The 115,343-nt window shown below is 36.5% G+C and carries 94 protein-coding genes (1 of these 94 running past the window's edge); 34 read left to right on the top strand and 60 right to left on the bottom strand.

Annotated elements, in window-relative coordinates:
• Both E0Y80_RS12680 and E0Y80_RS12675 read left to right on the top strand, forming a co-directional pair.
• A protein-coding gene (locus tag E0Y80_RS12680) for an RNA polymerase sigma factor (RefSeq protein ID WP_156308046.1) crosses the window boundary here: on the top strand, positions 1 to 76 show its final stretch. The gene continues 395 nt to the left of window position 1, outside the view; 76 of the gene's 471 nt are visible here — the last part of the coding sequence; its start codon lies off the left edge, out of view; it ends in the stop codon at positions 74 to 76.
• Entirely contained in the window at positions 66 to 656 is a 591-nt protein-coding gene (locus tag E0Y80_RS12675; RefSeq protein ID WP_156308045.1) for a hypothetical protein, read from the top strand. The genes E0Y80_RS12680 and E0Y80_RS12675 overlap by 11 nt, the downstream gene beginning before the upstream one ends.
• A gap of 50 nt (positions 657 to 706) precedes the next feature.
• Here the strand turns inward: E0Y80_RS12675 and E0Y80_RS12670 are convergent, their stop codons facing one another.
• The 30 genes from E0Y80_RS12670 to E0Y80_RS12525 form a co-directional block, all read right to left on the bottom strand.
• Positions 707 to 3,109, bottom strand: a complete 2,403-nt coding sequence (locus E0Y80_RS12670) for a GumC family protein (RefSeq protein WP_156308044.1) — start codon at positions 3,107 to 3,109, stop codon at positions 707 to 709.
• Positions 3,110 to 3,116: 7 nt separating this feature from the next.
• Positions 3,117 to 3,917: a polysaccharide biosynthesis/export family protein gene (locus E0Y80_RS12665; RefSeq protein WP_156308043.1), complete on the bottom strand. Its 801-nt coding sequence runs from the start codon at positions 3,915 to 3,917 to the stop codon at positions 3,117 to 3,119.
• Entirely contained in the window at positions 3,910 to 4,824 is a 915-nt protein-coding gene (locus E0Y80_RS12660; RefSeq protein ID WP_156308042.1) for a phosphoenolpyruvate carboxykinase (ATP), read from the bottom strand. Before E0Y80_RS12660 ends, E0Y80_RS12665 begins: the two co-directional genes overlap by 8 nt.
• A gap of 26 nt (positions 4,825 to 4,850) precedes the next feature.
• Entirely contained in the window at positions 4,851 to 6,476 is a 1,626-nt protein-coding gene (locus E0Y80_RS12655) for a peptidase domain-containing ABC transporter (RefSeq protein ID WP_156308041.1), read from the bottom strand.
• A 5-nt stretch (positions 6,477 to 6,481) separates the two neighbouring features.
• A complete protein-coding gene (locus tag E0Y80_RS12650) occupies positions 6,482 to 7,489 on the bottom strand; it encodes a nucleotidyltransferase domain-containing protein (RefSeq protein WP_231596042.1) in 1,008 nt (335 codons plus the stop codon).
• A gap of 94 nt (positions 7,490 to 7,583) precedes the next feature.
• Positions 7,584 to 7,853: a PqqD family protein gene (locus E0Y80_RS12645; RefSeq protein WP_156308039.1), complete on the bottom strand. Its 270-nt coding sequence runs from the start codon at positions 7,851 to 7,853 to the stop codon at positions 7,584 to 7,586.
• An 8-nt stretch (positions 7,854 to 7,861) separates the two neighbouring features.
• Positions 7,862 to 8,308 carry a S24/S26 family peptidase gene (locus E0Y80_RS12640; RefSeq protein ID WP_156308038.1) on the bottom strand — a complete coding sequence of 149 codons (447 nt, stop codon included), beginning with the start codon at positions 8,306 to 8,308 and terminating at the stop codon, positions 7,862 to 7,864.
• A 137-nt stretch (positions 8,309 to 8,445) separates the two neighbouring features.
• Complete coding sequence (locus tag E0Y80_RS12635; RefSeq protein WP_156308037.1) at positions 8,446 to 9,561, bottom strand: glycosyltransferase; 1,116 nt, start codon at positions 9,559 to 9,561, stop codon at positions 8,446 to 8,448.
• A gap of 22 nt (positions 9,562 to 9,583) precedes the next feature.
• Positions 9,584 to 10,690, bottom strand: coding sequence for a glycosyltransferase (locus E0Y80_RS12630; protein ID WP_156308036.1), 1,107 nt, complete (start codon positions 10,688 to 10,690; stop codon positions 9,584 to 9,586).
• A gap of 1 nt (position 10,691) precedes the next feature.
• Entirely contained in the window at positions 10,692 to 11,822 is a 1,131-nt protein-coding gene (locus tag E0Y80_RS12625; protein WP_156308035.1) for a glycosyltransferase family 4 protein, read from the bottom strand.
• Positions 11,788 to 13,077, bottom strand: a complete 1,290-nt coding sequence (locus E0Y80_RS12620; protein ID WP_156308034.1) for a hypothetical protein — start codon at positions 13,075 to 13,077, stop codon at positions 11,788 to 11,790. Before E0Y80_RS12620 ends, E0Y80_RS12625 begins: the two co-directional genes overlap by 35 nt.
• Positions 13,078 to 13,087: 10 nt before the next feature.
• Positions 13,088 to 14,074 carry a glycosyltransferase family 2 protein gene (locus E0Y80_RS12615; RefSeq protein WP_156308033.1) on the bottom strand — a complete coding sequence of 329 codons (987 nt, stop codon included), beginning with the start codon at positions 14,072 to 14,074 and terminating at the stop codon, positions 13,088 to 13,090.
• 18 nt (positions 14,075 to 14,092) lie between these two features.
• Positions 14,093 to 14,968 carry a beta-1,6-N-acetylglucosaminyltransferase gene (locus E0Y80_RS12610; RefSeq protein WP_156308032.1) on the bottom strand — a complete coding sequence of 292 codons (876 nt, stop codon included), beginning with the start codon at positions 14,966 to 14,968 and terminating at the stop codon, positions 14,093 to 14,095.
• A complete protein-coding gene (locus E0Y80_RS12605) occupies positions 14,965 to 15,807 on the bottom strand; it encodes a beta-1,6-N-acetylglucosaminyltransferase (RefSeq protein ID WP_156308031.1) in 843 nt (280 codons plus the stop codon). The genes E0Y80_RS12610 and E0Y80_RS12605 overlap by 4 nt, the downstream gene beginning before the upstream one ends.
• A 25-nt stretch (positions 15,808 to 15,832) precedes the next feature.
• Positions 15,833 to 16,747 (bottom strand): capsular polysaccharide synthesis protein, encoded by a 915-nt coding sequence (locus tag E0Y80_RS12600; protein WP_156308030.1) that lies wholly within the window; start codon positions 16,745 to 16,747, stop codon positions 15,833 to 15,835.
• 29 nt (positions 16,748 to 16,776) lie between these two features.
• Positions 16,777 to 17,715 carry a glycosyltransferase family 8 protein gene (locus tag E0Y80_RS12595; protein WP_156308029.1) on the bottom strand — a complete coding sequence of 313 codons (939 nt, stop codon included), beginning with the start codon at positions 17,713 to 17,715 and terminating at the stop codon, positions 16,777 to 16,779.
• A 23-nt stretch (positions 17,716 to 17,738) separates the two neighbouring features.
• Positions 17,739 to 18,659, bottom strand: coding sequence for a glycosyltransferase family 2 protein (locus tag E0Y80_RS12590; protein WP_156308028.1), 921 nt, complete (start codon positions 18,657 to 18,659; stop codon positions 17,739 to 17,741).
• Positions 18,659 to 19,225: a serine O-acetyltransferase gene (locus E0Y80_RS12585; protein WP_156308027.1), complete on the bottom strand. Its 567-nt coding sequence runs from the start codon at positions 19,223 to 19,225 to the stop codon at positions 18,659 to 18,661. The genes E0Y80_RS12590 and E0Y80_RS12585 overlap by 1 nt, the downstream gene beginning before the upstream one ends.
• 104 nt (positions 19,226 to 19,329) lie before the next feature.
• Positions 19,330 to 20,304, bottom strand: a complete 975-nt coding sequence (locus E0Y80_RS12580; protein ID WP_156308026.1) for a glycosyltransferase family 2 protein — start codon at positions 20,302 to 20,304, stop codon at positions 19,330 to 19,332.
• 63 nt (positions 20,305 to 20,367) lie between these two features.
• On the bottom strand, positions 20,368 to 21,066 hold the full coding sequence (locus E0Y80_RS12575; protein WP_156308025.1) for a WbqC family protein: 699 nt from the start codon (positions 21,064 to 21,066) through the stop codon (positions 20,368 to 20,370).
• A gap of 150 nt (positions 21,067 to 21,216) precedes the next feature.
• Positions 21,217 to 21,855 carry an acetyltransferase gene (locus E0Y80_RS12570; RefSeq protein ID WP_156308024.1) on the bottom strand — a complete coding sequence of 213 codons (639 nt, stop codon included), beginning with the start codon at positions 21,853 to 21,855 and terminating at the stop codon, positions 21,217 to 21,219.
• Positions 21,856 to 21,858: 3 nt separating this feature from the next.
• Positions 21,859 to 22,941 carry a DegT/DnrJ/EryC1/StrS family aminotransferase gene (locus E0Y80_RS12565; protein ID WP_156308023.1) on the bottom strand — a complete coding sequence of 361 codons (1,083 nt, stop codon included), beginning with the start codon at positions 22,939 to 22,941 and terminating at the stop codon, positions 21,859 to 21,861.
• Positions 22,942 to 23,000: 59 nt separating this feature from the next.
• Positions 23,001 to 24,101, bottom strand: coding sequence for a glycosyltransferase WbsX family protein (locus tag E0Y80_RS12560; protein WP_156308022.1), 1,101 nt, complete (start codon positions 24,099 to 24,101; stop codon positions 23,001 to 23,003).
• Positions 24,102 to 24,162: 61 nt separating this feature from the next.
• Positions 24,163 to 25,182: a glycosyltransferase family 2 protein gene (locus E0Y80_RS12555; protein ID WP_156308021.1), complete on the bottom strand. Its 1,020-nt coding sequence runs from the start codon at positions 25,180 to 25,182 to the stop codon at positions 24,163 to 24,165.
• A 406-nt stretch (positions 25,183 to 25,588) separates the two neighbouring features.
• Complete coding sequence (locus E0Y80_RS12550; protein WP_156308020.1) at positions 25,589 to 26,194, bottom strand: glycosyltransferase family 2 protein; 606 nt, start codon at positions 26,192 to 26,194, stop codon at positions 25,589 to 25,591.
• Positions 26,191 to 27,600 carry an O-unit flippase-like protein gene (gene wzx / locus E0Y80_RS12545; protein ID WP_156308019.1) on the bottom strand — a complete coding sequence of 470 codons (1,410 nt, stop codon included), beginning with the start codon at positions 27,598 to 27,600 and terminating at the stop codon, positions 26,191 to 26,193. Before wzx ends, E0Y80_RS12550 begins: the two co-directional genes overlap by 4 nt.
• A 9-nt stretch (positions 27,601 to 27,609) precedes the next feature.
• Positions 27,610 to 29,064, bottom strand: a complete 1,455-nt coding sequence (locus E0Y80_RS12540) for a lipopolysaccharide biosynthesis protein (protein WP_156308018.1) — start codon at positions 29,062 to 29,064, stop codon at positions 27,610 to 27,612.
• Between the two features lie 45 nt (positions 29,065 to 29,109).
• Entirely contained in the window at positions 29,110 to 30,069 is a 960-nt protein-coding gene (locus E0Y80_RS12535; protein WP_156308017.1) for an NAD-dependent epimerase/dehydratase family protein, read from the bottom strand.
• Between the two features lie 7 nt (positions 30,070 to 30,076).
• Positions 30,077 to 31,312 carry an MraY family glycosyltransferase gene (locus tag E0Y80_RS12530; protein WP_156308016.1) on the bottom strand — a complete coding sequence of 412 codons (1,236 nt, stop codon included), beginning with the start codon at positions 31,310 to 31,312 and terminating at the stop codon, positions 30,077 to 30,079.
• A gap of 395 nt (positions 31,313 to 31,707) precedes the next feature.
• The gene (locus tag E0Y80_RS12525) at positions 31,708 to 32,133 is read right to left on the bottom strand and encodes a BT0820 family HAD-type phosphatase (RefSeq protein WP_156308015.1); all 426 of its coding nucleotides are present in this window, start codon (positions 32,131 to 32,133) and stop codon (positions 31,708 to 31,710) included.
• 383 nt (positions 32,134 to 32,516) lie between these two features.
• Here E0Y80_RS12525 and E0Y80_RS12520 point away from each other — a divergent pair, with 383 nt between their 5' ends.
• On the top strand, positions 32,517 to 33,416 hold the full coding sequence (locus E0Y80_RS12520; RefSeq protein WP_156308014.1) for a DUF3078 domain-containing protein: 900 nt from the start codon (positions 32,517 to 32,519) through the stop codon (positions 33,414 to 33,416).
• 153 nt (positions 33,417 to 33,569) lie between these two features.
• Positions 33,570 to 35,306 (top strand): thiamine pyrophosphate-dependent enzyme, encoded by a 1,737-nt coding sequence (locus tag E0Y80_RS12515; RefSeq protein ID WP_156308013.1) that lies wholly within the window; start codon positions 33,570 to 33,572, stop codon positions 35,304 to 35,306.
• A 311-nt stretch (positions 35,307 to 35,617) separates the two neighbouring features.
• On the opposite strand, the gene E0Y80_RS12510 is transcribed toward E0Y80_RS12515, so the two are convergent.
• The gene (locus E0Y80_RS12510; protein WP_231596041.1) at positions 35,618 to 37,300 is read right to left on the bottom strand and encodes an ABC1 kinase family protein; all 1,683 of its coding nucleotides are present in this window, start codon (positions 37,298 to 37,300) and stop codon (positions 35,618 to 35,620) included.
• 350 nt (positions 37,301 to 37,650) lie between these two features.
• On the opposite strand from E0Y80_RS12510, the gene E0Y80_RS12505 reads away from it, so the two are divergent.
• The gene (locus E0Y80_RS12505) at positions 37,651 to 38,277 is read left to right on the top strand and encodes a hypothetical protein (RefSeq protein ID WP_156308012.1); all 627 of its coding nucleotides are present in this window, start codon (positions 37,651 to 37,653) and stop codon (positions 38,275 to 38,277) included.
• A 23-nt stretch (positions 38,278 to 38,300) separates the two neighbouring features.
• On the opposite strand, the gene E0Y80_RS12500 is transcribed toward E0Y80_RS12505, so the two are convergent.
• Complete coding sequence (locus E0Y80_RS12500; RefSeq protein WP_156308011.1) at positions 38,301 to 38,882, bottom strand: ankyrin repeat domain-containing protein; 582 nt, start codon at positions 38,880 to 38,882, stop codon at positions 38,301 to 38,303.
• A gap of 349 nt (positions 38,883 to 39,231) precedes the next feature.
• Between E0Y80_RS12500 and E0Y80_RS12495 the strand changes: the two genes are divergently transcribed.
• Both E0Y80_RS12495 and E0Y80_RS12490 read left to right on the top strand, forming a co-directional pair.
• Positions 39,232 to 39,822, top strand: a complete 591-nt coding sequence (locus E0Y80_RS12495) for a YceI family protein (protein ID WP_156308010.1) — start codon at positions 39,232 to 39,234, stop codon at positions 39,820 to 39,822.
• A 122-nt stretch (positions 39,823 to 39,944) separates the two neighbouring features.
• Complete coding sequence (locus E0Y80_RS12490) at positions 39,945 to 40,406, top strand: DUF1572 domain-containing protein (protein WP_156308009.1); 462 nt, start codon at positions 39,945 to 39,947, stop codon at positions 40,404 to 40,406.
• A gap of 383 nt (positions 40,407 to 40,789) precedes the next feature.
• On the opposite strand, the gene E0Y80_RS12485 is transcribed toward E0Y80_RS12490, so the two are convergent.
• The gene (locus E0Y80_RS12485) at positions 40,790 to 41,653 is read right to left on the bottom strand and encodes an aminotransferase class IV (protein ID WP_156308008.1); all 864 of its coding nucleotides are present in this window, start codon (positions 41,651 to 41,653) and stop codon (positions 40,790 to 40,792) included.
• A 14-nt stretch (positions 41,654 to 41,667) separates the two neighbouring features.
• Positions 41,668 to 42,699 (bottom strand): RluA family pseudouridine synthase, encoded by a 1,032-nt coding sequence (locus tag E0Y80_RS12480; protein WP_156308007.1) that lies wholly within the window; start codon positions 42,697 to 42,699, stop codon positions 41,668 to 41,670.
• A 64-nt stretch (positions 42,700 to 42,763) separates the two neighbouring features.
• Here E0Y80_RS12480 and E0Y80_RS12475 point away from each other — a divergent pair, with 64 nt between their 5' ends.
• From E0Y80_RS12475 to E0Y80_RS12440, 8 genes are all read left to right on the top strand, one after another.
• Complete coding sequence (locus E0Y80_RS12475) at positions 42,764 to 43,648, top strand: 1-aminocyclopropane-1-carboxylate deaminase/D-cysteine desulfhydrase (protein WP_156308006.1); 885 nt, start codon at positions 42,764 to 42,766, stop codon at positions 43,646 to 43,648.
• A gap of 112 nt (positions 43,649 to 43,760) precedes the next feature.
• A complete protein-coding gene (locus tag E0Y80_RS12470) occupies positions 43,761 to 45,050 on the top strand; it encodes a BamA/TamA family outer membrane protein (RefSeq protein WP_197091585.1) in 1,290 nt (429 codons plus the stop codon).
• 38 nt (positions 45,051 to 45,088) lie between these two features.
• Positions 45,089 to 47,173, top strand: coding sequence for a TonB-dependent receptor (locus tag E0Y80_RS12465; RefSeq protein WP_156308004.1), 2,085 nt, complete (start codon positions 45,089 to 45,091; stop codon positions 47,171 to 47,173).
• 55 nt (positions 47,174 to 47,228) lie between these two features.
• The gene (locus E0Y80_RS12460; protein ID WP_156308003.1) at positions 47,229 to 47,900 is read left to right on the top strand and encodes a response regulator transcription factor; all 672 of its coding nucleotides are present in this window, start codon (positions 47,229 to 47,231) and stop codon (positions 47,898 to 47,900) included.
• Positions 47,900 to 49,183 carry a sensor histidine kinase gene (locus tag E0Y80_RS12455; protein ID WP_156308002.1) on the top strand — a complete coding sequence of 428 codons (1,284 nt, stop codon included), beginning with the start codon at positions 47,900 to 47,902 and terminating at the stop codon, positions 49,181 to 49,183. The genes E0Y80_RS12460 and E0Y80_RS12455 overlap by 1 nt, the downstream gene beginning before the upstream one ends.
• 75 nt (positions 49,184 to 49,258) lie before the next feature.
• Complete coding sequence (locus tag E0Y80_RS12450; RefSeq protein WP_156308001.1) at positions 49,259 to 49,702, top strand: PepSY-like domain-containing protein; 444 nt, start codon at positions 49,259 to 49,261, stop codon at positions 49,700 to 49,702.
• 45 nt (positions 49,703 to 49,747) lie between these two features.
• Positions 49,748 to 50,197 (top strand): PepSY-like domain-containing protein, encoded by a 450-nt coding sequence (locus E0Y80_RS12445; RefSeq protein WP_156308000.1) that lies wholly within the window; start codon positions 49,748 to 49,750, stop codon positions 50,195 to 50,197.
• A 962-nt stretch (positions 50,198 to 51,159) separates the two neighbouring features.
• A complete protein-coding gene (locus E0Y80_RS12440) occupies positions 51,160 to 51,450 on the top strand; it encodes a GIY-YIG nuclease family protein (protein WP_197091584.1) in 291 nt (96 codons plus the stop codon).
• 82 nt (positions 51,451 to 51,532) lie between these two features.
• On the opposite strand, the gene E0Y80_RS12435 is transcribed toward E0Y80_RS12440, so the two are convergent.
• Positions 51,533 to 52,267, bottom strand: coding sequence for an SIMPL domain-containing protein (locus tag E0Y80_RS12435; RefSeq protein ID WP_156307999.1), 735 nt, complete (start codon positions 52,265 to 52,267; stop codon positions 51,533 to 51,535).
• 99 nt (positions 52,268 to 52,366) lie between these two features.
• Between E0Y80_RS12435 and E0Y80_RS12430 the strand changes: the two genes are divergently transcribed.
• On the top strand, positions 52,367 to 55,162 hold the full coding sequence (locus tag E0Y80_RS12430; RefSeq protein ID WP_156307998.1) for a S9 family peptidase: 2,796 nt from the start codon (positions 52,367 to 52,369) through the stop codon (positions 55,160 to 55,162).
• Between the two features lie 202 nt (positions 55,163 to 55,364).
• Entirely contained in the window at positions 55,365 to 57,554 is a 2,190-nt protein-coding gene (locus E0Y80_RS12425) for a glutamine synthetase III family protein (protein WP_156307997.1), read from the top strand.
• Between the two features lie 478 nt (positions 57,555 to 58,032).
• On the opposite strand, the gene E0Y80_RS12420 is transcribed toward E0Y80_RS12425, so the two are convergent.
• The 3 genes from E0Y80_RS12420 to E0Y80_RS12410 all read right to left on the bottom strand — a co-directional run bounded on the left by E0Y80_RS12420 (position 58,033) and on the right by E0Y80_RS12410 (position 60,301).
• Positions 58,033 to 58,458 carry a putative quinol monooxygenase gene (locus E0Y80_RS12420; protein ID WP_231596040.1) on the bottom strand — a complete coding sequence of 142 codons (426 nt, stop codon included), beginning with the start codon at positions 58,456 to 58,458 and terminating at the stop codon, positions 58,033 to 58,035.
• A 76-nt stretch (positions 58,459 to 58,534) separates the two neighbouring features.
• Positions 58,535 to 59,659 (bottom strand): aldo/keto reductase, encoded by a 1,125-nt coding sequence (locus E0Y80_RS12415; protein ID WP_156307996.1) that lies wholly within the window; start codon positions 59,657 to 59,659, stop codon positions 58,535 to 58,537.
• An 18-nt stretch (positions 59,660 to 59,677) separates the two neighbouring features.
• Positions 59,678 to 60,301: a flavodoxin gene (locus tag E0Y80_RS12410; RefSeq protein WP_197091583.1), complete on the bottom strand. Its 624-nt coding sequence runs from the start codon at positions 60,299 to 60,301 to the stop codon at positions 59,678 to 59,680.
• Positions 60,302 to 60,468: 167 nt separating this feature from the next.
• Here E0Y80_RS12410 and E0Y80_RS12405 point away from each other — a divergent pair, with 167 nt between their 5' ends.
• Positions 60,469 to 61,305 carry an MBL fold metallo-hydrolase gene (locus tag E0Y80_RS12405; protein WP_156307994.1) on the top strand — a complete coding sequence of 279 codons (837 nt, stop codon included), beginning with the start codon at positions 60,469 to 60,471 and terminating at the stop codon, positions 61,303 to 61,305.
• An 11-nt stretch (positions 61,306 to 61,316) separates the two neighbouring features.
• A complete protein-coding gene (locus E0Y80_RS12400; protein ID WP_156307993.1) occupies positions 61,317 to 62,285 on the top strand; it encodes a helix-turn-helix transcriptional regulator in 969 nt (322 codons plus the stop codon).
• 6 nt (positions 62,286 to 62,291) lie between these two features.
• On the opposite strand, the gene E0Y80_RS12395 is transcribed toward E0Y80_RS12400, so the two are convergent.
• The 7 genes from E0Y80_RS12395 to E0Y80_RS12365 form a co-directional block, all read right to left on the bottom strand.
• Complete coding sequence (locus E0Y80_RS12395; RefSeq protein ID WP_156307992.1) at positions 62,292 to 63,656, bottom strand: Gfo/Idh/MocA family protein; 1,365 nt, start codon at positions 63,654 to 63,656, stop codon at positions 62,292 to 62,294.
• An 830-nt stretch (positions 63,657 to 64,486) separates the two neighbouring features.
• Positions 64,487 to 66,760 (bottom strand): hypothetical protein, encoded by a 2,274-nt coding sequence (locus E0Y80_RS12390; RefSeq protein ID WP_156307991.1) that lies wholly within the window; start codon positions 66,758 to 66,760, stop codon positions 64,487 to 64,489.
• Positions 66,761 to 66,774: 14 nt separating this feature from the next.
• Entirely contained in the window at positions 66,775 to 69,003 is a 2,229-nt protein-coding gene (locus E0Y80_RS12385; RefSeq protein WP_156307990.1) for a hypothetical protein, read from the bottom strand.
• A gap of 20 nt (positions 69,004 to 69,023) precedes the next feature.
• The gene (locus tag E0Y80_RS12380; RefSeq protein WP_156307989.1) at positions 69,024 to 70,814 is read right to left on the bottom strand and encodes a RagB/SusD family nutrient uptake outer membrane protein; all 1,791 of its coding nucleotides are present in this window, start codon (positions 70,812 to 70,814) and stop codon (positions 69,024 to 69,026) included.
• Positions 70,815 to 70,827: 13 nt separating this feature from the next.
• Positions 70,828 to 74,217 (bottom strand): SusC/RagA family TonB-linked outer membrane protein, encoded by a 3,390-nt coding sequence (locus tag E0Y80_RS12375; protein WP_197091582.1) that lies wholly within the window; start codon positions 74,215 to 74,217, stop codon positions 70,828 to 70,830.
• 369 nt (positions 74,218 to 74,586) lie between these two features.
• A complete protein-coding gene (locus E0Y80_RS12370) occupies positions 74,587 to 75,540 on the bottom strand; it encodes a FecR family protein (protein WP_156307988.1) in 954 nt (317 codons plus the stop codon).
• Between the two features lie 6 nt (positions 75,541 to 75,546).
• On the bottom strand, positions 75,547 to 76,107 hold the full coding sequence (locus E0Y80_RS12365; protein WP_156307987.1) for an RNA polymerase sigma-70 factor: 561 nt from the start codon (positions 76,105 to 76,107) through the stop codon (positions 75,547 to 75,549).
• 148 nt (positions 76,108 to 76,255) lie between these two features.
• Here E0Y80_RS12365 and E0Y80_RS12360 point away from each other — a divergent pair, with 148 nt between their 5' ends.
• Positions 76,256 to 78,916: a DUF5916 domain-containing protein gene (locus E0Y80_RS12360; protein ID WP_156307986.1), complete on the top strand. Its 2,661-nt coding sequence runs from the start codon at positions 76,256 to 76,258 to the stop codon at positions 78,914 to 78,916.
• On the opposite strand, the gene E0Y80_RS12355 is transcribed toward E0Y80_RS12360, so the two are convergent.
• The gene (locus E0Y80_RS12355; protein WP_156307985.1) at positions 78,894 to 80,147 is read right to left on the bottom strand and encodes an MFS transporter; all 1,254 of its coding nucleotides are present in this window, start codon (positions 80,145 to 80,147) and stop codon (positions 78,894 to 78,896) included. The two genes, E0Y80_RS12360 and E0Y80_RS12355, sit on opposite strands and share 23 nt — an antisense overlap.
• Positions 80,148 to 81,399: 1,252 nt before the next feature.
• Here E0Y80_RS12355 and E0Y80_RS12350 point away from each other — a divergent pair.
• The gene (locus E0Y80_RS12350) at positions 81,400 to 81,936 is read left to right on the top strand and encodes a GNAT family N-acetyltransferase (RefSeq protein ID WP_197091581.1); all 537 of its coding nucleotides are present in this window, start codon (positions 81,400 to 81,402) and stop codon (positions 81,934 to 81,936) included.
• Positions 81,937 to 82,130: 194 nt separating this feature from the next.
• Here E0Y80_RS12350 and E0Y80_RS12345 read toward each other — a convergent pair whose 3' ends face one another.
• From E0Y80_RS12345 to E0Y80_RS12335, 3 genes are read right to left on the bottom strand one after another with little or no spacing between them, the layout of a single operon-like run.
• Positions 82,131 to 82,691: a D-sedoheptulose-7-phosphate isomerase gene (locus tag E0Y80_RS12345; protein ID WP_156307984.1), complete on the bottom strand. Its 561-nt coding sequence runs from the start codon at positions 82,689 to 82,691 to the stop codon at positions 82,131 to 82,133.
• 56 nt (positions 82,692 to 82,747) lie between these two features.
• Positions 82,748 to 83,671 (bottom strand): ROK family protein, encoded by a 924-nt coding sequence (locus tag E0Y80_RS12340; protein ID WP_156307983.1) that lies wholly within the window; start codon positions 83,669 to 83,671, stop codon positions 82,748 to 82,750.
• 12 nt (positions 83,672 to 83,683) lie between these two features.
• Positions 83,684 to 84,574 carry a sugar phosphate isomerase/epimerase family protein gene (locus E0Y80_RS12335; RefSeq protein WP_156307982.1) on the bottom strand — a complete coding sequence of 297 codons (891 nt, stop codon included), beginning with the start codon at positions 84,572 to 84,574 and terminating at the stop codon, positions 83,684 to 83,686.
• 222 nt (positions 84,575 to 84,796) lie between these two features.
• Between E0Y80_RS12335 and mnmE the strand changes: the two genes are divergently transcribed.
• From mnmE to E0Y80_RS12320, 3 genes are all read left to right on the top strand, one after another.
• Complete coding sequence (mnmE, locus tag E0Y80_RS12330) at positions 84,797 to 86,173, top strand: tRNA uridine-5-carboxymethylaminomethyl(34) synthesis GTPase MnmE (RefSeq protein ID WP_156307981.1); 1,377 nt, start codon at positions 84,797 to 84,799, stop codon at positions 86,171 to 86,173.
• Between the two features lie 270 nt (positions 86,174 to 86,443).
• The gene (locus E0Y80_RS21000) at positions 86,444 to 86,800 is read left to right on the top strand and encodes a helix-turn-helix domain-containing protein (protein ID WP_156307980.1); all 357 of its coding nucleotides are present in this window, start codon (positions 86,444 to 86,446) and stop codon (positions 86,798 to 86,800) included.
• 6 nt (positions 86,801 to 86,806) lie between these two features.
• On the top strand, positions 86,807 to 87,925 hold the full coding sequence (locus E0Y80_RS12320) for a tyrosine-type recombinase/integrase (RefSeq protein ID WP_156307979.1): 1,119 nt from the start codon (positions 86,807 to 86,809) through the stop codon (positions 87,923 to 87,925).
• 593 nt (positions 87,926 to 88,518) lie between these two features.
• Here E0Y80_RS12320 and E0Y80_RS12315 read toward each other — a convergent pair.
• The 4 genes from E0Y80_RS12315 to E0Y80_RS12300 all read right to left on the bottom strand — a co-directional run bounded on the left by E0Y80_RS12315 (position 88,519) and on the right by E0Y80_RS12300 (position 93,457).
• Positions 88,519 to 89,232: a hypothetical protein gene (locus tag E0Y80_RS12315; RefSeq protein ID WP_156307978.1), complete on the bottom strand. Its 714-nt coding sequence runs from the start codon at positions 89,230 to 89,232 to the stop codon at positions 88,519 to 88,521.
• 83 nt (positions 89,233 to 89,315) lie between these two features.
• Positions 89,316 to 91,145, bottom strand: coding sequence for a metallophosphoesterase (locus tag E0Y80_RS12310; RefSeq protein ID WP_156307977.1), 1,830 nt, complete (start codon positions 91,143 to 91,145; stop codon positions 89,316 to 89,318).
• Positions 91,146 to 91,154: 9 nt separating this feature from the next.
• A complete protein-coding gene (locus E0Y80_RS12305) occupies positions 91,155 to 92,240 on the bottom strand; it encodes a hypothetical protein (protein WP_156307976.1) in 1,086 nt (361 codons plus the stop codon).
• A gap of 5 nt (positions 92,241 to 92,245) precedes the next feature.
• Positions 92,246 to 93,457, bottom strand: coding sequence for a hypothetical protein (locus E0Y80_RS12300; protein ID WP_156307975.1), 1,212 nt, complete (start codon positions 93,455 to 93,457; stop codon positions 92,246 to 92,248).
• 1,347 nt (positions 93,458 to 94,804) lie between these two features.
• On the opposite strand from E0Y80_RS12300, the gene E0Y80_RS12295 reads away from it, so the two are divergent.
• Complete coding sequence (locus tag E0Y80_RS12295; protein WP_156307974.1) at positions 94,805 to 95,203, top strand: helix-turn-helix domain-containing protein; 399 nt, start codon at positions 94,805 to 94,807, stop codon at positions 95,201 to 95,203.
• A gap of 366 nt (positions 95,204 to 95,569) precedes the next feature.
• Positions 95,570 to 96,559: a dimethylarginine dimethylaminohydrolase family protein gene (locus E0Y80_RS12290; RefSeq protein WP_156307973.1), complete on the top strand. Its 990-nt coding sequence runs from the start codon at positions 95,570 to 95,572 to the stop codon at positions 96,557 to 96,559.
• A 462-nt stretch (positions 96,560 to 97,021) separates the two neighbouring features.
• Here the strand turns inward: E0Y80_RS12290 and E0Y80_RS12285 are convergent, their stop codons facing one another.
• A complete protein-coding gene (locus tag E0Y80_RS12285; RefSeq protein ID WP_156307972.1) occupies positions 97,022 to 97,630 on the bottom strand; it encodes an outer membrane beta-barrel protein in 609 nt (202 codons plus the stop codon).
• A gap of 716 nt (positions 97,631 to 98,346) precedes the next feature.
• Positions 98,347 to 99,234 carry a hypothetical protein gene (locus E0Y80_RS12280; protein ID WP_156307971.1) on the bottom strand — a complete coding sequence of 296 codons (888 nt, stop codon included), beginning with the start codon at positions 99,232 to 99,234 and terminating at the stop codon, positions 98,347 to 98,349.
• Between the two features lie 1,761 nt (positions 99,235 to 100,995).
• Between E0Y80_RS12280 and E0Y80_RS12275 the strand changes: the two genes are divergently transcribed.
• Both E0Y80_RS12275 and E0Y80_RS12270 read left to right on the top strand, forming a co-directional pair.
• The gene (locus E0Y80_RS12275) at positions 100,996 to 102,096 is read left to right on the top strand and encodes a hypothetical protein (protein WP_156307970.1); all 1,101 of its coding nucleotides are present in this window, start codon (positions 100,996 to 100,998) and stop codon (positions 102,094 to 102,096) included.
• Between the two features lie 225 nt (positions 102,097 to 102,321).
• On the top strand, positions 102,322 to 103,641 hold the full coding sequence (locus E0Y80_RS12270) for an erythromycin esterase family protein (protein ID WP_156307969.1): 1,320 nt from the start codon (positions 102,322 to 102,324) through the stop codon (positions 103,639 to 103,641).
• A 361-nt stretch (positions 103,642 to 104,002) separates the two neighbouring features.
• Here the strand turns inward: E0Y80_RS12270 and E0Y80_RS12265 are convergent, their stop codons facing one another.
• A complete protein-coding gene (locus tag E0Y80_RS12265; protein WP_156307968.1) occupies positions 104,003 to 104,839 on the bottom strand; it encodes a PepSY-like domain-containing protein in 837 nt (278 codons plus the stop codon).
• 255 nt (positions 104,840 to 105,094) lie between these two features.
• Between E0Y80_RS12265 and E0Y80_RS12260 the strand changes: the two genes are divergently transcribed.
• The 5 genes from E0Y80_RS12260 to E0Y80_RS12240 all read left to right on the top strand — a co-directional run bounded on the left by E0Y80_RS12260 (position 105,095) and on the right by E0Y80_RS12240 (position 111,391).
• Positions 105,095 to 105,787, top strand: coding sequence for a response regulator transcription factor (locus E0Y80_RS12260; RefSeq protein WP_156307967.1), 693 nt, complete (start codon positions 105,095 to 105,097; stop codon positions 105,785 to 105,787).
• Positions 105,768 to 107,060: a sensor histidine kinase gene (locus E0Y80_RS12255; protein ID WP_231596039.1), complete on the top strand. Its 1,293-nt coding sequence runs from the start codon at positions 105,768 to 105,770 to the stop codon at positions 107,058 to 107,060. The genes E0Y80_RS12260 and E0Y80_RS12255 overlap by 20 nt, the downstream gene beginning before the upstream one ends.
• A gap of 119 nt (positions 107,061 to 107,179) precedes the next feature.
• Positions 107,180 to 107,875 (top strand): phosphatase PAP2 family protein, encoded by a 696-nt coding sequence (locus E0Y80_RS12250; protein WP_156307965.1) that lies wholly within the window; start codon positions 107,180 to 107,182, stop codon positions 107,873 to 107,875.
• 29 nt (positions 107,876 to 107,904) lie between these two features.
• The gene (locus tag E0Y80_RS12245; RefSeq protein WP_156307964.1) at positions 107,905 to 108,855 is read left to right on the top strand and encodes a hypothetical protein; all 951 of its coding nucleotides are present in this window, start codon (positions 107,905 to 107,907) and stop codon (positions 108,853 to 108,855) included.
• Positions 108,856 to 109,552: 697 nt separating this feature from the next.
• The gene (locus E0Y80_RS12240; protein WP_156307963.1) at positions 109,553 to 111,391 is read left to right on the top strand and encodes an ATP-binding protein; all 1,839 of its coding nucleotides are present in this window, start codon (positions 109,553 to 109,555) and stop codon (positions 111,389 to 111,391) included.
• A gap of 347 nt (positions 111,392 to 111,738) precedes the next feature.
• Here the strand turns inward: E0Y80_RS12240 and E0Y80_RS12235 are convergent, their stop codons facing one another.
• Together E0Y80_RS12235 and E0Y80_RS12230 are read right to left on the bottom strand one after the other, a co-directional pair.
• Positions 111,739 to 112,587 (bottom strand): peptidase associated/transthyretin-like domain-containing protein, encoded by an 849-nt coding sequence (locus E0Y80_RS12235; RefSeq protein WP_156307962.1) that lies wholly within the window; start codon positions 112,585 to 112,587, stop codon positions 111,739 to 111,741.
• On the bottom strand, positions 112,544 to 113,458 hold the full coding sequence (locus E0Y80_RS12230) for a hypothetical protein (RefSeq protein ID WP_156307961.1): 915 nt from the start codon (positions 113,456 to 113,458) through the stop codon (positions 112,544 to 112,546). Before E0Y80_RS12230 ends, E0Y80_RS12235 begins: the two co-directional genes overlap by 44 nt.
• A gap of 277 nt (positions 113,459 to 113,735) precedes the next feature.
• Here E0Y80_RS12230 and E0Y80_RS12225 point away from each other — a divergent pair, with 277 nt between their 5' ends.
• On the top strand, positions 113,736 to 113,963 hold the full coding sequence (locus E0Y80_RS12225; RefSeq protein WP_156307960.1) for a hypothetical protein: 228 nt from the start codon (positions 113,736 to 113,738) through the stop codon (positions 113,961 to 113,963).
• 405 nt (positions 113,964 to 114,368) lie between these two features.
• On the opposite strand, the gene E0Y80_RS20775 is transcribed toward E0Y80_RS12225, so the two are convergent.
• Together E0Y80_RS20775 and E0Y80_RS20770 are read right to left on the bottom strand one after the other, a co-directional pair.
• Positions 114,369 to 114,701, bottom strand: a complete 333-nt coding sequence (locus E0Y80_RS20775) for a Rossmann-fold NAD(P)-binding domain-containing protein (RefSeq protein WP_231596038.1) — start codon at positions 114,699 to 114,701, stop codon at positions 114,369 to 114,371.
• Complete coding sequence (locus E0Y80_RS20770) at positions 114,692 to 115,096, bottom strand: NAD-dependent epimerase/dehydratase family protein (protein ID WP_231596037.1); 405 nt, start codon at positions 115,094 to 115,096, stop codon at positions 114,692 to 114,694. The genes E0Y80_RS20775 and E0Y80_RS20770 overlap by 10 nt, the downstream gene beginning before the upstream one ends.
• Positions 115,097 to 115,343 lie beyond the last annotated feature (247 nt).

Below are 115,343 nucleotides of genomic sequence, written 5' to 3'. Positions count from 1 at the left end.
GGATAGTAACATCAGAGTTAAAATTCATAGAATCAAAGAAAAACTAACATTAAAATTTAAGAATCATGGAAAATAACGAAATCAACCTTTCTGGAATATGGAAAAAACAAACGTCAATTTCTCCAGATTTCCAAGATTTAATGAAGAGAATTAAAGCTTATAAAAAAGAAAGCGTTGTAAAAAGATGGATTGCAAATATTAGTTTGGCATTGACTTGCATAGTTTTGATTTCGATATGGATATTGTATGATTCTGAAACTATCCTTCCCAACCTAGGTATTTCCCTAATAATTGTGGCGATAGCTATATCACTGATTAAATTCAATCAGTTCTATAATGTTTTTCAAGATTTAGACAAAAGTTTAGATAATCAATCCTACCTAAATGTTCTATTAGAAATACAAAAGAAACAACATGCTATACAATCTAATTTTATGAACATTTATTTTATCCTTTTAACATTAGGATTGATCATATACATGTATGAATTTGCTTCAAGAATGAGTATGATATATGGAATAATAGTTTATGGATTAACATTAGCATGGATTGCTTTTGTATGGTTTTATTTAAAGCCTAAGATGGCCAAGAAGCAAAATCTCAAACTCATGCAGTATATTAATTCCATTGAAAATATTATAGAAAGTAACAAATAAAAAAATCCCTGAAGAGAAATTCTTCAGGGATTTTTTATACTATTATTTGATTATTTGCCGAATAAACGACTAAAAAATCCTTTCTTTTTATTTTGACCGTAGCCGTAACCATATCCATATCCATAACCACCATATCCATAGCCATAACTACCATAAGGTGTTTTACCAAATTTCACCCCATTCAAGAGGATCGACATGTTAGTTAAGGCACCTGCATCATAGATTTTTTGAATATCAGGAAGCTGTCTTCTATCCATTTTACCAGCACGTACAACAAATACAGTAACATCTGTAATTCTGTTTACGATATCAGCATCAGCCACAATACCTAATGGAACATTATCAACAATAATATAATCGTAACGCTCTTTCAATTCAGCAATTAAATGGTCTAAACGCTCACTTAATAAAAGCTCAACTGGATTAGGTGCAATTACACCGATAGGAATAATATCTATTTCTGCATCTACCCTATCTTTGTAAATAATTTCATCCACTGTAACCGCAGCATCTGACAAATAATGAGTAATACCAATTGGCATCGGAAACTTAGTGATATTACTTAAGGTTCCTTTCCTTAAGTCAAGATCCACAAGAACAACCTTCTTCTTAAGGAAAGTCATACTCACCCCTAAGTTGATCACAGAGAATGTTTTACCGGCACCAACATTGAAGGAAGTGAAGGTAATAACCTTCTGCTTTTTATCACCAGAAGACATGAAACTTAAATTAGTTCTGAAGATTCTAAATGCCTCTGTAACTTCGTCAACTCCCTGCTCCTTAATAACAATTTCACTTTTTGCACTCTTCATTTCAGTAGAGAATGGAATCTCACCAACAAAAGGCACGTTAATAGCATCTTCGATATCCTTACGATTTCTGATTTTTGTATTCAACAACAACATCAATAGCAAGATTGCTGCAGGAACAGCGATACCAATTGCAACACCTAAAGCAACTTTCTTGAATTTACTTGGATAGAATGGCATATCAGAACCAGATGCAGAGTCAATAACCCTAATATTGTCATCTGTCATTGCTCTATTGATAGCATTCTCTTCGCGCTTATTCAATAGGAAGATATATAGCTCTTCAATTACCTTTTGTTGTCTTTCCGCAGAAAGCATGATTCTTTGTTTCGAAGGAAGGCTTCTAGCTTTACCAATAGCAGCATTCTCCTCATCACGCATGTTATTCATTCGAATTCTGTATCCTGAAATAACATTATCAATTGCGCGGGCAATATTCTGACGTACTTGAGTTAAAGCATTGTTCATGTCTTGAACAATAGGGTTTTCAGAACTATTTCCACTCATCAACCTATTACGCTTCAATAATAACCCGTTATATTCAGAAATTATGTCCTCAATACTTCCATCAACTAAACCTGTATTACTTGGAATTAAATCATCAGCTCTACTTGGATCATTCAATCTTTGGCGCATGATTTCAACCAACTTCATTTGAGTCTCAATCTCTTTACTTGAGCTCTGATAGGTTCTAGATTCAGTCCAGTATTGTTCACCTGCAGTTTTTACATCCAACCCTTGATTTTGGGTTTTCATCCCCTCTAAACTTGACTCAACGCTGCTTAATTCTTTTTCTATAATTACCAACCTGTCATTGATAAAGTCTGCCGTATTATTTGCAACAGTCTTTTTATCTTCAATTGTCATTTGATTGTACACTTCAATCAGCTTGGTTACCATGTCCTCCGCCCTCAAAGGAGAAGTATCTTCCATAGTCATTTGAAGAATTTCAACATCTTCCATTTGAATAATCTTCAAATTACCTAAGAAGTATCCTACCATTGATTCGATAGGACTCTTAGTAATTTGGATATCTTCTGAAAGATTTACACGAAATTTTTTGTCGCTGTTCGGAGATATAAACAAGTTACCAATTGGAGTTTTAGCCTCTGAATTTAGTTTTACAACTACCGTTTGTTCAGGATCACCTTTGGAAAAGTTGGAAAGCTCGACTTGATTATTTCCTTTATATTTTAAATTGAAGGAAAATCCATCATTCGGAGACACATTTGAAAATCTAACAATAAATGGAGAAGTCTTATACAACTCTACCATTCTAAGACCGTCTTTTCTTTGGTAACTTACATCTGCATTGAGTAGGTTGATCGTGTTACGCATCAACTCTTGAGACCTTAACTGTAAGATCTCACTATTCACGTTTACAAAGTTGTAAAAGTTATTAGGTCTTGTAATCCTGGAAGCACTCATTGTGTTCGAGGCTGTTTTTACCATGATAGTTTGATCCTTCTTATACAAGAAAGGAGTCTTGCTATATTGATAATAATAATAACCTCCAAACAGCAATACCGATAATAAAAACCATTTCCAATTAGATATAAGGTACCTTAAGATATCCAATACTAAAAGAGATTGGTCTTGTTTTGCTTTTCCTTGAAAAGTTTTGTTTGATGAATGATTAACCATTAATTATTTATTTATTATTAAATAATGCAAGAAGACTGACACCTAATGTTAATATTGCTGTACCAAAACCAATATATCTCCATGTTAAGTCTTCTCTTGGTGTAGGAACCGCAGATTTAGGCTTTACATAGACAATATCATTTTGTTTTAAATAGTATGTTGGGGAATCAAAGAAATTCACATCTTCAATATTACTTGTATACATTCTTCTAAAGCCATTTTCTTCCCTTATTACAGTAATTTCTTGACTAAGTGCATTAGTCGTTAGACCACCACTTCTTGTAATTGCCTCTAATAAGGAAATTTGACCATCTTGAACATTCAAAATACCTTTTGCACCAACCTCACCCATCATCATAATCTTTAAATTCAATAACTCAATTCTTACTAAAGGAGAATTAATCAGATTTTCATTTATCAATCGATCATAGATGTATTTTTTCAACTCCTCAACGGTTTTTCCATCAGCAGGAATTAGACCTAATACTGGAAAATCAATATTTCCATTTCTATCTACTAAGTACCCTTTTTCTGTTGTGGCACCAGTTGTTGAAGTAGTTATTTCACCCTTATCACCCACATTATAAATCCCCCCATCTGGATTAAATGGCGCTGCCAACTCTGGAGTCTTTGAACTAATGATGATACTCAATCTATCATATTTCTGAACTCTTATCGAAGGAATTTCTTGCATTTTATACAAAGAATCCACGACCATATTCTCAAGGTAAGTCACCTTTTTAGAAACTACGCATGAACTTAGTGTTAACATAGTTAATGCAATTAGGCTGATAATTAATCTATTCATATTCAAGTTTATTTACTTTTTTAATTTCATTTAAACATAGTTCTGCTGCCGCCGCATCAGGGAGACAATTTAATTGTCCAACATGGATTCTTTCTATTATGTTTTCTAAAACGCTTAGCATCGAAGAAAATATTGTTGAATTCCATCTTATAGCTGTGAAACTTGGCAATAGCGCTACTAAAGAATCAACCCCTTTCCCCTTCCATTCCATTTTATTCTCTTTTGCTTGTGCCAACCTCACTATAGACATTAATTTCAATTTTTTATTAATATAGCATGCAGTTTTTCCACTCCATGGTGTCCCATATATATAAACTTCCTGATCTACAACTCTAACTGCGGGATTATCGTCATTCAACAATTTAAAACCTGGATTATTCCCGATCCATAATCGACTATGTGTACTTTTACCAGTCCCGCTCTTACCTAAAAAGGATACCGCATAATCATCATTCTCTACAACAGATGAATGGATCAATGCCGTATTATTTGAAAGAACTCGTTGCCCAAAGGCAACCATAATCATCCAACTCAATATATTAGAATCATATAGTTCTGTTGCTTTTATATGAATCTTTGAATTTTTAAAAGTCTTATCACTGATCATTCTCCAAAGTTCAGTTTCTTTAGATTCTGAATTTTCAACAGAAGTAACGTAATAATCAGCAACCTCTTCAAACTTAAATCGATCTCCCCACACTATTGAAACATCACTTAATAATTTCGCATCAGAAAGGTCAATATTTGAAGACTTTAGAGTCAGATCAATATTCAATACCGCTTCAACTTCGGGGTTATAGTCAATTTCAAAATCCTTAAATGATGGTAAACTACTTTTAACATCAATTGAATCTTCAAATGACAACCTAATCAGATTATCAGCTACCAAGTAGTCTGCTGTTTTCATTTAAATTGTGCTCTTAATAGTTAATTCTACTGCATATATACAGATTGAGTACATTTTTCTGCCAATCTAAGATCGTGAGTAACAAAAATTACGATCTTATCTTTTGCAGCAAACATCAATCTATCAATTAATTTCTCTGCAGTTTTTTGGTCTAATGCTGAGGTAACCTCATCAAAAAGCCAAATGCTGTTTTCTTTCATTAATGCTCTTGCAAGCGCTACACGTTGAGCCTGTCCCTCTGATAATCCATATCCTGACTCCCCAATTATCGTGTCCAATCCCTGAGGTAAATCATAAACAAATTCAGAACAACTCTGATACAGCACTTCATATAGTTTCTCAGGACTTACATTTTCTGTATCTGTTAAGATATTCTCTCGAATAGTCCCAGAAAACAACTTATCTCCCTGAGGTACATAAGCTATATTTACTCTGTGATTATGATTTATTGCTATAGTCTTTGAATCATTAACAACATAAATCTCACCTTTATTAGGTTGAATTAATGATAACAATAGCCTAATCAATGTAGTTTTACCCTTTCCACTTGACCCTATGATTGCTGTCGGTTCTCCTGCTTTAACTCGAAGGTTAAAACCATCAATAACACTATTATCTTCGTATTTAAAGCTTAGGTTCTTGATGACCAGTTCCTTTGGATCTTTTATAAACTCAGGCTGATACTCAGGCTCAACCTCTGTCTTAAAAACTTCTTCCACACGCTCTACAGCGGTTCTAAACTTAATGAAGACTGGAACAAAACTCATCAATAATAACAATGGACCTTGAATTCTTCCCACCAACTGTAGGAATGCAGTCATCATACCGAAAGTAATCTCCCCAGACTTAAGCTTATATACCCCCCAAATAAAGGTTAATAGAAACCCTACATTAATTAGAAACTTCAAAGAACTTTGTGAAATCGTTGAAAAATTCAACAATTCCATTTTTAAATTGTAAATATTTGACTGGCTTTCCTCAACCTTTTTCCACCTAAAATTCTGCAATCCTAATGCCCTTAATGCCATTCTAAATCTCAAATTTTCTTGAACGACTTTACCTAAATTAGACTCCGCTGCCTTTAAGGAACGATTGATTGACCTCAATCTCTTAAAATAGATTTTAGTAAATATAAACAGTGGCGATATTGCTAAGATTAATAATGCTAACATAGGGTCCATTGACCATAGTAAAGCAAAAGATGCAACCAACTTGATAATTGTAATCAAAAAGGTAATGAAAGTGTTGCCAATCATCTGCACAATTTCATTTGCATCATTATTTATTCTAATCTGCATATCACCAGTATGCCAATTCTTGATTACTTTCCACTTCGAAAGCATTTGAATCTTAATTAAATTATTCTGAAGTCCAATAAGCATTTTTGCTCTTGTCTTCTCATTAATCCATGACCCCCAAGCCTTGACAACCAAACCAAGTACGATAAATAAAACTGTTAATATTAATGCCTTATCAACAGATTCCTTTTCTCCTCCAATAGCATAGTCTATCGCATGTTTAGACCAAATCACAAAAAACAAAGAACACGCAATTGCAATCAGTTCAAGGACAAAAAAGAATATTAATTCTTTTTTATAGTCCTTAGCTTGTTCCCAAGCCCATTTCAGTTGATATGTAATACCTGAAAGCAATGCTTTTATTTATTTACCCTTGAATAATATTGCATTATAGGAAACCAGATTGCCTCTGAAGGTGTTACTTTAACATATTTCATAAAGGAATCCCAAATCCTGCTTTTTTTATTTGCCCTATCCCCATTTAGATTGCTTTCTATGGATTTGAATTTTTCATTATGAAAACCAAAATTCCCTGCAATTAAAATATCCTCCATCATCCAATCGGCATCAACATTATTATTTAATGAATAAGGCAACCTATTTTCTTCTAATCCTAAATATTTTACTAACAATTGATGCAATAAATTTATCCATTTATCAATCCCTAGTTTAGAATAAATAGAACTTAAATCCTTATCCTTTAATTCTGAATGATAATAAAAGTATATCCTAGCTGAATCACATAGCTGCCTGATACCTATTCCAAAAGACAAAAGGTGCTTTAGAATATGGCAATTAGCTTGAACAATTGTCTCCAATGCTGAAGGCATCTTAATACTATTATCTTTTATCATTAAATAATTGGCATTGTCAACCTCTTCCTTCCTAATTTTCTTTAATACATGTTGTACAAATGGATTATGAATATCAAACATCTTTTGATGATGTTCTACTTCAAACTTTCCAAATATATACTCTGAACTAAAACCAGGCATGGAATTTATCTCCAATCCTTTATCGTTAATAATTTTGAATGCATCATCATAGGACTTCTTATCTTCAAAATAAAGATCTATATCTCCACAAACTCGGTGCAATGGATTCGGATAACATTTTGCTAATCCTTGACCTTTAAGCAAAATGGGGGAAACCCCTTTCTCCTTAAACAATGAAAATAATTCAGAAATCGATTCATTCATTATTTCATTCCGTTGACCTTGTTTTTCAACCCGAACTGCCCAATTTAATAATAGGACCTTTGGAGGTTGATCTTTTGGATCTAATTTTTGAATCCCGTCAAATACGATACATTCTACGGTTTGATTTATACTAATTTTATAAATTTCTTCCCATTCTTTGCTGCTCAATGGAAAATATGTTGTATCTAAAATAGATTTTTTCCATAATCCGGATTGTAGTAATAAAAAAAATATCTTGGTTATCTTGTTTTTTAACATTACACTAAACCGAAATAAGACCCCCTTTTACAAAATCTTGAATCAATCGCTTAGCATCTTTAATTGCTAATGCTTCATCAACCTCGTAATTTTCTAATAATATCTGAATTACTGTTTCTTCTGAAAATTCAGTATCATGAAGTTCTTCCCACAGGAATGCTGCAGTTTCATTTAGGGTAAAAACCTTAGACATATCAACCATTTCTTGTCCTGGATCAATAATAATAAAATCTTCACCTAATTTTCTAAGCTGTAAATCATTCCTTAACTTCATACTTATACCTATTTAAATTTACTAAAGAGATATCGCAGGGGCCTAATATAATACCATATTAAACCTATCTTCTTATTAAAATCTGAGTTTACCTTCAACAGCTCTTCTCCTCGACTGCCTCCTGTAACCAAACCTATCACATCCTCTTTCTCTACTATCTCTATTTGGTCCAGATTCCCATCCCCTGCTAAATAATATTTCACACCTTTTATTTTAACCAAACGATGTAAAATAAATTTACCCTGGTATTTAACAAGAAGTATATCACCTTTCTTAACATCTAAACCCGAAGGTTGTTTTACAACCACCTGATCTCCATGATTCAAAAAAGGCATCATACTTCTACCTGAAACATTAAATTTTACAGATTTACCGTTTTTTAGGTCATCAGTGATAATCTCAAAAAACAAATTATTTTGAACTTTATAGCTCCTTTTATTTTTGTCGTCGCTCATCAACCAATAATATTAACTTAATATTCAGATAATTTAGCAAGAATGTATAAGAACTAAGTGGTATAATCAAATAATTTATTGACCCGCAATAAAAGCTATCTCTTTTGATGTTAAGGCAAAATTATGCATTGGTCCTATCAGGCTAAAATCTTATTATATATTTGTAAACATTTATCTACCATTTTTTGTCGCGTAAAATGCTCAAAATAGCGTTTTTTCGCTCCTTCCGAAAGTTTTTTGTAGACATCTTCCTCAGTTAATATAGCTAGAAAAGCATCCGCTAGAGCCTTATCATTACAAATGTCAACCGTTATTCCAGATACAGTATCTGCATTTACCCAACTTACACCAGACTCTGGAATCCTGGTTGAAACAATTGGTTTACCATAACCCATCGCTTCAATTTGAACAATTGCAAACGCTTCAGTCTTCAGTATAGAGCTTAAACAGAAAAGATCACAAGCCTCATAATAGGCTATAACTTCTTCATCTGTCATAAATCCTAATAGACTAACTTTGTTTTCTAGTTTATTCTCCTTTATTAAAGCTTCCAGCTCTTCTTTTAGAGGTCCTTTACCACCTATAGCTATATGATATGAATCGTCTAAATGAATTGCTGATTTTATTAGATATTCATAACCTTTGTATTCAACCAAACGACCTAAGGAGAATATCAATTTTTTATTTAAGTACTTCGACCTAATTTCCTCAACTAAAGCAGGATTAGCTTCTTCTATATCAACTCCGATAGGAATAAAATCAATCTTTGATTGTACTTGTTGAAGAAATTTAGATTCTTTGACATATACGGGTGTAGTTCCAACTATGATGTCCGCTCTTTTGATCAACCAATCCTGTAAAGGTTTGTATAACCTTAATAGAGTTTTTTGTTTTAAAATATCACTATGCCAATGTAACACAACTTTTCCTTTATAACCAGATAAAAAGAGCGCAAGGCAAGCCATAGGATCCGGATGATGAATATGGACAACATCATAAGCCTTAGCCATCTTCCTCAATTTACTAATCATTTTGGGGGCTAATTTAGTCGCAGCAGCATTGATTTGAGTAGGAACTACATATAATGTCGCATATTCATTTAAATGAATGGTAGCTTCTGGATGATCCTCGGTGGATGCGCAAAGCATATCACAACGAATACCATCATTGGATAGACCAAGCATTAAATCATACTCAACTTTCTCTACACCTCCTCGAATCGGATAAAATTTTCCTACCTGCAGAACTTTCATTTTGTATTTGTGGATTAGATTATTACTTCAATAACATGTTAAATAGTTCTTCCCAATTTTCGGCTTTCGGCTTAGCTAAATCCTTAACAGGTTGATTAGAGAGATTCGACTCATTCCCGTTGATTAAGCTAGCCATCAATCTTGCTAATTGTTTTGGATCATCAGGATTAAAATATGCCGTTTTTAAACTTCCTTCAGCAGTTTCATGAGCGTATGGTAAGTCAGCCAATAACATAGGTCGTTCGTAATTACTAAATTCAGAAATTGGCAAGCCCCATGACTCAACTTTCGAAGGATAGATCAAGCAATTAGTTTCTGCATATAATTCCACCAACTTAGCTTTTGGAATAAAGCCCATGAAGTCAATTTGATCAATTTTACCCCAATTTTTCAATAACCAAGAAGCGTATTTATTCTCAGTTCCTTTAACTGTGATCGTGGATTTAAAATTTGAAATCTTATACTCTTCTAAGAGTATTTTGGAAGCTTGACAGATAACTTCAAAATTTTTATGGCTATTTGGTGAACCGGCAAATAAAAAACGATATGTATCATCTGTAGTTTTCAATTCAATATTTTCAGGAGTATCATCTGAAATTCTTGGTCTTGAAACAATTATCTTCTTAGGATTGATCCCAAACATTTTACTTAAGCCAGAACGAAACCATTCCTGCTGAACAACCAAATAATCATTTTTTAAGATATTGGTTTTATAGATAAGCTTTGTGAAAATTGCAAAAAGGGCAATTTTAGGAGCAAACACTAAATCGTGCAATTTCCATTTATAGAAAGAAAATGAATTATGGCAATATACTGCTCTTCTTTCTGCTTGAACGCTTGGAGAGGTATCATGCAAAGAAAACCAAAGGTATACAGTACCAATATCTTTCGATATTTTATTCATCGATACATATTCGTACCACAATCTGTTCGTCCATTTTTTCTTTGGCCACTGAGTTTCGATATACTCAATGTTAGGAAATTCAGCTAGTTCTTTTCTATGAACTATAGCAATAACCTTATAATTATTTTTGACCGAATAGTCCGATAGAAATCTTAGACAATCTTGCAGAATCGCTAATGTTCCAGCCTCAACCAGGTTAACAGCAGATATTACAATAGTTTTCATTCTATGTATTCAAAGTTTCATTAAAAAGACTTAGCCATTTCTCCATAATCTTTTCTTCTGAAAAATCATTTGAATATTCAAATGATTTTTCCCCAATCCTTTCACGCAATTCTTTATTTTGAATTAATTCTACGATTCTCTCCGATACACCTATTTTATCTCCCTCTTCTAATAAAAAGCCATTTTCACCTTCTTTAATAATATCTCTTGGACCACATTTGCATGTATAAGATATGAGGGGTAATCCTGCAACTTGACCTTCCAATAGTGCCATTGGCAATCCTTCATAACGAGAAGTCATTACAATCATTGAACTATCAAGATACTGTTGATCAATATCTTGAACAGGATCTCTTAAACTTACAGTTGATGACAACTTATTTTCATCAATCATTCTTTGCAATTTCTCCTTTTCAGGTCCTTTGCCAAAAATATTGAGATGCCATTCTGGTTCTTTTTCATGAACCAATTTCCATATCTCTATTAAATCCTCAAATCTCTTTTGGTAATCATAGCGACCAACAGCTATTACATTTTTAGAAGAAAGCTTGCTAGGTTCAGAAATTTTGAAACTATTTGCATTAGGAATAACCTCGATATTATTTAGATCTCCCCAATAAGATTTATCTTCTTCGGTTAAAACAACGAACTTATCGTATTTCTGAACCGTTTTAAGGTCATTATTGCTTCGGATTTTGTCGACAATTTTCCAAACACCTTCCCTGCCGTATTGCAGTCTTTTAAATCGAGAAAAATGAATTTCAACAATCTTCTTGCTTTTATCACCAATACTGGGAAGCAAACCAACTTCATGGTCAAATAAGGAAACTGTAATATCAGGTTTTATCTTGTTTAGATATTTCTTCAGTAGTTTCTTATGTTCAAGCTGCTTTTTAGGATATTCTATCAATTTCTTTAATAAACCAGTATTATTATTTGTGGTATAATTAATACCAAGGTCAATTTGATGAATTGAAGGATGTAGATTAAAATAGGGCTTACGGTTTTGTTGGTCGGTAGTGATAATGCTGATATCATGACCAAGTTTTGCGAGGTAGTTAGTTTTATTTGCCAACACTCGCTCCATACCTCCTGAGTTAAATGTACCTAGGATGCAATACACTATCTTCATAAACTTCTTCTTTTTCTTCTGAACTTTCTGTAACCCTTAATGAATCGATGCAATAAAATACTGCATAAATAAAAAAGATATCCGTTGCAACCTTAAACCAAATGACAAAGGTAAAAGCCATTAAAATCAGGAAGAACATCCAATATTGGGGATGACGTCTCATAAACACCAGAGCGTTTACAACAAACAATAATGCAAATACAGAAAACCCTAGAATTCCACAGTATAGGATAAATCGACAATATCCGATATCCGTACTATAAACATAATTATCAAACAATCCAGAACCTATAATCCAGGTTTGTTGATCCTGTGGCCATACCCACATTTCCCGATTTAGCTTATCCGTAGAATCCGTCCTCCATTCACCTTTTTCAACATAATTGAAAAACCCTTCAAAAGCAAAGCGCATTTGGTCATAGAACTCTGCATTGGTTTGGTATAAGTAAATGGAAATGCCTATCGCAACTACTAAAAAGACTCCAAACAAAACACTCAATTTAGTCGAATGATTCTGTATTGCTCTTTTAAATACACTTGATCCAATAATAAAATAGGCTAATGAGGCACCTAAGCCTATAACCGTAGTTCTTGAAATAGCATTTCCTATAATGGCTATAAAAAAGAAGGATATTAATAACAAACTGATTGTCCAACTGTTATTTCTAACAGATTCATCATTGTTCAATGTAGCAGTAATCATTAATAATACAATCGAAAATCGAACTCCTGCCGGATCTAATGCTGCTCCAATTCCATATAATCGATCAACTTCTTCAAAAAACTCCTGACCTTGTGATACATAACTGTCTACCAGCAATTTAAAACTCGGAACATTATCAATCAACAAAGCTGCTGTACATTGAAAAACACAAATTGCGGTCGCATAAAAGGTAAAGATTCTAAAATCTACCTTTCCATGAACTATTTTTATCATACTACAAACTGCATAGGCTCCAAAATACCAAACCGCAAAACTGGTGATATAGGACGCATATGCATAATCTGTTGTTTTATTGATGTCTGTGGAATAGAAACAAATGAAAGAAAACAATAATGCTAAGACAACCGAAACCAAAAAACCTTTTGAAATCTTAATCTCACGATTCATTAACCAATTCATGCCCGCAAACATTCCGCCCAAAACGGCCAAAACCATTTTTGTATTGAGGGATGGCAAAAAGGTAAACGAAATTGGGAACAAATAAAAACTTACCGCAATTCCAATTGATATATAGAGTATTAATCGAATCATATCTTAATGACTATTTATATAACACACCGTAAACTAATCGTAAAACAACTTTATTATAAAGTTTTACGAGCCAAAATTGTTTTTTAACTGCGGCTAACTGCAATAGCCTGGTTCGTAGTGGCAATGTCTTATTTTCCATTACAAAAGAATTTGCTTCCGGGAACCAATTCAACCACTTAGTATATTGTGTTGTTTTTTCAGAAATTAATAATGGCAGCTTTATATTCAGCTTTAAATAGTTCATTAAGTTACCTATCTTATTTGAAAAAATACTGCTTTTTAAAAATTTTTCAACTTCATTGACATTCGCAGTCACTTGCTCAATGTGACTGTCAGAATATGTTTTGGTTAACGAAGAAGCATTACTCTGACCATAGTGATAAAAATGACGATCTAAATATCCAACCTTTTCCGAATTGCAAAATAACTTTATGGCTACCATAAGGTCCTCACCCATATTTTTTCCTTCTATAAATCGAATCCCATAATTTTGAAAAATGGACGATTTAAATAAGAAAAGCCATAAATTCCATCGCATCGTTCCCCTCATCATCTTCTCTATTGCATCAAATGGACTATCAAAGCTAGGTTGATGCATTTTTCGTTCATTTTTTTCAAAAGTTAGATACCAGCTAAAGCCAACAATATCTAAATTCTCAGATGTTGCCAGTTTTAAGCTTTCTGCAATTGTATTTTTATCGATTGCATCATCAGCATCAACAAAATAAATATAATCTCCCTGCGCCCTATCCAATCCTGTATTCCTTGCTGCAGCAACTCCTCTATTCCTTTCATGGCTTATAATTTCCACTTGATAGGAGGTTCTTTCCTTAAATTGGTTAAGTACATTTAAACTGTTATCTGTACTTGAATCATTAACAAAAATGATCTGCAGATCTTTATATGTTTGTTCCTCCAATGAATCTAAACATATGTACAATGTTTTCTCAGCATTGTAAACCGGAACGATTATCGAAACTAGCGCTTTTTTATCCATGTTCAACTTACCACAAAACTAAGTTTTATTTACCTGAACATAGTGTAGAATTTTGTCTACAGCACTGATACTCTTAGAATTAAACTTTCTAGCAAACAATTTATCTGAATGAGTAAGATATTCATAATCGTTTTCTGTCCAGTCTCTTATAACATTCTTTTCCCATCTAATCTCACGCATGCATCCTCTCCCTTCATCGTTTAAATCAAATATATTTTTCTTTAACTCGGAATTCCAGCAAGCTGTTTGAACCACAATTTCATCGCAACAAAAGCTATTTTGGTAAATCTTTAATATATTTTCACGGTCCTTAATTAATATTTTTACCATTTCACCCGTAATGCTGATCCATTGTGTACCCTTCTTGAAATTGATATCCCCGTTCCTTTTATAATTTATTATTTCCTGAAATTTTATAAAAGCTGATCTTAAAACCTTTTTCGAAAGGTTTATTAATCCTGAATCGGTTCTAAAAGACTCTGAAAACAAATGTGTTTTCATAACTTTTCGGTCAATTTCGTCTGTAATATCACCCTGATAAAAACCTATAAATTCCTTACCAGCATGTTTATTAAAAAAATCATGGATATAATCCTGTGACTTGATAGGCATGTCAACTCCTGACAGTAAATGGTAGTAACTATATTCCCCATTTTTATGCGCAGCTTCAAATAAATTGAGTTCAGCCTCCATAACAGTCACATCTCCCCATTTTACGTCTACTCGATTTTTTAGAATATGAAGATTAGCATGTTGTAAATGTAAATCCGGTAATTCGCTTACTTTTTTATCAAAATGTATATAAACATCGTTCCTAGAATCATCCAAAGCCAACAATAACCTCTTCAAAACTTGAAACTCATTATGTGCAAGAATTAGGTAGGCATGCTTCATAAGACTGGCTTTACTTTTTCTATAATATGATTTACAATTTCCAAGTTTGAAGAACTAAATTTTCGACCAAACAAATAGTTTGACTTCTCTATAAGTTCAAGTTCCTCTTCTGTAATAACTGTAGAATTTGCTCTACCAACATTATGCAATAATAACCTCTCGGAGTAAATTGTATTCCAATTCTTTCCAGAATAGGTCAGCTCAGTAGGAACAAATAACTCGTCACCACACATCGTATATCGATACCTTTTCAGTACATTTTTCTTGATACTTATCATATAGGCAACAGCATCCTGAGTAAGGCTAACCCAATTTGAAGCTTTAATAAAAGTACGGTCTTTATTCACCTTTAAATCAAGCAGTTCTTGAATACTAACCCCTAGCCTCCATCCTATTTGGGAAAATCGATTTGAAGAGAAACTTTTCATAAAATAATTTTTAAAATTTCCCTTTCTTTCTAATTCAATGGGATGAGATTCCATCGGTGTGAAAACTTGAGATTTAGAAACGGAATCAAAAAAATCATGAAATTCATTCTGTGTCACCAAAGGAAGATGTACTCCAGATATCATATGATAATATCCATAAGGACCGTTCTTAAAAGCTGTTTCAAATAACGCGTATTCTGCTTCAATTTGCGAAACATTCCCCCAGCGAACGTCGACCCTGTTTTCTTCTAGATAATAAACATTGGATTTTTTCCCTGCTTGCTTCGGATAATCCAATACTTTTTTATCTATATGAATATAAATATCATTTCTTGCATCATCTAAAAGGTCAATCAGAATAGATAGAATATTGAACTCATGATGAGCAACAATTAAAAAGGCATGTTTCATAAATAATTTCTAGAACTTAAATTTATTATTTATTTAGGAAAGTTTTTAATTTATTCAACCCTTCAGTATTGAAATAGGACATTTTATGAGTATTCGTAAGATTAATTGCCTCAGAATAATCCATAAGACCTTCCACTCCATTAAATTTAGTCTGCAAGATATGAGGATAAACATCACTAATTAATAAACATTGTTCGGCTTTCAATTGCCCTTCTATCAACTCATTATATAGAATTTGAAAGAAAAAATAATCTATAATTTCATTTTGGGTTTTCCAATAGTGGTTAATCAACTGAAACATATCTGAAATTAATGGATTATCAGCCTTAGAATAAATAATGCTGTTCAATACTCTGACTTTATAATCTTTGTCCCATCCCCAATAATATGCATAGCTATCCTCCCAATTCTTTTTATTAGGTTCACTAGAATCTCGTTGATACATAAAATAAGGTTGTGCAATTAAATTTTCATCAAGATGACCTGTCAACAAAATTGTAGCATCCAACCATACTCCACCATAGTTCTTTAAAAGAGCCAATCGCAATAAATCTGAAAAAAATGTCCTTTTGAAGATCCCTTTCTCTAATTTCTCAATAACATAATCAGGTAAATCCACATAATCACTATAATTCGAATCATCAATTCTAATAACCATAAAATCACCTTTGTATTGATCTACAGATTTAAAACATAGATCAACAACCTCCGGTAATTCTCCAGAATCAACACCTTGTCCCCAATATTGCCAAATTATCCGCTCCGTTCCTAATTCTTTTTTTGGCTTACTTTCAATTTTTTCAAAATTGCCAGAATAATAATCTGATATTATTGGTTTCCAAAATTCAGCAACTTCTTGATGTTTTGTTTTAATTTTTGAACCTCTAATTCGAGACCAAATATTGCTAACAACAGGCAATTTTTTAAGCTTTTCTATCATGATCCTAAAATCTTAGTGTGATGTATAATTTAATGGGAATTCATGTGCTTCACTTTTCTGTATATATCAATTATGCCCTGGCCTAAGTTTCCTAGCAAAGGAAAATTCAAACATTTTCCAATTGAGCTTAATTTTTTATCCTCTTGCCAACTTGCTTTTATATGCTCTGGCAACTGAAAATAGTATTTCCACCATATCTCAAACTTCACAGTCATCTCATTCCAAGGCTTACCGCCTGTATAATGAATGGTACCATGACTTTGAACTTCATCCCAATCTTCCTCAGTATAGCGCTTTAAAAATGTTGGTTTAAATTGGGGAAGAAAAAATGTTCGAATGCTGTTATATTTTGGCTTTAATCCTAATACCTTTCCTTTTGTGTGGATATTTAAAACATCTTGATCTGGAAATTGCAAATACGGCACTTTTAATCCATCAATCAATTTCTTAGATAACCCATCCTTCCTCATCTGATCTAAGTTCATAACTAAAAATCCAGAATTAAAGTAATAACCTGGTTCACAGCCAATTTCCTTTAAATATGATACTTGAGAATCAAGAGCTGCCTCATAAACGGCAGCTAAATAATTGTTTCCTAAATTTATATTTTCATATAAAGACCCCAAATCATTCCTGATGATAACATCACAATCGGTATAAATTATTTTATCATGCTCCTTCAACAATTCCGGCAATAATAATCTGAATGATGCAGCGATTGTATAGCGCTCATCAACATATACGCCTTCAAGAGCACCATCTAAATTCAGATAGGTAAATTTCATCCGCTCCGGATTATAAGTATTTAATTTTTCTTGTAAATCCAAGGGTAAATCTTTTGTCAATAGGCAAATTACCTCATACTTATACTTAGGATCTGAATTCTTTAAGATGGAAGAAAGGCAAGTAATAGCAGGAACAAAATAATTTTCTGTAAAAGCTACTACTATAGGGATATATGAATTCATCTATTAATTGTATTACTCAAATATTATTTAATAATCTTTTCAAAAATAAACCTTCCATACATTTTTAGTTTATCTTTTCTGTTCAATAATTTACAGTCCTCAATTTTCCCTATTTTACGAAAGGGCAAATGTTTTATCGCAACATTATAATAATCGTAGACACATTTCTGATATAAGGTATTCCATTGAACTCTGCTTTGACAAAATTCTTCGATCGAGTTTATTGGTTTTTTATATGCTATTTTTCCCAGCATAGAATAGAGCAACGTAATCGCATCGACCTTTTGCTCATACTTTGTAGGATCACTGGATAAATGAATGTCTGAAATCCTAAAATCAAACAGCATATCCTTTGTATTAGCCATCCCATTTTTTGCTAATTTGACAGTAGTAATGGTATCTGTGCCGAACGCAAATGGCAAATTATCAAACTTTTCAGTTTGAATTGCCTTAGTTTTAAACATATAATTTCCTATACATACATATGGAACTCCCTTAACCCAACTATATACATATTCTTCCTGACTGCATCGCTCTGCTAATATTCCATCGATTTCTATAAGATCACCTTGATCATTAATTAATGATATCCTGGATCTAAGCATATCTACCTCTGGATACTTTTCAATCAATTTAACACATTCCTGCGTGAAATTTTTATGATAAATATCATCGTCTGCCGCCAATACTAAATATTCCCCATTTGCATAAGAAATACACTTATTCCACTGTGCAACTAAATCTTTACCTCCTATATTGACTTCATTTCTGAAATAACTTATTCTTGGATCATTATATCTCGAAACAATTTCTTCTAAATTCTGAGGGGAATCATCGTCAACAATAATTAATTCAATATTACCATAACTCTGCCCCAAAATACTTTCAATCGCCTGATCTAAAAATTTCGCCTTATATGCCGGTAGAATAAATGATATAAGCATTATCTATCTTGTCTTTTTAATAAAACTCTTCCCGGAATCCCAACCACTGAGGCTCCTTCCTCTATTACAGATTTTAAAACAATTGACCCGGCTCCAACCCTCACCCCGTCTGCTATTTTTACATCCCCTAGAATCTGAGCCCCTTGTCCTATATCAATATTATTGCCTAAAACCGGCAAACCTCCCTCATCACTTCCTGTATTACCTATACAGCAATTACCATGAATCGTGCAATTCTCTCCTATGATTGCTCTAGGATTTATGATTACAGATCCATAATGTGCTAAGTGAAGCCCAAGTCCAAAACATCCTTTGGGAATAAAAAATCCTAATTTCACTCCCAGTTTGTTTTTCCTCCGAGAATAATAGTAACTGATGATCTTATTCGGTCTTATAAAACTATAATACTCTTCAGATCTCAATGCTTTTAAATAACATCGGATTAAATGTTTCTCTGTGCACAATAACCAATCAATAATATTTTCTTTAGAGAAAAAGGATGGATAATATATCCGATCACCTTTTATATATTGATGCTTACTATAATTTTTATATCTGCTTAACATAGAAATATTTATATCAAACCCATTAATTTAAATCAAATATGCAGAGATCAATATAATGAAGATGCCTTAATATTTAGCGTAACTATTTTTAGTCGAATAATTTATTAAAAGCTAACCCATTTAATGATCTGATCCATAAATATTAAATTAATGAACATCCTGCCTTTCTTTACATGTGAAAACCCTTTTAATAATAATTTCCATGTAAAAGATGGAGAAACCTCATAAGTTAATTTCAGATAGTTTAGCCGTTCCTTCAAATTCATCTCCTTTAAACTAACAAATAGAAAAAGCTTTTTAGCTTGTTTTACTAATAATTTATTAATCTGATCGTCTTCATTATACTTAATCATTCTGATTAACATCCGTAGCGAGTTTTGAATTCGAAAATACTCGCTCTTTAATCCCCATATCGAACCATTCCATAATCTATAGACAGACATTACATCAGGAATATATCCAAATTTCCCCTTTTGCCCGCTTATAAACCAAACAACATAATCGCCTATTCTATCTGTAAAAATACGTTCATCGAATTCCAGATTATTTCTAAACATCACCGATGGAGTATGCATGAAATTCCCGAATTCTGCCAAATAATGAATATCCCGTTTAAAGGATGTTTCAGAATTATTTAATTCTTCAGGAGTTAACTCACCATTTTCATTTAATACCTGAACTCTATGAAACGCTAAATTACAATCAGTGTTCTCACGAAGAAAGTCAACTTGCTTTTGAACTTTATATGGATCAATCCAATAATCATCACCCTCACAAACTCCTATAAATTCACCCCTTGATATGCCAATTGTAAATAAGAAATTCTTTACAGCTCCCAAATTCTTTTCATTCAAAATATATTTTACATAAATATTTTCTGGAATCACTGTATTTCTTAAATAATTAGTAACGATTTTATCCGTTTCGTCTGGAGACCTGTCATTGGTAACGATTAATTCAATATTGCCATCAAACTTTTGATTCAATACTCCTTCAATTGCCTGAACAATGAACTTATCATGTCCCCATGTTGTCATCACAACCGAAACATCAATTTTTTCTAATTTCTTTTCATCCATGATAAAAATTTAGTTTTTAAATAGGTTAATAAATTTTGGTTTACTAAATGATGTGACACAGAATCATGATAGTTGAAATTGATCTAACATATCATGAATCTCCTCCTTTGTGTTAAACATCATTGCGTCTAATATGGAGAGATTGGGCTCAAACTCCCGGTATCCCTGCTTATAGTCTTTAATTTGTAATTCATGGAAATACATATTGATATCTGCATTGTCATACTTACTCCTATCAAAAAAACTTTTACCACCACTTGGGTTTATATAAGTAAGCTTTGATCCAATGCATTTACAGATATTTAATGCCCATTCGTCCGAATCTTCCGGCTTCTCTATCGTTAAATCCATCTCCGAAAAAATGGAAATCTCCCTTGGCATGTCCAGGTATTTACATATTTCTTCCAAAATATGCTTGTCTAATGATGTGATATCAACAAAATTTTTAGATAATGTCTTCTCTAAAAACTCCATAGTGTCCACGTAATTGGGCGCTATTTTTTTATAAATAGAAAATTGAGCTAAAATTTTTTCTTTCCAAGGTTTTGAATTGTCCAAAACACAATCTTTAATCAAAGTCGACCTACCGTTATCTTTCTTCAGTGGGACTTGAATATACAACCACCCTTCCTTTTGTTTTAAAATTCGATTTCTTTCGATCCAGCCCCTTCTTATAAATTGAACTGTATCTAGTAGGATAAATCGATCAGTATGTTTTATCAAACTGATATATCCTAAATAAGGAAAGAAATATGGTTGCATTATACCTATTTTTTCTCTAAGCATAATGACTTGTTCTTAAGATTTTACTATTAGTGTGTGAGTGTTTAGTTTTGTGTGATTTTCAAATGTTATTCTTCCTTTTATTTCATTTTAACCTATTTATTTTTATTATTAAACTATTATCCCTTTTTAATAATTGTTTGTTTTTATAATCTTTCCGGGTACCCCTACAACGGTGCAGCCATCCGGAATATCTCTATTAATTACTGAACCAGCGCCAACAATAACGCGTTCACCGATTTTTACATTGGGCAGAATTGTACTATTCGTTCCTAAAAAACTAAATTTCCCAATACTGCAATGACCCGCTATCGCTACTCCAGGACAGACCTCAACAAATTCCCCAATTTCGACATCATGTCCTATTGAAGCTATCTGATTTATTAATACGCCTTTTCCAATTTTTACATCATTCGTAATAACTGCATTTAGCATGACATTAACTCCCTCTTCTATGACTACTCCAAAAGAACCAATTCTACTCGTTGAAGATATCAATGAATACGGATTCCCACCGATCCCAACAAATTTATCAAAGCTAGAATACCTCAGCATCGGACCCCCTAATCCCAATACAAAACGCTTATCTTCTTTATCCAAATATGCTCTCGCCTGATCTAATGTCCTTAGAATCCTAAATTCATTATATAACCTATCAGGTAAATCCGATGAAATATCATCGTAAAAAACAATATCTTTTCTACTTTCTTTTTCTAAACTGACTTCTAATACTTCTTTTGCAAAGCCTTTTGCACCGAAAATTAACATGAGCTAATTGTTTTGACTTCTTAAAATTAATCGACAAATCCAATCTACTTCATCATTTGTTAATTCATAATATAATGGCAAACACAATACCCTTCTTGCAATATCATCTGTAATTTCCATGTCAACCGGACTTAAATACGGTAAACTGGAAGAAAGACTTGGATAAAAATACCGCCTAGTAAAAATCTCAAATGAATCCAGTGTAGACTTAATCTTTAATAATAAATCCTCAGATTCTAATACATAAACTAAATATGCACCATTTTGGTTTGAATTTTTATGCCAGACCGGAACTTTAGCCTTTATATTTTTTAGATTTTCTGCATACCTCTCCGTAATTTCCAAACGCCTGGAAATTATCCTTTCCAGCCAATCAAAATTTACCAATCCCATTGCAGCATGTAGCTCAGAATTCTTCCCGTTTAATCCTAAATCCGAAAAACTACTATACCCTGAAATACCAAAATTTCGCATATGGGCAATTTTCTTGAGAAGCTCTGAATCTTTGGTGATAACCAATCCCCCCTCAGCACTATGATATAATTTCGTCGCATGCAAACTGCATGTACTTATATCTCCATATTCAAAAATGGATTTCCCATTCACCTTGACACCAAATGCATGAGCTCCGTCATAAATCACCTTTAGATTATGTTTCTTTGCAATTTTGTCGATAGCTTCAACGTCGCAAGGATTACCATAAACATGAGTGGCTAATATCGCAGAGGTATCAGGACCAATCGCCGCCTCAATCTTTGACGGATCAATGTTCAAAGTATGTGGATCTATATCAACAAACTTTGGCATACAGCCTTCCCATACTATTGATGAAGTCGTCGCTACAAAGGAAAATGGCGTAGTAATTATCTCTCCATTCAATTCCAAAGCTTTTATGGCCAATTGAAGTGCAACTGTACCATTAGTTACATACAATAAATGGTTGACAGAAAGATAATCCTTTAATGTCATCTCCAACTTACTGGCTAATGGCCCCATGTTGGTCAACCAATTCCTAGACCAAATATCATCTAGATACTTCTTATAGTCTTCAATCGGTGGTAAAAACGGCTTTGTGACTGGTATCATTTCTCTTAATTCTTTGGAAAATTACTTAAACAATCTCATTGTTTGACCTAACTAATCAACTAATCTTTTGTTTGTAGGACATCCTTTACAACCTGTAGATATTGATGTCCAAATTTTAAATCCGGCTCTAAATGATTCCCCTCTGCCCATTCATTCCATGATTTTATAAATACAATATGATTATCTGAATCATATTTCTTAACCATGTTCACCGCATTTACCATCGCCTTCTTAAATAAGGCTGGAGTAGAATTATGGAGTACAAAACCATTTAAGCCACTCCTTGGACTGTTATCCCAATTTGGAATTACCGTAGGGTAATAAATATTACCTTTCGAATCCTCCGTAAATTCTTGAATGGCATCTTTATAGTTGTAAATCCTTGTTGGTTTTTTGAATATTTTCTTGTAATATTTATTTAATCGACTGGTCTTTGCCCTACGATATAGGTCAACAAATTTATTTGCAGATTTTAAATAAGAATCCTTCGTATGAACTGCAGGCGTCAAGGCGTCGAAACCGTATTTCTTCGTATCCCAATCCGGATCAACATTGGTAGCAACTAAATGAATTCCTTCAAGGTCATTCTCTTTTGCCAACCTTCTGAATGTTGAAACAAACAAGTCCAAATCAGGAATTTCCATTGGCTTGTACACCATAAATAAAGGTTTACCATCAACTTTGAAATAGCGATTATCTTTAAAGGCAGGCAATATAGCATTGAAATGATCAATATAATCTTGTTCTCCTGGATAAACCTGTTCCATTAAAACTGTTTTTGGATTACCATGCCAAATGCCACTCCAAGACTCATTTGCCCATGCCAAACAAAATGGAAAATCTGGACTTTTACTCTCCAAAACCTCCTGAAAAGGACGCTCTAATATCCTTTTACCATTTCCAAACCAATAATGCCAATAACAAAATGCCGAAATACCATATTCCCTCGCCAGATTGGCCTGCGCTTCCCGTGTTTCAGGTACCCGCAAATCATAAAAACCTAAATCAGCTGGAACATGAGGCTGATAATGACCATCGAACATCGGCTTGGCTTTCGCAACATTCGTCCATTCGGTAAATCCCTTACCCCACCATAGATCATTCTCCGGAATTGGATGAAATTGAGGAAGATAAAAAGCAATCGCTTTAACACTTTTCATAAAAATAGTTAACTATGAGTTATGTGTAATTAATTAATAGTATAGCTAACCAGTGTGAATTTTAGAAAAAAAACTGCTTTCTCTCAACCAATTTATTATACCTATATAATAAACCTAAAATCTTTTTCCAAAAAAACAATGTGTTTCCAAAAATCGCACCTGGAAGCTTTAAATATAAGAAAAATAGCTTATAAAGGCCGATAACCTTATCATCTTTAACCACTTTTTTAATGGAATAAGCAAAGTTTTTTCGAAAATATCGATCATTCTCTACGGACACGTTAATTAGCTTCGCATTGTAAAACTGTTTTAGGATCCCAAAATTATCCAATGCTTTAAATTCTCCGTCAATTCCTTTTATATATTCATCCAATATGAAAAATAAATCCTCAATCCTTTTCCTTTCATTTTTCGAAGAAATCGTAACTGAACCTGGAGTCATTCGATACCTATACGTATATGGATAATGAAAGGCTATAGTCTTTATATGCATCCTCAATTCATAAATCCATAAAGCATCTTCATTTACAATCCCTTCCTTAAAATATAATTTATTCCTTTTTAATAAATCCGAACGGATTAATTTATTACATGGTGATATTGGTAAACTGTTGAATGTGATGGACCGTACCCAATACTTATTATTGGAAAAATCGGGAAAGCCTTTTTTAGATATGCATAAATCATTAATCAACATTTGATTTTCACATAACATCTCCCCTTGCACCAAATCAACCTCCGGATGCAAATAAACATGGCAAACAAGTTCATCTATACAAGTCGCTGTGATCGTATCATCACTGTCCATAAAGTATAAATAATCCGAATTGCTCGAAATAACCCCTTTGTTCCTTGCCGCAGACGCTCCTTTATTCTCCTCATTTGACAACAGTTTGAAATCTATATTTCCAGAATAATTACTGATTAACTCCTGCAACATCCCATAGCTCCTATCAGAACTTTTATCATCAACAAAAATGCATTCAATAAATGCATAATTCTGCCCACAGACAGAGTCAAAACATTCCCTTATATAGGTCTCAACATTATATACTGGAATTATAATTCCAACTTTAATCATAAATAGAAAAATATAAAGTAAAAATAACTAAAAGTATAAATATATACTAATAATATTATTTTTTCTTAATACATTATATTTTATCTATTTTCAGTAATTGTGCGAAGTAAATTATTGGGAACCAAATTCTTAAGCAAAAGCCTTATTTGATAATTTAAATAGAAGAACCAGCCCTTAATTCCAAAGGAACAAAATATAGCCCTCAAAGATTCTTCTGCTAATTCTGATCTATATCTCTTGATAGCATTTAAGAACTGCCTTTCTTTCGACCATCCTAAATTTCTTTCTATAATTAGATCGCTGAATATTTTGAAAAATTTATCCGTAGCTTCAACCTTCTCTTTTAAATTCTCCTTAGATCCGGATGTGCTATTCTCAAATACACGAATGATAACCTCCGACTCCTTTAAAAATATAAATCATTGAAATCACTCATTTTTATCAAAAACAGATCATCAGTATGCCAGGCCAAAGGAAAAATATCAAAACCTACTTCATGATATTTTTTCGTTCGAAAAATATGCTCACTCAAACTACTGTTGAGACCACCTGCCAATTTTCTTCTGATTAAATCAAAACTATTATAAAATCCCGTAGAGAACCCTTCATAAAACCTCTGTTCCGAACCATTTATAAACTTTAAACAGTTATTCATCTTCAGAACATTTACTTCTTCATTGAGATCAGGCAAATTTTTATAAAATTCTTCCACAAAATTCTCCCCAATTGAATCATCATCACCCAATATCTGAAACCATTCCTCACTAACTTGCTCTAGAATACGAGACCATTGCAATGCTAGATTCTTGCCTCCCAAATTATCTTCGTATTCGTAATATTCATATTGTGATGGGTTCAGGTAATTTTCTATAATAGAAATCGGATCAACGGGGCTCGCGTCGTTTCCTATATAAACTTTAAAATCCTTACTGGTCTGACATGAAATGGATTTTATGCAATCTTCAAAAAAATCAATTTTGTAATATGGAATTACAATAGCTAATTTATTCATATAAGAACTTTAACTTTCTGAAACATTACCTTTAGTCCTAGCTTCAAAATATAGAAATAGTTGGTCGAGAATTCCCTGCAAACCACTAATGGCCACTTCCAATTTGCATAACCTAATTGAACAATTCCTTGAACAAGGATTAACCCCATAATTCCAAAAGAGAAATACTTAAGAATGATAAAATCGCCTACAGCAACAAAAATTCCAGCAATGATGGATGATTTAAAGAACGGAACCTCATTCTTCGTCACTATCAGCGTCGCAAAATTCGAATGGTTATTTTCCAATAACACAACCAAACAATACACTAGCATAATTGGCACTGCCGGAAGCACGGCATTAGACCCTATAAATTTCAATATGATAGGCCCTAGGAAAATCAAAATAGTGGATCCGATAATAAATAGCAATAAATAAACGATAATCGTGAACGAAAAAGTCCCCAATAGCTCTGCCAGTTTATTTGAAATCCTTAAATAAGAAAAAGTCGGATTATAACTGCTAAAAAGAGTACCTGATACCATAGAAATTATTCCAACTAATTGAATCAACAACCCATAAGAAGCAACCTCTTCACTACTTAAAAATAATCCCGCCAAAAACATACTCAAATTATTAATGGCATATGCTGAAACGATAACCAAACCCAACTTACTCGAGTTATGCCATAGCTTATTAAACAACTCCTTACTCAATACCTTATCAATTTTAACCTCTCTAATCTTTTGGAGAAATTCTTCGTCATAAAAAAAACGATATGAAATATATCGATAGATCAACGAGGACGCCAAACTTGAAAGAACGACACCCAGCAATCCAAAACCTAGAAGTAGCAAAGTGATTGAAAATAGAATATAAGTAGCCTTTGATATTATAGCGGAAATTCGAGCCTGTTTAATCAAGCCCCTACCTATTAACAGGGAGTCAAAATATGAAAAGTAAAAACTTAAAAAAATCGACACGATTGTAGTTGCCCAAATCCAGATAACATGATCAACCGTCTGAAAACCGTTGGTCACTTCATAGATATACCATGTGCCAAATGTGCTAAGCAGGATAAAGGATGATAACGCAATCCGAAAATACACAGCCTTTGCTGTATAAATCATATTTACCAATAACCTGTAATTTATTTCCTCACCAGACTCAACAGTCTGAATGCCTGTTTTATGGATATTTTGCGCCCCACTAAATACATAGGTTATATTTCTGCCAAATTGAGGCGCAAAGCCGAAATCGAACAGGGCAACCATGGCCCCCAAAGAACCAATTAAATAATTTAAAGCAATCTCATCGGTAGATAGAAGCTTCAATACTAAGGGTAAAATGAATATTCCTGAAGCTAGGCTGAAGAACTGCGCTAAATAACTCCAAACAACATCCTTTTTGGTTAATTTAACGCGCATAAAGTAATATTATGTTTCCGTTTTCTTACGACTACCCTTTATTAAATCGAAAAGAACAGATAATTCTTTTGTCTTCATCAGGTAAGCTGTTCCAAAATAGATGCATAAATATAAGGAAACACCAACTAACAACCTAATTAAATCAATGTTATTTATAAGAAAATAATGGTCTATTAGATAAATTACACTTCCTGTTATCAAAGCTCGTAAAATACTAGGAAATAAATCAGCAAATTGACTTAAAATAGGGTAATTTATAAACCTTGTCGTGTAATATGTATTGATGAATACTGAAATAATATTGATAACAACCCCACCCCAAACTAAACCCATCATTCCAAATCTCAATGATATGATAATAATGACAACGGTTATTATCTTTTTAATTACTTCAATTTTTAAAAACAGATCAGATCTACCTTTAGCCTGAAGTATGTTTAGGTTATAAACATGAATTGGATAAAAAATCCCCGCAATGGATAAGATCTTAAAATATGGTACGGAAGGCAACCACTTTTCCGTTAATAAAAATCGGATTATTGGTTCCGCTAAGACGACCATCATAACAGAAAGCGGAGCAATTAAAAAAATAACAACTTGAATGATGTTCTGATAATACCTTTTTAATGCCTCATCATCGTGGGCAAGTTTTGAAAACAAGGGAAAGGTTACCCGGTTTAAAGCTCCCGCAATATTTGTTATCGGCAATTGCTTAAGAGAATCTGCTCGATTATAATAACCTAGATCCTCAGTAGAAAATTTCTTACCAATAATAATATTATACAGGTTATTAAATATAGTATCCAATAAGGATGAAGCTGTCAACTTGATTCCAAATGAAAAATGATACTTAAATTTTTCCTTATCAAATATAAAAGATGGCCTCCAATCACTGTAAAACCAATATTGTACGGTATATACAAAATTCTGAATTAACGATGAATAAATAAGGGACCAAACTCCATAACCATGCGTAGCAAAATAGATCCCTGTTGCTCCTCCAATAAGCATAGATGGTAATTGAATTTTAAACGCCGTTTGAAACTGCATTTCTTTGACAACTTTTGTAGCTTGAACTGCAGCAAAAGAATCAATAATCAATATTAATGCATAGGTACGCATTAAGGGGGTTAAGACCTCTATATTATAGAAAGCTGAAACGAATGGGGCAATAAAATATATAATGGCATAAAGAATAAGACTTACCCCAAAATTAAACCAAAATACCGTAGACATATCTTTATCGTCTACATTTTGAGTCCGAATTAAGCTATTGGTCAACCCTCCATTGATCAAAACTTGTGCAATTGCCATAATAACTCCGTATAACGCTATCGTACCAAAATCCGAAGGCATTAATACCCTGGCCAAAACCAGGTTAATCCCAAATCCAATTAGCTGTGAACCAAATTGTTCCGCAAAAATCCAGAAAACTCCTTTTGCAGCTTGTTCTTTAAGACTCATTGTCTACAATATCCTAATTAATAATATAAAAAACCTAATTTTATATTACTTACCAAACTCAGCATTTAACATCCTTCTCAAACCCTCTTCCATCGAATACGGTGGAACAAAACCTGATGACATCGCCTTTGTGGAATCATATTTTGTAACCGCACAGAATTTCTTGACCCGAACTGAACTTATCGTTAACTTCTTCCGCGTCAAAAATGCCAAAACGTCAAAACCATATCCACCTAACATGCCTATCCAATATGGAATATGTGTCGTTGGGATCTTCTTCCCAAGAATCTCTCCCGTATGATAAACTAAATCATTCGTCGTAAAATCTGGTTTATCAACGTAATTATAGACGTTGTAACCTTCACGCTTATGCTGAATCAAAAACTCAAGAAAGGAAACAACATTCCCGACATAGGACATCGACTTTTGATTTTTCCCATCTCCGATCATCATAAACTTTCCAGAAGCAATCTGGTTTAATAGATTGAAAACATTCCCCCTATTTCCCTCACCAAATATTACAGTTGGACGTACAACATTGATATTCCAATCTGAATGGGTTTTATACCATTCCTGAAGAACTTGTTCGGCTTCCCACTTACTTTTTCCATAATGGTTAAAAGCATCTACCGGAAAGGATTCATCTGGATTGTCTTTATCCAATCCATAAACAGCTACTGAACTCGTAAAAATAATCCTTGAAACTGAATTTAACTCCATAGCCTCCAGCGTATTTCGCATACCCTGAACATTAACATCATAATACAATGAGGTCGGACTAACATCATCCCTATGCTCAGCAGCCAGAAGTATCACAACATCCTGACCCTTCAAAAGCTCTTTCAGCTTCTGCTTATCAAGTACGTTTGCAATTTTTGTGAGTTGAGGAAAGGTTGAACTTTGTTGTCTGTCAATATTGACAAGGTTTAAGGATGGGGTATCTTTCAGGTTACTAATTAGTTTTGTACCAACAAAACCTGAACCCCCGATTATAGCTATGTTCATTTATAGATTAATAGTTATATTTATTCATCATTGTTACTGAAACGTCACGCTTAGTTTCGGTTTTTTTACCTTCAATAGCCTGAGTTTCCACTGTACTTTTTATTTCGATTGTAGAATCTATTACTTCAATTTCAGCACTTGAAATTTTTGCATTTCGCTTATTTACAAAATAATTGAATATCAACGTAAAGCTAAACCATAATGCAAAATCTAAAATAACAACAACATTATTGCTAATGTATTGAACCATGATGATATTAAAGGCACAAAAAAACAAAGATAGACCTATGATACTCATCATTGCACTTTTATGCGACAATCCTGCGCGAAGTAATTTATGATGTAAATGGCTACGGTCAGCTTTAAATAACGGCAACCCTTTATACCAACGAATAAATATGACACGTGCAACATCAAAAATCGGAACAATCAAAGTTGAAAAGGCAACAACAATTGCACCTTCTGAGAAAGGTTTTATACTCTGATTGTTCATCGCAAAACTGATCGTTAGAAATGCCATGGTATAACCCAATGTCATACTTCCCGTATCACCCATAAAAATCCTTCTCCTACGCTTCGATGCACCAAAAACATTATAATAGAAGAATGAAATCAATATTCCTGTAGTAATAAAGGCTAACAATGCATGTATCCATGCATGATAATAAGCAAACAAAGTCCCCAATACCAGACAGCCTACGCCAACTAAACCAGAACATAACCCATCTAATCCATCAATCAAATTTACCGCGTTTATAACTAATACCACAGCAAAAATTGTTAATGGAATACCAGCCCATGCAGGTAAATAAGTCAAGAACAATAGACCATAAAGATCATTAATCCACAATCCAGCTAATGGAAATAAACTTGCAACTAAAATCTGAGCAACAAACTTCCATTTGTAACTTACGCCAATTAAATCATCTGCAATTCCTATGATGTACAGAATAACCAATCCACATATCAACATAATAAACATGGGAAATACCTCCCATGTGACAATTCCTAAATTGACAAAATTCGTCTTATAAACTAAAACAACCGTAATCGCTAACAAACAACATTGAATAGGAACAAAAGCTACGCCTCCTAATCGGGGGATAATACTTTGGTGAACCTTCCTAGCGTCCACTGGATCAAAAAGACGTTTCCTATAGGTAATAAGCATAATATATGGGATAATAATCTTCCCAAGTAAGATGGCTATTAAGAAAGGAACCAGTAGAATAATAAACTCCATTGAAATTGTTTTTAGAAATAGATAACTTGCTAAAATGATGTTACAACTATTTAACAATCTATTATTAATTGTTGTTTCGATTACTTTGACAGGAACAAATTTAATACATTAATGAACCGCAAACGACTGATTTGAACTACTAAACCTTTATATTTCTTATTTTGTAGCCCAAACCTTACAGTCCAATTTATATGCTTAAACATCTTTTAATGACTACTTTTCTTGCTTTTAGGAAAATAATATGCAGCAAGAAAATCAACAATTTGCGCTCTAAACAACCTTATTTAGATGAATTTACACCCTAATTAACATAGTATTACTCATTTACTACATTAAATAGTTTGAAATTAATATTTTACCCTATAAATTTAATAGTTTTCTTTTTATTAAGCAATTTATTTAAATATTTTCCGCCAAACAGATAGTTTAGCAGGCCTTTGCTCTTCATTAAACAGATCCTCCTCATTAAACTTCAAATCATGCCCTAAGCCTTTGTGAATTCCCCTGTAAATGATACCCCAGTCCGGAAGTCCTCCAAAATTCCTATCATCGATAAATAAATCTGCTGTAAGCTTCCTCGAACCCGAAGAACGATCTTCTTCAGGAAAATTAGAATTATGTGCAAAAAATATTAATCCTTGCTGGGCACAGTAATCTATTGCCTCTTGTAATAAATCACCTTCACGAACAGTCCACATGATGAGGATGTGATGCTCGTTTTGTAACTGCTTCAATATATCAATCGCAAAAGGAATGGGTTTCCCTATTCTCGGATATCGGTGCTCAACGATTGTACCATCAAAATCTACTGCAATTACCATTTTTAATTTTTTTTACTTGCAGTACAAATTTGATTCCACATTCGAGACTGTTGATTAGGTTCAATAAAAATTAAAAATAAATTAATGAACAATTTCCTTCTTACTGCTTCTTTTACAACCTTATTAATAAAATATCCCGTTAACAATAAATTTTTGTTAAAAAGTTACAAAAGCCATAATAATTCAATTAAAATTTAAATGAATAAGTAAAACTATCAAATCACCGATTGAGCTTAATTAACACATATTTTATAACATTCCCCGAACATAATTTTTGATTATTACGTTAGATGATCTTGCAACATACTTGTGATAAACTACAGATTTAATAATTTAGCCCCCGCAAATTTCAGAACTATTCTAATAATTAAACGCTTAAAAAAATGAAAGTATTAAAAACTGCTTTTTTATCTGCTGTAACTATCTTTAGTTTAAATGTTTCGGCTCAAGAAACCGAAGAGGTGGAAATCGTTCAAATTGACACCACTAAAACTTGGACAATTAAAGGTGAAAACACCTTTTTAATCAATCAATCTTCCTTCTCGAATTGGGCAGCCGGTGGTGTGAACTCTCTTGCTGGCAACATTATCCTAAACTATGATTTCAATTACAAAAAAGATAAATGGAGTTGGGATAATAAATTGTTGGCGGCTTATGGTCAAACCTATCAAAAGGAAACTGACTGGCGTAAAAACGATGACCGATTTGCTATTAACAGTTTATTAGGATATCAAGCTGCTGAAAAATGGCTTTATACTTTCTTCTTAAATTTTAATACCCAATTTGCAAATGGTTACGAATACAACAACAATGTTAGAGGTAGAAAACTCTCTGCTCCATTTGCTCCTGCATACTTAAGCTTCGGACCAGGTATTGCATATAAAGAGTCTGATAACTTCAAAATTAACATCTCTCCTGCTTCAGCTCGTTTTATCATGGTAGGCGCAGAAAGTGTGAGGGAAGATTATGGCGTTGATCCAGATAAGTTCTCTAGAAATGAATTCGGAGCTGCATTAGATGCTTATTATAAAGTTGGACTTATGGAAAACATTTCTCTAGAAAATATTTTAAAATTATACTCCAACTACCTTGAAGACCCGCAAAATGTGGATGTAGATTATTTAGCAAATCTTAATTTGGCTGTAAATAAATTCATCACAGTTAATGCTGCCGTACAGCTTATTTATGATGACAATGTAAATGTCCCTAAATCAGACGGCACAAAAGGCCCTGGATTACAAGTAAGACAAATTTTAGGCGCTGGTGTTACTTACAAATTTTAAAAGTCTACAAATCAAAAATCTTAATACGAAAGCGGCCTACAAGCCGCTTTTTCTTTTTTTGATATCCACAGCATAAACTTATCTTTTACAATTTATTGAAACTAATACCCTTAAAATCTGTTTGTTAAATGGTTACCATTTAAAACGATTAATATGGCTCAAATTGTAGCAGAACAATTAGTTGAAATGCTTGTAGAAGCTGGAGTAAAGCGTGTTTATGCCGTTACTGGAGATAGTTTAAATTATTTTAATGAAGCCGTCATGAAAGACGGAAGAATGAAATGGATTCATGTTCGTCATGAGGAAGCGGGTGCCTATGCTGCGACTGCAGAAGCTGAATTAGATGGATTAGCTTGCTGCGCCGGAAGCTGTGGACCCGGACATGTACATTTAATTAATGGTGTTTATGAAGCCCACAGAGCACATGTCCCTTTAATAGTCATTGCCTCTACTATACCTACTCACCAAATGGGTATGGACTATTTTCAGGAAACCAATACTTACAAGTTGTTTGATGACTGCAGTTCTTATAATCAGCTAATTACTACAGCGGAACAAGCTCCAAGAATTATACAATCTGCTATACAACATGCAATTTCTAATAAAGCTGTTAGTGTGATTGGACTTCCTGGGGATGTATCGGAACTGAAGGCAAAAGAATCAATTACTTCAACCCAAATATTTCGTTGTAATCCAATTATCAGACCCAATGACAATGAGCTAAAGCAAATTGCCGACCTCATAAATAAAGCAAAGAAAATCACACTTTATGCAGGCATAGGTGCTATTGGCGCAAGAGAAGAATTGCGACAGTTGGCCCAAAAGCTTAAATCCCCGGTAGGTTATAGTTTCCGTGGTAAAATGAATGCACAATTAGAATCCCCTTTTGATATTGGAATGACTGGATTATTAGGTATACCTTCTTGTTACCAAGCGATGAAAGAAGCTGAAGTTCTTATTTTATTGGGTACAGATATGCCCTATGATGAATTTATGCCTCAGGATAATAAAATTATTCAAATTGACACATCAGAAGAAAGACTTGGGCGTAGGTGCAAATTAGACATTGGAGCTGTTGGGGATATTAAAGAAACTATTAAGGCATTGTTGCCCTTATTAAATGGATGTGAGGATACTGCGTTTTTGGATTCCTTTGATAAATTCTATAAAAAAGTTGAGGAAAATCTGCATCAATATGTTGAGGACAATGGTTCTGAAAATGCAATTCAACCGGAATTTGTGGCTGACATCATCAATACCTATGCGAGTCCGAATGCTATTTTCACAGTGGATACTGGAATGACTTGCGTCTGGGGAGCGAGATATATTCACCAGACCGGTGACCGTAAACTTTTAGGTTCTTTTAACCATGGAAGTATGGCAAATGCTATGCCTATGGCTATAGGAGCTGCACTAGCTCATCCTGAAAGGCAGGTCATTGCAATGAGCGGGGATGGAGGTCTATCCATGATGACAGGCGATCTTGCTACAATCAAACAGTACAACCTGCCAGTTAAAATTATAGTGTTTAATAACCGTGCCCTAGGTATGGTAAAACTTGAAATGCAAGTCGCCGGACTCGTAGACAATCAAACAGATATGATTAACCCCGATTTTGCAAAACTTTCGGAAGCCTATGGAATTCCAGCACTAAATATTCGCAAACCAGAAGAAGTGAGTGGAGCAATTTCAGAAGCTTTAAGAGTGGATGGGCCCTTTTTACTTAATATATTCACGAACCCAAGCGCACTAGCCATGCCTTCACATATAACCCCAAGCCAAGTAATGGGAATGACCGAAAGCATGAGTAAACTAATCCTAGGCGGCCGAATGGACGAAGTATTTGACACGATCAAATCAAACTATAAACACCTAAAAGGAATGTTTTAATTAAATTAAATAGTTTCTTCATCTTGCGATGAAGAATGACAGGCATAACGAGTGTAAGATGTACCGATTTTTTGGGAATTTTTTTACGGCACGCCGCAAAAACTTCCCAAAAAATCGGCCCTTTAAATACATACTCTGTTCTATATCGGCACTTTTGCCTAATATTCAAAATATCCAACCAAATAACACCCACACCGGCTCTTAAGTCTTATGTCTATTGTCTTATGTCTTTTGCCTAATACTCATAATAATCACCCAATAACACCCATACCGGCTCTTATGTCTTATGTCTTATGTCTATTGTCTACCCCTCACTTACTCTTATAAAGATGGCTCAAAAGCGCAAAACATAATATAAAACTCATAATAAATCCAAACCATGACAATAGCGGAATTCCCCATAATAGGTATCCAACACGTCCATGGGCTAAAATACTAGCACCTACCCCAAAAGTCATCGCTAAGATTGACAATAAAAACTTATTGCCCATACGATGCAAAATCAGCTGAAGGTTGTCAAAATCCTGCATTTTGTGGTTAACGGTTATTTTATCATCTTTAACTTTCTCAAGAATAGTTAAAAGATCCAACGGAACCTCCGTTAATACATCCTTTGCAAATTTTGCCTTCTCCTTTAATTGTCCCAAAATATATTCTGAAGAAAATTTTTGTGCAGCAATTTTCTTTGCAAATGGCTCAATACTTTCAGGAACATTTAACTCTGCATCCAACTGCCTCCCTGTACCTTCCAAAATCGATACTCCCCGCAATAAAATGTAAATAAAATCAGGAAGTAGAATATGATTGCTTTGCAAAACGATATTCAATTTTTGTAGCATCACTGAAATCTCAATATCATCTAATGCATTCTGCTTAATCATTTCAAAAATTTCATAAGCATCACGCTCTAAACGTCTTTCATCCTCTATATGATGGGCTACTGCAAGTCTTTTAATATTCTTGATTAAGCTCTTTGCATCATTTGCCAGGAAATCCAAAACCATAGACTCTATTATCTTTCTGTCTTCTGGAATCATAAATCCCATCGCTCCAAAATCAATAAAGACAATCTGGCCACGCTTATTTACGAATACATTGCCTGGATGTGGATCTGCATGAAAGAACCCATGCATAAGAACTTGTTCCAAATATAAATCCAAAACATTCTGAAGGACAGATTTTGTGTAAAGTCCGTACTTTTCAAACCCTGATATATCATTTACCTTAACCCCGTCTATAAATTCCATACATATCAAGGTATCCGTACTATATTTCCGGTAAACCTTTGGGACATAAACGTCTTTGTTCTCCAAAAAATTCCGCCTAAATCGCTCTATGTTATTTAATTCATTGGTAAAGGATAGCTCATTTAATAATGAGCTCTCGAATGAAAGTGCAATTTGATAAAGGTTCATTTTATAGACAACCTCATATTTCCTTTGCAATAACTTTACAAGATCTTTAATAAAGTCAAGGTCGGCTTGAATTATTTCATCAATTTCTTCACGCTTTACCTTTAAAACAACTTCCTTCCCATTGAGAAGCGTTGCTCGGTATACCTGGGCGATAGATGCAGATGCAATAGGCTTAGGATCGATGGAAAGAAAATGCTCATCAAGGTTAACTTCGAGCTCATTTTCCAATCTCTTGCGGATATCTATATCTTCTTTTGCAACATCATCCTGCAATTTCACCAACTCTTCCTGCAGATCCTTGGGTATAATATCTGGCCTATTGCTTAAAAGCTGACCCAATTTTATAAAGGTTGGACCAAGTTCCTCCAATGCCAGGCGAACTCTGATATTAAAATCTTCCTCGAAAACCTTACGTGCATGGCTATTCCAGAATAAAAAGCTGTCTGGCAAAATCCGATCTAAATTCGACCTCGAAATAACCTCATCAAAACCATGCTTTGACAATATTTTTAAAATCTGTCCTACACGTTTTATTTTTTGAAACCCATTGATATGCTTCATCAATTTCTCCTTATACATTCATTAAACAATACATTCTAAAAATTGATTGTTAGATCCTTTATCTATTTTCAATCCATAATACTGCCAGATCATCATTAATCCCTTTCAAATAGCCCTGCTTTTTCACCTTCATTACTTCTATTTGATTAATATAATTTCTACAATATTCAACGTATTTCAACAAATTCAATTATATATTAGCTATTATTCTTATTTCATTTTGACTTATTTTTCCTTTTTAAGGAAATGAATAATAATCCCCTAATTTCTCCTTGAGAACCAGTGATTTCAATTTATTCATTTTTTTCTCGAATTATAATAAATTAAGCTAATTTTTCTCGTAAATTTAGTCACTAACTAATCTAAATATGATTAAAGAAAGACTTGCTTCTACCAATGGTAGACGTGATGAAGAACCGAATATTGAATTGGCTCAAGAAATTGTTCAGAAACAGGATAACCATTCAATTTCTGAACTAATTAAACTGATGAATAGTAAACAGAAAGAACTTCAAAACGACAGCATTAAAGTACTTTATGAAATTGGTGAATTATCCCCTGCTTTGATTGAAAATTATTTAGTTGAATTTGTAGAAGCTTTAAAAAGTAAAAACAACCGTTTACAATGGGGAGCAATGACGGCCATAAAAACAATCTCTAGGATAAAACCATTAGAAATTTCCGAAAATATATTGACTCTAGAGCAGGTCGTGGAGCAGGGGTCGGTTATCACTCGAGATAATTATATAGCTATACTTGTCAATTTTTTAGATATACCAGAATTGCAAGAACGTTCTTTTAATTCGCTTATAAACCAATTAAAAGAATGTCCAACAAATCAACTTCCTATGTATGCCGAAATGGCATTACCAAAAATTAGAAAAAACAACTCTTCTCCATTCAGTTCAGCGATTGCTAACAGATTGGATGAAATTGAAAAAGAAAGCAAACGTAAAAGACTTGAAAAGGTCCTTAAAAAATTAGGTAGAAATTAGAAACCTTCAAACTTTTGTGTATGTTAGTGTAAGAGTTCAACAATATCGTTGAAGCCCTTTTGCTTTGCATGCTCAATAGCATAAATACCATCCTTATCAGGAATGTTCTTATCTGCCCCAGCTTTTAATAAGATATTAACAATCTCAACATAATCTTTACTCCCATCTCCTAGAACCACGGCCTCCATCATCGCAGTCCAACCTAGTTTATTAACATGATTGATGGGGAAATTTTTAGTATGTGCTAACAATCGAACAACCTCAACATGTCCCTTCTCTGCTGCAGGAATAAGCGCAGTACCATGATACCGATTGTAAACATCAAAACGTGCCCCATAAGCTAAATATAGCTTAACCAAATCTAAATATCCTGATGCCCCAGCATATAAAAATGGACTGTTCAGTAGTTCATCTTGTTGATTTGGATCTGCACCCCTCTTTACCAATAAGGCAGCCAACGAATAATCATTTTGATAGGTTGCTATCATTAATGGATTTTGTGCCTGCTCATTAACTTCATTCACATTCTCTGAATTAAGGTATTTTTCCAGAAAGCCGGTGTCCCCTCGCTTAACCGCACTCTCTATTTCTGAATCCAATTTCATTTCTACTTTTCTATGTGCTATATTATTTTCAATAAAGAAAACTCCTAAAACCGCTTTTATTTAAATTTCTCCTTAAACCAATTTTATCCACTTATTTCAATTCCTCAATTACAATCTTTAATTCTTGTAAAATTGCTTTTCAAGCCTTAAAACTCATTAAATATATTTAATTTTTCCTTTACATCACAGTTAACTGATATCTATATTTTATTGTAGAGATTTAGCTATAAATCATGTATGAAAAAACAATTTGTTTAAAATTTTCATTTATTAACATAGATCAATGCCCAACCTTTTTTAATTAGCAATCTTTGCAGTATTGAAAGAAACGAAATAAAAATTATACAATATGAAAACTATTTTAAGCCTTTTGGCATCCCTATTTTTAATTAGCAATATCGCTTTTGGACAAACTAAATGGTCTGTTGACCCTGCCCATTCAAATGCTCGTTTTGAGATTAAACACTTAGGTATCTCTTTTGTTGATGGTGAATTCACAAAGTTGGCTGGTAATGTTGAATCTATTGATTCCACAAACTTCGATAATGCTACAGTAAATTTCGATATTGATGTAAATAGCATCGATACTAGAATTGAAGCTAGAGACAACCACTTGAAAAGCGATGATTTCTTCTCCGCTGAAAAATTCCCTAAAATGACCTTAAGCAATGCTAAACTGAAAAAAGCAGGCAAAGGAAAATTTAAATTAACAGCTGATCTGACGATTAAAGATGTGACAAAACCTGTAACCTTTGATGTTGTTCAGAATAATGGTGTGATTATCGACCCTTGGGGTAAAACTCGTGCCGGATTCACCGCTAAAACAACAATTAACCGCTTTGACTACAACATTAAATATGCTGATAAAACACCTGCAGGAATTGATGCAGTTGCCCCTGAAGTGGCTATCACTGTAAATGTTGAATTGGTTAAAAACTAATTTTATTGAGATTCATCTTAAAATCACAATAACTTTAAATAATAAAGGATGGCCATTTCTAGCCATCCTTTTTATTTTATTTAACTATATTAGTTTCAATATTTTAAATCCAAATCATTACCATGAACCAACTATTAGCTAACCGTTTTAGAGAAGTTATTCTCCATGGAACTTGGATTGCAAACACCAATTGGGAAATGGAACTCTCAAATGTTAATTTCCAAATGGCAACAATTAAATATCTTTCCTTAAATAGTATTGCCGACTTAACCTACCATATCACCTACTACATCAAAGGAATCAACCATTTCTTCAAAACAGGTAACCTGGAAATTAAAGACAACCTAAGCTTTAACCGACCAGAAATACTTTCCGAAACAGACTGGCAACTTCTAAAAACTGAACTCTTCAACCAAGCTGAACTATTTGCGCAGCATATAGAAAGCCTTTCTAAGGAAACCCTCGAAAGCGATTTCTTCGACCCTAAATACGGAACCTATCTCCGTAACATCGAAGGCCAAATAGAACATAGTTACTATCACCTCGGACAAATTGTGATTCTCAAAAAACTTTTAAACTCTTAACAGCCTTCTCGGCTCTGCTCTTATTTCTTAAGTCTAAATCTCCTTGTCTCTTCTTAAAAATCCCATCGGGATGTCATATCTATAGCCAGACCCTGCGGGTCTGGAAAATGCGTTAATTCCAAAACAACTCCGTAGGAGTGACATGTTAGCTAGGGGTTTTTAGAAATAGTTTCCAGAGCTTTAGCTCTGGAATGACACGCATATCGTTGATGAGGAGGGGCGATTTTCGGGGGAATTAAGTTGCGGCGTGCCGCAACTTAATTCCCCCGAAAATCGCCCCCTAAAAAAATAAGCTTCTGTCATTCCAACGCTTCAGCGTTGGAAACCATTTATCTCTTTTGTCTTTTGTCTAATGTCTTATGTCTAAGACTTTTGCCTATCTTCTACTCCCCCGTTTCTTCCTCATAACTCCAAGAAACTAATCGTTCCTGGAAAATCCTGGAAATCTTATTGAAGTAGCGTTTATGTTTATATCCCATAACCCACTGAATTCCTTCAACAGCATTGGTACAAAAAATCTCATCAGCAACTTTCATAATCTCGGGCTTAATCTCCGCTTCGACAACTTCAATCCCCTGCTCCTGTGCAATATCCATGACTACTCTACGCATAACACCTGCAATACAGCCTTCAGAAAGTGCTGGTGTATACAGCACCTTATCATAGTAAACAAAAATATTGGACACCAAGGCCTCACATAAATTTCCAGACTGATTTAAAATCAAAACCTCATCAAATGCATTTTTCTTCTTAAATAATCCGGCCATCACATAAATCAATGCATTATTTGATTTAATCTTAGACAACTCACTATAAGGCTTTTTATACTCCGTATATACATCGATGATTAATCCGGTCTTTTTATCTCTTAATGTCTCTGGTTTGCGGTCTACCTGCAAAATAAATCCAGGTTTATTGGTCTCAGGACTGTAAAGTCCTCCTCCATCACGAAATACAATTAATCGAACCCGAGCTTGCTGACCAACCATATTATTCTTCCGCAAAAGCTCTTCTACTCTTGAACGTACAAAAAAGGAGTCAAACTGATCCACGTCTTCAAAATGAAGCATATTTAAGCTTTCGTGCAAACGTTCAAGATGCAGATCTAAAAAACGAACATCGCCGTCTTTCCAAAGCATGGTTTCAAAAATCCCGTCCCCGTAACGAAATGCGCGGCTATCTACGTCTAGAATAGCCATATCTTGAGGTACCACAGTACCGTTGTAGTTAATGTAATGTGCTGGCATAAATTTTTAAGAATCTAACTTTGATTATTTGAGCTGTAACTTCTCCATTTCTCTAATGCTAAACGGAAATCTTCCGGCATTGGTACTTCAAAATGCAAAAATTCCTTAGATTTTGGATGAATAAATCCTAAACTCTTGGCATGCAAGGCTTGACGTGGCAGCAAACTGAATGTATTTTCAACAAACTGCTTATACTTACTGAATGATGTCCCTTTCAATATCTTATTTCCACCGTATGATTCATCATTGAACAGTGGATGTCCTATTGATTTCATATGTGCTCGAATCTGATGGGTACGTCCTGTCTCTAATTGACATTCTACCAATGTGACATAACCCAAACGCTCTAAAACACGGTAATGCGTAACAGACCACTTACCCTTCTCCTCATCATCATACATATCCATTATGCGACGATCTTTCATATTTCGTCCAATATATCCGGTAACTGTCCCATCTTCTACTAGATCACCCCAAACCATTGCGACATACTTCCTCGCAATACTATGTTCATAAAACTGCTTCGCCAAAAATGTCATTGCCCATTCATTCTTCGCAATGACCAATAATCCTGAGGTATCTTTGTCTATCCGGTGGACCAATCCAGGCCTGCCCGTATTCCCAGGTAATGTAGGTAATTGGTTCAAATGGAAAGTCAATGCATTTACCAAGGTTCCTGTATAATTATTAAATCCAGGATGAACAACCATCCCTGGCTCTTTATTGACAAGTAATACATCATCATCCTCATAGATTATATCCAAAGGGATATCTTCTGGATAGACTTCTGTATCTCTTGGTGGATCTGGCAATACAACGGTTATGATATCATATGGCTTAACTTTATAACTCGCTTTAACCTCTTTATCATTAACTTTGACTGTACCTGCATCAATAGCATTTTGAATACGGTTTCTTGAAGTATTTTCAACCCTATTCATCAGAAATTTATCTATGCGTAATAAAGCTTGTCCTTTATCAGCAACAATCCTTAAATGCTCGTAAAGCTCCTGTTCGTCTTGTTCGTTGTCCAGATTATCAACCATCCTGCAAAAGTAGCATTTTTATAATCATTCTGATTCCTGAAAGAAAAAAGCATAATTTTATCCCATGACTATTCCTTTTCAGATTTACAGCCCAGTAGAAGAAATCGTTGACCCCTTTCTTCTCAATAAGGAAATATCTTTATTTATTAAAAGAGATGATAAAATTCACCCCTTTATCTCAGGTAATAAATGGCGTAAACTAAAACATCAGTTAGAATATGCAAAGGAACATAATATCAAGTTTTTAGTGACATTTGGCGGCGCATGGTCAAACCACCTTCTAGCTACAGCTGCTGCAGCAGCCCAGTTTGGCTTCCATGCCATTGCTTATGTCCGTGGGGAACAAATCCGAAACCCAATATTGGATATGTGCCGTATATATGGAATGGAATTGAGATTTGTTGACCGAAATTCATATCGCGATAAAGCTGAAATATTCCGAAAAAACCATAGCGCTGATGAATTCCTTTTTATTGATGAAGGAGGCAAATCTGAGTTGGGATTAATAGGATGTTCCGAAATTGTGGCTGAGTTACCTCAAGAATATGACCATATCTTTGTTGCAGCAGGGACCGGAACTACTGTTGCCGGAATTCAACTAGGCATTCAACAAAATAATAAAGCAACCAAAGTACATGCTGTACCTGTCTTAAAAGGTGCCGATTTTTTGAAGGATCAATTTATTGAATGGAAGATTGACCCTAAAAATATAATATTACACAATGACTATCATTTTTCGGGATATGCAAAAGTTAAACCTGAATTGATTGATTTTATTAAGTCATTTACCTGTAAAACAGGAATCATGATTGAACCAACCTATACTGGGAAATTAATGTATGCTGTTTATGACCTCATTAATAAGGATTATTTTAAGCCGAACAGCAAAATATTGGTGGTTCATACAGGGGGAATTACTGGAATATTGGGTCATTTAGATCATTTTTAAATTTAAAATGACAATATTCTTAAGCTGAAATCACAATATTGTAATACTTTTACATTTTAGAATTCATTCTAAAAACCATCTAAATCAACCCATAGAAACAAAATAAATGGAAATGCGCACTAAGCTATTGTACTTATTAATTTTTATCCTAGCTCAACTTCCATCATATGCGCTTCAAATTGAAATCCATGATACCGTAAGTACGAAGGAACAACGTAATAGCATCCTTCCAACCGCTCATTTATATGATATTGTTGACGGTATAAGAGATATCAACCCATTTAAAAAAAGTGATAAAAAACCATCTGGTAAAAGATCCGCGATTTCATACCTCCCTAATATAAATTATAACCCTTCCATTGGAGCTCAAATTGGAATTAAAGCGGTTGCTGGAAAAGTATTAGGAAATGAACCCAATACAACAATGTCAATTGCTGCTACTGCCCTGAGTGCGACAACTAGAGGAATTATCGTTGGATACCTCCTGCATGATATTTATACCCCAGGTAACAAATGGAATATTAAAGGAGGGGCTATGGTTGCGAAAGCTGTAGGACTTGATTATGGCCTGGGAATTGGGGGAACTATTGAAAATCCGAATGAAGAAGAATTAATCCTTAATAACCCTGATAGGCAACGGTATGTCAATAAATACATGGCATACACCATAAATGAAAGAGTTTATAAACAATTATTCCCCGGTGCTTTTGTTGGTTTAGGGGTATTCTTCGAGCTTAAGAGAAACTTGAGTACCATCGGAAGCCAGGAGAACATGTCTCCAGTGGAAATATATAGCCGCTGGAATGACTTTGACCCTACCCGGGTTAATAACAATGGATTTATGGTCAACATGCAATATATGACTAGGGATAATCCTAATTCCGCTTATAAAGGCTATTATTTTGATATGGTTCTCCGAATGAACCAAACTTGGCTTGGCAGTACTCATAATGCATATCAATTACAAACTGACTTAAGGAAGTACTGGCAACTATCAACTGACCATCCAAACCATGTATTTGCTTTCTGGAATTTTGGATCCTATAACCTTGGAGGAAAGCTTCCTTATATAGATCTACCAGGAACTGCGAAAGATACCTATGCCAGAAGTGGTCGTGGATATACCATGGGGTATTTTAAAGGGACATCATTTTTCTATTCGGAAATTGAATATAGATATCCAATTTTAAGAAATCAATTCTTAAGTGGTGTCGTATTTGCCAATGTACAAACTGCAAATGATTTGATGGGCACCAACCTGTTCAAAAAATGGCAACCTGCGGCTGGTGCAGGTTTAAGAGTATTATTCAACAAAGCCACCAGAACAAATCTATGTATTGACTATGCTTTCGGAAAATTCGGACAGCACGGCTTATTCTTAGGTTTGAATGAAGCATTTTAAAAGTCTATATATCAGAAACATATAAATTATATTTATTCATGTCTAAAAATAAGGTTGCACTTATAACCATCGCAAGTATATTATCATTAATAAACAGCCAAGCACAGGAAGTTAATACTGATACCAGCATTAACGAAATCGTTCCTATTGAGATCAAAGCTCATTTTAATTCGCAAAGTATGCTTGATTTAACCAGTGCTGCGAAAGTAGTTACCAAGAAACTTTTGGAATCTCAAGCACCAAATAGTTTCTTAGGCGCAATCAATACAACAACCGGCCTTAGAATGGAAGAAAGATCTCCGGGAAGCTACCGTTTAGCATTACGTGGTAGTATGCTCAGATCTCCTTTTGGCGTTAGAAATACTAAAATTTACCTAGATGAAATTCCTTTCACAGATGCTAGCGGAAACACTTACCTCAATATCTTAGATCCAGTTGGAGTCAATGCAATTCAGATCCTTAAAGGACCGGACGGATCCCTTTTCGGACCTAATTCAGGAGGTGTTATTCGTTTTATTCCTGAAGGATTTGGGCCAATAAATAATGAAAAATCCTTAATGTTATCAAGTGGTTCTTTTGGATTATTCCACGAACAATTGCAAATAAACCATCAGGTTAACGAGAATTATAGTTTTTCTTTCGATCAAGCCTATTTACGCTCAGATGGGTATAGACAGCACACGGCTATGGATAAATTGTTTTTCCAAACTGCACATCAATGGAAATATAATCAACAAGGTAAACTTAAATTTTTTGGCCTCTATGCTGATTTAGGATATCAGACACCCGGAGCACTGACCCAACTACAATACGATGAAGATCCTACCCAAGCAAGACCTGCTGGCGGACCATTCCCTAGTGCAAAAGATCAAAAAGCAGCAATATATAATAAAACTTGGATCGGAGGAATTACCAACGAGTACCAGCTAAACAAGAATCTAAAACATGTAATTTCCATTTTTGGAAGCAGCACAGATATAGAAAATCCCTTTATTACCAACTATGAACTTCGTGATGAAAAGAATATTGGCCTAAGGACTTACCTATCCTATGAAAATCAAGAGAAAGAAAACTTCCTTTGGGAAATGCAATTAGGTGCTGAAGCTCAAAAAGGTTGGTATCATGTCAAAAACCACGAAAATGACTTAGGGGTAATGGGCACCCTGACAGATGATGATAATTTAGAAAATGGACAACATTTCTATTTCTATCGTCTAAAAACCAGACTTTATCATAGACTCACCGCTGAAGGTTCCATTGGATTGAATTTCAATACCATAAATTTTAAAAGAAACATTCCTGATGAAGGACAGGTAAATGGAAAAATTGATTTTAACAATGCCTGGATGCCGCGAGTTGGACTTTCTTATGCCGCATTAAATAATCTTTCTATTAGAGCATCTATCTCTAAAGGATATTCCACGCCTACAATTGCCGAAGTACGATCCTCTGACAATAAGATAAATCAAGATCTTCAAGCTGAAACTGGAATTAATTATGAAGCAGGAATCAGATATGAAAGTAAAAATAGAAGATTTATAGCAGATTTATCTGCATATAACTATCAAATGGATAATGGAATCATTAGACAACTGAATGAATCTGGAAGTGAATATTTTGTTAATGCCGGGAAAATAGATCAAAAAGGCATAGAAGCTAATATTCTTACTCAATTGATCAGTTCAGAGTACAGCAACTTTCTAAAGGGATTGATACTTTCTTCAAACCTAACTTATCAAGACTATAAATTTAAAGATTATGTCATCGGTGACAATAACTTTAATGGAAACAAGGTCACTTCAGTTCCAAATTGGATTTGGGCAAACACCCTGTCATTTAAATTTGTTAAAAACATAGATATTAATTTATTACATAACTTCACATCAAGCATCTCATTAAATGATGCAAATACAGTAAACGCTGATAAATATCACATTCTCCAAGCAAAGGTATCCTGGTTAACACCCATCACAAATAAATATAATCTTCAAATTTTTGCTGGGGCAGACAACTTGCTCAATGAAAAATATAGCCTTGGAAATGATATAAATGCAATGGGTAATCGATATTTTAATGCAGCTCCAACAAGAAACTTCTATGCTGGAATTAAGGTGATTTTATAGTTTTTGGATAATTCCAGATTCTTTACAGAATTATTCCCTTAAATTGTAGCATAATATGAAGATACTAATCATAGAAGACGAAGTACCCCTACTCCAGACCATTGAGGAATTCCTCAAATCTGAGAATTACCTCATCGAGTCTGCAATGGATTACCATTCGGCACTGGATAAAGTAATGAATTACCAATATGATTGCATCTTATTGGACATTATGCTTCCCGGTGGCAGTGGTTTGGATATCTTAAAAAAGCTAAAATCTGAACATAAAAAACAGCCAGTCATCATTCTATCAGCAAAAGATTCTGTTGAAGACAAAGTGCTTGGACTCGAAATAGGCGCCGATGATTACCTGGCAAAACCATTTCATTTAGCAGAACTTTTAGCAAGGGTAAAATCAATTATAAGAAGAAATGCTCAGGATGGTGAACAATTTATAAAATATAAAAATGTCACCCTTAATCCGGATAGTAGACAAGTTTCAGTTGATGGAAATAACATTTCTTTAAATAGGAAAGAATTTGATTTGTTCTACTATTTTATGCTTCGACCAAATAAATTAATGGAAAAAACGACTTTAGTCGAATCAGTATGGGGTGACAACTCCGATCAAGCAGATAACCTTGATTTTATCTATTCACAAATAAAAAATATTCGTAAAAAACTTAAAGAGGCAAAGGCCGACATGGACATACAGGCAGTTTATGGAGTGGGATACAAACTTATATAATGGCTGTTTCAATTAAATATTATACCAATAGATTTCTTGCTATCACCATCTTAATCATTATGGCGGTATGGGCATCTTTATTTTATGCCTTCTTAATGGATGAAGTCTATGATAATATCGATGACGGTCTTAAAAATCAAAAATTAGAGATTATACGCGAAGCTTATAATAATCCTGAAATTATTGAATCTAATAAAGATTATGGCTTTAATAATTTCAAAATCCTTCCTTCTAAACCTCAAGAAGACATAGACAAAAATCATTTCAGCCGTGAATTGATGTACATGCCTTATGATGATGAAGACGAACCCTACCGAATACTAAAAACAGGATTCTATTCTAAGGATAGAGTGGCCTATACCCTGCTCATTCGCACTTCTACTGTAGAAGAAGACGATTATTTAATAAATCTTGCCATCGCATTAGTCGTGCTATATTTAGTGATTGTTCTAAGTATTTTGACCATCAATTATTTTGGTATGAGCAGAGGTTGGAAACCTTTTCAACTAATCCTGCAAAACTTAAGTAACTATAGGTTTGGACATACTAAAAGCTTTGAACCTATTCCAACCAAGGTTAAGGAATTTCAAGAACTCAATCAACAGATCAATAAAATGATCAACAGTAATGAAGCTGTATTTCAAGAACAAAAACGTTTCCTTGAAAATGCTTCACATGAATTACAGACACCGCTTGCCATTACGATAGGAAAGTTAGACTTAGTCCTTCAAGAAGGAAATCTTCCTGAGGATCAAACTATAAAAATAGCCGAAGCAAAACAATCCTTACATAGGATGGTCGCCCTCAACAAATCATTATTGATGCTTTCCCGAATTGAAAACAATCAATATACCCACACTGAACCTGTCAGCTTCAACGAAATTATTTTACAAAAACTGGCAGAGCTGGAAGACATTGTGCAATTCAAAGAAATTGATGTAAAAGTTGTTCAAAATGGCATCTATCTATCCCAATTTAATGCAGAATTAGCTCAAATCCTCATATCTAACCTCCTGAGGAACGCAATCAAATACAATAAGGAAAATGGATCTATTCACATTGAAATTTCTGAAAATGAAATCGATATATCAAATGGCAGTCATGCTGGGGCATTAAATCCTGAATATATTTTTCAACGTTTCCATAAGGAAAATCAGGATAGCCAATCAAATGGCTTAGGATTATCTATTGTCCAAACGATTCTAGAAAAATTCCCAAACAATATAATTCAGTACGAATACCGAAATAATGAACAGCATTTCAAAATAAAAAAATTGAAATAATTTCCCTTTTCACAATTATTCCCAATTCTTTCCAGATTTGACATCGAAATTTGATTCAACAAAGAATTAAACATCATGAAAAATCTAATAAAAGCAGCTTTGGTTTTATTGATCGCAGGATCTTCTTTCCAAGCAAATGCTCAAGACAAAATTATTGAAGTAAACAATCTTCCTAAAAATGCTCAAAACTTTATAAGTTCTCATTATGGAGCTGATAATGTATCATTAACAAAATCAGAAAAAGAATTATTCTCTTCTATTGAATATAAGGTTGTTTTAGCAAGCGGAACAGAAATTGAATTTGACAATAATGGCAACTGGACGGAAGTTGATGCTAAATCGAAAGCCGTACCTCATGAAATCGTTCCAGCTAAAATAAAAACATATGTTCAAAAAAGCTTCCCAAACAACAATATCGTGCAGATCAATAAATCTTCTAAAGGATATGAAATAGAGCTTACAAACGGTATTGAAGTAAAGTTCAATAAAAATGCAGATTTTATTAAAATCGACGACTAACAAGCAAAACACTTACATTAAATAATTATATCTAAAACAATAAAAATGAAAAAGTTATTATTAGCAATTACCTTATTATTTTCTATCGCAACTTTAACCATGTCATGTGACAAAGAATCGGTTATCGACCAAAATGGTCTACCAACTACCGCGACTCAATTCTTAAACCAAAATTTCAAAGGCATCAAAGTATTATCTGTCGTTGAAGAAAAAGAAGGTTTATCAGGAAAAGAATATGATGTTCTTTTAGACAACGGTATCAAAGTGAAATTTGACAAAAACGGTGATTGGTTGGACATTGAAGCACAAAACGATAGCGCTAGCATTCCAGACACCTTAGTCCCTACTTCTATCCTATCATACGTAAAAGAAAAATACCCTAATGCAGGTATTAACAGCCTTGAAAAAGAAAGACATGGTTACGATGTTGAATTAACTAACGGCTTAGACCTTGTATTCGATACTAACGGAAATTTCGTTAGAATAGATAGCTAAGGAGTATTTAGTAGTTAGTAGTTAGTAGTTAGTATTTAGATGCCTGTATAACTTAATAAAGTTTGTTAGGGGCATATATTTAAACAAAAAATCAGGGATAAACCCTGATTTTTGTTTTTTTATTGAATATGGAATGCAGTAGTCAATCAATAGTCGAAATGATGTGCAAGAACCCGGTCCCTGAGCCGCCGGCCTGAACCGGTCCCTGAGCCGCTGGCCTGAACCCGGTCCCTGAGTTTATCGAAGGGCGGGTTCAGGCCGAAGCCGAAATATAGTGCAAGAACAGATCCCTGAACCGTCGGCCTGAACCCGGTCCCTGAGTTTATCGAAGGGCAGGTTCAGGTCGAAGCCGAAATATAGTGCAAGAACAGATCTCTGAGCCGCTGGCCTAAACCCGGTCCCTGAGTTTATCGAAGGGCGGGTTCAGGCCGAAGCCGAAATATAGTGCAAGAACAGGTCCCTGAGTCGGGTAGGTTTTATCGTAGGGCGGGCAAAAGTTATTTTCATTAACCACCAACCAATTCTCATCTTAAACTTGGACTTGTCCTTCGACAAGCTCAGGAACCGTCCAGGTTTAATCCATTAACGATTAACCAATTCTTGTCATTAACTACCAACTAATTCTCATCTTAAACCTGGACTTGTCCTTCGACAAGCTCAGGAACCGTCCAGGTTCATCTATATTAAACATCAACCAATTCTTGTCATTAACTATCAACTAATTCTCATCTTAATCCTGGACTTGTCCTTCGACAGGCCTTCAGCTAATTCAGGCCAACGGCTCAGGAACCGTCCAGGTTCAACTCTTTTATTCCCTAACCAATTCTCATCGCAATCCTACAGGCCATTAGCTAGTTCACCTTAAGCTAGTTCTTTAAGAACTTTCCAAATACCAGCTCTCCAATAAAAAATTTAAAATCATTTAACTTAAAATTCACCTTTGAATTCATAATTTCATTCCTATGGCACAAGGATTTATGTATATACTCAAATGTTCTGATAATAGCTATTATACAGGTAGTACCATCAATCTAGAAAAAAGGTTAAATGAACATTTTGAAGGCATGGGTCCAAACTATACCAAATCCCGTCGTCCAGTATTTTTAGCTTATTATGAAATATTTGATAAGATCAAAGATGCCGCAAGAAGAGAAAAACAGATTAAAGGATGGTCAAGGGCTAAAAAAGAACTGCTAATAAAAGGACTGCTTGATGAATTAATAATTATATCAAATTCCAAAAAAAAGCTCTAACCGATAAATAGATGAACAATCTTCATAAAAAAACAGGCCATAGAGTTTAATCATGGCCTGTTTATTTTCCAATTTTAATATCCTATTGGCTTAAATAACTCGTCTTAACAGTAATATTAGCCGTTTTCTTTCTAGAAGTAACATTAAATGCCCCACCGTAGGAATATTCTTCATTTTCATTCTGACCCGTGATTTGAAAAATCCCCAAATCTGCTTTCACTAAATCTCCCAATGAAGATCCTGCCTCTTTAGCAATATTCTCGGCTCTAACCCTTGCGTTTTGAGATGCCTCGGAAATCAATTTCAATTTTAGATCCTCTAGTCCGGAAAAGTAATAATTAGGAAGGTTGGAACTCAACTCCACTCCCTGCGAAATTAAAGTTGATATCTCCCTCGATGCATTCGCTACTTTATCCAAATCCTTAGATTCTATCGATACATTCTGTGATAGGCTATATCCTGTAAAGGTGTTATAGCTATTTCCGTTTGGATCAGTATGATACGAAAAATCACGGTTGATGTTCACCGCATTGAAAAGAATTTCCTTATCCGCAATCCCCTGACGAACTAAAAAGTCCTTCACCAAATCTCGGTCTCTTTTCAATTGTTCTGATGCCTCACTCAAATCCATCGATTTTCTACTAAACGAAGCTGACCATTTCACAATATCCGATTCAAAATTGGTCATCGCATTACCCGTAACATTAATGGTGTTCGAATTCTTATATTTATACTTATAGGCATTTCCAAAAACCATCGCAAAGACGATGGCAGCAATCCCTGCAATAACCGCAATAATAATCCCTGTATTTCTCATTTCAATCTCTTTATAAGATTTATAATAAAATTGTTATCTGCTAAACTAACCGAAGTTAGCAAATTTTGGGTATTATTGGTATTCCAAACTACAAATTATATGAAACATAAATTTGGCTTATTATTCCTCGGTTTAAGTGCAATTTCCCTATCCTACGCACAAAAAAAACCGATAGACCACAGTGTCTATGATTCCTGGAAGAGCATCGCAAAACCAGAAATCAGCAAATCCGGAAATCTAATTTATTATAGCATTACTCCGCAGGAAGGTGATGGTACTTCAATCTTAAAAAATAGCAATAATCAAAGTTTGCTTCAGATTCCTCGTGGAGCGGATTTGACTTTAACCGATAATGAAAAAGTCATAGTCGGATTAATAAAAGCACCTTTCCAAGAGGTGAGACAGGCAAAAATCAAAAAGAAAAAACCTGATGAAATGCCAAAAGACTCACTTTTTGTCTTTAATATCGCTAAAAATCAAAATAGCAAGTTTGCACAGGTAAAATCCTATAAAATTGCCCGAAAGGGAAATGATTATATTGCATTTCTTAACGAAATGACACTTCCGAGCAAACAGGATACTACAAAATCCAAAGCCTCCAACAAAAAAGAAAAACCAACCCCAACATTAACTGTCCTGAATTTAACAACTGGCGACACAAGTAACATTATTAAAGCAGACAGCTATGATTGGAGCGACGATGGAAAATACCTTGTTTACACTATAAAAGGACCTGAAAAAGATAGTTTGAACGAATCCGGATTGTTTATTATGGATTTGGCTAATAAGTCCAAGAAGAAAATCAGTAATGGCAAAGGAAATTACAAAAACTTCAAATTTGATGATGCGAACAAACAACTAAGTTTTGTGGCAGATAAAACGCCTGAAAAATCATTGCTTAAGGAGTTCAAACTTTACCACTATACGCCTGGTCAAGACTCGGCAATAATCCTCGCTGATAAAAATAGTCAAGGTATCCCGAATAATTGGTCTGTTTCTGGCGATGGAAACTTAACATTCAGCAAATCTGGGAAAAGACTTTTCTTTGGCCTTGCACCTATCCCAAGAGTGAAAGACACCACTTTAGTCGAATTCGAACATGCAAAAGTTGATATCTGGCATTGGCAAGATGACTATTTACAACCCATGCAACTGGTTAATCTTAAGCGAGATCAATCTCGAAACTACACCGCGATGATTAATCTTCAGGGAAATAGAAATATTCGACCACTTTCTGATGAAACATTCAACAGAATCTCTTTAACAGGCGACGCTGACAATGAATGGGCGATGGCAACCTCAGATAAAGGATATAGAATCGAATCACAATGGGAAGGAGGTATACGGTCGGATATATATGCTGTATCCACGCTTACAGGTAACAACAAATTGGTGACCAAATCCAACTCCGGATATGCATCCCTTGCTCCTAATGGGGATTATATCGTTTACTTTAACAGAAGCAATGGAAACTGGTATAGCTACCATATTTCATCCGAATCAACTAAACAGCTGAACGAAGGAATTCAGGTTAGCTTTGTGGATGAGGAAAATGATGTGCCTGCAGCACCTGGTCCTTACGGTATAGCCGGTTGGTCCAAAGACGGTAAATTTATTTACTTAAATGACCGATTTGACGTTTGGAAAATAAGCCTTGATGCAAAATCAAAAATCAATTTGACAAATGGATTGGGTAGAAAAAATCAAATGGTTTATCGGATTGAAAATTTGTATAAAAATGATGACCCTAGATTAAACTACACAGAGATTGATCCTTCAAATACTATTTATCTAAGCGGCTTCAACAAAATCGATAAGAATCAAGGTCTATATAAAATCAATAAAAACGACATTAGTAAACTTTGGTCTGGCGCACATACCTATAAAATGATTAGCGCTGATGATAAATTGGACAAGATCATTTATACGAAAGAGGATTATCAAAATTCTCCTGATTTATATGTATTGTTAAATTTCAAAAATGAAACCAGACTATCTGATATTAATCCTCAGCAAGCAAACTATAATTGGGGAACAGCAGAATTGGTACATTGGACCACTCCTAAAGGTTTTAAATCGGAAGGTATATTATATAAACCAGAAGATTTTGATCCCAACAAGAAATATCCAATTATAGCTTATTTTTACGAAACGCTCTCAGATGGCTTATATACCTATCAACCTCCTGCTCCTACCCCTTCACGTTTAAACATCCCTTACTTTGTAAGCAATGGATATCTCGTGTTTGCTCCTGATATTCGTTATGAAACAGGTTATCCTGGTAAATCTGCTGAAGAATTTATTAATTCTGGAATGCACTATTTAGCTAGAAATAATGAATGGGTAGATTCTACAAAAATGGGAATTCAAGGACAGAGTTGGGGTGGATATCAAGTGGCTCATTTAATTACCCGTACAAATATGTACGCCGCTGCTTGGGCAGGGGCTCCTGTAGTAAATATGACTTCTGCATACGGTGGTATTCGCTGGGGAACAGGAATGTCAAGACAGTTCCAATATGAAAACACGCAAAGCCGTATCGGCAAACCCCTATGGGAAGCGCGTGATCTTTATATCGAGAATTCTCCTTTATTCTTTATGGATAAGGTCAATACACCAGTTGCTATCATGCACAACGACAACGACGGTGCAGTGCCATGGTATCAAGGTATTGAATTCTTTACAGCATTGAGACGCTTAAATAAGCCGGTTTGGTTATTAAACTACAACGGTGATGACCATAATTTAATTCAAAGACAGAACAGAAAGGATATACAAATTCGCGAAGCGCAATTTTTTGATCATTATCTAAAAGGCAAACCTGCCGCAAATTGGATTAAAAAAGGTGTCAAAGCAACCGAAAAAGGTATAGATTGGGGACTTGAAGTAGACTAATTTTACAAAAACCAATTAAAATAGCTGGTGATCTTTAAAAATCACCAGCTATTTTTGTTTAAAAACAGGAAATTTTCTGATTTTTTATATTTTTTTTCAAAAAAAATATCCAACTAACCTGTTTTTACTATATTTTTGATAAAAATTAAGAACAAATACTTAAGCAATCAACAAAAACTTAAAAATATCAAATAATAACAGCATGTTAAATTCCAGACTTTCAGCAGTTGAAGCTGCCTCTAAACACATGTTCAACGAAACAACAGAGGTAAATTCCGAGCGCGCTATTCACATCTTCAATAAAAATGTGTTCAGCATCTCAAAAATGAGAGATTACCTTCCAAAACCTACTTTCGTAGAATTAAAGTCAGCAATTGACGAAGGAAGACAAATCAGCAGAGAATTAGCAGACTTCATTGCACAGGCAATGAAAACTTGGGCATTGGAAAATGGCGCAACGCACTATACGCACTGGTTTCAACCATTAACTGGATCGACAGCTGAAAAACACGATGCTTTCTTCGAGCCAGACAGCGACGGTAGCGCTATTGAAAAATTCAATGCTGATGCGCTTGTTCAACAAGAACCTGACGCCTCCTCTTTCCCAAATGGCGGTATCCGTAATACCTTCGAAGCTCGTGGATATACAGCTTGGGATCCTTCATCCCCTGCTTTCATCTTCGAAACTGGAGCCGGTAAAACTTTATGTATCCCTACCGTATTCGTTTCTTATACCGGTGAATCATTGGATTATAAAGCTCCTTTACTTAAAGCAATTGCTTCAATCGACAAAGCAGCTACTGATGTTGCTCAATATTTCGACAAAGCCGTTACTAAAGTAAACGCCTCTTTAGGTATTGAACAAGAATATTTCTTAGTTGACCTTGCATTATATAACGCTCGTCCAGATCTACAATTAACTGGAAGAACATTATTCGGTCACATGTCCGCTAAAGGACAACAATTGGAAGATCATTACTTCGGAGCTATTCCTGAACGTGTTCTTGCTTATATGGTTGACCTTGAAAATGAAGCCCTTAAATTAGGTATTCCATTGAAAACTCGTCATAACGAGGTTGCACCTTCTCAATTTGAATGTGCTCCAATGTTTGAAGAGATCAACTTAGCAATCGACCATAACCAATTGCTAATGAACGTTATGGAACAAGTAGCAATCCGCCATAACTTCAAAGTGTTATTGCATGAAAAACCTTATAGTGGTGTAAATGGTTCTGGTAAACATAATAACTGGTCATTAATCACAAACACAGGTGTAAACTTATTGTCCCCTGGAAAAACTCCTAAGAACAATTTAATGTTCTTGACTTTCTTCGTTAATACGATTAAAGCAGTTTTCGAACATGCTGACTTATTGAGAGCATCCATCGCTAGTCATTCAAACGATCACCGTTTAGGTGCTAACGAAGCTCCACCAGCAATTATTTCCATCTTCTTAGGTTCTCAATTAGACGAAATCCTTGAAGAAGTTGAATCTGCTCGCGTTGCTAAAAAAGTAAAGGCAGATGCTAATTTATGGCATGGTATCCCTAAAATTCCTGATTTGAAATTGGATAACACAGACCGTAACCGTACTTCGCCTTTTGCCTTCACTGGTAATAAATTTGAATTCCGCGCTGTTGGTTCTTCTGCAAACTCAGCACTGCCAATGACCATTTTGAACTCGATCGTTGCTACTCAATTGATCGAATTCAAAATCGAAGTTGACAAACAAATTAAAAAAGGAACGAAAAAAGATTTAGCAATCCTAAACGTTGTTCGTAAATATATCAAAGATTCAAAAGCAATCCGTTTTGAAGGTAATGGTTATAGCGAAGAATGGGAAATCGAAGCTGCAAACAGAGGTCTATCAAACATTAAATCTACACCTAAAGCACTTGATGTTTATGTGAAGCCTGAATCTTTAGAGTTATTCGAAACTTTAGGCATCTTCTCTAGACGCGAATCAGAAGCTAGACACGAAATTCTTTTGGAGAACTTCTTCAAAAAACTTCAAATCGAAGCTCGTGTTATCGGTGATGTTGTGACTAGCCAGATCGCTCCTGCATGTTTAATCTATCAAAATCAATTAATCGAAAACGTTAGAGGATTAAAAGATCTTGGTTTAAACAAAGAAGCATACAGTTCTCAATTAAATTATGTAGAGCGTATCTCAAAACATGTCAATATTATCTTGGAAAAAGCTGAAGAAATGCGTCAAGCACGTAAGAAAGCTAATACCATTGAAGATACCCGTGATAAAGCTATAGCATATGACGAAGTTGTAAAACCTTTCTTTGATGAAATTCGCTACCATGTGAACAAATTGGAGAAAATCGTTGATGATGCGAAATGGCCATTACCAAAATTACGTGAGTTATTATTCATTCACTAAGAAAATAAACAACAAATTAAAATAGATGGCGGTACTTTTAGTACTGCCATTTTTTTTTTGCCTTCCCATCTTATTGTCCACTTTCTTTTTGTCCAATTAGGGTTTTGGCCTAGTCACAGTCGTGTTTTGGTCGTGTCTAATCCGCACCTTGCGAGGACATTGTCCACAGCTCGTCCGCTTGTGAGCGGACGAGCTCCGAATGAGTTTTGGACAAGCTGTGGACGAGACACGAGCAAAACACGAGCAAAACACAAACGAAACTTGAAGAAAACAAAAATTTCAAATGGATTTTTAAGATCAAGAGTTTTAGGGCGGGATTTTTAAAATAAAAAGGGGACTTTTCCCTAGTCCCCTTAAATAGATGCTATTATTTTCTAATAACTCTAACTAACAGCTTCAAAGATGCTAATAACGAAACTTTTAAAAGTATACATATTACGTTTTAGCATACCAGAATTACGGTTTTTTATCTGATAGTCTATTTCCTCTTTTTAAATATTGCTTGCATCGTTTGAGTATCTAATGCATTCATATCTAATAATTTTAATTCCTTGACCATTTTCAATGTATTGGATTTATAATATTGGAAATGTGGAGTCTTGAGATGATCTTCATAAGCCTTCTGATTAGCATAGATTTCGAGGATTTTAATTTTAAAATCCTCTGATTTCATTTCCATTGGGAAGATACAAACTACCCCATCCTCATTCTCAACAGATTCCTTAGCTTCAAAAATTAAAATCTCCTTGTATTCTTCCCAATATTCAGGATAGATTTCCAACTCTGCTATACGGACTAATTGTTTATTCATTCCTTTTGAATCAATTTCTTCTAATCCTTGGGAAAAAGCAGGAATGTAGCTTAAAAAAAGAACGAAAAGTATAATCGACTTTAATATTTTCATGTTTTTCAATTAAGTACCTATTTAAAAGATTAAGGTAGTAAATTATCCATCTCAATAAAAATTAGGATAATCAGGCTTAATTGTTTATTTGCTGGGCTTGTTGTCCAACAGCTCTTTCACCTACAATTTTGATCTTATCAATGCTAGCAGTTAATTCTCGCAATTCTTCAGGCTTGAATTCATAAGATGCTGAGTCAAAGTTTTCTTGCAGATGAGCCCATTTCGTAGTTCCTGGAATTGGAACGATAAATTTCTTTTGCGCCAAGATCCAGGCCAATGCTACCTGTGCGACAGTAAGTCCACGCATATCACCAAAATCCTTTAAAGTATCAATTAAGGGCCAATTCGCAATGATAGCATCCTTTTGATATCGAGGTAATGCTGGACGGTTATCATTGCTGGCATTGTATTTTGTCCTTTCATTGATGTAACCTGTAATCAATCCACGGCTTAATGGGCTGTATGGAACAAAACCGATTCCCAATTCCTCGCAAACTGGTATAACAGTCTGTTCAGGTTGTCTTGTGACGAGTGAATATTCACTTTGCAAAGCGGTTACCTGCTGAACAGCATGAGCTTTTCGAATATTCTCGGCACTTGCTTCGCTTAACCCAAAGTTGCGAACCTTACCGGCTTGAATCAATTCTTTTACTGTACCAGCAACATCTTCCATTGGAACATTTGGGTCAACTCGATGTTGATATAGAAGATCAATATAATCTGTCCTTAAGCGTTTTAAGGATTGATCTACTACCCTTTTGATGGTTTCTGGTTTGCTGTCAAGGCCTTTGGAAGGCATCCCATCAACAAATCCAAATTTTGTTGCAATCAGAATCTCTTTACGGATGGGTTGCAATGCTTCTCCAACTAATTCCTCATTGGAATGAGGACCATATGCTTCGGCAGTATCAAATAAGTTCAAACCTAGATCAGCAGCATTACGGATTAAATTAATGCTCATCTGACGATCAGGAACGAAGCTCCTATGGTAACTCATTCCCATACAGCCGAGGCCAATTGCGGCAACCTCCAATTGATGTTTTCCCGGACCTAAAATCCGTTTTTCTGATTTAAGGTCTATTAATTTTTCATCATATTCCTTCATGATTGAGTCTTTAGCTTGTAAAACATTGGAGCTGATAAGACCCAAACCAGCCAAAGCTCCAATTTTAAGAAATTCTCTGCGGTTGTTTGTACTCATATTCGCTTATTTTTTAGTTTATTTCACTTTTATTAACCACTCTTTTAAGGACTTATCAACTTTCATCTTTCTTTTACCTTCAATTGCCAATTTAATGCCATCTCGTTCAATTCCACCTTTTGTACTAAAGACTTCCAATATTTTGGCACCTTTAGCATAGATCTTTAGGTCTTCAAGACAACTTCCTAAGCCATATCCAGCATTACTATTGAAAGGAACAATTACTTTTCCTTTCCAATCATAATTATTGAGAAAGCTTTTCATCGGTGGGGGTAATTGCATTCCCCAAGTTGGAAAGCCTAAATAGATTCTATCATATTGGCTTAAGTCAATTTTAGTCTTAATGGGTGGCAAATAATTTCTATTATTTTCCGAGGCGACTTGCTCCACTATCTGTTTATAATCAGTGGGATACGGATTAAGAGTCTCCAATGCGATCAAATCTCCGCCCACGACCTCATGAATCATCTCTGCTAATACTTTTGTATTATTTGTTCGTGAAAGATATACAACTGCGATACGTTCAGCATTAATTTCTTCATTTTCAGTTGGACTCTCAATTATTTTTGGATCGGATTTACAAGCAAAAACCTGTGATCCTGTAATGAATAATAGAATAAATAGGTGTAGTATCTTTTTCATTTCCTTCATATTACAATTCAAAGTTCAAAAGAATAAACAAATATAACGGTATATGGATTACCGAAATAAGTACCATTATTACTGATAATGAGTTGATTTCTTTCGATTTCGATATTTTCCTTGGTTTAGCGAAATGAAAGTGTGATTTTTATGGAAAAGGAAAAGCGATGAAATTACATAGTATCGATACGGGATTTTTCAAATTGGATGGTGGTGCCATGTTTGGGGTTGTACCTAAAAGTATTTGGCAAAGAACCAATCCAGCAGATGAACGTAATTTATGTACTTGGGCAACACGCTTGATGCTCATTGAAGATGGTAAAAGGCTGACGATTGTGGATACTGGAATCGGAGATAAACAAGACGAAAAGTTCTTTAGCCATTATTATATGCACGGAGATGACACCTTGGATAAATCCCTGAACAAGCTGGGATTTCATCGCGACGATATAACGGATGTGGTATTGACCCACCTTCATTTTGATCATTGTGGCGGAGCTATTATACGAGAAGGAGAAAAACTCTTACCGGCATTCAAAAATGCACGTTATTGGTCCAACAAAGAGCATTGGGAATGGGCAGTTAATCCCAATCCTAGAGAAAAAGCGTCTTTTTTAAAAGAAAATATCCTTCCTATTCAAGAAAGTGGGCAATTGAATTTTATTGATATTCAACAACCGCAGTATGATACAGAAATCAAAATGCGTTTTGCCTATGGGCATACCGAAGCGATGATGCTGCCTCAAATACAATATGAAGGAAAGACGATTCTTTATATGGCAGATTTACTACCTTCCGTCGGTCATATCCCGATTGCCTACGTGATGGGATACGATGTAAGGCCATTAGTAACCATGCAAGAGAGGCAGGATTATTGGTCTGAGATCGTTGACAATGAATACATTATGTTTTTAGAACACGATTCTGTACATGAATGTGCAACATTACAGTATACTGAAAAAGGAATTCGATTAAAGGATACTTTTAAACTAAGCGATATTTAAGCCGTAACTCAATGTCTGTAGACCTTAAAAAGAGATTTGACCGTATTGTAGAGATTCTAATTCAATTGCAGTCCAAAAGAGTCGTTAAAGCGCAGGAATTGGCAGATCGATTTGATGTGAGCCTGAGGACAATTTATAGGGATATAAAGAGTCTTGAACAGGCAGGAGTGCCTCTAATTGGTGAGGCCGGCATGGGTTATAGCATTATGGATGGTTATCGATTGCCACCGATATCTTTTAGTAAGGAGGAAGCACTATGCTTTGTAGCAGCAGAAAAATTGGCGGAGAAATACCTGGATAAGGCAAGTGCTGCACAGTATGCTTCAGCATTGATGAAAATCAAAGCTATTCTTAAGGGGAATGACCAGGATATGGTAACGAATATGCAGGAGCAGATTATCATGCGAAAGCAGAATACGCAGATTTTTCCAGAGCAGGTTCCGCATGTATTAAGTTCGGCGATAGAATCCATTGCCAATAAAAAGCAGATTAAAATTATATATCAAGGTGTCAAGGATGATGAGCCTCAACATCGAACGATTGAACCAATAGGCATAGTTCATGAAATAGGATTCTGGTACATTGTAGCATACTGCCTAGAAAGAAATGATTTTAGGCAATTTCGCAGTGACCGCATCAATCACATAGAAACTACAGAAAACGGATATAGCAAAAGGCATATTTCCATTGAGGAATATTTGAAATGCATGAAGACACCAGAAATGCCTAAAATAAAAACTGTTATTCTGGTTGATCGAGAGTTTGCTCCCTTTGTTCGATGGCAGCGTACGCATTACGGCTTTAAATCAGAAAGAAAGGTTGGCGATAAATTTGAAATGACCTTTGAGAACAGAGATATTGAGCATGAATTCCCACGTTGGTTAATGATGTTTGGGGACTGCATTAAAATAGAAGAGCCTGAAGAGCTTAAGCATAGCTTTAAAAAACTCTTTCAGGCCATTCAAAACAACATAAAATAGTAAGTCTTACGCTCCCTGGTAAGGATATGGATGCTTCCATGGAGCTCTATAATTTCTTTTCAGTCTTGCGGTAGCTTCATCGTCATCTACACAGACTTTCTTTTCCGGATCGTAAATCACTGACCTATCCAATTCCATTGAGATATTTGCCAATATACAGCATGCGGTAGAAATATGTCCTTGTAGAACATCTGCAACCGGTAAATGACCATTATCTATAGCTGAAAGTAAGTTTTTCATCTGTCCACGAGTTGCAGGAGCCGCATTAAGTTCAATTCTTGGTTCTTTTAGGTCTTCAGGGAATTCCTCTTTTTCATAAACCACATCTTTAACGATCTTCTCTCCCTTTGTTGGAATAAATTCCCATTTCATGGTACTTCCTTTTAAGGTTCCTTTATCACCATAGATTACAAATGCCCAAGGAAATTCGGGATCTGCTGGAGTTCCCCAGGTACGGTGGGTCCAGATACAATTCAGGTCATCGTATTCAAAGACTGCAGTTTGAGTATCAGCAATATTCGACTTGGCTTGTTTCTGCACATAGATACCTCCGGATGCAGAGATTTTCTTTGGCCAGCCCAAATCCAACATCCAACGAACCGTATCGAACATATGCACACACATATCACCGGTAATCCCATTTCCATATTCCATAAATGCACGCCACCAGCCACCATGCGGCAGACCATCATAAGGTCTTAAGGGTGCTGGTCCCGTCCACATTTCATAATCCAAGAATACGGGAACAGGTTCTTCAGGAGGGTTTGCATTGCTCTTCATGTGATAGTAGCAACACATTTCTACATGAGAAATCTTACCTAAAAGACCTTTCCCAATAATATTGTCCTTTGCATCGATCATGTGTGGGGTACTTCTCCTTTGAGTTCCAATCTGAACCTTTCGGTTGTGCTTACGAGCAGCAGCAACCACCGCCTCCCCTTCCAGTACATCGACAGAAACAGGTTTTTGAAGGTACACATGTGCCCCCGATTCAATTGCAGCAATAGCAATCAATGCATGCCAATGATCAGGAGTACCAACCAAAACAACATCCAGCTTGTGATCCTTCAATAATTTACGATAATCTGAATATTTTTGAGGCTCTTTACCTGATTTCTGCGTTTGTGAAATCAATGTTGCAGCTTCATTTAAATGGTTTTGATCGACATCACATACGGCAACCACTTCAGCATCACTAACCTGTAATAATCTGAACAAATCGCTTTTACCATACCATCCAGCCCCTATTAGGGCCACTTTCCTAGCTTTCAATATTTCAGCAGCAAATCCGGCTCGCTGCAATGCAGCAAGGGATAACAAAGCGCCAGAACCAATAATAAACTGTCTACGGTTGAGGTTGATGTTTTTCATGCAAATGATTGGGTTTAAAAAGGTTTATACCTTTAAGATAAGGAATATTTTTTGATAATTAGGAATTGCTTCAGGATTAAGTGCAAACAGATTCCATAAATTATTAAAGTAAAAGCCCAATCCCCTGGGAAAGGATCAGGCTTTATAACTAAACTAACCACTTGTTATAAGTGCTTGCACTAAACAAGATCTTTAAGGAGAATCACGTGGATTCTCTTCTGTATAATGATATGCTCTAACAAATTTTTCGAGCAATTTTAACATCATATTTTAATGTAAAACAGGATTTGACCTTCGATTTAAACTAAATAGAACCGATGCATGAACATTTAATTATTGATTAAGGTCATAGGGCAAACAAAATGTTTTTCAAAAGCATTGCTTATAGGGAGATTACCTCCATAATCCCCCATCTAAGCAACACGGAATTAATAACAATAAACGATAATCTTAAGGTTTACTTAATATTTTACAGGTTGATTATTCGTTTATACCTGATTATCAGAATAATTTAAAAACAACTTATAAAGACAAGGAAAACCAAACACAGCATTTTTAAAATGTAATTTATAAGTATTTTTATTAATTAATAAATAATCATTGTTCAAATATAGAAAAATAAAATATATAGTTTTGTAACATGTATGTACATTTTCAAATAAAATTTAAAAAAAAAAGATTAGAGCCTTGGCGGGTGCTACAAACGATAAAAAACCCGGTTTCTGGGCAGAAACCGGGTTTAAAATTACACCTAATTAAACACTCACTAAGTCCTTGACTTAATAAGACCTTTTGAAATCAAATCGAATCGATTTTTTAAGATTTCAATATTATTGCCTGGAACGGCTCAATTTTGCTAATAATGTTTTGTTACCTGTCTTCAGATCCATACTATATAAGTTCCAATTGTCCTTGTTTAATTCTTCCAATCTGAAACTGTTTTTAGGATCAACCAGCATTTTCTTAATCCAGCTTGGGAAAGCATTTGCTGCCCGCGCATTTTCCCAGGTACGTATTACCTTAAATATTTCATTTTTTTGAGGGCAGCTTTCCACATCTTTCTGGTTCAATTTCAAACTATAGGTTGCCCCAGTGCCGACGGCCATGGCTTGGATGTGCTCATATTCTTCAACTTTGGAATCCTTAGTAATTGGAAAATTACCTCCCATCCCCACAGGGAAGAAATTGGCAACACAAACATCTCGTAAATCCTTACCTTGACTTGTAGTACTTCCCCATTCACGAGTTTGTGCATCGTAAAGATTCTTTCCCCCACCTACGTTCCAAATACTTTGGTAATGCCAAGAACCTTCGGATAATGTTGCTCCGGTAAATCGGATATCATCAATGCCCAATTGCTTAGCGCGGGCAAACATCTTTCCGAAGAAACGTTTTGTGGAATAATACCCATGTCCATTATTGAACAGAAATTCCTGACCATCAAAATCATAATAGCCCATATTATTGATGTGTGCCACATCTGCATAATATTCCGCAATCTTATCCTGCAATGCCATGTTTGGAATCAATCCATCATAACCATAATTTATAGTAACCTGTAATTTATAGATCGTATCATTTGCCTGATGATCTGTGGCCTTTGTTTTCCAATATCCACGAGTTACATTCAATAATCTATAGGGTTTGGTATCACTAACACCTAAATAATGGATCAGTTCCTTTCCTATTTTAACCATATTTAAGCTTTTCACATGACCTTCCCAACTACCGATTTCCTGAAGGTGGGTAGGATCATCAACATAGATTAAAGTATCCTCTGCCGATATGTTCTTCGTTAAAAGCCTTTTTTGTTGGTACCATAAACTATCGCTTGGAATTGGGCTTGCATCTTTCGTTCCCGGGGCTAATGCATTGGTTATTGGAGTTCTTCCAATGGTCAAATTATGTTTCATTGCCAAAGCTCCATATTCCTTATGGGATAGATTTCCTGAAGTAAGTTTCAAAGGTTTTTTGTTGAAGTCCTTTCCATCAATATAGCCTTCATTGCCACGGTCAGCTCTTAAGAATCCCTGATCATACAAGCTGATGGCTTTAAACCCTAATTGAGAAGCATATTCAATCATCTTATCATATTGCCCTCCTTCGGTCAGTACATCCGGAACATATGCCGTTGGATCCTTTACCCATTTCCCATTTACAGTTGGGTATGGCAATCCTTCTTTTAAAACTACATCCTGAATAACATCCATTAATGCGGTACTGTCCGGACTCCCCCATAATGCGACTGAAGAACCAACATAATCCACACGTGGCAATGCTTCAACCATCAAGTGATTGGGAACGTTTGAAGCCATATTTGGAATCAATGAGAAGTAAACTTCCCTTTCTTTTCGGCGATCTCTCGATTGGTAAGAAATTGAAATTCTTCCATTACGGTCAACCTCTGCAGCATTTCCATACAGAATTCTATAATAAGGTTCTTTATGAGCATAAAATGCAACATCCGAGATACCATTTCCACCTAAGGTAAAGACCTGCCCTTCATGTAGGCTTACCGGCAAGGGAAACCTATCTGGATCGGGACTATGGATAATGTATTGAAATGGGGCTGCATCCCCTTGGATATCAGCAGTTCCACCGATGGTATTGTCATTTAATGCCAGCATCCCGATAGAATAATTGATTGCCTGACTGGTATCCCTCGCTACACCAATGATCTCCCCCATCAAATTATTGATATTGGTATGGTAAGATCCCCATTGGACGGCTTCGATTTCATTTGAATTGGTTAATGAAAGGAGTTTGAATTTAAAATATTTTGGGGTCTCATCAATTCTAATTCTAGCATTAGATCCATTATCAAAGTTGACCGTCATAATTTTTTCAGAAGGCGAATAATTTGCTTTCTGTGGGAAGTAAAAAAGCTTTTTCTTGCTGTTGTATAAGGTCAGGATCGGTGATGGTTTGTCCGTTGGACTAAACTCCCGATATGGCTTTTTTGTAATATTCTGCATACTATTGATATAGCCATTCGCATCAATATGGATTTGAAAATACTTTGTTTTTAAGGTAGTTTGACTGAATCCAGACAGACCTGAAAAAACAAGAAGTAATAGAATTATATAGGTTTTGTTGTTCATCATTTTCGTTAATATTCCTAGATTTTAATAATAGAAGTTTTACCAGCTTTGACTTTAATTTTATTGGTCCAACCGACAAAGGCATTATCGCCTAAGTTTTCAAAGGCCTGCTCCTTATCTTCAGCAAGAATAGTAAGTTCTGCATCAAAAACTGTTGGATTAAAAAGGGTTATATTCCAACCATCTTTAATCTTCTTCATACTTTTAATTTCCAAATGGTCGAACATAAATGCCTTACCTAAATCTTTTCTAAAGTAAAGACCAGGGATTTCCTTAGCCATTAATGCACCATTAGTTTCATTCCAGCCTGTTTTACCACCATCGCCTCTAGACCCGCGACTGTCCGCATCGCAATAAGTCAATCTTTCGGTTATTTTTCCATTAGGTTGTATACCCTCTGCATGGGCATGTATAACATCGCGTAATAATTCGGCATAGAGTATATTTTCAGTTTTTCTATACAGTTTAAAAAGGACATCGGCAGATTGGGTACAGAAACCCGGGGTACCATGTTTGTTTTGAGTGCTTGCCCACACAGCACCGGTAAGGTTTGCACCTAATTTTCCCAGTTGCGTATTTTTCGGTAATTCATAAGGAAATGAGACTGTCCAAGAAGAAGTATAATCAGCAAGAGTTTGAGCCCATTGCAGATATTTCTCATCATTGCTCACTTCAAATAAAGTCATCATGGAAGTTGTTAATGCGATTGCAGTTTCAGAATCGGCATTCTGTAAAATATCCCCACATGCACCGGATGTAAATCCGACCAATTGAAAGTTTTCATAGAATCTTTCAGCGGCTTTTTTTGCTATTTGCAGATATTCTGGATTATTGAAATATTGGGAAGCCAATGCAAGACCAGCAACAGCCATTGCCCCACCAGTGGTATTATAAACGGCAATATCTCCTTTTTCAATATCGAGGTAATTCCCCCAGGTACCATTCGAATTCCAGGTTTGAACAAAGGCATTTGCCAATTTCCGGGTATTATCCTTCCATTCTGTTTTAACCAATCCGGTATTGCCCTGCTTTTCGAGCAACATAAATTGCTTGACCATCCAGTAAAGGACATCTGCATTTTTTCTTGTAAGTCCTATTCCAGGCGTTAGTTTGGCAGCATCCCGGTAAACAATCTTTCCATCAGCACCTAAAACATCATAATAATATCCGCTTTCCCCTTTACCATTCAATAGCGCAAAGTCGAATGTATTGGCAACTTTCTGCTGTTCAGCAGCGCTGTTCATAGTTAGCATCGGATAGGTATTTATCAATCCGCCAACCCAACCATAAGACATCCAATCCGCATTTTCAGGACAATAAAAACCAATATTTCCATCTGAATAATATCTTTCCTCAATATTCTTCGTCATTTTTTCAAAGACAACGCTCATAGGCATTAAATTCCGTGGACTAGATTTCGGAAGATATTCTTTGCGTTCCTGCATAAACTTTTCATAGAAGGAAGGAATATCAACACAATTAAAGTTCACTTTATTGACCTTGATTACAATTTCATCGCCTTTGTTGACCGAGATCCCACGGTCAGGGCTTTTACTGAAACCAATAAATTCAGGCTTTTTCTCTCGCACCCCGGGAGCAGAAATAATAAAACTTGCTACTTTTCTGTCCTCTGATTCTTCCACAATTAGCGCATGATCTTTAATTTCTGATTTCCAATTTATTCCCTGTTCTGTAAAAAGAAATGTCCCTTGATTCGTGTTTTTATTAAGATAAGTAATAACCGGGGTTGAGGTATTGCTAACATTCACTTCAAGACGTGATTTGGCACCGAACTCTGGAGACAGTTGTGGAATTGGATTTGTGGTAAGCGCTAAATCCTTTCGGTAGTAATCTGTTTTATCAAATCCTGTAGCATATTCCCGATTTACGATCCTTTGTCTATTTCCATTGTAAACGACTGCCGGGATCATAACAAAGTTATCGCTGATCCATTGGTATTCATCAAAGGCAACTGCAACACCGGCATTGTCCATACTCCTTTTGGCAACAAATCTAAACGTATAACTTAAGTAGCCCTTTTCTTTATGATAAGTTGAATCAATGTAAACTGACCAATTATCAGAAGTCGGAAGAATAGTTGAAATATCCTTCAACTTGGATTGTTCATAAGAACAATCCAAGAGTCGATATGGAACAGATTGGTTTCTATTTAATGGTAACCAGTCCTGCGCCAATACAAACTGCGAAGTAATACTTAAAATTAATGTGACTAAAAGGCTTTTCATTATTTTAACAAGTTCCAAAATTATTTAAGTGGGTCAAATGTTCCACCCCATTCATTATTTTGTTCAATTTTAGAGTTTCTGTCGATTACTCCTTTACTGATTGGATAGAACCAATGTTTGAGATCAAGATTGAAAAAATAATCTTTATTGCCATCAAGCACTTCCAAGTATTCGAATCTAAATAATTTACGTACTTCAGGGTCATACATATCCTTAGTCCAATTGAATCCAGCGATTTTACTAGGGTCTTTAATAACAGCGTGTAATCCAGAACGATATTTCATTTTGTTCAGCATATCATAACGTTTGTGTCTTCGGATATCCGTCCATCTTTTATTTTCGTAGGCAAATTCTATGAATCGTTCATCGAAGTAGGCTTGACGAATTTCGGACTGGCTTGAGGCAGTGATTCCATATTTTCCATTAGGAGATACAATACCAGCACGTTTTCTGACATCATATAAAATCTGTAATGCTTCAGAGGATTTTCCAATTTCATTTGCACATTCTCCAAGGTTCATTAATACTTCAGTAAATCGAATCTCTATCCAATCAGTTTGAGCATCATATACAGTATTGGTTGTTAGATTTTTATCCAGTCCTTTCATTTGAAAATATCCAGAACTAGTTCCTCCAACTCCTTTAGAGAGTTGATCGAAAATCAAAGTCATGTATTTAAAACCACCTGTTGCTGAAGGGTCTGAAACCTTTTTCCATGCATTCCAATATTTCATCCCATTAATCAGCACATCTTTTGCTGGATATTCTGTACCTGGGCTAAAGATAGTTGCGGTAAACCTTGGATCTCTATTGGTATAAAAATCCGTCATAAACTGGGCGTTATAGGCTTCATCCGAGGACAATTTATTATAATCCAATTCTAACTTAGAACCATCTTTTTTAGGAAATGCCAATAACAAAGGAAGAATTGCTTGATTATAATTTGCATTATCTTTTGTCAATGGTTCGGGACGGATATTCTTTTGATCTAATCTGTGGTCTGGATAATAAAATTGGTTGACCATAATGACCTCTTTATTTCTTTCACTATACCAGATATCCTCAAACTTTCCGTCGTAAAGGCCTTTACCCATTTTAGTAAGCAGATCTACCGCAGCTTTGTTGGCTTCATAGGCAGCTTCCCATCTTTTAATATTATTTGAAGGGTTAAAAAGCGGACTAGCATATTGCATTAAAATTCTTCCTTTGAGCGCCATAGCTGTACCCTTATCAATCCTGCCATATTCTGCCCCTGTCCACACATCGGGAAGATTTGCTATAGCTTCATCCAAATCTTTCATAATTTGAGCCACACATTCGGTTGTGGATGCTCTGCTTACAAATAAAGATTCGATATTCGATACATCCTGAAATTTCAAGATCAATGGAACACCGCCAACATTGAAGACCTTTCCCCAATAATCCCAAGCTCTCCAAAATAAGGCTTGCCCGCGAAATTGTTTCTTTTCATCATCAGATAAAACGCTTGCTTTTTCCAAATTATCAAGGAAAAAATTTATGCGGTCGATATTGGCATAGTCTAATCCTTGACCTTGACCTTCGATAGAAATAATTCCGCGTGAAAAACTCCCCATATCTGTAGGTCCATTCATTCCTTCGTCAGTCCCGTTTGCAGAGATAGGCCAACCAGGCATCATTTTGCCATAAATGTCGGTTAGGAATGAATTGATCATTATCTTATCGGTCCAGACATTTTCTGGATTTATCGTTGCGGTATTTTTATAGTCTAAGCTACAGCTACTTATCGTAGAAGCTAATAATGCAGCACATATAATTGATTTATAATTCATGGTTTTAGGTTTATTAGAATTTAACATCTATTCCTAGATTATACGATCTCAAAACAGGGAAAGCATTACCCCCCGAAATTTCAGGATCATAGTATTTATTAAACTTGCTTAATACGAAAAGATTCGTTCCCGATGCATATATTCGAACATTATCAAATACTTTATTATAAAATTTGCCTTTCGGTAGATCATAACTCAGCGTCAAATATTTCATTCTTACAAAAGAGGCATCCTTAAGCCAGAACTCACTATTTGGATTATAGGTTCTTGGATTATTTGCACTAACACGTTTTGGTAAGGTTGCATCTGGATTTTCTGCTGTCCAGCTATCCGAATACCATTGATTCCACATCCGATTCCATTCCACTCCCCCTGCTAAATCGTTCATGAATTTGTCTTCTTTTAATCTCCCCGAAAACATCATATCAATATGAAATCCTTTCCAACTTCCACCTAGGTTTAATCCATAAACAATTGGAAAATTATTTGAACGCAGCATTACACGGTCCCAACTATCAATGATTCCATCAGCTTCACCATTTGGACCAGTAATATCCTTATAAACCATCATTCCCAGTTCTGGTGATAGACCGTCATATTTATAGTTAGGATTTTCAGCATTAAAAGCATCTAACTCTTCTTGCGTTCTAATTATTTTATCAAATTCATAACCAGTAATGAAAGATCTTGATTTACCGACAGGAATATCGATCCATTGGGCATTTTCGGCATAGTCCAATTTGATTGTTTTGTTCCAGCCATAAGACATGGTCAAATTGCTAAAGAACGAGTAATTTTCTTTAGATAAATTGTATCCCAATTGAAAATCAAAACCCTGCGCATCAATTTTCGCATAGTTTTCAGCTGGCATTGTCAAACTAAAGGTGGATGGCAATGTATTCTGTCTATTCCATAGAATATCATAAGAATTTCTATACCAATAATCTGCTGAAACGTTCCAATTTCTTAAGAAATTCATATCTACACCGAAATTGTAACTTAAGGCTTTTTCCCAGGTTAGGTTTTTATTCACCACATTTCCATAAGTAATACCTAATGATTGGCTTGGTGATGTACCAAAGTAAGCTGCTGAACCTGTTTTATAGGCTTCCTGCCATTGCCATCCTCCAACTGCATCATTACCTGTAAGTCCCACAGAACCTCTTAATTTTAGGAATTGTATGGCAGGAACGTTAAAGAATTTTTCTTCAGTCAATACCCATCCTACAGATCCCGCTGGAAAGAATCCCCATCTTTTATCCGGGGCAAAATTCATGGAACCGTCTTCGCGGAAGGAGAAATTCAAAAGGTATTTACTAGCATAATTGTAATTGAACTGACCGATGTATGACATACGACCACTTACCCAGTCGGTTGCACCATCACCCCAAGTATCAGCCCTAGCACCGCTAGCAGCCCAGAATTGATCAGTTAAAAAAACTGGAAATGTTTCTCTACCCGCTAATACTCCTGACCCTGCTCCTTCATACCATTCAGTGACCAATGCTGCAGAAACTTCATGTTTATCATTAAAAGTATTCTGATAATTCAGCTGAACATTAAATTGTTTATCATCAGAATATCCTGAATTTCTTTGGATATAGTCCTTACCTACCCAAGTTGATCGCTTAACCCCAACAATATCATTGTCATTGGTAGACATAATCCGGTTGTTAGTTCCAGATTTTCGCATAATCATCATATCATAATTCGTGTAGAATACCCGATTGAGATCATTAGTCCAACTTCTGTTATATGCGACTTTTGCACTCAATCCTTCGAGGAAAGGAGCTTTATATGTTCCGCTCAGAATAATCTGTGGTTTCAACAGTGTGGATTTATTATATCCACTAGCACCAGCAACACGTGCCCCCACATTTCCAATCCATCCATAATCAATGAATTGTCCATTATCGGTAAAAACTGGTTGATCAGGCTGCCAAATCCTTAATTTACCGTAGGTATCTCCACCATCAATTGCCGACCCTAAAAAGTTATTATAAATTGCTAATCCGGTAAATACTTCAAAATCCTTAGTTACTTCAGCGGTAACATTCATTCTGAAATTGTATTTATCATATTTCATAGGCTCTAAAAAGCCTTGCTGTTTTACAAAAGAACCAGCACCAAAATATTTCACTTTTTCGGAACCTCCATTGACACTGAGGTTATGGGTCTGTGTCGTTGGATTTTGCCATACCGATTCCAATTGATCATATCCCCAGCCATTGTTTATGGTTTTAAAATGGTCTAATTCATCTTGTGCCCATGCCCAACCTGCAGGGTCAGCACTTCCATTAATCCTTCCATAAAGTTCACCAGCCTCCACTGCCGATGTGAGTTCAACATTTTTTGTTCTATTATCTACTGATTGTCCAAAAGAATAGTTGAACATAGGTTTACCCAAATTTCCCTTTTTTGTGGTCACCAATATTACACCACCGGCAGAGCGAGACCCGTAAATTGCTGCAGAAGCAGCATCCTTCAGAACGGTAATATCATCTATTTCATTTGGGCTTAAATTATTGAAATCTCCACTACCTCGAACAACTCCGTCTATAACATAGGTTACACTTTGTGTATTCATAGAAGAACCAGTACGGATACTGATTCCAGGATTTGATCCGGGAACCGAATTAGGCGTTGTTATATTGACACCCGGCATCTTACCGACCAATAAGTTTCCAGCCGAAGTTGTTGGTATAGATCTAAGGCTTTCATTCATTTTCATGTTAGAGACTGATCCGGTAACCAATGATTTCTTCTGCGTGGTATATCCAATGACAACGACTTCATCCAATTCGCTTATATCTTCTGAAAAAGTAATATTATGCGTTGTTCTTCCTGAAACGGGTTTAGCGACTGTCTGGTAACCTTGGTATTTGAAAATCAAAACGCCTTTAGGATTGACATTAATGGAATAATGTCCATTTTCATCAGAAATTTTAGCATTATTAGTTCCCTGTTCGGAAACTGTCACACCCACTACTGGTTGATTATTTTTATCTTTTATATTGCCTTCAACTGTAATTTTTTCTTGGCTAGCATTGACATTAGAATTATTGGATCCTTTTAGAAGTAGGATATTTCGATTTTCAATCACAAAATTTATATCAGTGTCTTTAAACAATTCAGCAAGAGCATCTTCAAGCTTTTCATTTTTAAAATCAACTGAAACTGCCTTGTTAGGATTAATTATTGAATTGTCATAGACAAAAAGATAATTTGTTTGCTTTTCGATCTGGTATAACGCGTCCTTCATTAAGATTTTGTTCCTATTGATGGTTATTGTTTTGTTTTGACCAAATATTGGCCCTGCTGTTGCGAGCAAGGCTAAAGCCAGGAGAATGGATTTTGGTTTGGACCGAATCCTAAATTTAGATTTGATAAAAAAATTATTCATAATAGCGGTTTTAAGGCGTTGGTTATTCTCATCAATTACTTTCTGGGAGATCACCCTCATAATCTCCCAAAAAAGCAATACTCATTTAACAAACACTAAACGAATATCTTAGGTTTACAGTAAATAATACTTGTTGATTATTCGCTTATGTATAGGTAAGACGAATATATGTCTGCCTACCCTAAAAGAAAATATAAAAAAAATAATAAAACACTATAATTAGTTTATTTTCAATTATTTAAATTTGAGTATTATTCAAATAGATTAAATATCCATACAACAAATATAGAAAATGAAACACAAGAAAAAGGGCTATATGTATATACAGCCCTTTTTATTAAATACTTATGGAGAATAAGCTAGAAATTATTAATATATAATGTACTCATTCGTATCAGAATTTCTTGAATATTTGAAATCAGATGTTTTTTGAAGAACCTCCAACATATCCTCTACCCCATCATCTATCCAGAACTTTCCGGTATATTTTTTCTTATTTAAGTTTTTAGTTTTAATGCTGATGTTGATATCGAAATAATCCTCCATTTTTAATAGGATATCTTCAATTGATTCGTTTTCGAAAGTCATCAAACCCTCCACCCATCGATAAGGGTCTAAATTCTGAATAGGTCGAACCAATAATTTACCATTTTCAAGGATTGCTTCTTCATTTGGTTTTAAAGTGATTTTATTTTGACCATCTTTTGAAGAAATCTGAACCTTTCCTTGAAGTAATGCTGTTTCAAATTTACCTTTTGTAGAATACGCTTTGACATTGAATTCAGTACCCAGTACCTGTATATCAAAATCTTTAGTTTTTACAATAAATGGTATTTTGTCATTATGCTCAATGTTAAATTGGCCTTCTCCATCTAAGAAAACTATTCTTTGATCCTTATTAAAGGTTTGCGGATAATCCAATTTTGAATTTGCATTTACCCAAACCTTTGAACCATCCACTAAACTTAACTCTACTCGCTGGCCGGATGGAACATGGACAGATTGAAAGTTTTCCTTTTCGATATTATTAGTCTTTCCATTGAAAACATAATCTTTTATGTTAATAAAAAGGCTAAATCCTATAAGGAGTACTGCAGCAACCTTAAGAATTTCGTTCCAAACAGGTTTTCTTTTTATTGGAATTATTTCATCTTCAATAACTTCTGGCTCTAGATCATCTGTCCAAATAGACACAAAATACGCTTTCTGGAGAGTTTCAAATTCCTTCCGGTTATTTTGGTCCGAATTTATCCAATCCATTACTTCTTTTTTCTCAGACCGGTCAGCCGAACCACTTATATATTTTATTAATAATTCTTCCATTTATTATCAGCTAAAAAACTTAAGTAACATCCAAAGTGTCAATAAATAGTCCTTGAGGCTAACCCTCAAAGCTTTAATTGCTTTTGAAATATGATATTCTACTCCTTTTTGAGAGATTCCCAATCGCTCAGCAATTTCATGACCCTTTAAATATTCTTGACGACTCAACATAAACACTTCCCTAGTTTTACTTGGTAACATTTCTAGTGTTCTTTCAGCAATCTCGCGAATTTCCTTTGACAATATCTGCTCATCATTGATTCCATTAATCATCTCAACTCTAAAATCGATTTCTCCTTCTTCCCATTCATCTAGGGCTTCTACCACCCTTCTACGTACCTTTAAATGCTTTAGATGATCTAAAGCTTTATTTTTAATGACTCGAAATAAGAAGCTCTGAACAGATTGAATTTCTTCAGCTTTCATCTTTTCCCAGAGAATGACTAAAGATTCCATAGCAATATCTTCCGCTACATCATCAGCATGCACCAATGATTTAGCAAACAAAAACGATCGTTGATGGAAACTATGATATAGTTGCGTGAAATTCTGTTTTACAGCCTCCATAATGTGGTTAGCAGATTATCATCAAATTCTGGTTCGGAATTGTGTAATAAAAATTTGGCAAAATTTAAGAATAATATTGAGGTATGCAAAATTAAAAGTCCTACATTTGGCACAATCAATTGGAACCCTGTGTCCCTAAACTCTGCCAATGAAATATTTTTTGTCCTTCGTTTTTATTGCAACATTTTCTTACGCCTTTAGTCAAGATGAACGAAAACCCGTTGTTTCATTTGAAGACGCCTATAAAAGAGACTATCAAGCAACGAAGATAAGTGAAGCCCAACCCAAGATAGATGGCAAGCTCGATGAAGCATTATGGCAGAATGAAGGAGTCTGGTCTGAGAAATTTTCGCAAGTTATTCCATTTGAACGGGCATATACCGGGTCCTGGACAAGAATGAAAATTTTCTATGATGACAAGAACATCTATGTAGGTGTATATTGTAAGGATATACATCCGGAATCGATGAATGCATTTATAGGAAACCGTGATGATAACAGCAATGGCGACCTGATAAGTATTGCTTTTGACCCCTATCATGATTATCGTGCGGCAGTGGAATTCAATATTAATTTGGGTGGAAATAAGACAGACCTAACCGTAACGGATAAGTTATCAGTAAATCTTAGCTGGAACGCTGTTTGGGAAGGAAAAACAAGTCAGAATTTAGCAGATTCGAGTTGGACGGCTGAATTGCGTATACCTTTTAATCAGATCCGTTATAACCAAAAGAATGATGATGGCATCTGGGGGCTTCATGTCCGTAGGATAATACGGAAAAACAATGAAGTTCAAAATTGGAGCATGATTCCGATTAAGAATAATGGGCACGTATTTTCCTTTGGGACCATGCATGGTATGCAGGATCTACCCAAACCGAAGGGAATTGAGTTCTTACCTTATGCAATGACGAAATGGATCCGCGAACCAAAGATTGCCAATAGTCCCTATCAGGACGGCAGCCGTTGGAAACAGAATGCTGGTTTAGATGCAAAATTTGCCATCTCCGATTATACAATGGATCTCTCTATCAACCCGGATTATGGTCAAGTAGAACTGGATCCTTCCGTCATGAACCTTACCGCTTACGAGGTATTCTATGAGGAGAAAAGACCCTTTTTCCTTGAAGGAAAACATATATTGGAGTTTGACAATAATGAAGGTGGCATGATGTTCTACTCCCGGAGGATTGGCTCGCGACCTAGATATCAGGTTCCAAACGTTGACAATCAAAATATTTTTGCCAGCAGTACAGATTTTGTTCCTATCCTAGGTGCGATGAAACTGACCGGTACAAACCGAAAAGGGTTGACCATTGGAATATTGGAAAGCATTACAGCCAAGACCTCACAGAAAGTCAGCAATCTTGGTACAGGTGAGGAAAGAATACAGACAGAACCATTGACCAATTACACTGTTGCCCGGGTACAGAAGAATTGGGACGGGAATACCTTATTGGGAGGTATGATCACTTCCGTAAACCGGAAAATGGATGCTCCCCATTTGGAGAATTTCCTTGTAAAAGATGCTTTTTCAGCGGGAATTGACTTTACGCAATATTTTTCAAATCGCTTATATTATGTGGAAACCAAAGCGATGTACAGTACGCTTTCTGGTTCTGCCGATGCGATCACATCGACTAAAAGGAATGCAACCCATTTCTTTCAGCGGAAATCAGGAGCATCTTATCTAGATATGAAGCCGGAAGCGACATCACTTAGTGGAACGGGAGGTTATATTAAAGCAGGTAAAAAAGGAAATGCCCAATGGACTTATGCTGAAACCTTCAGTTGGTCATCTCCAGGCTTTGACCTGAACGAAGTGGGCTACCTCAAACAGACCGATTACAGGCTTAACGAAACGGAAGTCGCATTCCGGAAGACCGATCCTTGGGGTCCTTTCCGTGCGGCAGGAATTACACTAACACAACGCAACGTATGGAACTATGGCGGTCAAGCCATGGATAACAACCTTGCTGTCAGATTTCGTAGTCTTACTATCAAGCGACGCATTGAAATGGACTTAAAAGAAGCTTTCAGCTGGAATTCCGTAGACAGCCGGATGCTTCGTGGCGGATATGACCTTCGCTATAACCCGAATTTTACGAGTACATTTTCAATGAATTCGGACCGTGCAAAACGAGTGTTTTTAAAGGTTGATTATGATGGCAAACATTATCTGGATGGGGAAACTAGATATAATGAAATCAGACCTTCCCTTACATTTAGAATAGGCAATCATATACATTTGGTTACCCAATTTAACTATGCATGGAACAAGGATAATCTGCAGTATGTGGGAACAGCAGATTTACCTTCCATAAATGCTGATGAAGAATCCTATGTGATGGGAAGAATGCGACAAGAGACCTATGGATTTACCTTCAGACTTCAAGGAAACATCACTCCTGACCTATCCATTCAGTATTATGGATCTCCTTTTACTTCGATTGCTGAATACGACCGATTTAAATATGCCAGCAACACCCTATCAAAAACATATAATGAACGTTTTCAGGAGTTTAGCCCTAACCAACTGAGCTATGCAAACGGTATGTATATTATAGGAACAGGTGAACAGAGGGGACATTTTAAAGATCCTAATTTTACGTTCAATGAGTTTCGTTCCAACCTTGTTGCCCGCTGGGAATACAAGCCCGGTTCGACCTTATATTTAGTATGGGAACACAACCGATCAGGTAGAATGCCAGTTTATCAACCAGGCTGGGGAAATAATATCGACCAGATTTGGGGAATCGCTCCGACTAACACTTTTATGCTAAAGGTTAACTATTGGTTGGGCTGGTAACGGTCTTGCCTTTTTTCTTGACAATTTTGCTCACCGAATACATTAAAGCAATGGTGATAATGCTGATTACAACAACAATATAGCCCAGAGTTGTATAATGCTCAATTGGGCTATCGCTCGTTTTTTGGACAATGATTAGTCCTGCGATAATCGCACCGATTCCACCTGACATCTGCTGAAGCGAAGCACTTACACTCATAAAAGCACCACGGTCTTCCTTGTCTGGTACAGCCGAAACTAATGCCGAAGATGGAGTCACACGACTAAGTATCCCCATCATCATCAGAATGTTAAGGGTTACGACCAATAGGAATGGTGTAGGTCCTAAAGCGGTATAAATCAATACCATAATCATCATCCAGGTTGTTGCAATAGCGAAGATCTTAAATTTATCAAAACGGTCGCTTAACCATCCAACTGCCGGCATAATAACTAAAGATGCTATTCCTGATATCATAAACATCTGAGGTAGTTCTTCATGTGTTATATGTAGGTTATTGATCGCGAAAACACTTCCAAAAGGCATCATCATAAATCCTCCAACAGACAGTAATGCCGTCGCCAAGAATCCTATTCTATATTCCTTCCTGTTGAAGGTTCCCCAAAGATGCTGTATCGCAGATTGTTTTTTCTGCAATCCTATATGTTCAGTGATCGGCTTCAGCTTCATCGCTATCATAACAGCTATAAAAACAGCCAAAATTGCGATCATCAAAAAAGCACTCTGCCATCCCCAGGCATTTCCTATATATAGTCCTATAGGAATTCCCAATACCTGGCTCGCACCAAAGCCCATCTGCACAAAGCCCATCACCCTTCCCCTCTGATCTAGACTGAATACATCTGTTATTATCGCCATCGAAATGGATCCTATTACACCACCAAATAAACCAGTCACAATTCTTGCTGCTACCAACATTGTGTAGCTGGTCGAAAATCCGCAAAGGAAGGTTCCAATGATAAATCCTATGTAGAAGAATAAGAGGAGTTTTTTACGGTCAAAGCGGTCTGCAAATCCAGCTGTCAAGAGGCCTGAAATCCCTGCACTGAATGCATAGGCGGATACGGCTACTCCAAATTGTGCCGGTTTCAAATCGATTGCCTTCATCAGCATATCTCCCATCGGCGACATAATCATAAAATCCAGGACTACTGTGAATTGTGTAAATGCTAATATGAAAATAACGAGTTTTTGGTAACCTGATAAGGGGGATTTTTCGATGTTGTCCATAAAAGTGAATGTGTCCTTTGTGTGTAATTGAAGGCAAGCAAAGGTAGGTAATATATGTTACTTTTGAGGGGCAAAAGTATGTGTGTTACTTTTGAGGGCAAAAGTAACCAAAACCTTTGGCTCATTTTAAGGTGGCTTGTCGCACGAGCCTTGGGCGCGTGAAGGAAATTCCTTTTTGGCGAGGATGCCGTTCTGCAAAATCATTCCTTTTGAGGGAATGATTTTTTGAAAGCATCCAAGGCCAATCCCCCCGCACATAGGCCGCGGAATTTCCTTCACCTTTCCGCCACTGGAAAATGAGCCGGTCTTATTAATGCTTTGCTTTTGGGAGGGGTTGTGGATGGTGTGATAGCACGGGGATTTTGAAGGATGTTTTAATTGGGGTTATTTGGCGAAGGGTATTTCTCTTCGGTCCCTGAGCCTGTCGAAGGGCAGACGGATTGTATTAGGTCCTAAATAATTTATAATTAGGAAATATGTCACACCTACGGAGTTGATTTTATAATTAACAATTATACCAGACCCTACGGGTCTGGCTATAGATATGCCATCCCGATGGGATTTTGTCTTAAAAAACCCTAGGCAATCGACCTGAGCCTGTCGAAGGGTTGTCGAAGGGCAGACGAATTGTCAAAGGAATATTTTCAAGGTTAATTAATTGATTTATAAAGTTTTATATAATTTTTTCATACTTATGTTATGTTACTTTTGAGGGGCAAAAGTAACCAAAACCCTTGGCTCATTTTAAGGTGGCTTGTCGCACGGGGCTTGGGCACGTGAAGGAAATTCCTTTTGGCGAGGATGCCGTTCTGCAAAATCATTCCTTTTGAGGGAATGATTTTTTGAAAGCATCCAAGGCCAATCCCCCTACACAGGCCGCGGAATTTCCTTCACTTTTCCGCCACTGGAAAATGAGCCGATCTTATTAATGCTTTGCTTTTGGGAGGTGTTGTGGATGGAGTGATAGCACGGGGATTTTGAAGGATGTTTTAATTGGGGTTATTTGGCGAAGGGTATTTCTCTTCGGTCCCTGAGCCGTCGTCCTGAGCCTGTCGAAGGGTTGTCGAAGGGCCGACGGATTGTCGAAGTCTTGACGGATTGCCGAAGGGCTGTCAAAGTCCCGACGATATGACTAGTCGTATCCTTTCCTATCAAAGAGCATTAATCCTTGATCAAGCATTTTATCATCCTCGAAATCTAAATACTAACTACTAAATATTTTATACTAATTACTAAACCCTACCTTTACCACATGAATAACATTACAATCCGACAAGAAACACCTTCCGACTACCCTGCTGTTTTTGAGTTGATCAAATCTGCTTTTGAAAACCTAGAACACTCTGACAAGCAAGAGCAATTTCTGGTAGAAAGGTTGAGAAAATCAAAGATTTTTATTCCAGAGCTATCTTTGGTTGCTGAAGTTAATGGTGAGGTGGTTGGTTATATTTTGCTAACTGAGATCTCTATTCTAGATAACGGTCAGTTATCGGGGAATTCCTTAGCGTTGGCGCCTGTTGCTGTATTAGATGGATACCAAGGAATGGGAATCGGGGGAAAGTTAATTTTGGAGGCTCAAAAAAGAGCCAAGGATTTAGGCTATGAATCTGTGATTTTGCTTGGGCATGAAGGGTATTATCCAAAGTTTGGATATCAAAAAGCAGAGTTATTTGATATTTACCCGCCGTTTGAAGTCCCATCAGAAAACTTTATGGCAATTGAACTGTCCGAAAATACCTTAAAAAATATCAAAGGAATAGTCCAATACCCAGTAGAATTCGGGATATAAATATGAATTAAAGATATAAAACTGATTTCAAGATATAAATCAGTTTTCAGTATAAAAAATTAGTTTCAGGATTTAAATCTAAATTCTATCTAAAATCACTTATACCAATCTTTAAAACAACCTATACCATCTAAATTAGTATCCCAAACCAGATTAACATCCACCCTCGAAATCTTAATACTAACTACTAAATTCTAAATACTCCCCTCAATAAACGCATAACTAATCATATGGCAAATATGCATATGGCAATCTTCGACTCGGCCGTAATGTGTTGAATCGACTTTAATTACGATATCAGCTAATTCGGAAATCTTACCACCTGACTTTCCTGTTAAGGCGATTGAATAGATGCCATTATTATTACAGAATTCAGAGGCTTTTATTAAGTTGGGTGAATTCCCACTCACACTCATCATAAGGACTAAATCACCTTCCTTGGCATAATTTTCAAGCTGTCTCGAGAATATGTCATCATAGGAATAATCGTTACCAATAGCGGTGATCCAGGCGGAATTATCGTTAAGGGAGAGGCACCTGAACCTTCGATATAATTTGTCGGATGCGCCTTTTCCAAGGTCGGTTATAAAATGTGAAGCGCTTGCTGCACTACCTCCATTTCCGAAAACAAAGATCTGGGAGTCGGTATCTAAGGTTTCTTTGAATTTATGAATGATTCTTTCCACCTGATCTACCGGAATGGAGTCGATTGCTTTTTTATGTTCTTGAAGATAATTCTCTAAATAGGTTTTCATATCTATGAAGTCAATGCTAAGTTTATAATTTGAATAATTGAAAATTAAGTATTGATTTAAATGGCAGTCTTTGCCAGTTCTAAAGCACCAATTGGAACAACATCTTCTGCCAAGCCAGCGATTTTAATATCAGGAGCAGGTAAAAATGCTTTTAGAAGATATCCTGAAAGCTGTTTTTCAATAGGAATGCGCAGTTGTTCACCTAATAAGGAGATTCCACCACCAATAATTAAAACTTCAGGATGGAAAAGGTGGACAACATGCGAAAGAGCGAATGCTAGGTCATCGGCTATTTCAAAGAGGATTCGTTCGGCTTCCTGATCTCCAGCTTCCAATGCTGGTTTTAACAGTGTGGCTTCAGGTTCATGGTTGTGCTTGTCTAATTCGGCAAGGAAACTATCAGGATTTTGATCTATAAAAGAGCGAAGCTTTTGATTTACTGCCCATCCCGAACATTTTCCTTCAAGTGTTTCGCCATCTTTATTCATTCGGATGTGGCCGATTTCCACTTCTCCAGGAAATTTGCCATGATAAATCGTAGAATCAATAATCATCCCTCCTCCTATTCCACTTCCTATGGTCATATAGAATACAGATTTGTAGCCTTTACCCAATCCATAAATAGACTCTCCCAATGCGGCTACATTCGCATCATTGTCTATCGCTATTGGTTTTTGGGTTTGCTCCTTCAACCAATCCTTCAAATTGAAATTAGACCATCCTTCTACCTGATGGGAAACCTGTATGGTTCCGTCCTTCCAATTTACCGGTCCGCCAAAGCCTACGGCAATTGCTGAAATAGAATCCATTTCATCTTTCCAAGATTCGAGTCCATCCATAATTTGCTCTTGAATCCCTATAGCTCCCTTAATTGGATCGATGACAAAGCGTTTTCTCAACTCAATGTTCCCTTGATTATCGCCAATGACCATCTGAAGCTTTGTACCGCCAATTTCTATTCCTAAATACCTGTTCGACATTTATAAATGCTTTTATTCCTGATTGATTTGTTGTACTTGATTTTTATAGATTTCCATGATCTGCTTTAGTGCTGAAGAGTTTTTCTCGAGATCACCTTCATATTCAATTGATAGAACTCCAGAAAAGTTTGAGGCTTTTAATTCTTTGAGTAAATCCTCCGTAGGGATATTACCATCGCCCCAAACGACATCCAATCCTTCTGGTTTTTCCATTGAAACATCTTTAAAATGTAAGGCCATCAACCTAGATTCTACCTTTTTCAAACTTGCCAAGGGATCCAGGTTTGACCTTAGCCAATGGCCAACATCCGCACAAACTCCAATCATCTGACTCTTCCCTTCTAATCCAGCCATCAAGCTATCCGGATTCCAATACATCGATGGTGCTGCATGGTTGTGAATAGCCAATTTAATCTGGTTTTGTTCGGTAAGGGTAGATATTTGATCCAAGAATTTGGGATCTGGCTCTGAAACGATCAAGGGAATTTCCATTGATTTTGCAAATTGAAACAGCTTTTCCCAATCCTGTGCTATTGTTGGACTGATTACTCCGATGTCTGCAAGCTTCATATCCTTGGATTTCAATAGCTCCTTCACTTTTTGCTGAGTAGCTGAATCCATATCGATATTCATCTTTCCATTTATTCCCGCCCCAATCTCTTGACCAGGAAATATTCCGATTTCATTTATGCCTAAATCTTTCGCTTTATCGACTGCTTCAAAAAAAGTCCCTTGCCTGAAAGTATATGCGAGAATAGCAAGATCCCAATTTACTGAACCAGAAGTAGGACTTTGAGTTGTATCCTGTTGACTTTTTTGTTTGTTTGAAGAGTTTGAGTTACATGCCATAAGAACACATAGCATGAGCAAGAATGGAGAAAATAAATTTTGTACTGTTCTCATAAATTAATTTTAGATGCTCAAAAGGAATTAATTGAATTCAATCAATCTAGCGATGATATGCATATTGATTGAACAAAATAAGAAATGTCCCTTTGGCGTTTAGGTTTATAAGATTAATATATAAAAAATTGATTATCAATCCAATATTAATTTTAATTTACACAAACCCAAAATCTTAATACTAAATACCATCTACTAAATAGTATTCCTATCTTTGCAGGTATGTCTACAGGGTTAATTTCACAAGATACTATTATTGCATTGGCTACCTCTCCGGGGGCTAATGGAGCTATTGCGGTTATTCGTTTATCGGGTTCTAAAGCGATCTCATTAGTGAATGAGGTTTTTAAAGGCAAAAATCTGACTAAACAGGCTTCCCATACCGTTCATTTTGGAACAATCAGGGATGGCGAAAGCATTATCGATGAGGTATTAGTGACTTTATTTGTTGGACCGAACTCCTATACCAAAGAGGATACGGTAGAGATTTCGACGCATAATTCGGCCTATATTATTGAGCGAATAATCACCCTATTGATCAAAAGAGGAGCTCGTGCTGCACGTGCCGGAGAATTTACACTCCGTGCTTTCTTGAACGGTGGTATGGATCTTTCACAGGCAGAGGCTGTTGCCGACTTGATCGCTTCGAACTCAGCTGCTTCGCATCAAATTGCCATGCAGCAAATGCGTGGTGGATTCTCCAATCAGCTGAAAAAATTACGTGAGGATCTTGTACACTTTGCTTCTTTAATTGAATTGGAGCTGGACTTTGCCGAAGAGGATGTTGAGTTTGCAAACCGTGATCAGCTGAAAGGCTTGATTCAACAGATTCATTCCGTTATTGCGAAGCTGATCCGTTCATTTGAGCAAGGAAATGTGTTGAAAAATGGAGTTCCTGTTGTTATTGCGGGTAAACCAAATGTGGGTAAGTCTACCCTACTCAATGCTTTACTGAATGAGGAGCGCGCTATTGTTTCGGATATTGCCGGAACTACTCGCGATACCATTGAGGATGAGATCAATATCAATGGCGTGACTTTCCGTTTTATTGATACTGCCGGGATTCGTCATACGGAAGATGTTGTGGAGGCCATCGGTGTGGAAAGGACCCGTGAGAAAATGAAGCAGGCCAGGTTGATTATCTACCTCTTCGACCCTACTCAGGATGAGATTTCTGCTGTGCAGGAACAAATCGCTGAAGTTAAAGAGCTGAATATTCCTTTTGTTACCATAATTAATAAATCCGACCTTATTTCTGATTCCCAAAAACAGGAATATGCGGTTCTAAATCCTTTGTATATCTCTGCAAAGCAACAGATAGGTATCGAAGAATTAAAGGAGGAGCTTTTGAGGCAGGTAAATCTTTCGAATATTAATACGGATGATGTGATGGTGACTAATATTCGCCATGTGGAGGCTCTGCAAAATACGCAAGAGGCCTTGGAGAAGGTGTTGTATGGAATCGATAATCCAATTACATCGGATTTTCTTGCGATGGATATTCGGCAGGCATTGCATCACTTGGGGGAAATCACCGGTACAGTTACGACGGATGATTTGCTGGAGAATATTTTTAGTAAGTTTTGTGTCGGGAAGTAGAATTAGATAAATGCTGATAAAGCATAACATCTAATAATTTATAAACCGCATAAAATCAATGTTTTATGCGGTTTATAAATTTTTATTGTCTATCTTTAAATCTCAGTAATTTCATAAGTTTTGTACACTTTTTGTACACTCTTAAAAAAAGTGTACAAAAAAAGTACAGATTTGTTTCATAAATTCTTCAAAATTTTTTAACAATTAGAAACATTATGAAACATATAGAAACATATATAAACACTATGTTACACGAAAAATTTATAAAATATGTCCAGTAATATCGAGATAACACGCCTCTGCGACCATTGCGGAGTGCCCTTCATTGCCAAAACGACGGTGACAAGATTCTGCAGCAAGGGATGTAACAGCCGCTTTTACAAGCAGGAACAGAAACAGAAGAAACTGAATGCTTCAAATCAGCAAACTATGAACAAAATGAACATTCCCAGTTATACTACCGAACCTGCTTCAAATAATTTCTACTCGATAGCAGAAACGTGTAATATGCTGGGATTGAGCAGAACGACAATCTGGAGGCTTATTAAAAATAATCGGCTTAAGGTTACTAAAATAGGTTCGAGGGTAATCATTACCCAGCAAGAAATTGATAGACTCTTTAAATAATGCAACATGGTACGTGTAAAATTAAAAGGAAAGGTACTTAAGAATGGATTGACCAGTCTATATCTTGAATATTATCCTCCTATCGTCGATTCAAGGTCTGGAAAAATGGTTCGTAGGGAAAACCTTAAGCTTTACATTCAAAAAGGAACCAGGGACCCTTTTGAAAAACAGAAAAATCAGATCGTCATGGCAGCTGCCGAAAAAAGACGCATTGACAGAGAGACTAAATTATTAACCGGCGCTTTTGAAGAGGGTTCTTTCTTTGCCCAAAATGATAGTTTTCTAGATTTCTTTAAACAGGAATGCCGTAAGAGGGCGACTTCGGATGGCAACTATAACAATTGGCTCAGCACCTATAAATATCTGGAGAAGTTCAGCGGGGGCAGTATACGTTTTAAAGATGTCAACGAAAAATTCTGCGAACATTTCAAACAGTTTCTTATTGAAACGAAAAGCATTCATAACGGAACAAAGAAATTAAGTTCTAATACAAAACATTCTTATTTTAATAAGTTTAAAGCTGCAGTCAGAACGGCATATGAGGATAATCTGTTAGCTAAGAATTATACAAGAAGGATAAAATCTCCAGTTTCAGAAAATCCGTTTCGTGAATTTCTCAGTTTAGATGAGTTAAAATTACTCAGACAGACACCTTGTGAGAATCCTGTTCTTAAAATAGCAGGACTCTTCAGTGCGTTGACGGGGCTGCGCTGGTCGGATATTCACGACCTTCACTGGGGAAACCTCCTGCATTCCGCAGAAATTGGCTATTACATCCGCTTTACGCAGAAAAAGACGAAAGGTCAGGAAACTTTGCCCATTTCCACGCAGGCCTTTGAACTGCTGGGTATCCGTCAGGAAAATCATAGTCGGGTGTTTTCAGGTCTAAAATATTCTTCCTATACCAACATTATTATTGATCGGTGGGTAAGAGATGCCGGCATTCAAAAAAAAATCACCTTTCACTGTTTCCGACACAGCTATGCGACACTTTTATTAACAATGGGTATAGATATCTATACGGTATCAAAAATGCTGGGGCACCGACAGGTGAAAACTACCGAAATCTATGGAAGGATCATCAATGCGAAAAAAGTAGAGGCAGCCAATAAAATCACTATTTAAACTAAGATGATATAAATTGTCCTATTTCCCAGTATATTGTACCAAGTAGATAGCTCTTTGATCCGAGATTTTATGCGGTTGATTTTTAATAAGATACACGATAATTTAGAATTATAGACGTCAAAAGCGAGTAGTTTCAAGAGATGTAAAAAACCGATCACCGAAAAGTAACAATGACAAATAATAAAGAAAGAACGTAGGGGAATAACACCTATGGGGTATTTATCTCTTTTTCAGTAGTTTACAAACCTTCTTTTTTCAAACTCACCGAATCACTCACTGGTTTGAAGTACAATTTAGCTGCAATGCATTAAACCAAATTTAGTAAATAATAGTTAGACTGTTTAGTTATATATTAAATGAAATATGCCAAAAGTATTTTTGAAATGAATTTTAGCGATCCTAGTGGGATAATATTAATTAATTTAACATCTTCATTTTCAAGTTTTTCATCACAGTGTTTTTCTAAAGGCACCAGTTAAAACAGTAGTTTAAAAATTTGTATAAGAACGATCAGATAAAAAAAACAGGTATCAGTCAAGTTCCCGAAACCTGTTTTTTTTTGTTATTGGCAGGCTTTTTATTTTTCCAACCTAAACTATCCACCAATCAAAATTCTGATCAGGATTGAAATCAAATAAATGATCCAGTTTTCTAGCAAAATATTTCCTTAATAACTTTCCATTTTTTGTATCCTCTCGGAGATTATCTGAATACTGTTTTAGATAATCCAAAAGCCTATAATGCAGAACAGTTCTGTATATCTTTATTTTTCCACTTTCTGTTTTAAGAAACTCAGTATCAATTTTTGTTTTTACTGACAAAGGTGCAGCCGTAATGTGCCAATTTCTTTTAGTTCTCGCCTCATGCATCAATCCACATCTTACATTTTTATAAAATTCGCTAGCAATAAAAGGTTTATCCAATTCGATCTTAGAATTTTGCCCTAATTGCCAAAAATGGTCTTTAAAGATAGAAGTTGAGTGCAAAAAGTTTGTAAATAGGTTTTGGCTATCTTTATATTCGTACAATGGCGAAGCACTATTTTTTCTATGGTTAAAAATTTCACCTACTCTAAAGGCTGCAAACATTTCTATCAAAGCACACTGTACGGTTACAATGGTAAAACCTTCCCCTTTTAAAATCTTTTGATCAATAATAAGCTGTATTGGGGCGAAAAATTTGCGTAGAACCCTTTTATTAAACAAATTAATAGCCTTTTCCCATTCTCGATCATAATTGTAACTCTGATTAAGGGTTGTTCTGATTTTCGACCAGTCAGACTTTTCTTGAAGTTCTACATCCATTATATTTATAATTATTTAATAATATCTTGATATTTTAGGTGTCTTCAATTGATCAACTGATTAGTTATGGATTATTGAATACCTTATAGTCTGTCTGTATAGAACTTATGGACGCAGTGAAGATTATCCTTCAAAATGAAGCATTCTTCTTTATAATTATCACCATAAGGACATTTCTCTATTTTTAGTTGCTGAATTGTATAAAATTCTAGATTATTCACGTCTTCATCTCCTTTTTTCTCTTTTTCTGTCAAATTACGATAATTAAGAATATCTGAATTCAATTGCTTATCTCCTGTGTAAAAAAGTGAAACAACAATTATTTTTTCAACGTTATCAAAAAATGTTTTATGTCGATTACCTTTTCCAACAAGTTTTCTAATTGTTCTTCCATCATTGACAACATCAGTAATTAGAATTACTTTTTTGTAATTTCCGTCAGTATTGTCATAGTTAAGTTCTTTCTCAAAGTTATTATGATCATCCCAACGATAAGTATATGGAAGGTATGTATATGGAATGGGATACTTAATTGATGCATTACTTGAAATAATGTTTCCTTCATATCCTAATCCAATAATAATATCCGTTCCCTTGATTAATTCCATAGTTTCAAGTACATCGATAATTGAATTTTTGATAAAATAGAGATCCTCTTTATTCTCAAGTAACCGTGCTGTATCGATCCAATTATGTGCCCTTGATGTTTCACTCCAATGAAAATGACCTTGATGAAATAACTTTTTCTCTTTGATGATTTTGTAGAGCTTATTTTGAATATTAGTATTTTCGTATTTAGCAGTTATTATTCCAGATGAAGATTGTTCAATGGAATTTGACTTATTGCCTAAATCAACTGATTGACTTTCGATTTCAGGTAAACTATCTTCTTTAGCACTTACAAAATCATTAGACTTTTTCAAAACAAAAAATTCTCTCTCAAGTTCTCTAATGTCTTCATAGGCAACGCTTACCCAATTTCCATAGTTTGTTTCATTCTTTCCGTTAATTTTCCTAAGACCATAAATCGTGTTCTTGAGTTTCAAATCCTTCTCTTCATCAATAATATGATAAATTTTGAAAGAAGCATCAATAGAAGTCCTAGAGCTTAACGAACCACAATCACTAATAACAATTTCTTCTCTATTTGCTAATAATTTTGAATTAGGCGTATGTTCATTTCCATTCAAAATACATTTTATGTTATTACGTTCAAATAATGTGACCAGATTTTTTTTGTTTTCAGCATTCCATTGTCCGAAATTTGTATCTTCATGTTCTCCCTCTAGGTTATGATGAAGACACAGTATTAATTCTTTATCCGGATATTTCTCTTTCTTCGATTTTAATTCACGCTCAAATTTTACAGTATCCAAAAAGCCATGTCCGCCATTTTGATCAACTTTATAATTTGAGTTTACACCTAACAGCACTATACTATCAATTGCTATTTCATCAAAAATTAGAACTTCCGGTTTAAACTCCTCATCTTTAATTTTTTTATAAAAAGTTGTAAAATTTTTTAACTTAGACCTATTAATTAGTTCACTACTTGCACTTTTGTCGTTTCTTAATTCATGTTTAATAGTATCTCTATGCACATCATGATCGCCAGGAATAAGAAGTATATTTTTTTTGTCAATCTTTAATTCAGATACAATATATGATATTATTTTCTCAGCTTCTTCAAATTCATTTTGTTCAGCTATATTGGTAATATCTCCTGTGATAACGATATATTTGTTTTTACATTCAACTTTTTTAACTTTATCTAAGAACAAATTTATGAACTCTATATTTTGATTTTCGTTTTCAACGTTACTGGTTAAGTAACTGTCCTTATTAGGTTTTCCAAAAAGATTAGTTTGATCAGAAAAATGCAGATCCGAAATATGTATTATTATATTATTCATTCTAATAAATTATTCTTTATCCATTAAATCTGTGGTAATATAATATCCTAATTCTCGATTATTTGTTTTATCTATTGAGAATACAGCTATTGTTGCGTCCTTTTTAATTATGTCCTTCTTCTTAAGGGTCTCTGTTTTAATCAACGAAACGTTACCTAAATAATTACCGCCTAAGAATTCGATGATATTTTTCACAATTTTCACTTCTGTACCCAGACAAACTAAATCAGAAACTACTATATAATTTCTGTTTTCTATTATATTTTTATTCAATGAATTATATATCCGATTAATTGGACCAATTTTATCTAAAATTAGAATGTCAAGCTTCAAAAGATTAGACAAAATCCCTGCTATGTAGGAACTACTTAAACTTTGACATACAAGTATTGGAGGCAATAGCTCATTTATTTCACCTTCCTTATAGAAGGGAATTGGACCATTAAGACGCCATTCTTTTAATATTTTTAAAGCTAGTTTATAAATAGAGTAAATACAGAATTCCTTTTCATAGGAGATAAATTTTTTTATATTAATGTAAGTCTCTACATATACAAATGATGATGTATGTGGTTCGTGATTGTTTTCCTTATAATTTGCAAGTTTTCCTTTAAAGACTTTGTTAAATTCATCACTAATGTTAAAGCTGAAAGGAAAAAAGTCATTTGATGAGCTTTCGAAAAAATAAAACTTATAGTATCCAGGTTTATTTCTAGGCAATAACGTTCCTTTATCATAAAAAATTAAATCTTTCGAAGAATTGTTTATGTTTTCAATCAAATTAAATCCCATACTCTTTATCAATTCTTCTGATACATTTAATAGTACCAAATTATAACCATCCTTTTTTAAATCTGTAAAATAAGTGTTTACATTGGGTTGTATATTTTCGATATGTTTGAAATCTAGAGCTACATTTTTCAAACCTGAATTTTCTTTTTTTATATCTTTAGACACTCTATCAATTGTAATTGATTGAAGTCTATCACAAAAAATTCCTTGATTAATATCCTCAATAAAATTTGACGTTAATACTTCCTCACTATGAAGATTATAATAATAGAAGTTGTCTGTGTTTAGTCTTGATATTATCATAATCATTAATTTGGAATTTCAACTTCAACATGAACTCCTTTAAATTTTACATTGTAAAATCTTATAGAAGAGAATTTTGTCTCACCTGAATAATACTTTAAGGTTGACTTAATAATTTTGATAAACTCATTTTTAATAATAGCTTTCTTTTCTAAAAGTCGACTTTTAAAATCTTCAAATTCTAATTTGCCTAGCTCATTTAAATTATGAAGCATCAATATACTTTCCCTCATCTCATTTAAAGAAGCCATATACTTGAAAATTCTATTAGAAATTATTATTTGACAGTTATCATTATGTAATCGAAAATATCCATTACTTTTAATCACCACATTAATCATAAGATCAAATAAGCCTCTTCTCTCTTTCAAAGAAGAAAAATATAATATTTCAAAAATATCAATGAGATTGTCTACAAAATGTTTGTCAGTAGCTCCCAAATTTAAATTTATAGTGCTTTTAATTTCATTCTTTTCATAATAGAATGGAAAGGATGTCTTTAAACTTAAAGAATTTCTTAGTCCTATGCCATTATCTGAAATTGAAAATTTAGTGTGATATTTATCAACGAACATCATTGCGTAAGTTGTTGATTTAGAGTGTATAACACCATTTGTTATTAGCTCAGATAAAATATCAATATAAGTATTATGATTTCTTGAAGTTTTTTCATTATCAAAAAGCAATTCTTGGAAATGATTTTGGACATGATACGATGTTACAGAATTTACTTGATCCCGTAGATAAATCTCATCCTCTTGATCAAAATCGATGTTAGGAAAATCTTCTTTTCTATAAGACCTCACAATATGTTCTTTCCTAATTGTACAACCTTTAAAAGCTCCTAGATAATTCGGATCATATTGAAGAATCTTTGTTTCTTTCTTAACTTCTGAAATAGTCTTAAAAAAATTTGCTCTATATAAAAACTCAAGTGCATCTAAAGTAGCGTGATTGTTGTTAAGTAATAATTTAAGAGGCGCTCTATGATACTTACTCAATTGTTCAATTATACTTAGTAATAATGGAATTGAAATAGGATCAATTCTATAAGAAGAATTAAAAATTTCATCGTCTCCTTTTTCGAATAACCTGAAAACTATTTCTTCATTTCTATTCTCTCTGTAGAACTTCACAAGTTTGTCTAGAAAATCTGAATAAAAAAATAATGGTGTAAAGGTTTTTTTACTATCAATAATTGGAACTATGTTATTCATTTATAATTTATTATAGCCATTCTGAAATAGGTTTTATTTAGGACTAACTGGTATATTTAATCAAATGATCTCGGAGTGTATTTCATTAAACTCTTCTTTGCTAATATAAGAAAAATCAGCCATTCCAAATCATAAATTTCATATAACAAATATGTTCCGTATACTAACAATTTTATTGTTTTCCATTGATTGATAAAAGCATGTTTCTTTATTATTTGCTAAATGTCAATAGAGTAAAAATTAAAGAGTCATTTGAGCAAGCGGAAGTTGGGCATAGCCCTACTTTTTAATCCCTTATGCCTTTAAATCTTAACTGGTTCTTTTCTTTATATTGGTTTCTTGGATTTTTTCTCTTCTGCTGAAATACTCTATGAAAGAAAAATAAATTTAAACTAAATAGGATATGGAATCTTGATAAGTAGTGTTGGACGATCTCCAGATGCTCTGGATAAAAACTGGAAAATGAATAAGAAATATCACCAATTGCAAAAACTTAAGGACAAAAGCAGTCTCAAAAGGTTGTTTTTGCCTGTTCTTTAGAACAAGAAAGGATGAAATCAAGGAAATACTCAAGTAAGAAGATGGCATTAAAAAAAGAAACCGTATCTAAATTAATTGTTTCGATACGGCTTCTTGAAATATCGATATTATTTTATAACACGCTTAGGAATTCTAATAAAATTTTGGTTTTTTATTCTTTGCAAACCGATCAGCAGCGATTTCGATTTCCCTCTGAGATAAAATTTTAACAATTGGGGAAAAGGTAAAAAATAAGATCTTGCAAGTAGAGGATAGTCTTTTAGGAAAAAATATAATTCCTGATAAATTGATGCCAAATCAGTTCGGATTATATGGTCAAAATGTTTCGGCGCAATCACCATGGGGATTTTTTGATGATTATCAGTCCTTTTAGCAGAAAAAAGCGTAAGTCCCCTGAAACAGAAATCAATCAAAAGTAAACCTCAGCAGCAATAGGTGGACAGAAGATCTTCCAAAGCATGCGCTAAATACACATTCACGGGCTTTTTCATCTGCAGAATATTTATGGAAAGATCTCCAGATGAAGACACCATGGAGGAAGTACCCCTTTATCAAAAAAATGCCAAACAATTAGTTGATCTTCCCATTCTATGACTATTTTTGCCCAATCATATACTTTACTGCCATATAAACGGAGATCACTGGTTGTGATTTTTTTCCGAACTTTACGCTTTAATTAATGCTTCTGCATTTTTGACAGCTATCGTCCGAGGCAATCATGTTTTTTAGCCGGAAGCTGCTGCTTAAATAATATTTCGCATCACTAACTATTGAAAGTTTGGAGATGGCACATTCACAGGAAGGATCATGAAAGAAGAGTCAAATTTAATTTATATCAGCCCATCTACTCAGGAAATAATAGAAAGGCGGATCCAAGCATGGATAGAAAACCGTTCTTACCTGGACCATAACTGTTCCATCGATAAGCTATCAAGGGAGGTGGGATATAACAGAAAATTCACCTCCTATGTAGTAAATAGGACAAGGGGCTGTTCCTTTCCGATCTTCCTGAACTCCCTTCGACTTTCATTTCTTGAAAACTTTCTGCTCGAATATACTGAAGAGGAACCTATCAAACTCACCTATCTTGCCTACATATCTGGGTTCTCAACCTACGGAAAATTTGCTTCAGCAATTAGGGATAGGTTGGGGGTCCCCCCAAGTACATTTGTCAAGATGGTCAGGAATAGGTCACTTGGAATCTGAACATTGCAAAAATTCTGGTTTATTCTAAACGATAGCTTTCACGAATACGGAATTCATGGTCAGAGTTTTTGTACTATAGCTTTCTGATTCCCCAAAGGAGCTGTTAACGGTCCGGAACATATACGCCAATCCAATGAAATTTGCAATGAATTCCTTACATCCCTTGGCGAGCTCTATAGGGATGTCGGCTTTTTTTATGCTTTTAGGATTTGACTCTCAAAGGATAAAGGTTAGAAACAAATTGTGCTTTAATTAAAGCCTAAACATTTTTTAGAAGGCCGACTAAAATATGAATAGGTGTTGGGAAAAAACCGTAAATTGTTTCCTTTTAAACATGGCTAATAACCCATATATAATCGAAAGATCATGATCACGGATAAGAATATTTTTGTTCAGAACGAATTCTCCACCTTAAAAAAAGTTGTTTTGGCTGCTTCCGAATATGGATACCCTTTGGAAGTAAGGGCGGCAGATCTCTGTTTTTTGGACGATTCTGCAATCGAAGATTCTAATCTTAACCGTGGAAGGGATCACTCTGAAGCTCATCCAAAAATTCAGCTCCAATGGGAAGCCGAAAGGAAAAACTTCAAGCAAATGCTCGAAAGCCATGGAGTTGAGGTGCTGGTGGTCCGCAGGTTAACCGATGCAGAGAAAGGGTTTGATCCTAGGAACGGATATGCAAATTTTTTCGCTAGGGATCCGTTTTTTGTAATTGGGAACATAATGGTGGAAGGTGCAATGCGATTTCTGCACAGAAGGCACGAAATATGGCCACTCCGTGATTTGCTCTGGGCAGCGGCAGAGGGCTCGGACTGTATCTATGTGGCCGCTCCTTTTCCACAGGTTGCAGATCCGGGTGACCCTACGCTGGGAAAAGGTCCCTTTATAGAAGGCGGTGATGTGCTGGTGCTCGATTCACATGTTCTTGTAGGCAACTCTGGATTGGCATCCAACGACCGCGGTTTCCAATGGCTATCAAAATTGATTTCTCCATTGGGCTATACCGTAGAGCAGGTTCGTTTGCATCCCAAGATCCTTCACTTGGATTGCGCACTGGGTTTGGTAAGACCCAATCTCATGCTGGTCTGTGAGGAAGCTCTACCGGATGGGATACCAGAAATACTAAAGGGCTGGTCGGCAATCCATGTAACCCTAGAGGAAGCTGCCAATCTTGCGACTAATGGGCTACCCCTATCGCAGGATGTATACATAACTGACCCTGCCTTTAAACATATTGGCAAACAGCTCGAAAAGCATGGCGTGGAGGTATCCTATGTGGATTTTAAGGTCAGCAGGAGCTTTGGAGGTTCATTCCGCTGCAGCACCCAGGCATTGTTGCGTTGCGATCAGATTTAAAGCCGGACTGCCGAGAAAAAGTCATATCTGATATTTTTCCCACCGCTCGACAGAAACAGGGATCACATACTTTCGAAAAATTGTCAGGAAGTCGTGGAGCTTTTAAATCCCGAAGGATTGTAGGCTGTGAACATAGTGACAAATTAAAAGGTATGCTGGGAATTATTAAATGGTATGCTGGGAATTATTCGACAGAACGGGAATTTCGGAAATATAAAGAATATGAGGTGTAAAAGGTCCACTCAGGCATAAGGCTGGTAAGAGGTGAAATCATCTCCGATATGACCCAATACCCAACAGGACCCTTCGACCACTTATTGGGTTCAAAGAGCCTGTGGAGGAATCATTGATAACCCAAAAGTAGCCAATGGACATCAAGCATACCAATCGATTTTTTAGTCTATCCAATAATAGTCAGTTAATGTAAGCCATGCTGTTAACATGTGTCCCGTTGCGTTTTGGCTATCGTAACCGGAATTCATAGCCTATGCCTACCGAGGTGGTCCTATTTAGATACTTTGCGCCATCCTGGTTCGACATGTTGATGAATCCTGCATTGCTTCCCATATGGAAGACCAGCCCGTTGTCCATCCGATATCCCAGAAGTACACCTAATCCAAAATCGAAAGGTCTGAGCTGTTCAGGGCCGCTACCCCATTCCAAATGGATCGCATTGCGGCCGGATGTAACACGTGCATCGATACCGTAGGCAAGAAAGGGTCCTCCACCGAAGAAAAAATCGCCGGATCTGGTTCGAGCCCTTCCAAGAAAATTCACGGGAACCTGAAGATATAGAAGGCGGTCTGTAAGGCTTTCTCCGCCTATTTCCGATTTCCCTCCCTTGGCCTCAAGGGAAAGTCCGGGCTGAACGGAAAATCCGGGGGAGACCAGGACATCATAGTATACGGTCAAATGATACATTGGGGCGAGTTTGGTCGTCGCTGACTGATTGTCCAGTCGCATATATTCGCTAGATAGGTTGAGTCCGCCCCTCATTCCGAAATTGCTCTGTGCATGGCTAACCGTTACCGTTGCCACCGTTAGGAAAATTCCCGAAATTATTCTTTTCATAAATGTATTGGAATATGGTTAAATTGTTGGTCTGTTACCATCCAAACACGCCAGAAGGTATCTATATTTTTGTTTAATACAAAAATAAGGAATTGATCTGTTTTTTAATATGATCCAGATCATTTTTTGCATATATAGGTTCACGAATAAACAAAGAATAAAAGGGAAATAAAGTGCTATATAAAAAGTTTGGATTTCGGCGATCTTCGTCCTTTCAATGGGACCTAGCTGGACCTTAACTTAACTATTTTAACGCATAATGACCCTACTTTCTTGATAGAATGGGATGTTTAATGCGCCTACTAGATGCAATTTTCCCAGTAATCCAATTGGGTTATCGGAAAAGATTCCTCTCAAATTCAAAACCCCTATTCATTTCATTCTTATTTCTATGGCATCAGTGTTCATTATTTAATTATCGGCCGAAAGTCCTTAACCCTCCGTTAACTCTCTTTCAAGTGGGATTCGGTCAATGCTAACGGAACATTCAATTCTTTTGGATTCCGCTGCAATGTTAATGGACAGGTGGCAATGCGTTAAAAAACGTTTTTTATAACCCGGTCTATAAATCAGGTATTTTCTAATTAACCATCATTTCAAAGGACATCTAGTGGTAGAATCCATACTTTCAAATCCATTCCACTCTTCCCCTCCCATACCCATTTTATTTTGGTAAAATTTAAATATCGATATGCTCTTATGCTCGACAGGCCAAATTACTGAATGTACAGCTCCCCGGAAACCTCAATTTTTTTTTCGGAATTACTATCGGCCAGCACCACCTTGAGTCTACAGGGGTTATCGATGTGGCCTTCGGTGAACCCGAGCTTAACAAAGAGATCTTCCCGGGCAATATCATCAGAAGGGATTCCTTTCAGTTGAACATGACCAAGTAAGTTGGGATTGGAAAGTAAAGCCCTACCGGCTCTGTCACTCAATGCTACGGATAGTTCCGGGTAGACCTTATCCCCTACTTCCCTGAAGCCCTCAGTTCCCTCGATAATCAGAATCAATGAGTCCTTTTGGCTGAAGACACTGTCCAGCACGACCTCATTACGGGTTAAGTTCCATAAATACACTGCCCCATACTCGAGTCCACTTGAACGGACATCAAGCAGTTTGCTCTCCATTACCGTAAAGGGCATTTCATAGGAAAATGTTCCCGTTCCCTTTTTGTCCCAGATCTTGATGTAGGCCTTATAGTCCTTTTTGTTCCCATAAGGCAGGACAGCCGTGAAATTGGCCTGCATCTGAAGCGGGGACAGATCCGTTCCCTCGCCAATAGCCTCAAACAGGTCTGGATAGGCCAGCAGTGTATCCTGGCCATTTTCAACGACATGTATGGATAATCCCGGAAAGACCTTACCGTTCTGTTCTGTAAATCCCCGCACGTTCTCAAATAAGATATTTACTTTTTCCCCGTAAACAAAAGCAAGCTCCTTCCCTGTTCGCCCACCTGTATCAATATGTACTTCCTCGCAACTGATGCCCTCACCCCTTGAAAAAGCACCGGTTATCAGGTCCTTTTCCACCGATTGCTGAAAGCTGCAGCCGTTCAAAAGGGCTATCACTGTAGTGGCCGAATAAATTATTGTTCTGTTCATTTTATCCATTTAGAATGTTTATACCTGGTTTTCTGTACTTAATCTTCTATTTATCAAAACCATCCTGCCCAGTCGGTCAAGACCGATAAAAAGAACCACCGGCCATTCCGAAAATGATGGCATTTAAGCCAATACTTCCTTTCATCCGGCATCCAGTCTTTTAATTTGATTGCTGTTCAGTCCTTTCCTAAATCAATCAGGCCCAGTCAATTTTTTGACAGAGTTTAAATTTCCCATAATAAGTCCCCGTCGGCATTTATCTTCCCCTTGGATGTACCCACTGGCGCAGTTGGTGCTTTTTGACGCTTAATCAATTTTTCACACGGGATATTTTTGGAAGGCATTGAAAGTCTGCTATCGAGCATTACGATCATACCTTTTTGTGGAGCATCATGTCCTTTGATTCACCCTTTCCTTAATCATTTGCTCAACGGTAAAGTTAATAAAACATCGGTCTCAAACAGGGTATAACAATCTACAGAAAACTCCTATTCCTATCTACAAATTGTCTACAAAAGGGGCTGAACTTCATTATTTCCCTATAAAAAATCGCAACCTTCTAAATGTTAACCTAATGGTTGTATGGATTAGGAAATATTAGAAGCTAAATTTCTCAGCCCATAAAGATCGATGGAAAAATAAATTGGGAATCATCCTTCCGGTATCGACTTTACCTCATCGGACGCGAGTCTCTCCCTGTGTGGGGAAGCGACATTCTGTAATGAAATTAGAAGCCAGTATTGAATTTCTGCTATTGGATGAAGTGCATTAAATACATTATGCGGCATAATTTTTTTGGATTAACCTTCTAAATATAGAATTCAATAAATCTTAAGCTTTCAGCAGCTGTTTTTTATAGAAAAAATCTAAGTCGATTATTTACGGTAAAAATATAAATCTTTTGTAGTGGAAGAGATTTACATTTTCACCAAATCAAGCTATCGTTCTAAGCTGGCTAAATTATTCTGTCGTTATAACCTGATAAAATTTCCAATGCGGTACGTAAAGGAATAAAAAATAGGCCCCTAGAGAAAGGGGCCGTTAACCAAGTGTTCATAATCCTCTAAGGAAAATGTTGGGTAAAAATAGCTTATTCAATGTTATTGGAAAAAAGTTAAATTCCAAATTATGACCGAATAGCTACAATCCCAGACCCGAATCGATTTAATATCATAAATTACGTTAAAAAGATCGTATAAAGAAACGATGATGCCTTACCTTACCATATCTTACCTTAATCAACCATTGAAACAAGCCTGCCGATTAAGAGGAGCCCAATCTTGAGATGGAGGATTCAGTAGCTCTTCCTTTCTAGAAGACATTTGCACGGAATTCCCTAAAGTCGACTGGACACCTTGGTCACAACATCTTAAAATAAATCGTAAATCCGTTTTCCGGCAATTCATTTTCCTCAGTTAGAAGAAAAAGGTTCTTCCGATACATTCAGTTTACTAATCAAATGGCAGGCAGAACCGATTTATAGGTCTCAATCTATGCCATCAAATCTACCTTACGATAATCCAAAATCAGTTTTGGTCGATTCTCAAAGTCCCGACATAAAATAAGGTCTGCCATAGGCGGAGCTGTGAAAAGAACCTAGAAGTAAATTCCCTTGACCACATTTACAGGCATTGTATATAAAATGTAGACAAAAAATAGAAATTGACAGCTAAATCATAGCTTCTTCCTGATTCCCTTCTATTAAAATATCTTTAATTTTATCACATGGACTTCATCTGCCGCCCCTAATTTAACTATGACATGAAAAGATTACCAAATCCAGCTACCCAACATTTGATTGCAATCATACTTTCGGGTATCTTCGCTTATTTCCTGACTTCCTGCAAAAAGGATCAGAATTCGAAAGAGGATCCTCTACCGGAACCCATAGAAGCCGATGTCTACGTGACAGGAATAAAAAAAGTCGATGGTGTAAACCGCCCCTTCTTCCATAAGAACGGAAATGAATACATGCTCGCCTATGACGGAAACGTTTCAGCAACCGCAAGCGATATTTTTGTTTCCCAAGGGAATGTTTATGTAGTGGGATTTATAAATTCTGATCTGACCTGGCAGTACCACCCAAAGACTGCCGTGCTTTGGAAAAATGGCAAATTACAAAAGTTGGAAACACCTACCTCTGCGATAAGGTCGGAAGCTAAGGCTGTATTCGTATCCAATTCGGATGTCTATGTTGCTGGAAGGTACATAAAGACCGGCGGGAAATGGGTAGCATGTGTCTGGAAAAACGGGAAGGCCACGGATTTGACGGACGGTAGACATACGGCCAGGCTATATGACATCCATGTGGTCGGAAATGACACCTATGTTGCCGGTTACGAAATAAATGAGGAAATAGGAACCCAGGGCAAATACTGGAAGAATGGGATACCGACCGTGCTGGAGAACAGGAACGATGAAAACCTCGTTCCCAACCAGATCACTGTCCTGGGAAGCGACATATATGTCGTCGGTTCCGGTTTTGTAGGGGACTCACAGACCGTTCAGTACTGGAAGAACGGGAAGCAGCACATACTGCCAACAAAAACATCGCCAGTCAATTATGGCCAGTCCATAACGACCGATCACAACAATGTACTGATTGGAGGAACGGTGGACAACCAGCCAATGGTCTGGAAGAATGCGAGATCGCTGGATTGGAACATCAATCCCGATCCATCGATCAATGCCGAGCTTTCGGACCTGAAAGTACTAAAGGGAAATGCCTTTGCAACCGGATGGAGAAAAAATGAAAAGAATAGACCCCTGTGGATATGGAAAAACGGACAGGAATACTTCAGTTCTGAAGGTGATACTCACTATACCCCTACCGGTCTCTTTGTCGAAGAAAGGAAACCTTAATAGGGTTTCCAAAACCAGCGCTTTAGTGCTAGGTCAGGCCCGGATTATTCCGATTCATTAAAAAAGAGAATCCAATGGATAAACACCAAATTGACCGATAAAAAGTTAAAGTGCCCGATATCCAACGGATTGTCTGCCACAGGAAGGAAATTCTAGTTTTTTTTGGTTATCATCAACAATCAGTTTATTTTCGCCCGAATAAGCATATTTATTAAAGAACATGTAATGAAGTTTCCTCTTTTAATCCTTATACTTTTTGCAGATCTGCATCTGGCAAAAGGACAATCAACACCGGACTTTTCCAAAATTTACCTGGATCAACTTTATTCAGGAAGTAGTGGGATCCAGCCTTTAATAATTGGCGATACCGATTTCAGGGACCTGGAAGATATCGGAAAATCGATCGGTGAGGCCGATATGGTCCTTCTGGGTGAACCCAGCCACGGAGATGGAGGTGCCATACAGATGAAGACCCGGTTGGTAAAATATCTTCATGAGCAAAAGGGATTCGATGTTCTCCTTTTCGAGGCAGATCTTTTTTCCATAATGTTCGGCCTTTCAGACCTCGATGATCCCAAGGAGATCGAAAGGTTCGTCCAGGAAAGTATATATACCTGTTGGTCGGAAAGTGAGGTAAGCAAAGAACTTTGGCACTATTACTCATCCGAACTCAAGGGCCCTAATCCTATCCGTATTGGTGGGTTCGACGTTCGCCATGCGGGGAAATACTCTAAGGACAGACTCGTTCCATACTTGAAAAGTCTTCTAGACACTATTGGATATACTATTGAAACGGACAGTTATAAGCGTTTCACGAAGGACCTCTCTTACATGATGAAAGAAGAATTCAGATCAAATAAGGATTCAGTAGACCCCAAGAACTTCAACCTTGAGGTCGACAGGATCGAAGAGGCTGTGCGTTATAGCGCACTGAACACCAAAGAAAGAAATCTATCCATGATCGAGATCAACAATATCAGGAATCTTTTCGCCCATCTTATCGATGGAAAAAGCAGGGATGCGATCATGGCCCTGAACTTTATTCTGCTATCCAGGTATATATTTCCGGGACAGAAGATCCTGGTCTGGTCCCACAATAACCACAACGTCCTTGATGTGAACACCTATGCTTCCTATAGTAAGGAATTTGCCGAAAACTGGTATATGAACGACACCTACCGTGGATTCACCTACTTTGGAACTGACATCTTTCGGGAATTCGGGGATAGGGTCTATTCCCTGGCAATTACTTCGGGAAGTGGAAATTATTCTCCCGCATTCTTCGGAAAGGATTATTTCCATGCGGATTTTACCAAGGTTGCAAAGATACCTGCATCAGCAAAGGAATCCCTCGAAGGATTTCTGCAGAACAAGAAGAGCGGAAATAGGTTCATTCCCCTACCCAATACACAGGGACGGCCCAGTGGGTTTCCATGGTTTTCAGGCAGATTGCTGGATCTTACCTTTGAAGCCAAAATGGACTATACCTCCTCTTTCAACGGTATAATCTATCTGGAACGAACGGTAGATCTCAATGGAAGGTAGGCCAAGCAGCTCTCTAGGTTCAATCAAAGGGTATACCTACCTAGCTCTCTTAAGGAAAGCAGATCCAGTAACCTTGAGAACCTCCAGGAGGTATTAGCCACAAAATTTACCTTACGGAATTTTATTTTAATAAACCGGAAAACAGGTAAAATCGGATCCTTAGAAATTCCCGAGAATTATCATCGGAAAAGAACCCATGGGCAGAATCAAGATAAAATGGCGTTCCAACTAATTAAGGATCAAGGTCGCTGAAAGTCTTGGAAAGATTGTGAAACCATCGCCAACCTCTAACTTCCAAAAGGTAGAAGCCCCATTTCGGGGCTTCACACGATAAACTATAATCTATTATACTAATGGGCCGTTAATCCTCAAAGATTATTTCAAAGTGACCGTCGAGGGAGATCCTGAGATCCAAATCCGTTTCTCCTGATTCTAGTTCAAGGATATAGAAGGATGCAGATGGGGTCTCCACAAATTCCACATCATCTATTCTGAAAGCTCCATACTGAGATGCCTTGAGTTTTTCAAAAAGATTTTTGGGAAATTCGTTCACAGTAACCTTGCTAGAAGTTCTTAGCCAGGTTCCAGAATTATCAAAATGGATATCCATCTTGGTGTTGTTCTCAATAAACTCTATTTCCAAAAGTCCGTCCTCGATTTCTACGTCAATCAAACGGAATCCGCGATGGTGTACCTCCATATAAGTCGAAACAACGATCGGTAATTCCTTTGGAAGGTAGTCGTTTGTGGCATCACTGTCTCGGAATGCCTTCACCAGTGTGCCGTCAGAGGTGTAGTAGAGGTCGAACTCCTCTTCACCCAGTTCAACTTCAAGTACATAGATCGGATCGTGGTCCCTACGTTGGACATAATCTATATCTTCTATTTCCCAGTTGGAATAATCCCCTTGAGCAAAGGCCTCTCCAACGGCAGAAGGCAGTAGCGTTAAGGGTATTTCCGTTTCAGTGAGTTTCCAAGATCCTGAATGATCGAACCATGCCTCTAATTCCCTGTTGCTCGAATTGAATCTAACGACCTCATGTCCACTTCGGGAAGACCACTTTATGTTGGTCGCTCCTGGGTACATTTCATCAAAATTCTTTTTGGCCGTATGGTTTTCTCCAATGCTTTCATCTTTTGAACAGCCTGAATGCGAAAGGCAGAGGGCAAAAATGCAAATATTAAAAAGTTGCCTCATATTCTTTTTGTATTGTCCCGATCAAATCTCCATTACAATTCTGGAGAAAAATTGGAATTTTGGGAATATCCGTATGCTAAAGCTCATTAGATTATGCAAACCACTGTTTAACAGTGGTTTGCATAGATTTTTTTAATAAAAGATCCTTTTCGAATTGTAACACAATATTCAAACTGCGGTTATGAACAAAATATATTCCAGATTCTATCCAGAATTGAGACATATTTTTGGCGGATAAGACTATAAGCTTACTTTATGAAGATATTGATCGTTGAGGACGAAGCCGAACTTTTGGAGGTCATGATACAAACTCTATCCAAAAACGGTTACATAGTTGACCATGCTTTAGATTATAAAATGGCATTGGACATGATCATTTCCTATGAATACGACTGCATCCTGCTGGATATCACACTCCCTGGGGGCAGCGGTATGGACCTGCTCTCGGAAATAGTTCAACGGGAAACCCGTGAGGCCGTGATCATCGTCTCGGCAAAGAATTCCGTTGGCGACAGGATTATAGGGCTCCAACAGGGCGCTGACGATTATATGTCAAAGCCATTCCACCTGGCCGAAATGGCAGCAAGGGTCGGTTCAGCAATCAGACGCAGGAACCACAACGGCATGAAGTGGCTGAAATGGAACAATATCAAGATCTATCCGGAGAAAAGGGAGGTGAGGGTTGGCAGTGAAGATCTCGCTTTGACCAAAAAGGAATTCGACATCCTGTATTATCTCATCGTCAACCAAGGAAGGGTCATCAATAAGATCTCAATTTCAGAGTACGTTTGGGGCGATATCACAGAAAAGGTGAATAATCTTGACTTCCTCTATTCCCAAATGAAAAATATTCGAAGAAAACTCTCCGAGGCAGGTGCCAGGATCGATATCCAAGCAGTATATGGTATCGGATATAAGATTACAGGCCGTGAAGAAGAGATCGATTAGAGACTATACTACTGGTTATCTAGCAATATCGCTGCTGGTCGCCATAACTGCTTGGGCCATGACTTTCTATTTCGTGATCATAGACGAAGTATATGATAACATTGACGACGGATTGAAAGACCGAATGGAAAGGATCAAGGAAAATGCAGAAAGGGAAAGTTGGCTGCTCCAGACTGATGAGTTCGGTATTTCCCAGCTTCGGATAACTCAACAACCGGAAGGAGCTATACAGGAAGGAGTATCAATTAACAACGATTTCCAATACGTCCCTATCGAGGGAGAATACGAGCCAGTGAGGATGCTTCGGTCCAGTTTTTATTCAGGCGGTAAGTTGTATCTTTTGGAAATATTCACCTCCACGCTCGAGGAGGATGAATTCCTTGAGGATCTACTGTCTTCATTAGCGATGCTCTACATTCTTTTGGTAACAATTATACTGGTGATCAAGAGAAACATTCTTGGAAAGGCACTTGAACCCTTCCAAATGATCATTCTGAATCTCCGTAATTATGAAATAGGGATCAGTCCGAAATTTCTGAGACAGGAATCCAATATCCGGGAACTTGATGAGCTTCAGGACAGTATCTTGGCCATGGCAGAAAAGAATGAAAATGTCTATGTCCGCCAGAAACAGTTCATTGAAAATGCATCCCACGAAATTCAGACGCCATTGGCCATAGCGATATCAAAATTTCAGCTGATGATGGAGGAACCAGGGATAGACGAAAACCTGATTAAGCAGATGGATCGGATCCATGCCACGCTCAACAGGATGAAGAGCCTGAACCAGTCACTACTCACCCTTTTCAGGATCGAGAACGGGCAGTTTGTACGGACTGAAGAAATCGACTTCAACAGGATCCTTTATGAAACAATCGATGATTATTCAGAAATCATAGAGTATAGCGGGATTACCTATGGAATTGAGGACTCCGGCAGTTTCATTGATCGTATGGATACCGATCTGGCACATATCCTAATAACCAACCTTCTGAAGAATGCCATCTTCCACAGCGGGCAATTTGGCTGGATAAGGATTAACGTCAATTCGGACCGATTGGTCATTTCGAATTCAGGCGAAGCCCCTCTTGACACCGGATGTATTTATGAAAGGTTCTATAAAGATTCGCAGGCAGATTCATCGACAGGACTTGGCCTTGCCATCGTCAGGTCTATCGTAGACCTTTATCCAGCAATCGACTTGGAATACAGATTTGCAGAAGGCCATGAATTCACTCTGAAGCGCATAGCCAACCTGAAAAGCTCCGGGTAGTATAAGGTCACCTGCCATCCTAAGGGAAGTGATATGAAATCCCTTTTCCGAAGAATATTGTATGAATACATTAAAAATCCAATTTCGCTACAGAATCTTTATTGAGCTTCGTAAAAAAAATGATGAAACCTCTCCACATTATATTCCTATTTTTTTTCCCAAGTTTCAGTTTGGGCCAGCTCCTTCACCTGGACCCCGGATCGATTAGGGTCGATTCATCCTCTATTCACCGTCAGGAACGGTTCGATATGGAAGACCTTACGGTTCCGATAGCTCTGATTTACTCTGGAGTGGCTATCAATGGAAACCATAGCGAATCGCTAAAGAACCAACTGATGAAAGAGAGGAACAAACATTTTCCAAAATTCAGGACCTACGTGGATGATTACCTTCAGTTCTCCCCCATTGTGGCAGCATACGGGCTGGATGCTATGGGATATCCCTCGAAAACGGATCTGGGAAACCGTACCCTAATACTGATCAAGGGCGAGATGGCGATGTTCGGCATCACCCAACTGATGAAGCGCACCCTAAGGCAGCGGCGTCCGGACGGATCCAATATGCATTCCTTTCCCTCCGGTCATACGGCACAGGCTTTTGCCGCTGCCACGTTCCTATGCCAGGAGTACCAGCATAGGTTCAGGTGGATGCCATATCTTGCCTATGGAGCAGCCTCAGGGGTTGGGGCAATGCGTATCGTGAATAATAAACATTTTATCAGCGATGTCCTGGTCGGAGCGGCAATAGGAATACTTTCGATGAAGGCAAGCTACTGGACACACCGTTACCTGACCCGGTCAAGGGCAAACTATTGAATTAAAATCAATATCAAGAAAATGTACATATGAAAACAAGATTTATTTTTGCAATCCTTTTCACCCTGACATCCTGTGTTTCATGCAGAGCGATAAAAGATCCTGCTATTCGGGATGCACTTGATAAAAGTAACTGCAATCAACAGAATCTCTACAGCTATATGGTGGCCGACTTACCTCTCCCACTACATGAAATCGAGCTCTCAGGTGAGCTGAAGGATAATCTTGACAGAAGGACGCTAAACGTCGCAAATGCCGTGGGGATACTGGATCTCATCGACAGGTACATTAAGGTGAAAAACAACGGCGACAGTACGAGCTTGGAAGCACGTATGGAACTTCTGGAGATCCGCCAGAATATGGATCACAGCATCAATTCCGCATCTATAGAAATATCGGCCGTTTCCTCAGAAATGGACTGTGAGGAGGAGCGCATCAGCCAGGTGGCCAATTATCTTTCCGGTAAGCAGGGCGAACGTGAATCCAGGTTTACCAAGGGGGCCATCGTACTGGGTGCACTGGGGACGATATTGACAGGAGGGGTTATCAAAAACGACGGTATCAGCAATACGGTAGGCATAGTAGGCGGCGTCGGAGAGGCTGCTCTGGGACTTTTAATGCTCTTCAACAGGGAGTCCGTTGATTTTCACCATGAAAGGAATGCCCTTCGGGATGTCTGGACCGATGTCCGAACATCAGAGATCTTCCCACCCATGGTTTGGTACTATCTGAACTACAGGGACCCCTCTATCGGAAAGGACAAATCCCTCAGGGATGAGATCATTGAGAAATGGACGAACCTCGGACAGATCGATCCCAAATCCAATGAATCAACGGAGCTTCTCTATTTCGGAAAGGGAGCGGAATATACCGCGGAGGAATTGGAGAACCGGGCAGATATGTACGATCAGCTGGAATCGAGCATTACTTTGATGAAACAGGATCTAAAGGCCCTTTCCTTGAAAATTGACGGGCTCTGAGCTAGGGAATTGGCACTGCCCATTCCTATGGTTGGGTATGGTCTCAATATGGCTAACATAAAGGATGCCGAGTAATGATTTAACCATACAAGTTTTTTGAAGATCAAATACGTAGTAATGGGATACACGATCCTCCCATCGGCTAGGAGAAAGCCTACCCTCAGGCTAGTTAGGGAATACTCCATCCCACCCCAGAACTCTTCGGCTAAGCAGGATTTAACCGGTATACTTTCAATAGGTATAAAACAGGACGGATTATGACAAACTTAAATCTCCGAAAAACCCTGACATTAAATATGGCCTAAAGGTAGGAAGGGTAAATATTTTTGATGGATTTTAAGGGTTAATTTCAAACAAGGAATGTCTACAACTTTATCCCTGAATGGTTTCATTCGGTCTTTAAAAGAAGAATAGCGAATACAACCATAGGGGCTGATTCGGAATAATCTTAGGGCCCAACCCTGATTCGCCTTAATGAATCGAAGAGGGAATTCTGGATATAAAGAAGAGTTGGATCACCAAACATATAATGAACTTAGCTCTGACTCAAGATAGGTCCTACCACATCGGAATTTCGAAATATTCGAAATAAATCCTAATTTATAGCAATTCGGATTCATGAGACATTAAAAAAAAATAGTCCCACAATTCTGCATTAGGGAAAAATTTACCAAGTATTTGACCTAAAGTCGGTTCAATGAAAGAATTAAATATGACAATTTTATTGCTTGCTGTTTCACTAGGGCTTTCGTACGCTCAGACAGGGGAAGGTGAACGGATCAAAAGGAACCTCCCTGAAATCAAGGACTCCATCCAACTCGTCGATGCTATGAACAGGCTGTCCATGCTGATGTACGAAAGGGATGCCGACAGCACCTTCTATTATGCCCGCACTGCCATGGAAATATCAGATCGGCTCGACTATCAAAAGGGGAAGGCCGATGCCTATAACAATTTTGGCGTATATTTTGACATCCAGGGCAATTTTCACCTGGCCCTTAAATACTACAACAAGGCCTTGGTGGATTACCAGAAGCTCAAAGATTCCTCCAATGTGGTACAGGCTACCATGAACATCGCAATGGTGTACGGTGAACTTGACAAGGACGGGGAATCCATTGAAAGATTTGAACATGCCCTGAAGTCCGCGGAACTGCTTAAAAACGACTCGATCAAGTCCCTTCTGATCTACAATTATCTACTTTCACATCCTGGAGAATTTACGGATAGCCAGTACGAAGGGTTCATTGACAAGGCGCAGGCCATAGCCCAAAGGTACGGTGACCAACGTACCCTCCTGGCAGTAAGCCAGCTCGTGGCCGACCGGCTCATCCTTAAGGGCGAAAAAGAAAAAGGAATCCGTCTGCTGGAACATGCGGTTACCTCAGCGCTGGAAAAGCAACTGTTCTATGTTTCCATGGACATGTTACTGGACCTGGCAGACCAGGTCGGGGGTGAAGATCCCAATGCCCGAACCGAATATCTGGAAAGGGGCCTAAAGATCGCCAAGGACAATGAATACCTCTTTTATAACAGGCTCTTCGCTCGCATGCTCTATGAGCATTCTGCCGAAATCGGAAACTGGGATCGCACCCTGTTCTACGCAAGGGAGTTGATCGAAGCCAACGACCTGATGGAGGAACTCGCCTCCAGGAGAAACATAGATTATATTGACTACGTACTCAAGGAAGAGCAGATAAAATCCCTTAATTCCAACTATAGATACCTCTCTGTGATTTCCGGATTGTCCATTTTGGCACTTCTGCTCTCTGGTATCTTCACGCTCCTCATCCTCAGGAGCCTAAAGAAAGGAAAGCTGAATAACAAGAATTTAAAAAATGCACTGAATGCCCTGGAGAAGAGCAATCAGACAAATACGGACATCATAGGATTCGTTGCCCATGACCTGAGGAACCCCCTCGGCGGGATCGCAACCGCACTTGAAGTTATGCAGGCTACCGGCGGTAGGAACGACCAGGACAGGACAGTCCTGCGAATGATGAAGACTTCAGTGGACAACGCACTCCAACTCGTGGACAACCTACTTCATCAGCAGTTCAGGAGCGAGGGACTACCAAAAGAACCCATTGACATCGGTGAACTCCTGACTTATTGCATCCAGATGCTCCAAGCCAAAGCGATGTCCAAGGAACAGAAAATTATCTTAGACTCCGAAAAAGGACTGTTCATTCCTGCCCAAAACGAACAGCTGTGGAGGGTTTTCAGCAACCTGATAACCAATGCCATAAAATTCGCACCTTTCGGATCAGAGGTCGAGGTCGTCGCCCGAAGGGCCGGATCGCACGTCCTTGTAACCATCAAGGATAAAGGACAGGGCATCCCCGAAGAATTTTCGGACGCTATATTCGATATGTACAAAAGAGGTACATCCGGAACCGACGGTGAGGAATCCTTTGGCATGGGGCTGGCAATTTGCAGGCTGATCGTTGAGGGCTACGGCGGTGAGATGTGGTTTAAAAACAACCGCGATAGTGGAACGACATTTTATGTTCGGTTACCAAACTATCACCTGTAGCCTCAAGCCATGGGTTTTCGTTCTGCCGAAGTTCGGTACTGAAGTGGGCTGATGTTTCGAAGGAATTTTCCTACTTGACCCTTTGCCCATCCTTCAATATAGGGATAGTCTCTCAGCGAAATCAGTAGTTTGTGCCAATTGCAAAATAGGACGGAACATGCCCTATTACAAATAGTAAATTCAAACTGTTTAAAAATTGTCTCCTGCGTGCAAAATTTGCCCGAATTTTTCATATTTGCGCCTTTGTCCAGCTTTTGGAGTAAACATCTCCGATATCCCAATAGGATACAATGCCCATCCAATTATTCTTTCCAAAACTGTACAGGGTCGGCTGGGATAAATCCATATCATTCCCGAATTTCGTCCCCTTGCACTTTCCTGAACTTTCCGCTTTTTTCTACTATGAAAGTTTCAGTTTCTATAATGGGCTCACCACTCATCCAATTGCTGGAGGTAACGACGATTTTTCTTTTATCAATTCTGCTGGTTTTCCTGAATGCCGATTCTGCCACTTCATCATAGGCTATCGTCAATCTGTCGATTATCTTGTTTTCCTTGTTCAGCGTCACCAAAGTTGTGAACAGTTCGTTTTCCCCACATTGATAGGTGATGACAATTGAAGCGAAGATTTCGGAGAAAGGAATCCTATAGTTGAATCTGAAATTTGTTGCATCTTTTCGTCTCGCGTCAAAATTGATCGTCCTCAGAAATTCACTGTTGCGCATTCCGAATCTTTCAGAATTTTCGAAATTGGTGCTGTCCTCTATCGGAAAATTCCTGAGGGGAAGCCAAATATGGAGATCCTCTGATGCAATTTTCAACCTGACGACGGTAGTATCGTCCTCTATAAAATAGAATCTTACCCGTTCTCCGGCCAGACTTCGGACAGAAGGTACCGTGTCCGAAAGATATCCTTCTTTTATAAAGACCAGATTTCCCAGCCAATCTGGACTACGCTTGAGTTTAAAATATCCGGAGCTGTCGGAATAGGTGCCCCTAATGTCCTTACTCCCTTCTTCAAATACGGACACCCCTTCAAGCGGATTGCCGTTCTGGTCTTGAACCTTCCCTTGATAATAATTATTGGCGGATTTGCAGGAAACGAAGACGAGCACTATCAGGTAATAAATAACATTTCTCACTTGCAGGAATTTATGTGTTATTGCTGTTGTTAATGTGTACTCTGTAGAACTCATATTCGTTCCCCTCCTCCGAGTACCGGGTCACCAGCCCAAAATAGAGCGTATGGTCATCGGACCAGAATTCCTTCTCTGTTACGCACAGCCATTTACCCGTCCTACTTTCAAAGGACTCGTTCAGTTCAATGGCCTTCTTAAATTTGCCGTTCTTTCCCTTCTGGATAAAATGGTAAAAGCATTCCTGCCCTTCATAGATTTTAGTCAGTCTGTACAATCCGTTGGGGGATGTGGTTGCCAGGTCCGGATTGCCTACCTCGTGGGTTTCCACTCCGGTCTCCAGATCGAAGCTGACATCCGTAGAATGTCCTCCTTCGAGCAGAAGAACGTCATCCTTTGGAAAATAGGCAACAAAGGAACACTCATCCAAAGGATATCTGCCATCTGTCGATGTCCCGTTACGAAACCTGATGCCTTCAATACCAAGGTATCCTTCCATTTTTCTGAACTCTACGACTCCCTTCAATTTCTCCCTAACCAACTCATGGTCAATAACCTTCTCTACAGGTATCCTAGCCCCTGCCTGTTGGCATGCTTCATAGAAATCCGCTTCGGCGATCCTTTCGATCTCCAGATGGATGGGGATTGGCTCCGAATGATTCCTATCCTCGATATGTTCGATGGCCGATCTGGCCTCACCTGTCCCTGGGTATCGTTCAACCGAATCCTTACCAATTTGCTGTCCGCATGAAATTATGCCTGTCGAAAGAAAGGCAATTAATGCCGTATGTATATAAACCTTCATTCCATTTTGACCGATTCCTATAGAAACTTCCCTACTACCTCCGCAATCTTTGGTTTTACCCCCAAAACATCTTTTACGGGGAAGCCACCAATGCATATAATATGCTACAAATATAACGCTTTTCAAGGGTGAAAAGTAGAAACCGTTTACAGACACTTCCTATACCCACTTACCTTAAAAATATAGACCTTAGGAAAAACAGGTAAGCAACTTACCCTGATTGAGCCAAACCGTTCAAAAAGATATTTTACCCAGTTCCATGACATATGGTGCAATACCAAGATACTCTGACCTCACCTTATTCTGCAGATATCTGAATGTATTTGGGACGAATGAATGGATCGGTAATTAGGAACCTTTCCACGATCGGCAAACAATTCGATTTTATATTTGTATTAGGAGCATGAAAAAGAAAAGGGAAACCGGCGGAAAAAAAGATAGTCAAGTATACATTAGGAAGGATGAACCGAAAAGAACCTACCTGAAACATGTGAACAATCAGGCAAGGAGAATGGAAGAATTGATGGATGAAGGACATGGTGAACAGTACATCCGGGACACCCTAAATGAATGGCCCGAGCTGATGAGATTGGCCCTGGAAAAATTCCGAAGGGAGAAAGGGAATTATTAATCCGCACGGATTGATGCGACTGTTCCTATCTCTGCTCGAAGGGGTGCTGAATGCCAGCTAAATCAGCCTCTTCGGACCTGATCAAGGACTGGAGAACAGCAACAGGAGGTTAGCGGCCTACCCCTATTGTAACAAACCGGACACCATATACCTGCTCATTTGCGATGAAAATCCTACAAGGAATTCTTGGTAATGAGGTAATATTAACACTAAATATGTTAGGAAAAGAGTATGTCTATCCAGAAAGTTTGTTAAAAATCTTTAAAACACTTTTTCAAACAAAGTGCTATTACTCAACAAAAACTCTAGAAATCATCTAATTGATGTACTTAGTCCTCAAGAGGGTGAAAGCCTTGGTTATTTCCTTTCTTTAACCTAGTACGGACAAATTTTCGATTCCTATACCTACGTTGCCGATATTATCCGAAACGGCTGGATGTACAACGCTTCAATATTATTGGCCTGTTCAGGTCTTTCCTTTCTAAACATTTCTGCAACATCATAAAAGCTCCTAACCCCATCTGCACTAGCAATGAAGCGTTCGCCCGCAGCATTGGGGTGTGCCAGAATATGAATAGCAGCCACATCCCGCACGTCGACAACACCCATTGTAAATTCGGTGCTTTTGTTTGTAGTTCCATTCAAAATTCCCGTAACGGCAATATCCAGCGAGGCAGATCTAATGCCACCCCTTACAGGTCCAAAAATTCCTACCGGATTGATTACCGTTAATTCCAAACCATTCCCTCATTTTCTATATAATCCCAGGCTGCCTTCTCTGCCCCAGTTTTAGATTTGATATAGGCGGGAAGCGGAGCGTTGGAATCAGTCCAATCGTCTTCGGTAAAAATATGGCCTTTAGGATTGATGCTGTAACCAACAGCCGCAAACGAAGAAGTAAGCACGACACTTTGTACACCGGCATTGTTTGCGGCTTTCAATACACGAAAGGCTCCGCCCCCGGCAGGAATAATGAGTTCATTTTCATCGCTAGGGTTTTGAGCCGGAAATGGAGACGCTACGTGCAATACATATTTTATACCTTGCATTGCTTCTAACCATCCGTTATCGCTGGTGAGGTCTACTTCGTAAAAGGATAAGTTACTTAGGTCGCTCAATCCACCTTCCTTCAAAGATTGTGATTACAACATTAGAGGGCTTTGTTGTAAAGTTCTATTTTAATTTGTTATGAAGGTCAGTCTTTGCTTCTAATTTGTTAATTGATGCAGCTAAGTCCGTTTTATACAATCTTTCATCAATTAGATTCGTTAAAAATTGCTGAAGATTACACTGCAGACCCCATTGTTAATACCTGCGGGTGTTGAAAAACTCCAAGATTGTAATCATTGGTTGCAAACCTGCGTTTTTACTATGGTCTTA

It is taken from the genome of Sphingobacterium endophyticum, from assembly GCF_009733535.1.
In the GTDB taxonomy this organism is placed as follows: Bacteria; Bacteroidota; Bacteroidia; order Sphingobacteriales; family Sphingobacteriaceae; genus Sphingobacterium; species Sphingobacterium endophyticum.
This window is presented reverse-complemented; position numbering and strand designations above follow the sequence as displayed.

What these genes read in the sequence shown, in the direction of transcription:
- E0Y80_RS12435 (WP_156307999.1), bottom strand. Translation starts at nt 52,267, where the DNA reads ATGAGAAATACAGGGATTATTATTGCGGTTATTGCAGGGATTGCTGCC.
- E0Y80_RS12295 (WP_156307974.1), top strand. Translation starts at nt 94,805, where the DNA reads ATGAAAGAAGAGTCAAATTTAATTTATATCAGCCCATCTACTCAGGAA.
- E0Y80_RS12500 (WP_156308011.1), bottom strand. Translation starts at nt 38,882, where the DNA reads ATGAAATTGGATTCAGAAATAGAGAGTGCGGTTAAGCGAGGGGACACC.
- E0Y80_RS12480 (WP_156308007.1), bottom strand. Translation starts at nt 42,699, where the DNA reads ATGGTTGATAATCTGGACAACGAACAAGACGAACAGGAGCTTTACGAG.
- E0Y80_RS12390 (WP_156307991.1), bottom strand. Translation starts at nt 66,760, where the DNA reads ATGATGAACAACAAAACCTATATAATTCTATTACTTCTTGTTTTTTCA.
- E0Y80_RS12550 (WP_156308020.1), bottom strand. Translation starts at nt 26,194, where the DNA reads ATGAATAAATTAGCTATTGTAATTCCATATTACAAAATTGATTTTTTT.
- E0Y80_RS12270 (WP_156307969.1), top strand. Translation starts at nt 102,322, where the DNA reads ATGAAGTTTCCTCTTTTAATCCTTATACTTTTTGCAGATCTGCATCTG.
- E0Y80_RS12300 (WP_156307975.1), bottom strand. Translation starts at nt 93,457, where the DNA reads ATGAATAACATAGTTCCAATTATTGATAGTAAAAAAACCTTTACACCA.
- E0Y80_RS12350 (WP_197091581.1), top strand. Translation starts at nt 81,400, where the DNA reads ATGAATAACATTACAATCCGACAAGAAACACCTTCCGACTACCCTGCT.
- E0Y80_RS12425 (WP_156307997.1), top strand. Translation starts at nt 55,365, where the DNA reads ATGTTAAATTCCAGACTTTCAGCAGTTGAAGCTGCCTCTAAACACATG.
- E0Y80_RS12620 (WP_156308034.1), bottom strand. Translation starts at nt 13,077, where the DNA reads ATGATTCGATTAATACTCTATATATCAATTGGAATTGCGGTAAGTTTT.
- E0Y80_RS12445 (WP_156308000.1), top strand. Translation starts at nt 49,748, where the DNA reads ATGAAAAAGTTATTATTAGCAATTACCTTATTATTTTCTATCGCAACT.
- E0Y80_RS12225 (WP_156307960.1), top strand. Translation starts at nt 113,736, where the DNA reads ATGAAAAAGAAAAGGGAAACCGGCGGAAAAAAAGATAGTCAAGTATAC.
- E0Y80_RS12555 (WP_156308021.1), bottom strand. Translation starts at nt 25,182, where the DNA reads ATGATTAAAGTTGGAATTATAATTCCAGTATATAATGTTGAGACCTAT.
- E0Y80_RS12515 (WP_156308013.1), top strand. Translation starts at nt 33,570, where the DNA reads ATGGCTCAAATTGTAGCAGAACAATTAGTTGAAATGCTTGTAGAAGCT.
- E0Y80_RS12580 (WP_156308026.1), bottom strand. Translation starts at nt 20,304, where the DNA reads ATGGATGAAAAGAAATTAGAAAAAATTGATGTTTCGGTTGTGATGACA.
- E0Y80_RS12660 (WP_156308042.1), bottom strand. Translation starts at nt 4,824, where the DNA reads ATGAAAACAGCAGACTACTTGGTAGCTGATAATCTGATTAGGTTGTCA.
- E0Y80_RS12365 (WP_156307987.1), bottom strand. Translation starts at nt 76,107, where the DNA reads ATGGAGGCTGTAAAACAGAATTTCACGCAACTATATCATAGTTTCCAT.
- E0Y80_RS12345 (WP_156307984.1), bottom strand. Translation starts at nt 82,691, where the DNA reads ATGAAAACCTATTTAGAGAATTATCTTCAAGAACATAAAAAAGCAATC.
- E0Y80_RS12670 (WP_156308044.1), bottom strand. Translation starts at nt 3,109, where the DNA reads ATGGTTAATCATTCATCAAACAAAACTTTTCAAGGAAAAGCAAAACAA.
- E0Y80_RS12400 (WP_156307993.1), top strand. Translation starts at nt 61,317, where the DNA reads ATGTCTGTAGACCTTAAAAAGAGATTTGACCGTATTGTAGAGATTCTA.
- E0Y80_RS12495 (WP_156308010.1), top strand. Translation starts at nt 39,232, where the DNA reads ATGAAAACTATTTTAAGCCTTTTGGCATCCCTATTTTTAATTAGCAAT.
- E0Y80_RS12615 (WP_156308033.1), bottom strand. Translation starts at nt 14,074, where the DNA reads ATGGATAAAAAAGCGCTAGTTTCGATAATCGTTCCGGTTTACAATGCT.
- E0Y80_RS12360 (WP_156307986.1), top strand. Translation starts at nt 76,256, where the DNA reads ATGAAATATTTTTTGTCCTTCGTTTTTATTGCAACATTTTCTTACGCC.
- E0Y80_RS12320 (WP_156307979.1), top strand. Translation starts at nt 86,807, where the DNA reads ATGGTACGTGTAAAATTAAAAGGAAAGGTACTTAAGAATGGATTGACC.
- E0Y80_RS12565 (WP_156308023.1), bottom strand. Translation starts at nt 22,941, where the DNA reads ATGATACCAGTCACAAAGCCGTTTTTACCACCGATTGAAGACTATAAG.
- E0Y80_RS12570 (WP_156308024.1), bottom strand. Translation starts at nt 21,855, where the DNA reads ATGTTAATTTTCGGTGCAAAAGGCTTTGCAAAAGAAGTATTAGAAGTC.
- E0Y80_RS12475 (WP_156308006.1), top strand. Translation starts at nt 42,764, where the DNA reads ATGACTATTCCTTTTCAGATTTACAGCCCAGTAGAAGAAATCGTTGAC.
- E0Y80_RS12440 (WP_197091584.1), top strand. Translation starts at nt 51,160, where the DNA reads ATGGCACAAGGATTTATGTATATACTCAAATGTTCTGATAATAGCTAT.
- E0Y80_RS12630 (WP_156308036.1), bottom strand. Translation starts at nt 10,690, where the DNA reads ATGAAAACTATTGTAATATCTGCTGTTAACCTGGTTGAGGCTGGAACA.
- E0Y80_RS12420 (WP_231596040.1), bottom strand. Translation starts at nt 58,458, where the DNA reads ATGAAAATATTAAAGTCGATTATACTTTTCGTTCTTTTTTTAAGCTAC.
- E0Y80_RS12305 (WP_156307976.1), bottom strand. Translation starts at nt 92,240, where the DNA reads ATGATAATATCAAGACTAAACACAGACAACTTCTATTATTATAATCTT.
- mnmE (WP_156307981.1), top strand. Translation starts at nt 84,797, where the DNA reads ATGTCTACAGGGTTAATTTCACAAGATACTATTATTGCATTGGCTACC.
- E0Y80_RS12335 (WP_156307982.1), bottom strand. Translation starts at nt 84,574, where the DNA reads ATGAGAACAGTACAAAATTTATTTTCTCCATTCTTGCTCATGCTATGT.
- E0Y80_RS12585 (WP_156308027.1), bottom strand. Translation starts at nt 19,225, where the DNA reads ATGTTAAGCAGATATAAAAATTATAGTAAGCATCAATATATAAAAGGT.
- E0Y80_RS12375 (WP_197091582.1), bottom strand. Translation starts at nt 74,217, where the DNA reads ATGAATAATTTTTTTATCAAATCTAAATTTAGGATTCGGTCCAAACCA.
- E0Y80_RS12505 (WP_156308012.1), top strand. Translation starts at nt 37,651, where the DNA reads ATGATTAAAGAAAGACTTGCTTCTACCAATGGTAGACGTGATGAAGAA.
- E0Y80_RS12250 (WP_156307965.1), top strand. Translation starts at nt 107,180, where the DNA reads ATGATGAAACCTCTCCACATTATATTCCTATTTTTTTTCCCAAGTTTC.
- E0Y80_RS12645 (WP_156308039.1), bottom strand. Translation starts at nt 7,853, where the DNA reads ATGAAGTTAAGGAATGATTTACAGCTTAGAAAATTAGGTGAAGATTTT.
- E0Y80_RS12290 (WP_156307973.1), top strand. Translation starts at nt 95,570, where the DNA reads ATGATCACGGATAAGAATATTTTTGTTCAGAACGAATTCTCCACCTTA.
- E0Y80_RS12265 (WP_156307968.1), bottom strand. Translation starts at nt 104,839, where the DNA reads ATGAGGCAACTTTTTAATATTTGCATTTTTGCCCTCTGCCTTTCGCAT.
- E0Y80_RS12450 (WP_156308001.1), top strand. Translation starts at nt 49,259, where the DNA reads ATGAAAAATCTAATAAAAGCAGCTTTGGTTTTATTGATCGCAGGATCT.
- E0Y80_RS12575 (WP_156308025.1), bottom strand. Translation starts at nt 21,066, where the DNA reads ATGCAACCATATTTCTTTCCTTATTTAGGATATATCAGTTTGATAAAA.
- E0Y80_RS12460 (WP_156308003.1), top strand. Translation starts at nt 47,229, where the DNA reads ATGAAGATACTAATCATAGAAGACGAAGTACCCCTACTCCAGACCATT.
- E0Y80_RS12530 (WP_156308016.1), bottom strand. Translation starts at nt 31,312, where the DNA reads ATGGAGTTTATTATTCTACTGGTTCCTTTCTTAATAGCCATCTTACTT.
- E0Y80_RS12640 (WP_156308038.1), bottom strand. Translation starts at nt 8,308, where the DNA reads ATGAGCGACGACAAAAATAAAAGGAGCTATAAAGTTCAAAATAATTTG.
- E0Y80_RS12310 (WP_156307977.1), bottom strand. Translation starts at nt 91,145, where the DNA reads ATGAATAATATAATAATACATATTTCGGATCTGCATTTTTCTGATCAA.
- E0Y80_RS12540 (WP_156308018.1), bottom strand. Translation starts at nt 29,064, where the DNA reads ATGAGTCTTAAAGAACAAGCTGCAAAAGGAGTTTTCTGGATTTTTGCG.
- E0Y80_RS12625 (WP_156308035.1), bottom strand. Translation starts at nt 11,822, where the DNA reads ATGAAGATAGTGTATTGCATCCTAGGTACATTTAACTCAGGAGGTATG.
- E0Y80_RS12610 (WP_156308032.1), bottom strand. Translation starts at nt 14,968, where the DNA reads ATGAAGCATGCCTACCTAATTCTTGCACATAATGAGTTTCAAGTTTTG.
- E0Y80_RS12595 (WP_156308029.1), bottom strand. Translation starts at nt 17,715, where the DNA reads ATGAATTCATATATCCCTATAGTAGTAGCTTTTACAGAAAATTATTTT.
- E0Y80_RS12470 (WP_197091585.1), top strand. Translation starts at nt 43,761, where the DNA reads ATGCGCACTAAGCTATTGTACTTATTAATTTTTATCCTAGCTCAACTT.
- E0Y80_RS12525 (WP_156308015.1), bottom strand. Translation starts at nt 32,133, where the DNA reads ATGGTAATTGCAGTAGATTTTGATGGTACAATCGTTGAGCACCGATAT.
- E0Y80_RS12560 (WP_156308022.1), bottom strand. Translation starts at nt 24,101, where the DNA reads ATGAAAAGTGTTAAAGCGATTGCTTTTTATCTTCCTCAATTTCATCCA.
- E0Y80_RS12510 (WP_231596041.1), bottom strand. Translation starts at nt 37,300, where the DNA reads ATGTATAAGGAGAAATTGATGAAGCATATCAATGGGTTTCAAAAAATA.
- E0Y80_RS12275 (WP_156307970.1), top strand. Translation starts at nt 100,996, where the DNA reads ATGAAAAGATTACCAAATCCAGCTACCCAACATTTGATTGCAATCATA.
- E0Y80_RS12385 (WP_156307990.1), bottom strand. Translation starts at nt 69,003, where the DNA reads ATGAAAAGCCTTTTAGTCACATTAATTTTAAGTATTACTTCGCAGTTT.
- E0Y80_RS12675 (WP_156308045.1), top strand. Translation starts at nt 66, where the DNA reads ATGGAAAATAACGAAATCAACCTTTCTGGAATATGGAAAAAACAAACG.
- E0Y80_RS12280 (WP_156307971.1), bottom strand. Translation starts at nt 99,234, where the DNA reads ATGAACAGAACAATAATTTATTCGGCCACTACAGTGATAGCCCTTTTG.
- E0Y80_RS12465 (WP_156308004.1), top strand. Translation starts at nt 45,089, where the DNA reads ATGTCTAAAAATAAGGTTGCACTTATAACCATCGCAAGTATATTATCA.
- E0Y80_RS12430 (WP_156307998.1), top strand. Translation starts at nt 52,367, where the DNA reads ATGAAACATAAATTTGGCTTATTATTCCTCGGTTTAAGTGCAATTTCC.
- E0Y80_RS12535 (WP_156308017.1), bottom strand. Translation starts at nt 30,069, where the DNA reads ATGAACATAGCTATAATCGGGGGTTCAGGTTTTGTTGGTACAAAACTA.
- E0Y80_RS12490 (WP_156308009.1), top strand. Translation starts at nt 39,945, where the DNA reads ATGAACCAACTATTAGCTAACCGTTTTAGAGAAGTTATTCTCCATGGA.
- E0Y80_RS12315 (WP_156307978.1), bottom strand. Translation starts at nt 89,232, where the DNA reads ATGGATGTAGAACTTCAAGAAAAGTCTGACTGGTCGAAAATCAGAACA.
- E0Y80_RS12590 (WP_156308028.1), bottom strand. Translation starts at nt 18,659, where the DNA reads ATGCTTATATCATTTATTCTACCGGCATATAAGGCGAAATTTTTAGAT.
- E0Y80_RS12520 (WP_156308014.1), top strand. Translation starts at nt 32,517, where the DNA reads ATGAAAGTATTAAAAACTGCTTTTTTATCTGCTGTAACTATCTTTAGT.
- E0Y80_RS12485 (WP_156308008.1), bottom strand. Translation starts at nt 41,653, where the DNA reads ATGCCAGCACATTACATTAACTACAACGGTACTGTGGTACCTCAAGAT.
- E0Y80_RS12600 (WP_156308030.1), bottom strand. Translation starts at nt 16,747, where the DNA reads ATGATAGAAAAGCTTAAAAAATTGCCTGTTGTTAGCAATATTTGGTCT.
- E0Y80_RS12340 (WP_156307983.1), bottom strand. Translation starts at nt 83,671, where the DNA reads ATGTCGAACAGGTATTTAGGAATAGAAATTGGCGGTACAAAGCTTCAG.
- E0Y80_RS12240 (WP_156307963.1), top strand. Translation starts at nt 109,553, where the DNA reads ATGAAAGAATTAAATATGACAATTTTATTGCTTGCTGTTTCACTAGGG.
- E0Y80_RS12245 (WP_156307964.1), top strand. Translation starts at nt 107,905, where the DNA reads ATGAAAACAAGATTTATTTTTGCAATCCTTTTCACCCTGACATCCTGT.
- E0Y80_RS12355 (WP_156307985.1), bottom strand. Translation starts at nt 80,147, where the DNA reads ATGGACAACATCGAAAAATCCCCCTTATCAGGTTACCAAAAACTCGTT.
- E0Y80_RS21000 (WP_156307980.1), top strand. Translation starts at nt 86,444, where the DNA reads ATGTCCAGTAATATCGAGATAACACGCCTCTGCGACCATTGCGGAGTG.
- E0Y80_RS12405 (WP_156307994.1), top strand. Translation starts at nt 60,469, where the DNA reads ATGAAATTACATAGTATCGATACGGGATTTTTCAAATTGGATGGTGGT.
- E0Y80_RS12395 (WP_156307992.1), bottom strand. Translation starts at nt 63,656, where the DNA reads ATGAAAAACATCAACCTCAACCGTAGACAGTTTATTATTGGTTCTGGC.
- E0Y80_RS12635 (WP_156308037.1), bottom strand. Translation starts at nt 9,561, where the DNA reads ATGAAAGTTCTGCAGGTAGGAAAATTTTATCCGATTCGAGGAGGTGTA.
- E0Y80_RS12665 (WP_156308043.1), bottom strand. Translation starts at nt 3,917, where the DNA reads ATGAATAGATTAATTATCAGCCTAATTGCATTAACTATGTTAACACTA.
- wzx (WP_156308019.1), bottom strand. Translation starts at nt 27,600, where the DNA reads ATGCGCGTTAAATTAACCAAAAAGGATGTTGTTTGGAGTTATTTAGCG.
- E0Y80_RS12410 (WP_197091583.1), bottom strand. Translation starts at nt 60,301, where the DNA reads ATGAAAAAGATACTACACCTATTTATTCTATTATTCATTACAGGATCA.
- E0Y80_RS12235 (WP_156307962.1), bottom strand. Translation starts at nt 112,587, where the DNA reads ATGAGTTCTACAGAGTACACATTAACAACAGCAATAACACATAAATTC.
- E0Y80_RS12370 (WP_156307988.1), bottom strand. Translation starts at nt 75,540, where the DNA reads ATGGAAGAATTATTAATAAAATATATAAGTGGTTCGGCTGACCGGTCT.
- E0Y80_RS12260 (WP_156307967.1), top strand. Translation starts at nt 105,095, where the DNA reads ATGAAGATATTGATCGTTGAGGACGAAGCCGAACTTTTGGAGGTCATG.
- E0Y80_RS12455 (WP_156308002.1), top strand. Translation starts at nt 47,900, where the DNA reads ATGGCTGTTTCAATTAAATATTATACCAATAGATTTCTTGCTATCACC.
- E0Y80_RS12380 (WP_156307989.1), bottom strand. Translation starts at nt 70,814, where the DNA reads ATGAATTATAAATCAATTATATGTGCTGCATTATTAGCTTCTACGATA.
- E0Y80_RS12285 (WP_156307972.1), bottom strand. Translation starts at nt 97,630, where the DNA reads ATGAAAAGAATAATTTCGGGAATTTTCCTAACGGTGGCAACGGTAACG.
- E0Y80_RS12415 (WP_156307996.1), bottom strand. Translation starts at nt 59,659, where the DNA reads ATGAGTACAAACAACCGCAGAGAATTTCTTAAAATTGGAGCTTTGGCT.
- E0Y80_RS12605 (WP_156308031.1), bottom strand. Translation starts at nt 15,807, where the DNA reads ATGAAACATGCCTTTTTAATTGTTGCTCATCATGAGTTCAATATTCTA.